This window comes from Alkalihalobacterium alkalinitrilicum (assembly GCF_002019605.1).
Taxonomy (GTDB): domain Bacteria; phylum Bacillota; class Bacilli; order Bacillales; family Bacillaceae_F; genus Alkalihalobacterium; species Alkalihalobacterium alkalinitrilicum.
On the sequence record NZ_KV917368.1, the window covers coordinates 2,656,528 to 2,771,870 of the forward strand.

The following is a 115,343-nucleotide window of genomic DNA, read 5'->3' on the forward strand; positions in this document are numbered from 1 at the left end:
CACCATCAACCACAAGAACATCGCCTGTTACGAAATTAGATGCATTTGATGCTAAAAAGACAGCAGCACCTTTCAAATCATAATCTGTGCCAAAACGATCTAATGGTGTACGTTCTTTTATCATTTTTCCACCTGTGTCCATAATTCCTTTAGACATTTTCGTTGGGAAGAACCCTGGAGCAATTGCATTAACATTGATGTTAAACTGGCCCCATTTAGCTGCTAAATCTTTTGTAAATGTGATAACAGCCCCTTTACTCGCATGGTAACCTACCGCATCCATAATAAGAGGGTCGACGCCACCTAGTCCTGCTACAGAAGCTATATTAATGATTTTCCCAGACTGTTGCTTAATCATCTCTCTTCCTACTGCTTGTGACATGAGGAATGTTCCAGTTACATTTACATCCATCACTTTTTTCCAAGCTTCAAGTGGCATATCCACAGCAGGTGCTCCCCAAGTTGCTCCACTATTATTGATTAAAATATCAATTTTTCCGAACTCCTCGAGTGTTCCATCAACAACGTCTTGTACATCTGTTGGGTTACTAACGTCACATTGAAATGCTAACGAACGAACTCCTTTTTCTTCTATCAAGCGTCTACTGACTTCTTCACACGATTCAAGTTTACGAGAACATACAACAACATTAGCCCCAGCTTCTGCTAATGCTTCCGCCATCTGCTCTCCTAATCCTCTACCACCACCAGTTACTATTGCTGTTTTTCCATTTAGTTTAAATAAATCTAGTACATGCATTGTTATCCCTCCACTTTTTTTGTAAGCCCTTACAATTTTTTTAGAAAGAGTTTGGTGTGTTCGTAATACAGATCTACTCTAGTCTCTTGTTAAGCTAGTGTTTGTCATCCTAATCTGTGTATTCTTCTCTTCCTTACTAACCGGTTAGTATGTTTTTGCAAAAAATATATTACTACCCGATAAGGCTTATTCATGTTTTATATTAGACTATGTTTTCAGAATATTCAAGGATTTTTTAATTAAACAATGAAGTTGTCATGCTTGTTTCCTCTTGTCCATATGATGTATAAGAGGTGATTTTATGACTCATAAAGAGTTATTTACATTATTTATTGTTTTTATCGCCTTATTTTTATTTGGCATGACCATTATGAGAGCAGGCCTTCATAATTTAGCGGGCGATCGATTTAAACATATATTAGAAAGGATGACAAACACACCTTGGAAAGGGCTGCTGTTAGGGGCTGGGATCACGGCAATTCTTCAAAGTAGTAGTGCGGTTATGATTATGACAGTTGGACTTGTTGCAGCAGGTATTCTTACATTTAAACAGTCGATAGGAATTATACTCGGGACAAATATCGGTACAACGATTACACTTGAAATTCTAGCTTTTGATCTTTCTAAATTTATTATGCCATTATTACTAATTGGTGTTTTCTTACTGTTTTTAAGAAGTCAAATTTCTTACTTTATAGGTTGCATCTCTTTTGGATTGGGTTGTATTTTTGTTGCGATGCACGGTTTAGAAGGGCTTGCATATCCAATATCTTCGCTACCTTTTGCTCACTCATTTTTTACTTGGACAAATAACAGTGAATTGTTTGGTATTGGCCTAGGAACCGTATTCTCAGCTATTATTCAATCTAGTACAGCAACTACAGCTATTGCGATGGGATTTATGAACGATGAAATCTTTGGTTTACCGTCTGGGATTGCGATTATGCTAGGAGCTAATATTGGTACGTGTTTTAGTGCTTTCTTAGCAAGTTTAGGCGCGAAGCAATCCGCTAGATTAGTTGCTTTTGCTCACATTTGGCTAAACTTATTAGGCGTTACTTTATTTTATCCTTTGATTGGATGGCTAAGTGAAATAGCTAGTTCTTTAACTCATTTACCAAGTTTGCAACTTGCTCATGCAAGTACTATTTTTAACATTATTTCGTCCCTCATACTGCTTCCATTTGTTCATTGGTATGCTAAATTCATTATTTTTGTTCACGGAAAAACGGGTAATTCTTAAGTAGGTTATGCACCTACTTTTGAATTACCCGCTTGCTTATTACGATTAATAATCTGATTGGGATTGCCCACCGTTCACGATGGCAATTCCTGCACTCGCTCCAATACGAGTAGCACCGACTTCAATCATTGCCAATGCGCCTTCTCGGTCTCTAACACCACCTGAAGCTTTAACACCGAGATTGGGCCCAACTGTCTTTCTCATCAGCTCAATATCATCAATGGTTGCTCCACCTGTAGAAAATCCAGTCGACGTTTTAACAAAATCTGCACCCGCTTGTACCGATAGCTTACAAGCCCGCACTTTTTCTTCATCAGTTAATAAACTCGTTTCAATGATAACCTTTGTTAACGCCTTTCCTTTCGCAGCTTCAACAACAGCCTTAATATCTGCTTCAACGAGCTGGTCATTGTTTACCTTTAATGCTCCAATGTTAATGACCATATCTACCTCTGTTGCGCCTTCTTCAATCGCTTTTATGGTTTCAAATGCTTTTACTTCAGAAGTGTTTGCTCCTAAAGGAAAGCCGATCACCGTACATACTTTTACTTCTGGTGTATCCTTTAATTGTTCATATGCTGTTTTTACCCAGGTTGGATTGACACAAACTGATGCAAACTTGTATTCTTTCGCCTCTGCACATAGTTGAACAATTTGGTCATTCGTTGCTTCTGCTTTAAGTAATGTATGGTCAATCATTTTAGCGATATTGTCACTCATATGTATTTCCTCACTCTCAAAAAAAGATGTACGTACCGTTTCATCCTAGCACAAGCTAATTCAATTGTGCAAGAATCGAATTAGGGTTATACCAATGATCAAATGCTAGCCTTTTCCTAAAATATAAATAAAAGAGACTTCCTCATAAAGTGTCAGTGCATCCCGTATTACAAGCTATAGTATACCGATCTGATCGTTACTATATTCACATTAGGTGCTTTGAACTTTTTATGAGTAGCCTCTTTAACGATTATCCATTGACGACAATTTGATGGTCGTTTTCTACAATGCGGACAAACTCCCCTTCATTGTATGGATAACCCGCTTTTGTAATTTTTACTTTTACAATTTCCCCAATCATACTTTCTGTTGCTGAGAATTTCACTTTTAGATAATTATCTGAATAACCGATATAGTGACCGTTCTCTTGTGCTTCCTTATCAATCTCTTCAGGAATGACTTCTAGCACTTCTCCTTCGAATTGGGATGCATATTCTTTCGCCAACTGATTAGAGAGCTCAATTAAGCGATGAACTCGTTCATTTTTCACTTCTTCATCAACTTGATCTTCCATTCGAGCAGCAGGTGTCCCTGTACGCTTTGAATAAGGGAAGACATGTAACTCAGAAAATTGATGTTTTGTGATAAAATCGTATGTTTCCTGAAACTCTTCTGCTGTTTCACCTGGAAAACCAACAATCACATCAGATGTAACAGCTAACCCTGGTAATACTTCTTTCAAACGATCTAAACGTTCTCCAAAAAACTCCATCGTATATTTACGTCGCATTCTCTTTAAAACACTATTAGAGCCCGATTGAAGCGGGATATGAAGGTGTCGAACCACTTTTGTGGAACGATTAATTACAGCAATGACTTCATCAGTGATTTGACTCGCTTCAATTGATGAAATCCGAATACGCTTCAATCCTTCTACCTTTTCGAGGTCCTCAAGTAAGCGTGCGAGGCTATAATTTTTTAAATCTTCACCATATCCACCCGTATGAATCCCAGTTAAAACAATTTCTTTGTATCCTGCGTTCACTAATTGTGTCGCTTGTTTAATGACTTCCTCTGGGTTACGGGAGCGCATTAATCCTCGCGCCCAAGGAATAATACAAAATGTACAGAAGTTATTACATCCTTCTTGAATTTTTAAAGATGCCCGAGTCCGATCTGTAAATGCAGGAACATCTAACTCTTCATACACTCTCGTTTTCATGATGTTACTTACACCATTAATTGGTTCACGTTCTTTTTTATACTGTTCAATGTACATCAGCATCTTCGTACGATCTTGTGTACCTACGACGATATCAACACCTGGTATCGCCATAATTTCTGCTGGAGATGTTTGAGCATAACAACCCGTTACACAAATGACGGCATCGGGATTTTTTCGAATCGCACGGCGGATGACTTGTCGGCTTTTTTTATCTCCAGTATTTGTCACTGTACATGTATTAATAACATAAACATCAGCTGTTTTTTCAAAGTCTACCTTATCATAGCCATCAGCTTTAAATAGTTGCCAGATCGCTTCCGTTTCATAATGGTTTACTTTACAACCTAATGTTTGAAATGCAACTGTAGGCATTCTTTTCACCTCTCTAACTCAAAATAATAAGATATAGCCGATAGAATGTACATAGGTGCAGTTTCCGCTCGTAATATTCTTGGACCAAGGCTACAAGGAATAAATCCTGCTCCTGTCAGTTTCTTCGCTTCTGCAGCTGAAAAGCCACCTTCAGGTCCAACTAGGAAAAGAAGAGAAACCCCGTTCTTCGCTTCTGCCAAAACATTGGCTAGCTTTTTATGTTGACCAGACTTACCTTCTTCTTCGTAGGCAAACAGCACATAATCAAATTCCTTTTTTCGAGCAATTAATTGATCTATGCTATGGAGACTATCAATCGATGGGATCCTGCTTCTATGAGACTGTTCAGCTGCTTCTTTGGCAATTTTACTTAGACGTTCGAGACGCTTATCTTCCTTTTTTCCATCCCATTTCACGATAGACCTGTCACCTTGAACAGGAATAAACTGAGCTGCACCGAGCTCAGTTCCTTTTTGTATAACATAATCAAGCTTATCTCCTTTTGGGAGAGCTTGAGCAATTGTAACAAAGACAGGGAGTTCACTATCACTCGGAAGATCTTCAACAATTAATGCGACAATTTGATCATCTTCAAAACGATCAATCTCACATAAACAAACGCGATCCGCATTATTACTGCAAATAATCTGATCGCCCTCAGTCATACGCATTACACGTGTTATATGTTTTACATCTTCACCGTGAATTAGAACCATATGATCATTCATTTGTTCTTTTGCAACAAAATATCTTTGCATAACGTTTCCACCTAATTAACACTTCTAGTATGTTTCCAAAAGTAAACTCTACTACAATAGTGTTTATTTTACACTCTTTTTGCTATAATAGCTACCCAATCTTCCATCTCTGTTATTTCCTCAATTTCAAATCCATGGGAAAGAAGTGCTTCTTTTACTTCTGATTTCTTTCGTTGAATAATACCAGAAGTAATAAACTTACCACCTGGTTTAAGTACCCTTGCCGCATCTTGAACAAAGCGAACGATAATTTCTGCTAAAATATTAGCAACAATTACGTTATATTCACCATCAATTCCTTCGATTAAGTTATTCCGACGAACCGACACAACATCATCTACATTATTGATTTGCGTATTCAATTTGGCACTCTCAACCGCTACTTCATCAAGGTCTAAGGCAATGACTTGACCTGCACCAAGCTTTGCGGCAGCGATACTTAATACTCCTGTCCCCGTTCCAACATCAATAACCATGTCACCCTTTTGAATCACTTTTTCTAGTGCTTGAACACAGAGTACGGTTGTTGGATGTGTCCCTGTTCCAAATGCCATTCCTGGGTCTAGTTCAATGACACATTCATCTTCACTTATAGGTTTATATTCTTCCCATGTAGGACTAATCGTAATCGTGTTAGAAATTTTCACTGGCTTATAATACTTCTTCCATGCTGTAGCCCAGTCCTCTTCCTTCACTTCATGTAACGCTACTTTGTTATATCCTAAATCGATGTCATATAAAAGTAATCCGTTAATCGCTTCTTTCACTTCTTCCACTGTTTCTGCTAGAAAACTATTGACTGGGAAATATGCTTTAACGATAACACCCTCTTCTGGATAATCATCAGGAGAGAGTTGGTAGATTTCACCAAGATGGACTCCCCAATCTTTAATTAAATCATGAGGATCTTCAATTACTACTCCACTAGCTCCAGCTTCATGCAGGATATTACTGACTGGTTCAACCGCTTCTTGTGTCGTATGAATACTAAACTCTGTCCATTTCAATACTACCAACTCCATCCAATATCTAATTAATCACCTTTAAACGCACGCTTTACTTTTGCAAAGAAGTTATCATGTTGCTCATCGACTTCAGTTCCACTTGATTTACCAAATTCACGTAACAAATCTTTTTGTTTATCCGATAAGTTCTTCGGTGTAATTACTTTCACTTTTACGTGTTGATCACCTTTACCACGACCGTGAATATTTGGAACACCTTTACCACGTAATCGGAAACTTGAACTTGTTTGCGTACCTGCAGGAATTTTCAGTTTGACTTTACCTTCTAATGTTGGGACTTCAATCTCATCTCCAAGGGCCGCTTGCACAAATGTGATTGGCATATCGCAGTAAATATCATCACCCGAACGATTAAAGAACTCGTGTGGCTTAACGTTAAACACAATATATAAATCCCCTGGAGGACCACCATTTACGCCAGCTTCACCTTGACCTGTATGACGAATTTGTTGACCATGATCAATACCTGCTGGAATGCGAACTTTCAACTTTTTACGCTTATTTACAGTTCCGTCTCCACCACAGGTTGAACATTTTTCTTTAATGAATTTTCCAGTACCGCTACAGTGGTTACAGACGCGACGGTTGACAATACGTCCAAATGGTGTGTTTTGTTCAACGTTTAGCTGACCATTACCTCCACAATGCGAACATGTTTCTGGTTTCGTTCCTGGCTTAGCCCCTGATCCTGTACATGTTGAACACGTTTCTTCACGCGGAATTTCAATTTCTGTTTCTTTTCCGAAAACGGCTTCTTTAAAATCAATCGTCATCGTATATTGAAGATCAGCACCTTGCCTTGGAGCGTTTGGATTTCTACGTCCACCACCACCTCCAAAAAACATATCGAAAATATCCCCAAAACCACCGCCAAAGTCACCTGCACCACCGCCACCAAAGCCTTGGTTCGGATCCGTATGCCCAAATTGATCGTAGTGAGCTCTTTTTTGTGAATCACTTAGCGTATCATAAGCAGACTTAACCTCTTTAAATTTTTCCTCTGCATCTGCGGCTTTATTGACGTCTGGATGATATTTACGCGCTAGTTTTCGGTAAGCTTTCTTTATTTCATCTTCTGAAGCGCTTTTACTTACACCAAGCACTTCATAAAAATCTCGCTTGCTCATCCTATCCACTCCCGATTTTTTTACATAACAGTAATCATACCATAATAGATGTCGTTCAAAAAGGCTGAGAAAAATACTAACGACAATATTTCTCTTGTACTTTTCGAGTTACTATCCCTTATTAGATGAAAAAGCCAAAGCCAAGAAAGCCTGACTTTGACTTTTTCAAAAAGAGATATCATTTTGTAGAACTGTTACTTTTTGTCGTTGTCGTTTACTTCTTCGTATTCTGCATCAAATACATTTTCACCCGCTTGTTGTTGACCTGCACCTTCGGTTCCAGCTTCGCCTTGAGCTTGCTGTGCTGCTTGAGCTGCTTGCTCATAAAGTTTCGTAGATAGCTGTTGAACGACTTCTTGAAGCTCGTCTTTCGCTGTACGGATCGCATCAAGATCTGTACCCTCTAATGCTGTTTTCACTTTATCTTTTGCTTCATTCGCTTTGTCAATCTCGGCTTGTTCGACTTTATCACCAAGATCTTTCAACGTTTTCTCTGTTGTAAATACTAAATGGTCTGCTTCATTGCGAAGTTCAGCTTCTTCACGACGCTTTTTATCTTCTTCAGCGTTCGCTTCTGCTTCTTTTACCATTTTTTCGATTTCGTCATCTGATAAACCTGATGATGACGTAATCGTAATCGATTGCTCTTTATTCGTTCCTAAATCTTTCGCTCTAACATTAACGATTCCGTTTGCATCGATATCAAATGATACTTCAATTTGTGGAACGCCACGTGGAGCTGGAGGGATATCCGTTAATTGGAAACGACCTAATGTTTTATTGTATGCAGCCATTTCACGCTCACCTTGAAGAACGTGGATATCAACTGCTGTTTGGTTATCTGCTGCTGTTGAGAATGTTTGAGACTTACTTGTTGGAATTGTAGTGTTACGATCAATTAATTTTGTAAATACGCCACCCATTGTTTCAATTCCTAGTGATAACGGTGTTACGTCTAGTAAAACAACATCTTTAACGTCCCCTGTTAACACACCAGCTTGAACCGCAGCACCAAGTGCTACAACCTCATCTGGATTTACTCCTTTATGCGGATCTTTCCCAGTTAGTTTTTTAATTGCGTCTTGAACCGCAGGGATACGAGTTGATCCACCAACTAGAACTACACGGTCGATTTCGCTAGCAGAAAGACCTGAATCTTGAAGTGCACGACGTGTTGGGCCTAATGTACGCTCAACTAAGTCAGCTGATAACTCTTCAAATTTAGCACGGCTTAAGCTTAACTCTAAGTGTTTTGGACCAGTTGCATCAGCCGTAATGAATGGTAGTGAAATTTGAGTTTGTGTTACACCAGAAAGATCTTTTTTCGCTTTCTCAGCAGCGTCTTTTAAACGTTGCATCGCCATTTTATCTTGAGAAAGATCAATACCGTTATCTTTTTTAAATTGTTCTACTAAATAGTCAATGATAACTTGGTCAAAGTCATCTCCACCAAGCTTGTTATCACCAGATGTCGCTTTAACTTCGAAGAAACCATCACCTAACTCAAGGATTGAAACGTCAAACGTTCCACCACCAAGGTCATATACAAGGATTGTTTGATCTTCTTCTTTTTCTAAACCGTATGCAAGTGCCGCTGCAGTTGGTTCATTGACAATACGTTCAACTTCTAAGCCAGCAATTTTACCAGCGTCTTTAGTAGCTTGACGTTGAGCGTCGTTGAAATAAGCCGGAACTGTAATAACCGCTTTTGTTACAGTCTCACCTAAATAGCTTTCAGCGTCTGATTTTAATTTTTGTAAAATGATAGCTGATAGTTCTTGAGGGCTAAATTGTTTGCCTTCGATTTCTTCTTTATGGTCTGTACCCATATGACGTTTGATTGAAATTACAGTATTTGGGTTTGTAATCGCTTGACGTTTTGCCACTTCCCCAACTAAACGCTCACCATCTTTAAACGCAACAACTGAAGGCGTCGTACGGTTTCCTTCTGCATTAGGAATGACAACCGCTTCTCCACCTTCCATAACTGCAACACATGAGTTTGTTGTACCTAAGTCTATCCCGATAACTTTGCTCATTTTGTAACTCCTCCATTTCAAATCAATTCAATTTTTTAATCTTATATGTAGTGGTTAACCATTGACTTTAACCATCGACGGTCTAATCACTCGATCTTTTAGCTTATACCCTTTTTGGAATTCTTCAATGACCGTATTTGGTTCGTGTTCATCCGAATCCACTTGCATTACCGCTTGGTGTAAATGCGGGTCAAATGTTTGTCCCACAGCTTCAATAACTTCGACACCTTCTTTTTGCATCGCATCTTGAAGTTGACGATGAACCATTTCCATTCCTTGTAGTAATGTCTTTGTTTCATCATTTGTTGGCTCAACCGCTAAAGCTCGCTCAAAATTATCTAATACTGATAATAATTCTTCGACTAGACTTTGTGCTCTATATTTAGCAGCCGCTTCTTTCTCTTCTTTCGTACGACGACGGAAGTTATCGAAGTCGGCATGAGTTCGTAACAAACGACTATTTAAATCTGATACTTGTTGTTCTAGTTCATTTATTTTTTGTTGTTCTTCCGAAAGTTCCTCTGTAACTTCCGTTTGTTCAACATCACTTTCAGGTTGTTCATTTACTTCATCGTTATTTTGATCCTCAACGATAGTTTCGGTTTGATTTTTTTCTTGTTCCAACCTGTTCACCTCCCATAATTTAAAAGTCATATAGTAGAATGACATGACTTTTAGCTGTGGGAAAAACACCCCCCACAACTAATTGTCAATATTACCATTCTTACCCTCTTTGATACAAGTGAGTTAATAATTTCGTTAAATCTTTTGAAATATAATCAACGAGCCCAATGACTCGACGATATTCCATCCTTGTAGGACCGAGAATCCCTACAGTTCCCACATGTTTTCCACCAATAGAGTAAGTGGCAGTAATAATACTACAATTTTCCAGAGCATCAATATTTGTTTCATGCCCAATTTTCACTTGAACCCCAGATGCTTCTGAACGAAAGATTTGCTGTACAAGTGTGTCTTCTTCTAATATGTTCAAAAGGTGTCTAACTTTTTCAACATCTCGAAATTCTGGTTGTGTTAATAAATTGGTTTTCCCACCATAAAAAACCTTATCATTTCGGTCTGGTTGCAATGTGGATTGAAACATTTTTAAAACTTCTGAGTAGTTATTGAGATGTTCTTTAAAAATGTTTGCTACTTCACTATTTAGTTTGTCCCGTAATTGATAGAGTGGTACTCCTTTTAGACGGTCATTTAAGATATTGACGACTTTCTCCATTTCTGAAGGGTCCATTCCTTCTGGAATAGTAATCGAAAAGTTCTCAACATGGCCTGTATCCGTCACGAGTATAAAAACAGCTTTCCGTTCTGAAAGTGGAATAATTTGTACATGCTTTAAACAAGCTTCAAACATTTCAGGACCTAGGACAATCGAAATATAGCTCGTAACTTGTGACAATATTTTCGCTGACTGTTGGATTACTTGCTCAGCTTCTTCTTTCTTACTTGAAAATAAGGTCTCCACCTTTTCAATTTCAGCACCTGTTAGTCGTTGAGGCATTAACAAGTGATCAACATAATAGCGATACCCCTTATGTGACGGTATTCGTCCAGCAGAACTATGTGGCTTTTCGATATAGCCTTGTTCCTCTAAATCAGCCATTTCGTTACGAATGGTCGCTGCACTATACTCAACGTCATTACGTTTTGAAATGCTGCGCGAACCAACAGGCTCTGCAGAACGAATATAATCATCAACGATAGCCTGCAAAATTAACAATTGTCGTTCTGTCAACATCCCAAATCACCTCTGTTAGCACTCTATTCGTTCGAGTGCTAAATCTAAAATAAAATTATCAAATAGGACTTTTTTTGTCAACTAATTAGTCACCAACGACTAAAAATTGTTCAAACACTTCATTTGCCAAAAAGACACCTTTTTTGGTTAACTTTATTCTGTCACGGTCAATCTCTAGTAACTGATTTTCCACTAACCGCTGAATTTGCTCACGATAAATTTCCATTACTTCAACCCCGAAGCGTTTTTTAAATTTTTGTTGAGACACGCCTTCGAGTTTCCGTAACCCCATAAACATTTCTTCCTCTCTCTTTTCATTTTCACTAAGAGAATGACTCTCTACCCTTGCTTGGTTGGTTGCATCGATCGATTGTATATATTTTTGAACAGGGCCAATATTGGCATATCGAACCCCTTCGATATATCCGTGGGCTCCCGCACCCACCCCAAAATATTCCTCATTATTCCAGTAAATGAGATTATGCTTACTTTCATAACCTCGTTTTGCAAAATTACTAATTTCATACTGGTGATAGCCATGCTGATTCATTTGATCGATGAGTAATTCATACATGATTGCTTCTTCATCTTCAGATGGAAGGGGCAACTTCCCTTTTCGAAGGAGGTTATAGAAAACCGTCTTTTCTTCAACTTTTAAAGAATAAGCGGAAAAATGTTCTATTTCTAAAGCGAACGCTTTTTGCAGTGTATCTTTATACGATGTCAACGATTGCGTTGGAAGGCCAAACATTAAGTCGACGGTCAAATTATTAAAACCTTTTTGTCTAGCAAGGTCGATTGTCTTATAAATATCTTCAGGTTGATGTGTTCGACCAATCTTTTCTAACAAGGATGGATCAAACGTCTGGAGGCCAATACTCAGCCGATTAACACCGTAATGATGGAGAACAGTCAGTTGTTCTTCTGTAAGACCTCCAGGATTAACTTCAACTGTCCATTCTTTTAATGAATCGGATAAAGAGAAGTGTTGGTGCAAACTAATTAACACCTTTTCTAACTGTTGAGGTGATAATGCAGTAGGTGTCCCTCCACCAATGTAAATCGTTTCAATCGGTTCTTTTAAAAACTGATTAGCCGCCTCCTTCATTTCACTATCGAGTGCGGATACATATTCATCCACAGGTTGTCCATGCAAAAACACTTTATTAAAGTCACAGTAATGACAAATGTGTTCACAAAAAGGAATATGAACGTAAATCGCCGTCGGCATTATGTACCTACTTTCTATCGAAAAAAATTTATTGTTTATAAGGCAGTTTATTAGCCAGTTTTGAATGATATTGTCCGCAATCCCTAGTTAATTGGCCAAGTTGTGAACTGACTAAATTTAGCTCTTGTTTCTCAAATTTGTAAAAAACCGCAGGGGATTTATGCCTGCGGTAATGTCTAGTCATTATAATTATACAAAAGATGAATTTCTATTTCGATGGATTTGAGTCATCCATTCGTAATACCGCCATAAATGCTTCTTGTGGCACTTCAACACTTCCAACGCTCTTCATCCGTTTTTTACCTTCTTTTTGCTTTTCAAGAAGTTTACGCTTACGAGAAATGTCCCCACCATAACATTTAGCTAATACGTTTTTACGCATCGCTTTAATTGTTGAACGAGCAATAATTTTTTGTCCTAAACTTGCTTGAACAGGAACCTCGAAATGTTGTCGAGGAATAAGTACCTTCAATTTTTCCACGATGATTTTTCCACGGTCATATGCCGAATCGCGGTGAACAATGATAGACAACGCATCTACTTTTTCCGCATTTAATAAAATATCCATTTTCACAAGTTTCGATTCTTTAAAACCAATTAACTCATAATCAAATGAAGCATATCCTTTTGTATTAGACTTTAACTGATCAAAGAAATCATAAACAATTTCTGATAACGGAATTTCATATACGATCGACACTCGATTTTCATCTAAATATTGCATATCAATAAATATTCCCCGCTTACCTTGACAAAGCTCCATAACAGCTCCAACATAATCGTTCGGAACCATTACTTTTGCTTTTACATACGGTTCTTCAATTCGCTCAATCTTTTGTGGATCTGGCATTTTCGATGGATTATCAATTTCTAATACTTCTCCATCCGTTTGGTAAACGTGATACACAACACTAGGTGCTGTCGTTATAAGGTCTATATTAAATTCTCTTTCAATACGCTCTTGAATGATTTCCATGTGTAGAAGCCCTAAGAAACCACAACGGAAACCAAAACCTAATGCTTGCGATGTTTCTGGTTCAAACTGCAGTGAAGCATCGTTTAGTTGAAGTCGCTCTAGCGCTTCACGTAAATCATTATAATCGGCCGTATCAATTGGATAAATACCACAGAAAACCATCGGATTCATTTTACGATAACCAGGAAGTGGAGCATCCGCTGGTGTTTCTGCTAATGTGATCGTATCACCGACTCGACAGTCACTTACATTTTTAACCGATGCTGTTAAGAAACCTACATCACCTACTGTCAGTTCATCCCGACGGGTCGGCTTTGGCGTATACACACCCACTTCATTAACTTCAAACTCTTTACCTGTTGCCATCATTTTAATTTTTTGCCCAGCTTTAACTGTTCCATCAATAATTCGAATATACGCAATTACCCCGCGGTACGAATCGTATAAGGAGTCAAAAATTAGCGCTTTTAATGGGGCCTCAGGGTCACCCGTTGGTGCAGGTACTTTCTCTACAACTTGTTCTAAAATTTCTTCAATACCGATACCATTTTTCGCAGATGCCAGAACTGCTTCCGATGCATCTAAACCAATGACATCTTCAACTTCTTTTTTCACCCGCTCAGGTTCAGCACTTGGTAGATCGATCTTATTAATTATAGGCAAGATTTCTAAATCATTGTCTAAAGCTAAATAAACGTTTGCAAGTGTTTGGGCTTCAATACCTTGAGCTGCATCGACAATAAGTAGAGCTCCTTCACAAGCCGCAAGACTTCGTGAAACTTCGTACGTAAAATCTACGTGTCCTGGTGTATCAATAAGATGGAAAATATATTCTTCTCCATCACTTGCTTTATAAGTAAGCTGTACGGCGTTTAATTTTATCGTAATACCACGTTCTCGTTCTAAGTCCATTGAATCGAGAATTTGTTCTTTCATTTCTCGTTGCGTCAACGCACTCGTTTTTTCTAGTATTCGGTCCGCTAACGTTGATTTTCCATGATCAATATGAGCAATGATCGAAAAGTTCCTGATTTTCGATCTACGCACTAAACGTTGTTCTTTATTCATAGTCATTATCACTCCTATATGCACTAAGTTTGATTATACCAATGTGTTGCCCTTCCTTCAATAACCGTAGTGAACTGAAGCAAAAAAAAACTAACGAACCTCTGACGTATTGACAGAAATTCGTTAGTGTAAACACTCGATTTACTTATTCAACCATCCATGAATTAGCCCTGTTATCGCTGAGACGGTATGAGAGACGATCATTTCTAAAATGTCTCCTATGCTTGAGCCAAGCTCCGAATAAAAGTTAAATGCCCCGACATCCGTTGCTCGTTGTTGTTTTTCTAGTAATTCTTTCGTTGTTACTTCTGGCTTGTCTTTCGCTTGTTCTTTATTAGTCAATTCGATCGGTAATTGTTCCACTGGTTCTGCTTCTACTTTTCCAGGTGAGGGGGAAGGAGTTACTTCTACTGTCGTCTCTACTACATCATTTTTTCCAAATAAGCTTAATGTTCCTTCATTTGCATGGTGGATTCCAAAAACAATTCCAAATAACAAAACCGTTAGTATGAAAAATGTCTTTAGCAGAAATTTCGTCATCCCTCTTCCTCCTCTTAATGAAAAATCATCCTGACTGCTTTAAAACTAATCTGATGAAACCTTTGCTTGTTCCCAGTAGAAATCGCTAAATACTTCTGCAAAAGCGTCAGCTGAACGGAAGGCTTCCTCTACAGAATTCTCGACTCCACCAAACTCAATTAAGATCGAGTTATTAGATAAGTCTTGATTGTAAACGCCATTTCTTCCGATCCCACCCATTTCAACAACCCCTCGACTTAAGCCAGGGTATTTTTGCTCTAATCGATGGTGTAAGTCTTTCGCTAACTTTAAATTATGATCTTTATTTCGATTATCTCTTCCGATAACAAAATAAATTCGAGCATAATGCTCACCATTAATTGTCACGGTCGTCTTATCCCTTAGCAAAGAGTCACGATGTAAATCAAAGAAGAATTCAAGCTGGTCGTTTTCTGCTATCGCTTCTTTTACAAATTCTCGCGAAGCGTCGTAGGATCTTGGATAACTCCAATCTCTTTGAGTTAAAATACTTTGAATATCTGTTTTATCAACATCTGTTCCAATACCATGATTTTGTAGAGATTGACCTAACCTTTCTCCTACAAGTGAGATATTAACTTCAGAATGCCAAGCTTCGTTAGGATTCGTAACACCTTTTAACTCTGGTAAGAATGATTCACGGGTGTGTGAATGAATAATGTGAACTACTTTTCGATCACCTGTCGTCATTTCAGGTTGCGATTGTTGATCAGTTGGCTTGTCCAAACCTTCAAATGCTGTTGTCGATGCTTCTCTTTCCGCCATCAACACTTCCATTGGGGGTGCCGATTCGATCGGCATATTCGTATAGTCAGACCCTTCCCCAGCTACGATGATATTAGCATCAAACAAGGCAAATCCAGGTAACTCTCGTCCTAATAAACTTCTGGGGTCATCTGGATTAATACTCGTTAACACTTCAAATGCGAGACTAGACAGATCTGGTGGCTCACTGTCTTCTGGTAAAGCTTGCTGAAAATATTTATTTTGCATTCCCATTAAATACACAAGGTTTTCCCCGTTCATTTGGGTTGTCCAATTATGAACCGTTGAAGAGGCCATGCCATAACCTGGATCAATCGACGTTAGCATCCCCGTGAAAATAAACACAGCCATAATTCCAACGATAATAAAAACGGCAACTTTTCTAAGACTTGTCCGATTTATTGAAATGGTTAAACCATGGAACTGTTTCTTTCTCATACTCCCACCCTTTCGATTGCTCTTAACACAACCTATGTATAAGCTCTCTTGAATAGAACCAAAAAAACGAGGTTGACTTCTTAAGTACCCGCAATCCTCACCTTTGTGCTGGACTGTGACACCTTTAAGTCATCCTCGTTATGTTTTTTGTTTTTTGATCTTGGTAGTAAGGCCTGTGTAAATATGATCGACCTAACATATTCCTATTCAATCGGGCTTATACGCTATAAATATTTGGTTTTCCGATTTGAATATATCTGACTACCTAATCCTTAATGCGTATACGATCCGACATTTTCTTGGTCAACTTCACCGTGAAGGGCTGCATTTAACCCCATTGCTAGTACATTGGCCATATCATCAATGAAAACATCAATCTCCTTAGGGGTAACCATTAAATTATGGCCTAAAGGAGCTAATACTTCACGGATCAATTGTCTTTTTTCTTCATCTTCTAAGTTTCCAATCATCCCTAATATCGTTTGTCGCTTCGACTCATCGGGTAAGTCTTCATCCGTTAATTGTCTTTGCTCACCAAACATCATCCCAGCTGGAGTAAGAGCTCGAGACGGCTTCCCCCCTTCTTTCATCTCTCTCCCAAAATGTTTTAATACAAAATCAATCGTATCACTTGTAATCGATACCGCATCGACGACCGTTGGAATCCCAACAGCAATAACAGGGATACCTAGCGTTTCTTTGCTTAGCTCTTTTCGTTTATTACCAACACCACTTCCAGGATGAATTCCTGTATCCGATACTTGGATTGTCGTATTTACTCTCTCAATCGAGCGAGAAGCTAACGCATCAATTGCTATGACAAAATCAGGTTTTGTTTTTTCAATGACCCCGTGAATAATGTCGCTCGTTTCTATTCCCGTGATTCCCATGACGCCAGGAGCAATCGCACTAACAGACCGAAATCCGTCATCCACTTGTTCAGGTGCTAACGCAAATAAATGTTTAGTGATGAGAAGGTTTTCGACGGCGATTGGTCCTAATGCATCAGGTGTTACATTCCAGTTCCCTAAACCTACAACAAGACAACTCGCCTCTTTCGTAATCCCAAGTTCGCTTAAAAATAAATTAAACTCACGTGCAAATACTGATTCGACCTTTTCTTGAAGAGCTGTATCTTTTTTTCGAATACCTTGCGTCTCAAATGTCAAATACCGACCAGCCTTTTTCCCTAACCGTTCAGCCCCTTGATCTGTTATTTCTACTCTCGTTATTTTTACACCGTCTTGTTCGCGCTCTTTTACAATTACACCTTCAATCGTTCTTCTTTCTTTAGCGGGTGCCTTTTTTTGTTCTTCTTCTTGAACAATTTCATGGGCCTCGACTGCCAAATCTGTACGGACATTGTATAAGCTTAAGTCTAAATCTTTTTCTGTCACAGAGAGGACCTCCTTTTTATACTTAATTAAAAAAGTCTAGGAATATAGCTGGTTCACCTCTTCAGTAAATTGCTCCTATATGCCTTGGAAATCCAGCCTAGGATAAGGAACTTAAAAAACATCAAGGCTCATCTACTTTAAGCCTGCAAGTGCTATCTACAACGTTGTGCCTATTCTCCTGGTTTTTTTGTCCTCCTTCTTGAACGTTATGCTAACCTTTTGAAAATAGGTTTCCCGCCAAGAAGCTTTTCATTCTTCTATTGCAATTATTCATGGTTTTTGATAGAATGCTGTTTGTTGTACTTATTCACTGTTGTGAAGGTTACTTCAGGGAGGTGAAAGGAATGCCTAACATTAAATCTGCGATTAAACGTGTAAAAACAAACGACAAGCGCCGTGTGCAAAACGCTTCTCAAAAGTCTGCTCTTCGTACAGCTATCAAGAACTTCGAAGCTAAAGTTGCAGCTAACGAAGCAGAAGCAGCGACAGAAGCGTTTGTTGCAGCTGCTAAAAAGCTTGACAAAGCAGCAAGCAAAGGCCTTATTCATAAAAATGCAGCATCTCGTCAAAAGTCTCGTTTACAAAAGCAATTAAACGAAGTATCTGCATAATCGAATGATTGGCTAAAAGATTTAAAAAAGTTAACTTTTTTAAGGTAAAAAACGGAGTAACTCTTTTGGAGTTTCTCCGTTTTTTATTTAGAGAGGAGTCGATTAATTGTTATTTTTATAAAATAAACAAATATCGACTCTGTTGTTCTTCTTTAACTCACAATGCATACCCCTTTTCCCTACTAACCATCTACAAGATCGTTATCGGTGGAACTCCATCAATAATAATTCAATCGCTAAATGTTTATCGACTTGGCCACTTTTGATGTGAAAATCTGTTTCTGCAAGCCTTTCTAATAAACGAAAGAGTGTCGCTTCTTGAAAAGCCTTCGCTTGCTGTCCAGCTAACTTGGCAACATACGGATGAATTTTAATTTGTCCTGCAATTTGCTGCTGTGAATATCCTCTTTTCATCAACTCTTTCACTTGATAAATAATCCGGACTTGGCGCGCTAATAAAGCAACAAGCTTGATCGGATCTTCTTTTTGTCTCATTAAATCAAAATATATTTCTAACGCTTTCTCGATCCGTTTATGAATGAGATGATCAATTAACATAAAAACGTCTTGTTCTACCGTTTTAGCTACAAGTTGATCAACAATTTCTTCATCGACCGTTCCGTGTTCCCCTACATATAACGAGAGCTTTTCGATCTCATTGACGAGCATTAATAAATTACCACCAAGTAGTTGAATAAGCTTTTCTTTACCGCCTTTTGTAAATTCGATCGAGTGACTATCAGCTTGTTCATTGAGCCATTCGTGTAGCATCTTCTCATCGAATTCTTTCGTATCTACAATTTCCGATTGTTTCCGCAACGACTTCACTAACTTTTTTCGTTCATCTAATTTATCAAACGGAGCAGTGAGAATAAAAACCGTTTCAATAACAGGATTTTGTACGTAAGCTTCGAACAATTTCAAGTTGTGCTCGATTTTGCTGTCGTCCTTTTGAGCAGTTAAAAAATAAGCATCCTTTGCGATAACTACACGCTTCGACCCTAAAAACGGAAGTGTATTTGCATCCTCTATCGCAACGTCAATCGGAGTTTCTTTTAATTCATAAGTGGATAAATTAAAATCGTATTCTTCTTCTGTTAGTGTTTGGGCAACAATGGATTGGATTAAGTCTTCTACTAGAAAACGCTCTTCGCCAATTAACAAATAAAGTGGGAAAATTTTATTTTTGCTAATATTTCGCTTTGTTTCTATGTATGACATTATTTAGTCCCTTCCTCATTGGTTGGATATTCCTAAAAGAGATTGGTAATATTATTATGGGTAATATGTAAAGTAATGTCTATACCTACAAGAAAGTTTACTCACATGAAAAAGAGGCTAACCCATTGTTGTTGTAGTTCCACAACTTATATCCAGATAATGAAACGGCTTGCGTCGCATTTCATATAAGTTAGAAACCACATTACATGAGTTAACCCCCATTTATGATAAACGCCATCAAAAGGACCCTAGGAAACCCTTCAAATGACGATAATCATGAACGACGACCTCTACACTAATTATGATATCCTATGCAAATGAAAAGTATAGGTGACAACTCTTTACAGCAGTGGAAGATAAAATTTTAAAATTTGACAATGAATAGACAATCACAGAAAGTACCTATGGATTGTATGGATTTTTTTCTTGTCTTCCCTTATACTAAAGATTGAAATAGGAGGGGTTACTAATGAGTGAGTTCGAAAAAAGAGTACAATGTAAACGCAACGATGCGATCGATTCAGGCGTTGGGTTTATCGTTTCTTTCGGCTTCTTTGCCACTTTATTTATTATCGCTTCACTAATTGACGTATTTGGCAACATGTAAGAAACCTATACTTAATTAGAAAAAGGGTTACCATTACGGTATCCCTTTTTCTTCTTTTCGTTGTAGTTTTGTTTCCAACTCCATTATAGTTTCTTCTGTAAATGTAATTCGAATAGCACCGTGTTCATCCGTACGAAAAATCTTTATGTTTCGCTCTTCTAAAGCCAAAATAACCTCATCATGCGGGTGTTTAAATCGATTGTTACGACCAGCTGAAATGAGCACTTTATTCGGTTGCATATGGTCAAGAAATCGAGGGGTAGACGAAGTACGACTACCATGATGGCCAGCCTTTAGAATATCAACGCTAAGATGCGGATATTGGCGGATCAACCGTTCCTCCCCATTTTCCTCTAAATCACCTGTAAACAGCCAAGAAACGCCGCCTAATATACTGTATAAGACGATAGAACGGTCATTTAAATCCTCTTCATCCCCTTGAGGTGACAAGATATAAAATTCACTTCCCCCTTTCCCCCAAGCCATTCCTTCTTTCACAAACGTGATTTTAGTTCCTTTCTTATGAAATTCGGTTAGTAATTCCCGCTCATATTCTCCATCAACTTGACCATAAGCATAAAGAACCTCTTTCACGTTCGTCTCACCAATGAGCGCACGAGCACCACCGATATGATCGTAATGTCCGTGGGTCAATATCAGCTTATCAATCGTCCGTACACCTTTCGCCTTCAAAAAAGGAAGCAAAATATCTTTGCCAACTTCAAATTCTTGAGACCGTTTCCTCCACTCTTCTTCTCCTCCAAAACTAACCCAACCACCAGTATCAATTAAGTAAACCGCGTCTCGCTTTGGAAGTTCGATGAAAATACTATCGCCTTGTCCGACATCTAACACTGTTACTTCTCCTTCGTTAAAAAAGTATGGTGTACCAAAATGAATGAGAAATAAGGTTGTAGAAGCAACAAAAAGTACTAGCCAGCGTAAGAGAGAAGCTTTTCTTTCATAATAATAAAGAACCAGCAACATTATCGTAATAAAAGCAAAAACAAGCCAAACGGAAAACTTTCCAACTAAAATAGAACTGAAAGATAAACCATTTAATTGGAGTAAAATATCGTGTGATAGGACGACAACTTTATCCAGAATCTTCAACGTGAAAGTACCAACAGCTGGTAAAGTGATAACGATGAAATACGTTATAAAGACGGTGGGTAAAACAACTAAGGAGATGAACGGAATGTAGATTAAATTTAGAGGAAGGCTAATCCAAGAAAATTCATAAAAGTGGAAAATAATAATTGGTAACGATACAAACTGGGAAATAACGGTAACAGCAAGTAGTTGTGTGAAATAATGATTTCGTTTTCTAATGATCTCTGAAGACATAATTAATGTAAAACTAATCAAAAAAGATAATTGAAAGCCTAATTGGTATAAAGAATAAGGCGATAGAAACAAATAGATAAGGCAAACAAAACTAATTCCGTCCACCGGGTGCAATCTTTTCTTCATGCGCAAGGAGACAAGCACAACTACCGTCATAAAAGCTGCTCGAATAACAGAAGGAGCTCCTCCTGCAATCACGACGTACATCGGTAGAAGCACTAAAAGAGCATCGATCGTTCGCTCTCGCGTCACACCAAAGCGAATTAAGATGAAGAAGAGTGCTGAGAAAATAAGTCCTACATGAAGTCCTGAAACCGCCAGAAGATGAATTACCCCTAACCGTTGATAGGCTTCTATCAGATTCTCATTCAAATACGCTCGGTCACCAAAAATTAACGCCGCAACAATTCCTTTTGACTCTTGTGGATAATGATGATTTATAAATTCAATTCCTTGTTGCCGAATTTTTTGCAGAACATATTGCTTCGGAATGCTCGATTCATTACATGTCCTTAAATCGATTGTCTCGATATTAAAATTCCAATGAATTCTTTGATAAAAAAGATACTGTTCATAGTTAAACGCATAAAAATTAGTCGGTGGGGACGGTTTACGAAGTGTACCTTCTAAAGTACATTGCATGCCTACAGACATGTTCTTAAGGCGGTGTTGTTCTTCTTCTGATTTTATAAAATAATTGACTTGTAACTTTTCATTGTTCGATGTTTTCAATTGAAAGCTAAGGCGGTCACCATTGATTTGAGGAATTGTATGTATCGTTCCATAAAGAGAGGTTTGTTGAGGGAAAAGCTTTGTTTTATTATTTTCGTGAATAAAGGTACTGCTTACATAAAATATCAGTAGGGAAAGGACAAGAAAAACACCATAAGTCCTTATCCTCTTCCTATTGATCAAAAGATAGTAAATTAAATACGCAATTAGAAAAAGGAGCCATCCTTGAAATCCATTTGTAGCTAAAACAATACTAATGATTGCGGCCAACACAATAAGATGCCAACGTCCTACCAAGACCCTAACTCCTTTTCATTATAATGGAGTATATAGTTTATTTGCTTCATCACGAAGCTTTTTTAGTTCTTCTTCTGAGAGTCCACTTGCCGCTAATTTATCTAATAACGAAGCCGTAAATTGAAGTTTTTCATTTGAGTTTTTATCTAAAATTAATTCTTCAAGTTCGACTTGCTTGACCTGTATCCCTGCTTGTTCAAATAATTCTAAAGCATGCGGATGATTTTTATAGTCGTTAGAATAATACACAGCTGTTATTCCACTTTGAATAATTGCTTTCGTACAGTTTAAACAAGGAAAATGCGTCACATAAATTTCAGCTCCTTGCGTAGGAACCCCAAATTTTGCACATTGTAAAAGAGCATTCACCTCGGCGTGTATCGTTCGAATACAGTGATTCTCTACGACATAACAACCTTTGTCTATACAATGATCTCCTCCTGAGATTGAACCATTATACCCACCTGCGATAATCCGTTTATCTCTAACGATTGTTGCTCCAACCATTAATCTCGTACACGTACTTCGCATGGCAAGTAGATGACTTTGTGCTATAAAGTATTGGTCCCATGAAATTCGATTCAACTTTTTCAACTCCTAGTAGGTCACATTCTATTTTATAGTTTATCTAACGATGGAAAGTGACGTCAATCCTTTATCGCAAAAAAGAAAAAAGACGACTCCAAGATAGCGAATGTTGCTTTTATCTAAACAATAAAACATGGCTTCACAGTCCAGTAAATTATTGTAAAAGCATCACTACTAAAGAAGAATCGCCTTCGGTTTACTTATTATCCTTGGCTTTTAACAAGTGCTTGTTCTAGATCACTAATAATATCATTTACGTTTTCAATTCCGACAGAAAGTCGAATAAGCTCTGGTGATACACCTGCAGCACGTTGATCTGCTTCTGATAATTGTTGATGAGTTGTACTCGCTGGATGAATGACTAATGATTTCGCATCACCAACATTAGCAACGTGCGAGAATAATTCAAGTGCATTGATAAAGCTCTTGCCTTCTTCTATACCGCCTTTAATACCAAACGTAAGAATAGCCCCTTTACCATTTGGCAAATACTTATTCGCTAAATCGTATGAACGATGTGAAGGTAATCCTGCAAAACTTACCCATTCAACAAGTTCATGATTTTCTAAATATTGAGCCACTTTCATCGCATTCTCACAATGACGTTCCATACGTAAGTGTAGTGTTTCTAACCCTTGCAACAATAAAAACGAATTTAGAGGAGCAATTGCAGGACCTAAATCACGTAATAATTGGACACGAGCCTTAATAATATAAGCTAAGTTTCCTAAAGCTTCCGTATAGACGAGTCCGTGATAACTTGGGTCTGGCTCAGTTAATCCAGGGAATTTCCCATTATTCCAGTCAAAATTCCCACCATCAACGATGACTCCCCCAATGGACGTACCATGTCCACCCATGAATTTAGTCGCAGAATGAACGACAATGTCAGCCCCGTGCTCAATTGGACGACATAATGCTGGCGTTACTAATGTAGCGTCAACCATTAATGGAACTCCATTTCTATGAGCAACAGCTGCTACCGCTTCCACATCGAGAATATCTCCTTGTGGATTACCAATCATTTCACCAAACAATAATTTCGTTTTTGGTGTTATCGCTTGTTCAAATGCTTGTGGATCTGTTCCATCTACTAAGTGAACCGTAATTCCCATTTTCTTTAACGTATGTACAAAAAGATTGTATGTACCACCGTATAAAGCACTTGAAGCAACAATTTCGTCGCCGTTTTCACAAATATTTAAAATGGCTAAATGAATTGCAGAACTTCCACTAGCTGTTGCTAGGGCCGCTACACCACCTTCTAACTCAGCCACTCGCTTTTCAAACACATCTTGTGTCGGGTTCATAATACGAGTATAAATATTACCTGACTCTGCTAACGAAAAAAGGTTCGCTGCATGTTCTGTGTTTTTAAAACCATATGAAGTCGTTTGATAAATCGGCACCGCTCTTGATTGTGTTGCAGGATCTACTTCTTGTCCACCATGAACAGCAACTGTTTCTAATGACCATTTGTTTTCACTCATAATTTGCTCCTCCTACTCCCACCAAAAAAACAGATAGGAAATATATGAATTTTGAGCTGATTTTATCCTTTATTGTAACAGTTGTCAATGTATTGGAAGAATTCTGTCACCTTATTTCTATATATTCTTGTAACTTTTCAACTGATTTTGGGCCAATACCCGACACTTTTTGGACATCTTCTATCGTTTGAAACGGGCCGTTTTCCTCACGGTAAGTAATAATCGCATCCGCTTTGGCAGGTCCAATCCCTGGAAGTTGCTGCAACTCTTCAACCGTGGCTTGATTAATTCTTATTTTACCGTTATTACTAGTTGTAGAATTCGCACTTATTGCCGACTCGACCATTGGAATGTCTTCTTCTCCCACTTTAGGAATATAAATAACCATCGCATCGTCGAGTACGGAAGCTAAATTAATTTTTTGTTCATCAGCCTCTTCTGTTAGTCCTCCAGCTAACTCAATTAAATCAATTAAACGCTGTCCCTCTATTAGTTCATATACTCCTGGAGAAGCTACCTCGCCCTTCAAATCAACCAGAATTTTCTGTTCCTGAACTTCAGTCACTTGCTCCACTTCCTCATTTTCAAAAGACCAGTTTAATTCTTCCACCTCCTCGTTATTGTCAAAGTGTAAAATAAAGCTTACACTAACTACTAGAAGTAAAACTCCAATCGTACTGATGAGATAGAATTCACGTTTGGAGATTTTCATACTTACACCTCGCTTTAGAAAGGATGTTATCAATGAGTGTACATTTAGCCATATCAAAACAGGTTGAAAACCATATAAATGGACAAACCCAATTTAAAAAACTAGAAGCTTTACGGGAAGCTACGATTGAAAAAGTGTTAGCGGACGCAAGAAATGGAGTTGATTTTTCGGTTGGGGAAATCAATGACATTACGAATGAAATGAACGGAATAGCATATAAGTTTGGTTTTCCTACACGCAAAACCGTTACAAAAGAAATGATAAAGGAATATGCGGAAAAATCTCTAAAAACGAACTAATAATATACGTGTTATTTCTTCAAAAATTTCGTTTTTGCACCTTTCTTTGGACTCGTAGCCAATATACTCCCTGGCTACGAGTCCAAAATCTTGAACACCCCCTTTTAGAAAAGAGCCTTTAAAAACAAACATATTACGATAGCCTCCCTCATATATTTACGTTAAAGACTGTCTAAAGCACATTCTATTGCCCCTATTGAGCACAGCGTGAGGAAAAGGAGGGATGCAACATGAATATTGGGATAATTGGTACAGGAAGCATGGGAACCATCTTAATTGATTCCTTAATTGAAGCAAAAGCTGTCACTCCATCCCAGCTGTTCATTCATAATCGTACACTAGAAAAAGCTAAAGCCCTTGAACAAAAATACAACTCACTTCACATCTGTGAATCCCCAAATGAAGTTGTAAGGCAGTCAGACCTTATATTCATTTGTGTAAAACCACTACAATTTCATGCTCTATTAGAAACCATTCAACAAGAATGTTACAGAAACCAACTTCTTGTTTCCATTACAAGCCCACTTTCTGTAGAACAGCTAGAGAAAATGGTCAATTGCAAAGTAGCAAGAGCCATTCCGAGTATTCTAAACCGAGCCCATTCGGGTCCATCATTACTTAGCTTCGGGAGCCGGTGTACTACTAAAGATAAAGAAGTATTGACCTCCCTGTTAAAAAACATATCTACACCGCTTGTCATTGAAGAAAATATTACGAGAGTCGCATCGGATATTGTGAGCTGCGGGCCAGCGTTTTTTAGTTACATTTTACAACGTTTTGTCGATGCAGCCGTTAGACAGACGGACATCACAGAAGAAGATGCAACGACATTGGCAACGAATATGATTATTGGAATGGGAAAACTGTTAGAAAAGGAAGTTTTTACTTTACCGACTTTACAACAAAGAGTCTGTGTGCCTGGGGGCATAACTGGTGAAGGAATAAAAGTGTTAGAAGAAGAAATTGGCCAAATGTTTGATCACCTTTTTCAACAAACACACGCCAAATACAAGGAAGATAAAGAAATCATTCAACAACAATTTACATCAAAAACATATAAAGAATAAGACAAGAGACGACGCCTTCTCTTGTCTTATTCTTTCTTTTTACTTAAAATCCTGCTACTTTTTTCTCGCGACAAAAAATATTCTCTCACTTGTTTCCGTTACTTTATTTCCAAAGTCCGCACTAATTTCTTCAACTGAGAAGCCCGCATCCTCTAGACACTGTTTATACTCGTCAATTGAGTATGTCCGCTGTTGATGAAACTCCTCATAACGTGTATATGTCTCATCTTCATTGCGAACAAAAAAAGTTAAGTCATGTTCTATACTATGGGGAAACTCTCCTTCAAACGCCTTCCAAATGTAGGAAACCTCTTCTTCATCATCAGCGAATAATTGACCTGCGAAAATTTGATCCATCTTGTAACAGGAATGCACATCTAAAATCAGTAATCCTTTATCCTTTAAAGACTTGTGAAAAGATGAGAATGCCACCTGAACATCTTCTATACTCGTTAAGTAATTTAAGCTATCACAATATGTGAGAATGGCATCGAATTGGCCAAGTCCGTCTAAACTTCTCATATCTTGTTCAAAAAGAGGCACCTGTAGATTGTTAGCTTCAAGCTTATCTCTTGCAACGACGAGCATCTCGCTTGATAAGTCTACCCCTGTCGTTTGATAACCTTTTTTTGTTAATCGAATGAGCAGTTCACCTGTTCCACAACCAACATCTAGAAGCTCGTTTCCTTCTGGCAAATACGTTTGCAGCTTTGTTTCCGTAAAAGTTAACCAGTCATCATAAGGTGCATCTTTCATCAAGTGATCATACAAGTATGCAAACTGCTCGTAATTCATCATTATCCCTTTCCATACCAGTTATAATAATTCCCCTTCGAGCTCCATAACTGGTGCGTCTCCCCATAGCTTTTCTAAATTATAATACGATCGTTCATCACTGTGGAATATATGGACAACGATATCACTTAAATCTACAAGTACCCAACGGGCTTGATCAAATCCTTCTAATCGTTTTAAATCAATTCCATTTTCTTGGGCAACTTTTTTTAACTCATGAGCAATTGCTTGTACCTGCTTTTCTGAATTCCCGTGACAAATAATAAAATAATCGGCGATTAAAGAAACACCTTTCATATTAAGTACAACAATATCCTCTGCTCGTTTATCATCAATAGCTGTAACAGCTAGTTTTAAAACTTGATTTACATCCATTAAGACGATTACCTCCCTTTTCCTTTTACATTCATAATAAGTTGATTATAAGCTGCAAGTGTATCTGGATAAACCAATTGCTGTTTTTTCATTAAAAAGATCATCGTATTCCGCAAAGACAGAATACAAGCGTGATCAAGATTTTCAGTTACGGCTAGTCTCACTTCTTCTACACCTGGAAAATGTCTTCCAGGTTCAATATAATCAGCTAAAAAAATCACTTTCTCTAACAACGTCATTTTCGGTTTCCCTGTTGTATGGTAACGAATCGCTGATAAGATTTCTTGATCCTTTATTCCAACCTCATGTTCTACCCAATAGGCACCACAAGGAGCATGCAAGAGCTCATCTCCATAAATGAGGAATTCTTCTCCAAGTCGCTTTTCTAGTATCAGTTGGCGCATTTCTTCTTTCGGCCTAAATTTTGCATAATCATGAAAAATACTAGCGATTTCAGCTTGTTTTTCGTTGACTCCCACCTGTTTTGCAAGCTGAATGGCAGTGTCCATGACTCCAATCGTATGCGAATATCGATGCTCTGTTAAATGAGGTTTAACGATTTCTAACGCTTGCATTCGTTCCATATAACTCTCTCTCCTCAATAAAATGACGGACCGATTCAGGGACGAAATAACGGATGCTCCGCCCTTCTTTTATTCTATCTCTAATACTTGAAGATGAAATATCCACTTGAGGGATTGTTAATAATACCATTTTTTCTTCATACGTTGATGTTTCGGAATAACCTGGTCGCCCAAGCCCCACAAATGTAACATATTCAAATAACTCATCGATGCGTTCCCACGTATGAAGTTGTTCAATCATATCTCCGCCGATAATGAAATAAAAGTCTACATCTGGTAATTTCATTTTAAGTTCTTTCAACGTATCAACAGTATAGGAAGGACCCGTTCTTTCTAGCTCTATCGTTGAAACAACGAACTGATCTGCGCCATCAATGGCTTTTGTCACCATCTCAATCCGGTCATCTACAGATGAAACATCGTTCGTTTTCTTATGGGGGGGAATATTTGCTGGCATAAACCAGATTTCATCTAACTTACATTGCTCTAATACTTCTTGAGCGATAAGTAAGTGCCCGATATGAGGAGGATCAAATGTACCTCCCAGAATTCCGATTTTTCGCACAATCATTACTCCCCTTTACCAATTATTGTGGAAGCTCAAGCTGTTTGTTTTCTTTAGATTCTTTATACAAGACAATTGTATTCCCAATCACTTGTACTAGTTCAGCTCTTGTTCCTTTACTTAACGTGCTAGCCACTTCGTCTTTATCTTCATCACAATTTTGAAGAACACTTATTTTTAGTAATTCTCTAGCTTCTAACGCATCCTCAATTTGTTTGATCATATTATCATTTACTCCACCTTTACCAACTTGAAAAATAGGGGTAAGGTGATGAGCTTTCGATCGTAAGAAACGCTTTTGTTTTCCTGTTAACATGAATTTGATACTCCTCCTAATTGTTGTAGTACTATTTTTTCCATTTCGTTGCGGTCTGGTTTAGTTCCCGTCCACTTTTCAAAAGCTAAAGCCCCTTGTTCAACAAACATTCCGACTCCATTTAAAACGGTTGCACCTTTGGCTTCTGCTTCTTGCAATAATTTGGTCTTTAACGGATTATAGATTAAATCACTCACCACGGCATCTTGTTTTATGTTGTTTAAGGCAATTGGCAGTTGATCGACATTGGGACTCATACCAACTGAAGTTGTATTAATGATTAAGTCAAATTGATGTAGTTTTTGCTCAGCTTCTTCAATGGACCAAACAAAAGCATCCTTCGAACTTTGGTTACATTCACTTGCTAAGCTTGCCGCCTTCTCTTTCGTGCGGTTAGCGATATGTAGTTCCTCCACCCCATAACGTGAAAGAACCGTTAACACCGCTCGAGCTGCACCTCCAGCACCAATTAAGAGGACTCTCATTTGTTTTAGCTGATCCCCTGTTACTTTTAATAACGATTGCAAATAGCCTTCTCCATCCGTATTATAGCCGAATAATCTCCCATTATCGTTCACAACAGTATTAACAGCACCAATTAACTTTGCTTCTTCGTCAACCTCGTCTAAATACTTCATAACCTCAACTTTATGAGGTATGGTAATGTTAAATCCACTTATCCCTATAGCTCGGAACCCTGCAATCGCTGCTTGTAAATCAGCTTCACTTACATCAAAAGCATGATAATGATGATTTTGGTGTAATAAGTGAAAAGCGTTATTGTGCATACTAGGTGACATTGAATGACCGACTGGATGACCAATCAATCCAAATAATTTCCCCATTGTTTTCTCCCCTTTTTAAATAAGTGAAGGTCGAACTGTAACCCCTACACCTTTAGGAGCATATGCTTGAACGTGAACATTCTCTTGATGTACAGCAACCCAACCTAAACCTGAATACACGATATCGCTTTTCTCTTTAATATAAAATTCATGCTTGACTAGTTCAGGCAATATTTGTTTGGTTTCTGGCCCTGGTGGTGATAACAATTCACCTAAATGGTTTTTGTAGAGTTCATCCGCCTTATCAAGTTTTGTCCTATGAATAGGAATGTCGTTTGAGAAATAACAAACAAATGAACCGCGATCCCCTTCAACAAAATCAAATCGGGCTAACCCACCAAAGTATAACGTTTGTTCAGGATTTAACTGAAATACCATCGATTTGATTTCTTTTTTCGGCGTAATCGTTTTTAATTCTTGCTTGTCAATGTAATGCGCAATTTGATGATGATTAATAATTCCTGGTGTATCGTAAAGTGCAGATCCATCATCTAACGGAATGTCGATCATATCTAACGTCGTTCCAGGAAAATGAGATGTTGTAATTAACTGCTCCTCATCTCCACCAAACTCTTTAATCAATTGATTAATAAAAGTGGATTTTCCCACATTAGTACATCCTACAACATATACATCCTTTCCTTTTCGTAGCTCATCAATTCGATGGGCAACATCTATAACACCGCTTCCCTTTTCCGCACTAATCAACATTACATCGATTGGCTTTAAGCCCAATTCTTTCGATGATCGTTTTATCCAATTGATCAACTTGTTGTGATTGAGTGACTTCGGTAGTAAATCGACTTTATTTCCTACTAATAAAACATCATTTCTCCCAACAAAACGATGTAAACCAGGTAACCAACTTCCATTAAAGTCAAAAATATCAACGATTTTCACAATGAGAGAATCGGTTTTGCCTAGCGTATTTAAGATCTTTAAGAAATCATCATCTGTCAAGGCAACATCTTGTACTTCATTATAATGTTTCAAACGGAAACAGCGCTGGCAAATGACCACATCACGTTCTAAAGCTGATGGTGGTGCGTAGCCCAGTTCACTTTTAACAGCGGATTGGACTTTTACACCACAACCAGCACAAATAATATCTCTTTCTTCCACTATTCATCCTCCAATGTAACGTGCTTATAAGTGATTTCTTTCTTTACACTTTTCTATTCCTATTATTTGAAACGACTAAGTTGTTATCCTCTTCTGTTTAATGATTTTATGGAAAAAGTGTAAGATTTTTTCTTTTTGGGTATACAACGTTGTAAATTAACCTTGTCTTAAAGGATAAATGTACCAAACCTTTAGTCAAACGGTAAGTATACAATTTTTTTCTGTTAATTTCAATTATTTTGCGTAAAGGAGTGTCACTTTTCTATATGTTCATCTTTTGATATAGTACAAGTTAAATTCATTTTTTCTTAAAAATATAAGACATTTCGAAAAAATTCTATTTTTTTCAAAAAATATATAAAAAGTTTTCGACAAAAGTTGGTGGTTATCAACACTGTGGATAACTTTATTCACGTATCAACATGTTGTAAATTATGGAATTTTTATATTTATGAACAAGTCATCAACAAGTTATCCACTATTAACTGTGGATAAAACGAACGGTTGTTCTATTTTTTGGGACATGGTAGGATTAGGATACAACAAATTGGAAATCCTATTATTATATGAATTCACTACAAAAACATGCATGAAATACACATAAGTTTTGTTAACTGTTACTCTTGACTATTTTAATAAATTTCCTTTCGAAGGAGGTTAATAAATAATGAAAAAACTTTCGGATGAATTACTAATTGAGACGTACTTTAAAGCAATGGAACTCAAACTTAGTGAGGATTTCATTAACCTCATTAAACACGAGATTGATCGTCGATCATTAACAGACAAAATTAAGCTTTCTTCCTAACAATAGATATTACGACAGACCAATTCAATGGATAGCAATGAGTTGGTCTTTTTTTGTCTGAAAAATAGAGTCACTATAGGACTTAAGCGCTATTCCAATATTTTTATTTGTTTTAGAAAGTAATAAAAAAGGACACCCAAATATTAAATTTGGATCTCCTCCTTATTACCGAATTTTAATATACTCTCTTGGCCTAAATGGTTCCATTGGCTCGACTTGTTGTGGCGCTTCTAAAATCCCCATATGCTCATGCTCTTCATCAAGATTATACATTTGAATATAACGATTATTTAGGTTGTCCGCTTGCCAAGCTCCAATAAACATAATGGTAAAGATGATTAGTGCCACTAATCCTTTCCGAGTTCTCATAATTTTCACTCCAGTAGGTCTACGAAAAATAGATAATACTTATAGAATGAAAAAGAATGCAGAAAATTATACATACAATTTAGAAAAAAATTACATAAATTTATCTATTTTGTGAACAATATCAATGATTTTCCTAATAAAAAAAATATTTTTTGATCAATTTATCGAATTTCTACATATTTAAAAAGAACCACAAAATCATGACCGTATTACTAACGTGTCGAAGGTGCAAGCGTTACTAATTTATTATATAATTTGACTTAGCCTTGTCCTGCCCAAGTATCTTTATAGATTAATGCACCTTTAAAACTGAATTAGTCATCGTTTGTTCATTCGGATTTTAAACAAACTATCTCGGTAATCTCTAAAGAGGCTGAATCAAATAGCAAAGTGTCAGCTCCTTAAACGATACATATAGTTCCTTAAATGGAATACGTATATATATCGTTTCAAGTGTTGAGCATGGACACTTATGAGTCAGCCTCTTTATATGTGATATGTCACGTAAAATAAATTTAAGGAGGTAATAAACATTGACTGCTCTACACTGGGCTACAATTGCACCATTTTTACTAGCCATTCTTGTTCCATTTCTTTATAAGTATATTCGAAGCATACATACAGGCTGGTTTGTACTTGCATTACCTGTTTTTCTCTTTATTTATTTCATTCAGTTTCTCCCGGTGACATCGAATGGGAACGTAGTAACGCATACAGTTCCTTGGGTACCTTCTTTAGGCATTAATTTTACCGTCTATGTTGATGGACTCAGCTTGCTATTCTTACTCTTAATTACAGGAATAGGGGCTCTCGTCGTTCTCTACTCCATCTATTATTTGTCCAAGAAAACTGAATCGCTTAACAATTTTTATGTTTATTTATTAATGTTTATGGGTGCGATGCTTGGGGTTGTTATTTCGGACAATTTAATCGTATTGTATGTATTTTGGGAACTTACAAGTTTAGCATCATCTCTATTAATTAGTTATTGGTTCCATCGTGAAAAGTCAATCTACGGTGCCCAAAAATCGATGCTTATTACCGTATTTGGTGGATTTGCAATGCTAGGTGGATTCTCACTTCTTTACGTGATGACAAACACGTTTAGTATCCGAGAAATCATCGACCAAGCAGCAGTCATTGCAAATGATCCACTAATCATTCCAGCAATGCTTCTCGTTCTTTTAGGAGCTTTCACCAAATCAGCACAGTTTCCATTTCACATTTGGTTACCAGATGCGATGGAAGCACCAACACCTGTAAGTGCATACCTACACTCAGCAACGATGGTTAAAGCAGGAATTTATCTTGTAGCACGTTTAACACCTGTTTTCGGTGGACTTGCCGAATGGTTTTGGATTATTTCAGCGTTCGGGATATTCACCTTATTGTGGGGATCCGTCTCTGCTGTTCGTCAAAAGGACTTAAAGTCAATACTAGCCTATTCAACGATCAGCCAACTCGGATTAATTATGTCATTACTTGGGTTAGGTTCCGCTTCTTTATATTATGGAGTTGGTTCAGAAGAAGGACTATACTACTCCGCAGCGGTGTTAGCAGCCGTATTTCATCTCATTAATCATGCCACCTTTAAAGGTGGGCTATTCATGGCCGTTGGAATCATCGACCATGAAACTGGGACTCGAGATATAAGAAAACTCGGGGGATTAATGGCGATTATGCCAATTACTTTTACAATCTCTTTAATTGGTCTCGCTGCGATGGCAGGACTTCCGCCTTTAAACGGCTTCTTAAGTAAAGAGATGTTCTTTACAGGACTTCTTAGAGCTTCTGAATTAGATATCTTCAATATGCAAACATGGGGATTACTCTTCCCAGTTTTCGGTTGGATAGCAAGTGTGTTTACGTTTGTTTATTGTACGATCATGTTATTTAGAACCTTTACAGGGAAATTCAAACCTGAAAATTTCGACGTCAAACATGTGCATGAAGCACCAATTGGTATGTTAATTAGTCCAATTATCTTAGTTTCATTAGTCATTATCTTTGGTTTCTTCCCGAACTTACTGGCTTACACCCTAATTGAACCTGCAATGGCAGCGATTCTTCCAGGGTTATTAGAAGAAGGACAACGTTTTTATGTCAATATCTATCATTGGCACGGCTTTAATACCGAATTATGGATGACAATTGGAGTCATTGCGATTGGGGTCCTCATCTTTTTAACTGCAAGAAAATGGATGCAATTAAATATCTATTTACGGGAGCGCGATCCTCTTAACTATTTCTACGATCAAGGGTTAGTAGGCTTAATCAAAGGTTCAACGAAAGTAACTAAAATTCAAATGACGGGTTTATTACGTGATTATTTTGCGTATATGATTACATTTATGATCCTTGTACTTGGTTACACATCAATAAGATATGATGTATTTACAATTGATACAACGAATGTGGCTGTCATATCGCCGTATATGTGGGTGATAACGATTGTATTTATTGCAGCAACGTTATCCGTTCCATTTATTAATCACCGTATTACATCCATTATTATCGTAGGGATTATAGGCTATTTACTTGCATTATTCTTTGCCGTATTTAGAGCTCCAGATTTAGTCTTAACTCAGCTACTCGTCGAAACGGTAATGGTCGTTTTACTATTACTTTCGTTTTACCATTTACCAGAGCTTCGAAAAGAAAAGTTCACCCCTCGTTTCAATGGAGTGAATTTAATGATCTCAATAGGAGTTGGTGTACTCGTTACAGCAATTGCTTTCAGTGCATTTGCATTAAGCAATACTAACGGTCTAACGCCAATCTCTGAATACTTTATTGAAAATTCCTACACTCTAGCAGCAGGTAAAAACATGGTTAACGTCATCTTAGTTGACTTCCGTGGTCTTGATACATTGCTAGAAGTACTCGTACTTGGAATTGCGGCTCTTGGTGTTGTTACATTAATTAAATTACGTATGACGGGGAGGGAAGATGTATGAGGACCAACAATGTAATGCTTCACACGATTACACGAATTGTAACCTTCATTATTCTTGTCTTCTCGGTCTACTTGTTCTTTGCTGGGCATAACAATCCTGGCGGTGGATTTATCGGTGGACTAATGACTGCAAGTGCTTTGTTACTAATGTATCTTGGATTTGATATGAAGACTGTCAAAAAGGCTATCCCGTTTAATTTTACGCATATGATTGCGTTTGGATTGTTAATCTCGATCATAACAGGATTTGGCAGCATGCTTTTTGGCTTTCCATTTTTAACTCAGTTTGATCAATATGTGACGATCCCGCTTCTAGGTGAGTTTCACTTAACAACTGCACTCCCGTTTGATTTAGGAATTTACCTAGTCGTAGTTGGGATTGCACTCTTAATTATTTTAACAATTGCGGAGGATGATGCTTAATGGAAATTTTAATGTCCATCACAGTTGGTGTCCTCTTTATGGTCGGAACGTATTTAATCCTGACGAAAAGTTTACTACGAGTTATCTTAGGTTTGATGCTCCTTTCGCACGGTGCACATTTATTACTACTCACTATGGCAGGATTAAAAAGAGGAGCTCCTCCTTTACTAGGACAAGAAGCTCCCTTTTATGCCGACCCGCTTCCACAAGCGCTAATATTAACAGCCATTGTAATTAGTTTCGGTGTAACGGCATTTTTACTCGTATTAGCTTATCGAACATATAAAGAGCACAAAACTGATGATTTAGATAAATTAAGGGGAACTGGCGATGAATAATTTAGTAATATTACCAATATTAATACCATTTATCATCGGAACTGTACTCATTTTATTTGCGAAATACCACACGCTTCAACGCGTCATTAGTGGGATAACCGTTTTTGCTCTTCTTGGTATATCGATTTATTTAGCCATCTTTGTTTATCAAGAAGGAATATTAACGTTAGAACTAGGTGATTGGCCAGCACCATTTGGTATCATACTAGTTGCGGATATGTTTGCAACGATGATGGTCATTCTTTCAAGTATTGTAGGGCTTGTATGTTTATTTTTTGCCTTTCAAACAATTTCAAGTGAACGTGAAAAGTTCTTCTTTTACCCTTTCTACTTCTTCCTTTTAACAGGGGTAAATGGTGCCTTTTTAACAGGTGACTTGTTTAACTTGTTCGTATTCTTCGAAGTTATGTTAATCGCTTCGTATATTCTAATTGTTATTGGTGGTACGAAATATCAACTACGTGAATCTTTAAAATATGTAGCTATTAATATATTCGCCTCCATTTTGTTCATTGTCGGTGTCGCTTATATATATGCGGCAACAGGAACATTAAATATGGCAGATTTAGCGGTAAAGGTTGCACTCTTAGAGCAACAAGGTGTATTGAACGTCATTGCAATTCTCTTTTTAATTGTATTTGCAATGAAAGGAGCACTATTCCCGCTCTATTTCTGGCTACCACGTTCCTACTACGGTCCACCTGCAGCAATTGCTGCCTTATTCGGTGGCTTATTAACAAAAGTAGGAATGTATGCGATCATTCGCATGTTTACATTAATTTTCAATCATGATCCTGGCTTTACACATACGGTCATTTTAATCCTAGCAGGATTAACAATGTTCTTTGGTGTATTAGGAGCTGTATCGCAATTCGATTTCAAACGAATTCTCTCTTATCACATCATTAGTCAGGTTGGTTACATGGTAATGGGTCTCGGTATCTTTACTCCACTTGCAATTGCAGGTGCGATCTATTATATCGCTCATCATATTATCGTAAAAGCTGCACTATTCCTCTTTGCAGGGGCTACGCAAAAGCTAACAGGAACGACGAACTTAAAAGAGATGGGTGGAATATTAAAAACACATCCATTACTTTCGTGGCTGTTTTTCATTTCAGCTATATCACTAGCTGGAATTCCACCACTGAGTGGGTTCTTTAGTAAATTTGCACTCATCTTAGCAGGCTTCCAAGAAGAACGGTATATCATTGTAACCGTTGCGTTAATTGTTGGTCTATTAACTCTCTTCTCGATGTTGAAAATCTTTATCTATGCTTTCTGGGGAGAGCAAAAGATGACTGAAAAGCAAGCAAAACAGAAAGTTGGAAAATTACTTCTCCCTATCGTACCATTAGTCATTTTAACCGTAGTGTTGGGCTTTTTCGCAGAACCGATCTTCTCGTATTCATTAGAAGTCGCAGAAGAGCTTTTAGACCCATCGATTTATATTAATTCTGTACTTAAGGAGTAGTTGCTATGGCTTTTCAAATCTTATTAAATGTCGTGCTTGCTTTTATATGGGCTTTCTTACAAAATAGCTATACTTTTGTCGACTTCTTCATAGGGTATCTCGTGGGTTTATTGATATTATTTGTTTTAAGGCGATTTCTTAAGTTTGATTTTTACTTCAGACGTGTCGTCGCGGTCATCAAACTCATCTTACTCTTTAGTAAAGAGTTGATATTAGCCAACTGGGATGTTATTAAAATTGTGTTGAGTCCAAAAATGGACATTCAGCCTGGAATTATAGCAGTTCCCACTAAGCTCAAAACAGAATGGGAGCTAACGTTACTCGCTTCTTTGATCTCATTAACACCAGGAACGTTATCAATGGATTTTTCAGATGACAATAAAATTCTTTATATTCATTCAATCCACGTTCCTGATAAAGACGAGATGATTAAACAAATACACAATACGTTTGAAAAAGCCATCATGGAGGTGACTCATTGATGCTACAAACTGTATTACAGATTGTTCTCATCATCATGTCCATTTCACTTTTCGTTTGCTTTATTCGTGCGATTATTGGACCTACGATGTCAGACCGTATAGTTGCTTTAGATACGTTCGGAATTAATTTAATTGGCTTTGTTGGAATTTTAATGATTATTCAAGAAACAACCGCCTATGCAGAAATTGTTCTAGTCCTCGGTATTCTTGCTTTTGTCGGTTCCATTGCACTAGCCAAGTTCTTAGAAAGGGGTGTTGTTTTTGATCGAGATAATAATTAGTGTCTTCGCCTTAATAGGAGGCCTTCTCAGCCTATTAGGAGCCATCGGTATGATCCGATTTCCCGATGTATACGGACGATTACACGCAGCCACTAAGAGTGCAACATTAGGCGTTATTTTAATCATGACAGCAACCTTCTTATTCTTTCTGCTTTATGAGCAACTGTTTGTTGCAAAAGTCTTATTAACGATCCTTTTCGTATTCTTAACCGCACCTCTTGCTGGGCAGATGATGTCAAGATCCGCCTATCGCACTGGTGTCCCACTATGGGAAAAAAGCATTCAAGACGATTTAAAAGCAAAAATGGACAAAGACAAGAAAAAAGTGAAAGCAAAAAGCTAAAGGGGATCACTCCTTTAGCTTTTTTTGTTGCACTTATTAATAGGATGTAGTAGTAGTAGTGGAGAAAGATTCGATAATTGGTTGGGTCGTAGGTTGCTATTAGGTTATTTCCGTTTTAGTGACCGTTTCGTATTTGTTTTAGATTTACGGGCTTTATTTCAACTCCTTGCGTTCCCGTTTCTCATAGTTTTATGATTTACGGGATCTATTCAACTCCTTTGATTTACCTTTATAACTTCATGTCAATCTATTTCTCCTTAATGTCACTTTAGCGGGCTTCCATACACACTGCATGTTTTAGAAAAGTTATAGTGTATAACGCACCGCTTTTATTATTTTGATCTCCTTTTCTACACAAAACAAAAAACTGATCGCTATCGTGAGTGATCATTTCTTCGTTCATAAAATTATTTTAATTTTGTTCAGCAAACTTCACCGCTTCGGCTAATAAATCGACGATATGAACGGCACGGACTTCTTTCGTTAACTTTTCACGTTCTACGCCCGCTTTCATTTGTAGTAAACAGCCTGGGTTGGCGGTTACGATCGTTTGTGCTTTTGTATATTTCGCTTGTTCCATTTTATAATCTAAAATATCATTTGCCATGTCGGGTTGCACAATATTATAAATCCCCGCAGATCCACAGCAATGATCCGCATCTTTCATTTCTTTGAACGCGACACCATCAATCGATTGCAACAGTATACGTGGAGCTGAAGCTGTTTTCATGACGTTTCGTAGATGGCATGAGTCTTGATACGTCACCACTTGTTCAGGGAGCTTCATCGCAGGCATTCCAACTTCCACTAAGATTTCAGAAATATCTTTCACACTTCTCGCAAAAGCTCTCGCTCGGTCAACCCACTCGGGTTCATCTTTTAAAAGATGATCGTATTCAACGAGGAGCGCCCCACATCCACCTGCATTGGAAATAATATAATCGATTTGTTCATTTTCAAAAGCAATAATATTTTTCTTTGCCATCGCTTTTGCTTGATCTTTTTCACCACTATGGGCATGAAGGGCACCACAACAACCTTGGTTTTGCGGGATTACCACTTCACAGCCCGCTTTCTTCAACAAAAATAACGTCGAGTCATTGGTCTCCATGAACATCGTGTCCATTAAGCAGCCTGAGAAAAAGGCGACACGTTTTTTCTTAATACCTTCCGCTTCAACATGCATTGGACGGTTTTTCATTGCTTTAGGTGACGGGATTCGCGGTAGAACTTTCTCCATCGTTGCCATACTACCTGGCATTAACTTAAGAATGTTTGTTGTTTGAACCACTTTTTGGACACCTGAATTTTGATAAAACCAAATTAGATTATTTAACGAACGCATTCGGTTTTGGTACGGAAACAATTGTTCAAACACTGTTTTTCTAATCACACGAACAGGGAAGCTATGTTTTTTCGTTGCATTTAAAATGTCACGCGCCTCTTCTAGTAAGTGCCCATATTTAACTCCAGAAGGACAAGCCGTTTCACAAGCACGACATCCTAAACATAAATTTAATTGCTTTTCAAAATCTTCGTCTGGTTCCATTTTCCCGTCAACGACAGCTTTCATTAACGCAATCCGACCGCGCGGGGAAGCTGCTTCATTTTGATCATCGCTGTAGGTCGGGCAAGTGGGTAAACAAAAACCACAGCGCATACAGTTTAACAGTTCATCATAATCCATTCGCTTTTGAAATTCGACGACGGTTTGTTGTTTTTGTTGCTCGGTTAATTTACTCATCTCTGCACAACCACCCGCTTCTTCGTTTCTTTTGCAAACACTTTTCCTGGATTCATAATGTTGTTTGGATCAAAGGCTAATTTCAATGTTTTCATCGCATTAACGCCTTCTTCACCGAGCTTCCACGCCAAGTATGGCGCTTTCATGACACCGACACCATGTTCACCTGTAATCGTGCCGCCTAACTCAATCGCTTTTGCAAAAATATCGGCAAATGCTTCTTCTACACGTTCTATTTCTTCTTTGTTTCTCGCATCGGTCATACATGTCGGGTGCAAGTTTCCGTCGCCAGCATGGCCAAATGTACAAATTTCCACTCCATGTTTGGCGGCAATTTCATCAATCGCTTTCACCATTTCCGCGATTTTCGAACGAGGAACGGTCGCATCTTCTAAGATCGTCGTCGGCTTTTTACGCGCCAAAGCCGAAAGTGCCGCACGTCTTGCGGTCGCAAGTGCTAACCCTTCTTCTGCCGTCTGAGCGATTTGCACCGATTTGGCTTGATTTTCCCGACAAATGTCTGCGATCTTATCAATATCACGCTCTACGACTTCACGAGGGCCATCTTGTTCAATTAAAAGAACAGCACCTACATCAGTTGGTAAGCCAATTTTTGCAAAATCTTCAACCACTTCTAACGTACTTTGGTCCATAAATTCGAGCGTTGCTGGAATAATTCGATTGGCAATAATCGACGAAACAGCCGCTCCTGCCTCTTCTAAGCTGTCAAATAGCGCTAACATCGTCTTTTTGGCTTCGGGGATAGGAATGAGCTTTAACGTCGCTTCTGTAATGATCCCAAGCGTTCCTTCTGCCCCAACCATCAATCTTGTAAAGTCATAGCCAGCCACGTCTTTGGCGAGCTTTCCTCCAGTTCGAATAACATCTCCATTTGGTAAGACGACTTCTAACGCAATCACATAATCACGAGTTACTCCATATTTTAGGCCACGAAGCCCACCTGAATTTTCATTAATGTTTCCGCCGATCGTCGAAATTTTCATCGAGCTTGGGTCTGGTGGATAAAATAATCCTTTTTCCTCAACCGCGTTAATCATATCTAATGTAATCACACCAGGCTGTACCGTAACCGTTAAATTTTCTTCATCAATTTCCAGTATGTCTTTCATATACGTAAACAGCATCACGATACCACCTTCTAGTGGACATGTTCCTGCACAAAGATTCGTACCTGAGCCACGGGGAACGATTGGTACTTTGTATTCGTTACATACCTTTACAATGGCTTGAACTTCTTGCGTATTTCTCGGCTTAATAACCGCATCTGGCATGGCTTGATAATTCGGTGTCGCATCATATGAATACACAAGTAAGCTTTCCTGCGAGTCTAATAGATTTTTAGTGCCTACAATTTGGACTAGCTTTTCTTTTACCTCAGCGCTTAACATCAAATTCCTCCTACAAAAATATAGAATGAGAGCACAACGAGAAAATTCATATACCTTCCATATGTACTCATTTTATCATGTCAACAGTTCATTCTTTAGTTATTCTAAGTATAAAAAAATAATCCTCATTGGACTATGTGTAAAGATACAAAGTTAAATGAGGATTATTACTTGTTTTTTGTAGGATTATCTAATTTCTTTCCAAATTCTATACGCAATATATGTTGTTGCTAAACACTTCGGATCTTTTAAATGACAACCAATTTTTTCATGAATTCGCTTTAATCGGTAATGAAGTGTATTAATATGAATATGAAGATGTTCTGCCGTCTCTTTTAATGACATATGATATTGAAAATATACTTCTAATGTTTCCATTAATTCTGGGTCTTCGGTCATATTTCCTAAAACTTTTTCAGCAACCTGTTGTTTCATCTCTAGGCTGATTTCCGCAAGAAAGCCCTCTAATAATGTCAAATCATCATAAAAAACGACTGGCGCAGTGCTAGAAGCGATTTGCAGCGCTCTTTTCGCTTCACTATATGATTGGGATACTAAGTGTGCAGGTTGTCTCGTTCCAACGCCGAACAAAACAGGGACAGGTGAACGTTTGGATAGACGAGTGCGTAATGATTGAACTTGAGGTAAAAAGGCCGCTTCTTCTTTTTGATTTTTTAACCCTTTCAGGAGAAGTACACGCCCTTGCCCTACACGGACCATTGTATCAGTAGCTCCATCAGGAAATTTTAACCGTAACCATTCATAAATGTCTTTTTCAATGAGATGCAAATCAGTTTCATTATCTGCTTTAAGCTCGATCATTACACACATTCTTGAAAGGTCCATCGTAAGACCTAAAAGCTCACCTCGTTCGTGAAAATCAATCGTGTATTCACGTAAATGCAACCATTCATAGACGAACGTTTCGACACCACGAATTTCAGAGTTTAATTTCTCAGCGGAATGGGCTTCTTGAATAATCAGTTCTGTCATCCGCCGAATCAGCTCACCAAATGGGGACACCGACTGAGGATCACCTGTAATCCCAATCACACCGATGACGTCATGTTGAAAAAAGATCGGCAAATTTAAGCCAACCTTTACACCTTGAAGAGTATCCACATCTGCTTCTGTAATTTTCATTTTTTGCTTTGAGCGAAACACCCGTAGTGCACCTTCATGAAACGTACCAATACGATTTTGATCACTACCAGCAATAATAATTCCATCGTCATTGACTACAATCACTTCTTCATCGGTGACTTTGGTAACTTCATTAACGATCCGTTGCGACATAAGGGAAAGAAGCTTCACTACGCCTCATCCTTTTTAGAAAAAATCGTCCCAATTCGCATCCCAACTTTCACTTCAGTTGGGCACTGTAACTGAGGATCAAGCTCAACTAAGCCGTGTTCAAATAAAAGAATGACGGTAGAGCCAAAGGAAAAGTAACCGATTTCCTTTCCTTTTTCAACGTTTTTTCCATCGTGGGTCAAATGAATGCTGTTCACATTTAAAGCACCCACTTTAACGATGGCGGCTCGCTTATGGTGAACCTCCACTTCGGTAATAAGGCGATAATTTTTCGATAATGGTCGTTTACCATATTGTAATCCTTGGCGGTTGACAGGATACGATTTATTTCCGAGTTGCCAACGTTCGAGGACACGTCCAGAAATTGGACTATGAATACGGTGATAATGACTCGGACTTAAATAAAGAATAACAAAAGTACCTCCACAGTACACTTGGCTCTTTTCCGTACTGCCGAGCATTTCTTGCAGTGTATAATCTTGACCTTTCACACGAAAAGCCGATTGTTCGTTCAATGATCCAACATGAGCGAGCACACCGTCAACAGGACTCACGAGAGCGTGTTGATTAAGATCAATCGGGCGAGTTCCTTCTTTTAAGCGCCTCGTAAATAATTCATGTAAACTTTTATATTCATGTAATGGCTTTTCCATTTCTTCAGTTTTTAAATTATACACTTTTGTAAAGGATCGATTAACGCCTTTACTTAAGCGAGAAGTCGTAAACGTACGTAGTAAATGAGAATTAAAGCGGTTTCCTGTTAATTCAACAAATGCTCGATATAATTGCTTTTTCACAAAATACCTCCGAATAGACATTACTTTTTTCTCTAGTAGGTAATAGCCCTTTATGATATCATATAGTTTTAAGATGTTTCAATATCTGCTCCATTTTTACACAATCTTAAGGAGTGAAGTTATGTTTTTATTACACCATTTAGATCAAACGATCAAAAAAATAAAAAGCCAAGCGGCGAACTTAATTACGTTAGTCAATCTAGGCTTAGGTGCAATGGCTATTTTATTAGTACTTCAAGGTGAGTTACGAACGAGTTTATTACTCATTACAATAGCCGCTGTATTTGATCGTCTCGACGGGATGGTTGCCAGAAAAATGAATATTACCTCTGAACTTGGCAAGCAATTGGATTCGCTAAGTGACATTATCTCATTTGGTGTTGCTCCTGCACTTTTATTATACCAAGGAATTTTATTTACATTTGGAATGCCTGGTGCATTTTTCGCCATTATTTTTATTGCTTGCGGTGCCATTCGACTCGCTCGATTTAACGTAACGGAATCAAACAACTTCTTTGTCGGATTACCGATTACCGCAGCAGGATGCTTATTAACTTTAAGCTTTTTGCTGATTGAATGGGTCCCTTCTTATCATTTTATGTTCCTAACACTTATACTAGCATTTCTCATGATTAGTCCGTTTAAAGTGAAAAAAGTTTAGAAATTTATCAAAAAAACGAGAAAAATATGGTATTTTTTCATGAAATTCTCTCTTAAGTCTTGACACTACAAGGGTTTCACGATTAAATTTGAGTAGCAGGCAATTATTTATAGTAATGAAAGGGAGTTTTTCCATGAACAAGACAGATTTAATTAATTCAGTTTCTGAACAAGCAGACATATCAAAAAAAGACGCAGCGAAAGCAGTTGACGCTGTATTCGAAAGCATCACAGACGCTCTTAAAGAAGGCGGAAAAGTTCAATTAGTTGGATTTGGAAGCTTTGAAGTACGTGAACGTTCTGCACGTAAAGGACGCAACCCACAAACTGGTGAAGAAATCGAAATTCCAGCAACTAAAAACCCTGCATTCAAACCAGGCAAGCAATTAAAGGATGCTGTGAACTAATTTATATTTTATGTAAGAGGAAAAAGCAACTGGACGAGTAGTCCGTTGCTTTTTTTGATCCTCTTAGTATTTTTTTATTAACGTCTTCATTTGATCCCATGCCACTAAAATCATAACCGTAATGCATGTCTCGTTGTGGCAGGATTTGATTAGGAGAGATACAATATATTTATATTTACTACTCTTTCGTAGAAGGAAGATGAATGGATGAAAGTAATATCTTACTTATTTATAATTGGTGGCCTTACCTTACTCATTTACGGTGGATTCCAATATTGGCAGACGCAAACCGCACAAAAGGAAAGTTTGGCATCTGCTTATGAACTGTTAGAGAAAGAGAAAACGGATGAAGAGATCCAACCAACGATTGAGGATTTTAATCCACAAATGGGAGAAACTATTGGTATTCTGTCTATTCCAGCTATTGATGCTCAGCTGCCAATTATTGAAGGAACCGATGAGGACGAGTTAGAGAAGGGTGTAGGGCATTACAAGGGAACCGCTTACCCTACACAAAATGACCAAATTGTTTTATCTGGTCATCGGGATACAGTGTTTCGCCGAATGGGTGAACTTGAAATCGGCGATTATTTCATTATTAAACTGCCTTATGGTGAGTTTACATATGAAATCGAAAGTACAAAGATCGTAGATGCTGATGACCGTACGATTATTGGCTCTACCGCTCCTGATGAAGTGTTAGTCGTTACGACGTGTTATCCGTTTTCTTTTGTCGGAAGTGCTCCTGATCGTTATATTATTTATGCAAAGCCGATTTATTAATTGAAAAAGGCAGCGTGAGAACTACTTCTCACGCTTAATTTTCGATATTTATATAGCACAACCTTCATATTCTCCTTGGTTCTCCACCTCATGGTCACCATGATCGCATAATAGTTCCCATGCCCATCTCTGTTTTTCTTCTCCTCACGAGCAATATAAACCTTTTAAGTTCCCATTCTCTACTCCGTTCCTCCTCCCACGGGCATTATAAACGCTCCATAGTTACCGATCTCTTCTCAGATACTCATCCCACAGGCATCATGAACAGCAAGGAATTACTTATCAAAAAAAAAAAAAACAAGAGAGTATGAGAACCGACCTTCTTACACTACCTTTCATTATTCTTTCTACAAACCATTATTCCGTTTATAAAACTCATGGAATAGCTTCATCAATGCTCGCTTTTCGATGCGGGAAACATAGCTTCTAGAAATATTTAGCTCCTTAGCAATTTCCCGCTGCGTTCTTTCTTTCATTAAATCTAGACCAAAACGTCCGACAATGACTTCTTTTTCGCGCTCATCTAATACATGGATGTAATCATAAATTTGCTTTTTTTCCATTTTCAGTTGGATCGTATCGACGATATCGTCCGTTTCTTCTTGAAGGACATCAATTAAAGTAATTTCATTTCCTTCCTTATCCGTTCCAATTGGATCGTGAAGCGATACGTCTTTCTTTACTTTCTTTAATGCGCGAAGATGCATGAGGATTTCATTTTCAATACACCTGGCTGCATAGGTCGCTAGTTTCGTTCCTTTTCCTTGTGAGTAGCTCTCAATCGCTTTTATTAACCCGATTGTGCCAATCGAAATTAGATCTTCTGTATCTTCACGAGTATTTTCGAATTTTTTTACGATATGTGCGACTAAGCGTAAATTATGTTCTATAAGGCGATTACGGGCTTCTTCGTCTCCTTGCTCCATGAGCTGTAAGTATCTCTGCTCCTCTGCTTTCGAAAGCGGTTGAGGGAAGGCATTGTTTTTTACGTACCCTACAAAAACAATGACTTCTTTAATAAAATAGGTGATGGCTGCAAATAATGACACTTCCTCACCCCCATAAGGTTTGTTATCTTATGTCTATGTGTGTATGGGCTCGGTTGTGTCTGTACAAATAAAATTAAATTGAAACTAGTTCTTTCATATCCCCACTTTTTTGAAAGTCATTTAGTGCTCATCCTTAAAATACATAACCTTCTGTAAGTTTATTATTGGGTATTTTCTGAAAAAGTTCTCGACATATTAGTATTCAATATAACAATTAATTCCAAATAATCCATCCGTTTGAAATAACGATGATAGAACTATATACCTACTATTTTTTGTTTATCAACATATCAACAGTGTAAACATAGGTAAAAAAAACTAAGCAGGGGTCATTTTTTCTGTATCTTTGACACGATTTGTATATTCTATCATCGACAAACTTCAACACTATGATATGGTTTCTTCCTTTATACTATGAATTAATTAATACATAAGTCGCGGAAAATCTCAAAAACTTTGAAAAATCATGAGGAATACTTTAATATTTTTCAGAAAACGGCAAACCTATTGAAAAGTAGGGACGCAAAGTCACAGGTCTTAGGTTGGGGATTTGGATTTCAATGATGATGGCTGGACTGCCTGAAATGCTCATAGTATTTTAGGAGGGAAATACGATGAAAAATGAATGTAACAAAGAGTTGGATCAAGAGTGGGTACAATTAATGAAACAGGCAATGGAAATGGGTTTAACCAAACAAGAAATCAAACGGTTTTTATTAAAAAAGAAAACAAACTGGGCAAGTCCTCCAAGAAACTTTATCCTTAGAAAAGACTATCCATTTTTTTTACTTCTTGATAAGTATTACGCAAAAGTTTATTAATTCTATGTAAATTACAAAGTTAGGACGGGCCGAAAGTGATCAATGATGGCGAATATCATTCATCACTTTTTTTCGTTTAACCTAAGCCTAGCTACAAATTAACCTTGGTTGAACTCTTTTGAAACATACAGACTATTTTTCTTAAAAAGGAACCAAAGGTAGCATTCCTCCTATTATAGCTTCTTCTAACAATTACCCATAAAAGCATTTTTGAAATATCATCAAAACCAAACGAGCGAAACGGTACGTAATATTGATGCACTTCATCAATGACACCATACGAAACCGCAACCAAGAATGCAAACTGTTCTTTTTTTCGTTGAAGTTCTCCAAATGTCAAAAAGGCAAGAATAATAAACAAATATAACAGCCCAATTGAGCAAGTTCGAGAATAACTCCAATCGCTACGAACACACTCGGATGCATATTACTAAAAATGACTTCCAATCGACTTGGATTAAAATTACTGGATTGCCACCAAATCAACATCACATAGAGAATAGAATACTAATAAAAACTCTACGCATGTTAAATACATGTATATAACAACGATCAACAAGTACCCATAAGACGTTACCTGAATATTGAATACTTCTCTGGAACAAGTAATACGATATACAGAGGAGGTCTTAGTGATGCTTCTACTAGGTAAACAGATAATGAGTAAAGGTAAAGCTTTTTATCATCGTTTAATGTATGCCTACAATATTGTGTTGTATAAAGATTGTCTTGATAAAGAGATGAAATTAAAACTCTTAAAAAGAGTAATTCATCATGAAAAAGAATTAAATGTTTAGAGAAAATAAGTGAAAGAAGATTGATTAGGAATTTATTAAGTAAGTTCTTATGTTTTTATTTAATCGTTAGACTTTTGTTTAATAAAAATAGAATGATGTGGTGTTGCATTTTTTATAATGTTACTATTTTTATCAAATACTGGTGACATATATTCGCTTTGATTATAATTACCTAAAGGCTTATACTTTGAAGCTACTTTGGCATTCAAATACCTTATTCCCTATAACCTATTAGACTTTTTTACAAAACTTGTAAGCTTATAAATTATATTGTGAATGAGGTACCTCATTCAGCGTTTAACCCTTTTATGATTGCATAACTTCCATTTGCTTTCTGAGCAATTGACTAAACATACTCCGTTTTTCTTTTGCCAGCTGATTAAAGCCACCTTGCTGGATGATTTGACCTTGATCGAGAACAATAACTTGATCAGCGTGACGAATCGTTGATAAGCGATGGGCAATAACGATAATTGTCATTCTGCCTTTCAGTCGTTCGATAGCCTCTTGTATCTTCGACTCATTTTCTGTATCTAACGCACTCGTAGCTTCATCTAATACGAGGATCGATGGTTTCCGTAAAATCGCCCGGGCTAAGACAAGTCGTTGCCGTTCTCCTCCTGAAAGTCGGATGCCACGATCTCCAATTAAAGTATCCAACCCTTGAGGAAGCTTACTAACAAAATCAGCAGAAGCAAATTCGAGTGCTTCCCACATTTCCGCTTCGCTGGCATCTGAAGCAACAAGTTGTAAATTTTCTCGAATACTTTCATTAAATAAAAATGGATCTTGAGGAACATAACTAATCGCTTGTCGCAAAGAACGTACATTACCGCTTGATAGTGGAACACCGTCTAATAATATTTCTCCTTCTTCTGATTGATTAAGTCCCATCAACAAATCAATTAACGTACTTTTACCAGCACCCGATGGGCCAACTACAGCAGTCATTTGGTTGGCAGGGATATACAAATTAATATCCTTTAAGGCATACTTTGAATCATTCGGGTTATAACGAAATGTAACATTACGACACTCTATCCCATTATGAATGTTTAAAGGTTGGATGCTCTGTTGATTAACAGCTGTAAACTCTTTTGCGCTTTTACATTCTTCTTGCATGGCAATAACCGCTTTTAACGCGGGAATCGTTGTTGCAATCTGTTCTAAAGAACCTTGAATTCCAGCCACTCTTGGCCAAAGCCTAGAAAAAATAATAATAATTAACATCAATTGAGCAGCTTGTGCATTGAACAAGTTAACAGCAAAGAAGATAAAGGTTGCGATTAAGACAGCTGATGCTATTTTATAATAAAGTTGGGAAGTGGTTTTTAATTTTGTATACTCGATTTGTTCATTCTCCATACTTTTAGTTACCATTTTATACCAATTCATTCGTGACTCTTCTAAAGTATTACTCTTTATATCTTTAATTCCATTAATTTGATCAGTAATTCCACCTAAATATGCCTTACCTAACGTATAATTACGACTACCGAGTTCCATCGATCGTTTAAGAAATTTACGATTGAAAAAGATGAGTATTAACCCACACGCTAAAACAAACGATGTAATCGTAGGTGAAAGCCAAAAGGCAATTCCAATTTGAATACAAGTAAAGATTAGTGAAGATAAAAATTGTAAGAAAGAATGTGTTCCCGCACTTGCACGAGCAATCTCTGCCGTTAATAAATTAATCAAATCCGACTTTCGATTTTTAATAAAAAAGTTCCATTTCGCATGAAGAATAGAGTCATAGGTTTTCACCCTAAGATGTCTAAAGAACCCGTGCTGAATTATCGTACTCTTAATCGTAATTTGCCGTTGTAATAAATTCTGTCCAACAACGATTAAGACAAATATCGCTAAAATAACAGGCAAACCGATCGAACTCGGAATATTTCCCAGGAATTCAAAGGCCCCTAATAAAGGAATTCCAGTAGCGTCAATATTTACAATTCCGCTCATACTAATTAAAGGAATTAATAGTAAAATACCAATACCGTCCAGTAAACTAATAAATAGCATCGCTAGGAGGTTAATATAAAGAATTTTTCCAGCATAAGCATGAATTTGTTTTAGAAAATAGAAAATATGTTTCATTTAAAATAGCCTCCTAAGATATTGCCTGTTTCTTCGTTTTTCTCCAAACCCATAAGAACGGACGTAATGGAAAATATAATAAATGGAGCCCCTTTGGTAAAGGTAATGTTTCAGCATCTTCAGGATATGGATACAGAAAGCTTAAAATAAATAAAACTTTTTGCTGGCTCGACATTAAGGAAAACAAATGACGTTTATGATACTGTGATACATCTTCTGGAACGGGATCTGTATGTAGATTAACCATTCTTTTTAAATAAAAGATCGCTTCTTGCGCAAGGTTATTCGCGCGGCTCCCCTCTAGTAAAAACTGCACTTCTTTTGGAACCTGCGTACCAAATAGCTGCGTTGATAAAATAGTAGCTTGCCCAGCCACATGTGTCATATCATACTTTTTCAACAACTTTCGAAGTTGCCGCCAATCTACACTTTGTTGCAATAGTTGGTGGATATCCATCAACCAGCGCAAGCGAGACCAACCATGGCGAGCACCATGAGCCGCAAGAAATAAAAACAAATCTTCATTCCCAAGAAAATAAACGGAAGAACTAGTTAATGTGCTCGTGTCCTTTCGTTCCCACAATTCATTAAACCTTGGCTCTTTTCCAGGCCCAGGATGCATCCGCCAATGAATTTCCATTTTAATTCCTTTATGAGGGTGGAAATAAGTGACATGATGGTGTCTCCATCTCCAATCATTTAACACCGTCTCAATATAATCATCCTTTTCATAGCCCAGTTCAACTAATAATTGTTCGGCTTCAGCTAATTTTTCAATAGGAATAAGGAAATCTAAGTCACTTGACGTACGCAGAGACACCTCTCCATAAAGAGATTGGGCTATTACAGGACCTTTCAAAAAGAGGAGCCGGATGCCTTGTTGCGCTAAATGCTGATTGACTTGCTCCATCTCGGCACTTAAATGCAGCATTTGAAACGTGTTTCGCTTATACTGAAAAGTTAATGACTGAAGAACATTGGCTGGTATAGTTGAGTCATTTATTTTCTTTAATTTCGAATGCAACAACGGGTAAACACGGTGATGCATCGCTAACTCCAAAAACAAGTCCCAGTTGACCTCTAGTAATAGATCCTTTTTGTCCGTGAAACGTGCCAGATCATCCTGTTCTTTAATTAACTCTAGAATGAGCATTAATTCTTTTGGTAAATCACTTAAGTTAAGAGCATAATGATTATCCATAGTTTTCCCCTTTAATCTCTTGGTTCCCTACTTTTTTAGCAAACTTACTCACAACGGTAAACTTCTCCATGCCTTCTGCACCAGAAATAAAGTATGGGCCACTACGTAACCAGGCATGCGCAATTAATTTTCCATTTTCATCTTTGGCCGTTCCTAGATACAATGTGCTTTCAATGCCCCGCTTCTCAAGCATCTTCATCCCAGCAATTGCTTTAACAAGACATTGACTTTCCCAAAAAGTATAGCGGCTCATCATATGAATTGCTTGGGAAACATTTCGTAATGTTTTCTTATCTTCAACAATCGGGGTTATCGTTGTTTCTTCCATTTTTTGTCCTAATGAAGGTGCCACTTTTGAAAATGGGAGAAGCTTTAGAAACCGAGCCCAACCTAAATAAAAATAAGCCTCTATACACATTAATTTCATTTTAAAATCTAATAATAAAAATGCTTTAACTCTTTGCAACATAGATTTAAACCCCTTTATAAAACAACCCCTTTATTATGCTTCTTTTACTTCAATCAACCCTTCTTCAGCTAATAGCCCTAAAAAAGATAAAACCTCTTGTTCGCATTCAGATGGGTCTACATCATATTGCGCAGTTAGTGTTGAGACTAATTGCTTAACTGAAACAGGATCTTTTATCAGCTCCCAAATGTCACCACCGACGTCTCCAAGATTGTAGTACTTCCCATTTGAAATACTTAACATGACTTTTTCCCCATCCATATCACTAACGATATTTCTAGACCCTTGAAAAATAATATTAGTTTTTGAAATATTTTGATTTTTAATCATACAACTTTGGCCTCCTTATGAATCGTTGCTAAAATAAGCTCTGTTAAATCGTTCGCAGTAAAGCGTGACATTGGTCTTTGGATTTGGTAAAGCTCGATATGGCTTAACATCTTCGCAGATTGATGAAAATGCCACTCCATTAATCCCGATCGTTCAATAAAAAAATTACGGTAAGTGTGATAAAACAAAGTATGGAATCGTTGTAGCTTTTGAATCGGTTCAATTTGAATTTCGCCATTCTCAGTTTTTACGAGTTCGAAAATTCCAGCCAAAGGCATCATTTCATTGGCAAACTGGTCTTTTACAGGAATAGCAAACTTCGTTTCGCGATCAACAATGGGGCGATACTGCTTCTTTTCCATCCCAAATTCGTTTAGACTTTCTTGCCACAGCTTTTGCTGTGGGTACGCAGGTGTTACGATCGGAACGTTTTCTTCATTAAGAGAAACGGGTATGACATCATCACTAAGCAAACGATAGCCTTTCTTCAAAAAAGCCGAAGCAAGCGTTGATTTACCAGCCCCTGAATCTCCAACGATGGCATACGCCTTTCCATTAATAGCTAACGCACTTCCATGTAAAGGAAGAATTTTCCTCTGCATTAAGATGGCCCCCATGCAAGTGCCTAAAAGATATAAACGAATATGGTCATCATGAGCGTTATCAACTGGAGAAAATAAAATTCGTTTACCGTCTTCGACTAGAAAGATTGCCACATCAGGCATGTTAAACATGATTAGGTTTTCTTGTATAACGAAATATGGGTCATCCTCAGATAATTCCGACCACAAATCTCTCAACTCAGCAACTTCCACTATAATGTCTATTAAGCTGTTTTCCTTATTTACTAGTGGCAATTCTGGTAGAGAAATAGGACTTTGAATTTTAAGACAGAATGCCTCATAAATTAATGCACTTCCTTTATCAATGACCATTGGTGATCCCTCACTTTACGTTCTTTACTAGATTAACTACTTCTTTACATAGAACAACATTACTCACTTGAGAAATTTCCCTTATACTTACTTAAGATATAAGGGAAATTAAAAATCAAGTTAGTAAATTAGCTACCGCACCCACCACTTGACCACTTTACATTTCCCCTACCATCATGAGTATTGGGGTTTTTACCTGGTTGATCTGATGTATCATAGCTATCACAAGTTGCATTACCTGATCCACCCATAGTACTACTTACATCAAGGACTTCAAAACTTGGCTTTTTCCATAACTTTTTCATATTTTCACCCCCTTTCGGATACATTGTTTAATAAAGAAATAAACAATCAAGCTTCTTGTAAGGACTTTAAATTCATTACTATAAACATCCTCTGGCCTTGGAAAATTTCCAATAGAGGATAATGCCCGCTTAACTTCTTGTATATTAAGGATTTCAGTGATAACAGGATCCTTACAGAGCTGATGTAACGCCTCAATGAACGTCCCCCATTGAGGAACCATTCGATGGATCACATCAGCTCCTTGGATACCACGGCTCTTTTGATTAAGTCTTACTTTATCTGGAAGAGCATTTTGGGTCGCTCTACGAAGAAACGACCGTTCCATGCCTTCTTTCACATACTGTTCCTCAGGAAGTGCTAAACAAAATTGAATTACTCTTAAATCATTCGTCGGATCACGATCCCATACACCATAACGTAAAGATAAATTTGTATTGGCAACTCCACTTTTATTCCAAGGAAAAAGTTGTTTATAATAACTTTTTCGAAATTCATTTAAATTTCTTATTTCAGCCCCACCTAATAAATCAAGTCCATATTGCTGAAGCTTATCAAAAACTTTAGTTTTCCTTGCCAGATTTGAGCTTATTATTTGTGGAAATTGATAAACTCGCTGTGCCTCTTTATTTTGAAATCGGTCTATTATAGGAAAAGCTTTCTTTGCTATAATTGGAAGTATGTTGGATTTACCAGTTTGATAATGTTTTGTGTAGTCGGTCAGATCTTTGTTTAATTGAATCCATTTTAATTTTTTCAATAATTCTGCATAATAATCTGTTGTTAACCTCCAAGATCCCCATGAAATAGAATGATTTCCTCTTGCTCCATTTAAAAGAATTTTAATTCCTTGTTTTTGTGCTATTTCAGTAATCCCCTTTAACCAAAAGGAATTCTCAAAAAATTTATAGGGCATTTCCATTAAATTCAAAAAGTCATCGACCTCTGAAAGTGGATTCCTCCCAGCAAAGTCTAAGTATTGATCCGAAATATTGCCAACATAATTAACCGTTTCTTTAATAAACGGTCTCTCATCAGGAATGTAATAATTAGATGTCCAATCAACAAAGTCGTCTTCTGGGATGTAACTATAAGTATGTAACATTTTATTTTCCTTCTTTAATGCTTTAGCGGCAAAACTCACCACCGTCCCAGAATCTAATCCACCACTTAATTGAGCACCTATTTCACCATGAGTTCTAAGTCTAGCGGTTATAGCTTTATTAAATACTTCATGAAAAGCCTCCTTGTATTCTTCAGAAGACTTTAGTTTTAATTTATCTTTTATATCGATCGTACAATATCTTGTAAGCTTAACTCTTTCTTCAACAACAGTGATACTATGTGATGGTGGGATTTGATGAATGGATTGATAGATTGTCGATACCATATCAACAGCTTCGACCATATTCGGTATGGGGATAGCCAAAAATTCAGCTAACCACTCTTCATTTAATGTCTTTTCTACATAAGGAAAAGTAAATAACGGATTGATTGTCGTTGAAAATGCAAACCGAGTTTCATTCTGGTAAAAATAAAGTGTACGAGCTCCCGAAAAATCTCTTGCTCCAAAAAGCTTACGCCTTTTCTCATCCCAAATCATAAATGCAAAGTCTCCAATTAAATGCTTTGGAACGTCTTCTCCCCACTTTTCATAGGCGAGTAGAATTAATTGACTATCAGGCAGTGTCTTTCTTTCCTGAAGTTCAATATGTAATTTATTAAATAATTCATCTCGATTGTCGATAATCGCATCAGAAGTAATGACTAATTGTCTTTCATAATCATAATAAGGTTGTTGTTCTCCAACTGATTCAGGTGTAATCCATTGAGCATAACAACCGAAGAAAACATGATCTTTCTTCCAAGTTTGAACATCATCGGCAGGAAATTGCTGATAACTATTCATAAGATCCTTTGCTTGTTCTATTTTGATCGGTTCCTTATTTAAATGAACAATACCAGCAATTGCACTCATCTTATTCCTCCTGTAATCTTCAAACACCAAACACAATCAATTAGTTCTCAATAAAGAACATGGTGATACAAAAAATACTCCTTAATAAAGAAGTACTAATATAATAAACATAAAGACTTTTCAACAAGTATTAAATTCTTTATAAAGAACGATTATATAACTAATTTACCACCTCGTCTTTTTGGTGTCAATACATCTAAATAGTATTTTGTAGAGGGGATAGAAAATTATTCTATTTTCCTCCCCTTTAACTTTGTCGATGGCTTCTTAATATTAATACGTTAACTTCGGGCGTATTAAAAAAACGAAAGTTTAAGAAAGCGATTGCACCGCTGCTTCCTAAACCTGCACTTACATATTGTTGAACCCCTTTATATTCCCATAAGCCTTTTACTCGATCTCTTGGTGGAAAAAGCCCATTTCGATCATACCAAGGTTCTGGTACAAATAGAGCTCCTATAAATGGAATACGAATTTGCCCTCCATGGTAATGACCGGCAATCACTAAATCATACTGTTTTATATTTTGATGCGGATCTGAAGCGATTGTATCCCACTTTTTATCTACTACTGGGTAATGAGTTAAAGCGATGACAACTTCTGTTTCATCAAACTGCTTGAACCTAGAAATCTCTGTTAGTAGCTGCTTTTCGTGTTTTAATGATTCTGTGTAGGGGTCTTCATTGTCTTTCAGTCTCTCATTAATTATTTCAATTAATTGAGCAGCGTTTTTCAGCGCTAATTCAAAGTTCACAAAGTGGATTTGGGCCTTATTTACTTCTAATGTATGTAATGTATCTAGTAATTTTACTTTTCGTTTCTCCATACCCTTTAAAAATTCTGTCTTTACCAAAGGCTCATTAGGCTTTATCACATAATTGGGTGGATCTGAATTCCCAGGAACAAATAATGCTGTTTCTTTATTATGTATACCATCAAGTAAAGTATAGAAAGGTTGATAATTTTCGCTTTCAGTACTATCTAACATATCTCCAGTGAATACGATCGCATCGTAATCAATCGAATTAATGACCTCAATCAAATCTTTTTGGTTCTTCCCAAACTCTTTTTCGTGTAAATCACTTATTTGTAGGATCGTAAACCCATCTAATTCTTCAGGTAACTTATCAATCATTATTTCTTGTTCCACTACTTTAATTCGGTTATTGTCCCAAATCGTATAACCAACTAGAACAACAAATAATATTAATAGAACGATCACCAGTTTACCTCCTAGTTTTTTCATAAAAACCTCTCCATCAAAAACTCATTAGTAGTTTTTAATTTGTAATTCAAACCACTTTCAATTCTTCTAAAAGTCAAAAATGAAATAAGCCCTTACACTCACCAATTCGTATAAGGGCATAAAGTAAGGCATAAGTATAAGCTTATTCATTTTTCTTTTTAACTAGTAAAACGATGAATATCAGGTCTTTGGTCTTCAACAGGTACTCCAGGCACATAGGCTTCGTCTGTATAAGGTCCATTAACTGTTGAAGCCATTGTATCAGTTACTTCAAGCACTTCCAACTCAGGCTTTTTCCACTCTCTTTTCATCTCGTCACCCCCTTTCAAGTAAACTTTTTCAAGAATTTGTGTACAATTAAACTTCGCATAAGAACTTTACTATCAGGGTCTAATATATAATCAGGTCCAACCCCATTTTGAATTTTTTGTAAAGCATTTCGAATGACTTCCCCGTTTATATAACCCATAGTAGTATCATCATTCAACATCTGTTTAATTTCAGCTACAAAGTTTTTCCAAACCGGTATCATTCGGTGAACCCAGTCAGCTCCTTGGACGCCACGAATTTGTTGATTTAAACGAACTTTATCCGGTAAAATATTTACCGTTGCTCTTCGAATTAATGCACGATCTAAACCATTTTGAACATATTGTTCCTCGGGTAAGGATAAACAAAACTGAACAACACGCATATCATTGGTTGGATCACGTTTCCATACTGAATATCGTAAAGATAGTTTAGTAGCAAGCGTATTACTAGCATTCCAATGAAAATCATCTTCAAAATGCCGCTTTCTTTGTTCATAAATATTAGTTGTCGAAAACCAACCCGATTCATCCATACCATTTTGTTTAAGCTTATTGAAAACACCGATTTCATCTGCAAATCCTGGATTTATGAGCATTGGATTAGTATAAGCTGTCCTTGAAGAAGATATTTGCTGAATGAATGGAAAAGCTACTTTAGATATAGTAGGTAATCTCCTAAATCTGGCTCCTCCCGCTTTTTGACTATATTGATTTAACTCTTGGAAAAGCCGCAACCATTTTAATTTCTTTAATAGAGCAGCATAATAATCGATGGCAGACCCCCAGGAGATCGTTAAATTTCCTCTCCCTCCATTTAAAAGGAGACCAACATCCTCTTCTTGTGCTTTTTCAAACATTCCCTTTAACCAAAAAGAATTTTCAAAAAACTTATAAGGCATCTCCATGATGTCCAAAAAATCATTCATCTCTGTGTAAGGATCTCTTCCATCAAAGTTTAAATACTGATCTTTAATACCACCTACATGTTGAACAGTTGCTTTTATAAAAGGCCTCTCATCTGGCATTAGATGTTTTGGAGTAAAATCATTAAAATCACTTGGTGGGATATAACTAAATGTATGTAATAATTTATTTTCCTTTTTTAGAAGTGGAGCAGCAAAACCTACAATTGACCCAGAATCCAGCCCTCCACTTAGTTGTGCCCCAACTTGTCGATGGGTTCGTAACCTCGAATGGACAGCTTGTTGAAAGATTTCTTGAAATGCTTCTATATATTCTTCATTTCTTTTTAATTTTAACTGGGGCATTACTTGCAAAGTACAATACCTTTTAAGTGTCACCTTTTGTCCAACAATAGAAATACTGTGTGAGGGTGGTAGTTGTTCTACAGTTTGATAGGGGGTAATCGAAGCATCTACGGTATCGATCATCCCAGCAATTCCCAAAAACTCAGCTAACCATTGTTCATTCAACTTTTTTTCAACGAATGGTAAGGAAAATAATGGTTCAATCGTAGTACAAAATGCGAAATGGTGGTAATTTTGAAAGTAATATAATGTCCTACTCCCAGAAAAGTCTCTCGCTCCAAAAAGCTTTTGTTTTTTCTCATCCCATAACATAAAAGCGAAATCACCTACTAAATACTTTGGTGAGTCCTCCCCCCATTTATCATAAGCTAGTAATATCAGCTGACTATCAGGGATTATTTTCCGCTGGTAATGACCAATATTTAATCTCTCAAACAATTCATTACGATTATCAATAATAGCATCAGCTGTTATTACTAGTTGCCGCTCACGATCATAATAGGGTAACTGTTCACCTACTGACTCAGGAGTAATCCATTGAGCATGGCAGCCTAGAGCAACATGTTCATTGTGGAATATTTGCGTATCATTAGCAGGATAAACTTTTAGTTTATACATTAGGTTATCTATATGCTCCATTAATACAGGTTGATGGCTTAAGTTATAAACTCCAGCGATAGCACTCATGTTTACCCCCAAGTTTTAAGTAATATCCACTTCCGTTCTCTTTAAAGAACATAAAGACAAAAAAATAATCAGTTTTAAATATAACTAAAAATAAAATAGTATGTAATAATCAGTTCTTAATAAAGAACACTTTAAAGATACCACCTCCTACAACTAAAGTCAACCAATTGGCAGAATCTTTTATAAATATTTTGTTGTTCAGAAAATGATTTTTTAACTCTAAGGTAAAAAAACAAAAAAAGCTTGCCAACTATTCATGAATAATGATTTGTTGACAAGCAGTTATATGAAGTTGCATATACTTAATATCTAATTAATTTGAAGGAATAGCTTCAATGGCTAAAGCTAACTACCAATTAAACCAAACGGAGCAAATAATGCTCTTTGGCCTAAATACTCCCAAGTGGTTGTACCATCATTCGCACTTCCACTTGTATGTGACGGTGCAACCGTTCCTGTTGTACCTGCTGTCGTACATTGATACACATTACCATTTGCAGTAATTTGTGTGCCTACAGTGTAACTTGTATTTTCCTGCCAAGTGTTTTGATTGGCGATCCCATCCTGTGTACAAACCCAACCAATATAACTCCCCTCTTCTGGTTTTGCATTTTTGACAATTTGGCTTACCATATAAAAACCTGAACTAGGCTCATTCATGCTATGAGTTTCAGGATCGTAACCGACAAAAATATCGGGATCTTCAGCGGGGAGAATAATATTTTCAAAACGATTATTAGCTGATACAAATTTTCTCATGCTCGTAAGTCTACTATAATATATTAGGTTTAAAGTCCCTTCTCCTGTGTACATTAAATGACAATTGTTCATATGAAACTCGAATGTTCTCCTCGTAAATGCGTTTGAAATTAACGGATTAAAATTATCATTTGTAATTTCGATATCACAATTACTTATCTTAATAATTCCATAGCCATCTTCGTTATTTATGTCGTTATTGATAAGGGTAGTGATAGAATTTATTAAAAACCTACTATTATCTACAGTCAATAATGGATTTTCATTAGGTGTGTTGATATTACCAACATATAGTCTTGAATTTTGGAAAACACTATCAGTCACATTAACCTCTCTTTTCTTTGTTCCAAAAATATGATTATCTATTCTACTATTATAAAAAGTACAGTCATGTAAAGAAATTTTCCCCTCAACTGTATTACTAGTTCTTGTATCTAAATATAAGCGAATATTACTAAACACTGATCTAGAAATACTATTAGTAATTAAACGAACACTTCGAAGAGAGGGGGTATTGGACTCATAAATACAATTCTCTATTTTGTCAATACGCATGGTTGGTTCACTACCTGAATAATGTCCCGTATACTTTAGAATGTTATCTTTAAAAACATCCGTTACCCTGTTTGCAGGCATATTAATCATTTCTACGTCTACAAACGTATTTCCCCGAACGTATACTGTATACCCACTACCTGATATATTGACACGACTATTATGCACACTATTATCGGTGATATGAACATGTGCCCCTGGTAAATTAGCTGTCATTAAACCAAAAGCACTCGTACCACATTGGTACAAATAATTTCCTTTAACTGTTGCAAATGATAAAGAGTATAGGTTTATTCCAATCCCTGTTACATTATATATATGATTGTTTTCAATGTGAACGGAGTAACACCCTGCTAAGATCCCATGATTCGTGTTATAGATAAGATTATGTCTAATTACACAATTATCACCATAGGAATCCTCCTGGTTTATTCCGTACCTTGTCGGGTCATTAAATAAAGGCTTATCATCTAATTGATGGAAGCCATTGTCTCTAATGACGTTATGCTGAACAATGTTATAACTGCCTCCTAGTGTAATTCCACCCCTGTGATTTGCTAATACTTCATTGTGTTCAATTACATTATGATGAGGAATATTCCCAAACTTTATCGTAATATTCATATTCTTCAAAGGATTTGTTTCTTGTCTAAAAACAAGCCTAATTTTCCTCGCCCCTACAGGAACGGTGATTGGAGTATATATTTTTTTATTCATTTGCCTTTTTTGTAAGTAGCTATTATCTTCTCTATAGAAGAAAACATCTACTTCTTTTGTATTGATGCTCGTCGTTCGATTAAATCCAAAGCCAGCGATTTGAAATTGAGGGTAATCTCGTAACGTGATAAAACCTGAGGTTAACGAATTATTTGAACTGGTTATTTCTCCTGTAGAATTGTCAATGCTATTTAATGATAGATTTAAATTAAATTCAGCTAATTCTGATGGAGACCTACTATCCATAGAAATCCCATCACCCATATAATCTCTAACAACACAGTGTTTCACCGAACTATGATTGGTTCCACGAGATAGTAAGACACCATAAGTGTGTTCCTGTCTTCGCTCATTTGAATTCGCGAAGCTACGATCAGCTCTACAACCGATAATTGTTCCACCCATTAAATGTGCATTTGTCACATTACTAAAAGTTATACTTATTCCACTAAAATTGTAATAATCCGTTCCAGTCCTAGTATCAAATGGGGATCTATTGTCTGAGTCATAAATTACCTTCAATACTGATTGATTAAGGTGAAAGGTTAAATGGCTTTTCATTTGGATCGTACGAGGATAACAGATAGCATATTGACCTCTTGGGAGAATAACTTGGGTAAACCCATTATCATAAGCATACTCTAAAGCATTATTTATCCCCTGGATATTTGCATCTGCCATATAATAATCATCGTTCGTATATGGTTGGGTTGGTACCCCTTCGGTAATCCCCCAACGACCTAAATCAATTACATAAACTGCACTAGAGCTCTCCACAGGAACTTGTGCATTCATTAGCGACGGTTTCCATATTCCATTTTGAAATGATAATACATCTCCATTATTCGGCTCACTTGTTGTTAAATCAACATCTAAAATATCCCCTAAAGCATGTCGATGATCAGCGTCTGCTTTATTTTCTAATTGCTCATCTACAAATTGAGCATCAACTTTATTTCCAAGCTCGTTCGTTATTGCCTCTAACTGACTCAAAAACTCTTCATGGTCTACTTTTGAGCCTAATAACTCGTGTATTTCTGAATGGTCAGCTAATTGACGGTTCCCCTCACTCGTACCGATAAACAATTCACCAGTATCTGTACAAAGCCCTAACTCACCTTCATCTAATGATGGTAAATCAGCTTTTAAACCTCGTCTTATTTGAATTTTATAAGACATTTATTTCCCCCCATAATTATTTTTAATTCCCACACTCTCGTTTTAAGTCGACTCGTTAAAATTCCCTCCGCTTATTGTCAATGTTGGGTCACTTAAAAAGTCCCCACCATCTATCAAAATCGTTATGAAAGTGCCTCCATCAATTTTTGTAGTATCGGATGGAATAGAGGTTCTAATTTCATTTCCAAACTTCATTTTTTGCACCTCCAATGTACCTCTTAATTTATCTATATTAAATAAAAACTCAATTTCTTGTGCTCCTTACTACTTGAACTGAATTTATGTCAGAAAGTTTATTACTAAGGAGACCTACCTATACTGAAAATGTCAACTTTATTAAATTGACGATAAATATTGGTAAATCAAAATCAAATGCCCTTTAATACTAATTAGGAGAGATGTAATCTAAATGAAAAAAATCATTCTATTTGTATTCACATGTTTTTTGTTCTTCTTTTTATCTGTACAAAATAAAGACGGTCAACTAGCACTTCTATCAGTTTTAGGAAAACAAGAAACAACCTATGAATTAGACTTAAAAGAGTGGAACATATACAACGATGGTTCTCACCCTATCGAAACCACTAATGGGATCAATGACGCACTTCAATGGGCAAGTGAAAACGATTATACGGTGTTCAAAGTCCCTGAAGGACATTATCTAATAGACAAAGATAGTCATATTGAAATGGTTTCAAACATCACATTCTGGTTAGATGACAACGCTATACTGCAAAAAGAAACAAATGACTATTCTTCTTATAAGTTGCTTCACATTGGACCTGGTGTTGAAAATGTAACTTTAAAAGGGGGGACATATAAAGGAGATAAAGATACGCATGACTATTCAAACGGTGGAACTCATGAGCATGGCTATGGAATTATTATAAGTGGGGCATCTGAAATTACGTTGGAAAACGTGAAAGCAATCAACTTCACAGGGGATGGCATGTCCATCGGTAAAATGGGGACTTTAATTCAAGATGTTTATGCACCCCATTTTGAATCAGGTGGTGTCGATGCAGAAGGTCATTTGATCAATGACCCAACAAAATCGAGACTAACAAATCTTCCAATCGAACATCCTTACTTCGATATTCAAAGAACGTTCCAATTTATCCATCAACAAAATATGCCTGAGGGTAGCTCTGGATATATTGCTTACTTTTATAAAGAAGATGGCACATTTTTATCTAAACAAGACAGCAGAGAATCAAATACACCAGTAGGATGGGGATTAACCTCAATACCTGAGGAAGCAGCTTACTTTCATGCGGTATTTCCAATGCCAGAGGTTCCAGACGATATTTATTTAGAATATTGGATGCAAGGTGTGTCTAAACAAATAACCGTCAAAAATTCTGAATTTGCCCATAACCGTAGGCAAGGCATTACGGTTGGCGGAGCTCAAGATGTCCTGATTACAAATAGTCAGTTTCACAATATGGGTGGTGCTGCACCTGAGTCGGGAATTGATTTAGAAGCTGGGTACAACTTAAATGATAATATCCATATTAAAGAGAACCAGTTTTATAATAACGCCAAATACGATCTGATTCTATATGATGGTCGAAATGCTATAGTAGAGAATAATCATTTTGCCTCTAAAGGGGCGATCGGTTTAGCCATCTCAGAGCCGTTTAAATATGCAAAGATAAACAATAATCATTTCGATGGAACAAAAATCTATGCATACAATCATGCTACCTTTCGTGATAACAAAATGAATGATGGATTAGCAGCTTTTTTAGGATATGACCTAGTAATTGACGGTATGACCTTTACAGACACACTTGTGAATTTAGCAAGCGCAAAACCATTTGGCATAGAAGCTTCGAACATATCGGTCAATAATACAAAAAAAATGCACACCCCATTTGGGATAAACAAAAATCCAATCCACCTTAAAAATATTACAATTACTGGGGAAGCTGCATTAGATAGTTTGTCTGGTAATGCAAGTGATGGAAGTGTTTTTGAAAATATAAAAGTCGTTGGCTATAATCGGACTCAACTTCCAAGAGGCACTTACAAAAATTGCAAGTTTTCTGCTACTGAAAATGACACGATCTATGGATCAGTTGCGGTTAACAACTCTGGAGAGTATATCTTTGATAACTGTGTTTTTGAATCTAGACATGGTGGGTTTAGTATCAATAGTGTTCATGGCATTCCTGATCATGTGGCTATTACAAACTCTGAATTTAATGCATTAGGTGATACGCATGCAATCACGATAACATCTGCTAAAAAAGTTGAATTGGAAAACAATAACATTAATGCACACCATATGGAACGTTTGGATTTAGAAATACTTAGAGTAGGGTCCTATTGGACAAAAGATGAACCCTATGAAGTAAAAGATCTAACAATAAGAAAAAATACCATTAGATCAAATCTTGAAAACAAAGGGATCTCTACGATTTATTCTGGTGAAAATGCTCCACCATATATCATAGAAGGAAATGTACTTTATAATGCAACACTTGATTTAAAGGAAAATGATTTAGCTATCAATATAGATACTCAAAAGTAATTAGCAAAAAAGGTTGCTGATTAAATATGTCAGCAGCTTTTTTTGTAAAATACACTTAGACGATTACACGTTTATTTGGCGACTATTTTTTCGCGTCTCATGTATCTAAGCTTGCGAAGAAATTTATATACACTCGCTGGTAGTAAACCTACTATAAGTGGTCGTAAAGCATATACATAAGAGGACTTTGGTAAACTTAACATCCTATAACCTGTGAAACGAACATAAGCTTCTTTGACTCTCAATGAATATTTCCTTCTATGAATGGCATGACGGTCATCCCGTACTTCATATAAAGGCTCGATTATATTACATCCTCTAGAACCGTTTGCATACATCCAAAACCAGAGGTTATAATCTTCTACTCGTAAGGTCTTTTTAGAAACATCATAGCCATTTACAGCTAATAGAGCTTTACGACGGACCATTGATGGAGCATGACAAAAAGGAGATTGAATAATGAAGTCGGCTGCCACTGGCTCTTCAATAAGGCGGATCTCACCCCATGTACCTTTTTCATCAAAAAATCTCATCCCAGTACTGACAATATCATATTGAGGATACTGATATAATATCTCTACCTCTTTTTCAATACGAGTAGGAAGGGAACGATCATCTGCATCCTGCCTTGCAATATAGTCGCCAGTACAATATTTTAGACAACGGTTAAGACTCGTAGCTAACCCAAGATTTTGTTCATTTTTTACTAACTTAATATACAAATATCTCTTTTCGTATTGCTTTGCGATTTCGTAGCTTTCATCCGATGAACCATCATCGCACATAATTAATTCCCAATTCGTGTATGTTTGGTTTAATAATGAATCTAAGCTTTCACTCAATGTCTGCTCTGCATTGTATACGCCCATAATAATGGATACTTTCGGCTGTATGGTCATAGGGAAACCTCCCTTTTTCCGTTCTCCAACTCAGCTACAAGTTGTTTTCGATCATTGAGAATTTGGTGCCATAGTGTCTTTTGTTCAAAATTTTCACGTACAAACATGATTGCTCTATTTCCCATCTCACTTCGAAGTGAAGAATTTAACATTTTACTCATAGCCTCTATTAATGGTTCTACTTCACCTTTTGGTACGACCAATCCCGTTTGTCCTTTTACCATCGCATCAGTCGGTCCAGGAATATCAGATACTATCACAGGCACCCCCATAGCTTCCGCTTCAATAACAACGGTGCCAAAACCTTCACGGTAGCTTGGTAAAACAAACACATCCATAGCCGCGTAATACTTCTCCACTTGATCTGTATACCCACAATAAATGACGGAATGACTTTGCTTGGACCAATCATATAAACCCGAATCTATACCATAATTCTCACTCGGGCCAACGATTAATAGTTTAACATGGTTGAACTCTTTGGAAAGAACCTGAAATGCCTCTATAAGTTCATTAATTCCTTTATCTTTCGTTACTCTTCCTGTAAAACCAAATATAATATCACTTTGTAGTAGATAATATTTTTGACGAATTTCTCGACCCCAACGTTTCTTATAACCACTATCAAACTTTGTGAGATTGACTCCATTTGCACTACCGTTACCGATTACTTTACTTTTCATTGATGTATAAAGCTTTTCCTTTTGACTAAATTGAAGATTTCCATAACTATCGGGTTGAATTATAGTAGAAAAAGAGCAAATTACCTTTTCAATCATCTTAAACAACTTTCTACGCCAACCTTTAAAACCGACACGACATATCGTATTCCCCACTGGCAGTATAAGCGTACTGGTATTCTCGTTATCCATGATGTAAACGATGCATAGAATGCCGCATTTGGTGTTGAATATTGGACAATATCAAACTTCTCTTTTTTAAAAAGCTGATAAAGTAGATACATACTTTTTAATGCACCTAAGCCATCAACTCCCCTTCTTATCCTTATCGGTTTATAATGAATATAATGAGGCAGTTCTCTTTTCAACTTTTTATCATAATCACAAACCACCGTAATATCATAACCATTCTGATATAAAAATTGGAGTTGTTCGATTAGGAAAGGTTTTATTGTGATCGATGTTGTAGTAACAACACAGATTTTTTTCTTTTGCATTACTAACACCAACCATTAGCTTATAATTTAAATGATATATTAAGCTATTTATTTTTATGAGCCTTAATATGAAGTTAAAACTTAACTAAGATGTGTCCATTGAACTTTACTAGCACCACTATTATCCACACCAATCTGTATTTTTTTATACCATTGGCAAAATGTAATCATAATAGTTACTTTATAATAATGCTTAAAGTGAAAAAAATTGGAAAATAATTCAAACTATGATTTTACTATTATCTTTCCATTGTATAAGTTTTCTTTTATTTCATTTGCTAATTTTATTGCTTGTTGCATATCTTCATGTTGACTTGACCAGTGCCAGGTACCATATCTTCCAATACTATATATTCCAAATGATTTTAAATATTCTCTAATTTTTTCACTTGCCCTACTATTAGGAAGGCAATAATTATGCTCTAAATAAATGGGACGACTAGTTACTATATCTTCTTTTCCCCCTAAAAACCCAATTTCTATTAATTCTTCAATGACCCTAGGTACTAAATTTAATGCCTCTTCCTTATTTGTAAAAAATAATGGTGAACATTCTACATACATAGAAACATAACCTTCTGGAGCTAGTAATGGCTGAATATTACTATAAAATCCAATACGATAAAAACTATAATCTAGACTTGGTATGTACACCCAACTCTTATTAGAATGGAATGGCAAACGTTTTACTCCTAAATTTATTATAAAACCCCTACTAGACTTTAATTTGTTTGATAATTGCACAATTTCTGGATCTACATCCGATAGTATTTCTATTAAAGAAGGTAATGGCATTGTTGAAATTATTTTGTTCCAAGGAATTTCTTTATCATTAATTTCCATAACCTTTTTAAAAGGGTTAATTTGGTTTACTTTATTATTATAAGTAACACTTAAGCCTTTAGATAAAATTAAAGGGATACCTTTAGCACCAATATCTCCCTTAGGGTATAGGAAATCACTGTTATAATCTTTTTCACCGTCTTTTACCCTGAAGTTTCTTACCTTTTCTAACCTTCCAACGTCAATTAATGACAAATCTCGAACTCCGAGCATCTTTATATTATAATCTCTAAAAAACCAATGATATAACGTTTCACCGTAAGATTTTACTAACATTTCGTTATAATTGTTAAAGGACTGATTATCATTTTCTTCAATAAATTTAAAATCTTTTTCAATACGTTTGACTTGTTCTAAATTGGAATGGTTTTTATAGCTTTGTTGGATTGGAAAATCTAGAAATTGATTTTCCAAATATACATATGCTAAGCGTTTATGTCTTTCAAGTGGTAAGCCCTTTAACAACTTCACTGTATCAGGTGCATTCTTATGATGAAACCAGTGTCCACCTAGATCAAACCCAAATCTCCCCACATTAGTTTCAACTTTGTATGAAAGTGCTTTTCCACCTAATTTATCATGTGCTTCTAAAATATTAACCTCATTACCAAAAACCTTTCCAAAAGTTAAGCCCGTTACACCTGCTCCGATTACATATGTCTTTTTATTCATACACACCTCCACCCACCTTAGCTTGCAGGATGAATTTACCTTAATCCCATATTCTTTTTAATAACAGCATTAACTTTTCGAACATCATATTTTTCAACTGCTAGTTCTCTACTCTTAATACCCATTTCTCTAACCAAATTAGGGTATAATATAAACTTTTCCATTGCGTTTCCAAGTGCTTCAGCGTCTTTTATTGGTACTATAAAGCCATTTTCTTTATGTTTAACAGTTTCTTTGCAACCAGGTGCGTTCGTTGTTATTATAGGTAAACCCATTGCCATCGCTTCAAGGGTTGCTTTTGAAGTGCCTTCGCGGTAGGAAGGAAGAACAAATACACTAGATACTAAAAGGTAGGGGCGTACATCATTTGTTTCTCCTAGGTATTCTATAATTCCATCCTTAATCCATAAACTTATCTTTTCTATACTTATTGCAGTTGGATTTTCATCAAAAGGACCGAGAATTTTACAAATTACCGAAGGATATTTCCTTTTTAATTTTCTTGTTGCCTCAACAAACTCTTCTATTCCTTTATCTTTTAATAATCTAGCAACTAATAAAAAAACAAGTTTACCTTCATAATTTGTTTTATGGTAAAATTTATCTACATTTACACCTGACCCATTAATAACTATAGATTTACTGCTATTACCCACTAATTTTAATTGTTTAAAGACCGATAAATCATCATTGTTTTCAAAAAAGATAACTTTACTTCTGCTTAAAGCTAACTTATACAAAACCCTTATAAGAGGGAACAATACTTTTCTTTTAAAGTTAGTACCAGTAAAAGCATAGCCCAGCCCTGTAATCGTTAGATTCACATTTGTTATTCTAAGAATACGAGCTACAATTGAGCCATACAATACTGGCTTAATGGCAAGACAAGTTAACACATCAGGCTTAATATCTTTTAGTGTCCTTATCATTTGAATTATAGTGAAAATATCAATTACTGGATTTATTCCTGTGTTCCTTAAAGGGATTTCTTTATAGTAAACACCAATAGAATTTAATTCAGTATAACAACCCTCCTTAGGCCCAATTGCAATTACCTCATGTCCTTCTTGAACTAATGTCTCCAATAATTCCCAACGAAAATTAATATAAAATTTCGCATACGGAGCAATGAATACAATTTTAGCCATTGTTATATCTTCCTTTCAAATATCCATATCAACTTTAGCCAAGTACTTACCTATGAGTATAAACCCTAATAAAATTATCCCTATAAAATAAAAGGCTAGTTCATTAAAGTAAAAAACAAATATGGAAATTATCCCTAATAATACGGTGAATAGATACGTAATTATTACCGTTCTCTTTACGCTTAATCCTGATCTCACCATTCGTAAAGCAAAATGATCCTTACTCCCCTTGAATGGTGATTGGCCATTTTGAATACGTAATATAGATACAAAGATTGTTTCAAAAATCGGTATTCCAAAAATAATAAAAATAATTAAGTGGAACTGTGGATCAGTATTTCCCTTGAACAATAGAATACTGATAGATGCTAATAAAAATCCTAAGAATAGACTTCCGGTATCACCCATAAAGATTTTTGCTGGATTAAAGTTAAACTTTAAAAATCCTAGACACGAACCCGTCAAAGCTAAAAGTAGGATACTAGGAACTATTGCATTTATTTGTAAAAACATTATAGATAAAACTAGTGATAAAATTACTATAATACCAGCTGCTAATCCATCCATAATATCAATTAAATTAAACGTATTAGTTATAAAGACAATCCATACAATTGTTATTAGAACATCAAGAATTTCAAAATTAGTAAAGCTAATTTTTATATCTGCTGAAATAACGACCAGCGCAGCTAAACTTTGAACACAGATTTTCCTAAAAGGTCCAATATTCATAATATCATCTATAAATCCTAAAATAATTATGATTATACAACCCATTAGAATAGTATATATTTCTTTTTCTATAACAAGTTGGTGAATATGGGTAATTAAGAACAATGTAAATATGATTGAAAAGGCAATTGCCCCACCACCCAAATATGGTGTAACCTTTTTATGAGTCTTTAAAACGTTGTCAGGTTTATCCACTATATTAAATATAAAAGCCACCCTTCTTGCAATTGGAGTAAATATTAACACTAAAATAAAACTTATAATAAGTGCTAGTGCATACATGAACATATTAGTCTCCATATTTTCCTATGTAAAAAACTAGTGATATCTATTATATTGTCTTTCCTCCTCAGCGCTTCTTTAATATACGCTTTTTATTTAAGTGCTTTATGTTTAACTTTTGTATCGAAACCATTTGGATTATATGATTGCCAACGCCATGCGTCTTTACACATTTCTTCTATTCCTTTATGTGCAACCCATTTTAACTCTTTATTGGCTTTGGTAGGATTCGCATAGCTAGTTCCGATATCTCCAGGTCGCCTATCGACAATTTGATAAGGAATAGCTATTCCTGTCACCTTTTCAAATGCATTGATCATATCTAATACGCTATACCCTGTTCCAGTCCCTAAGTTATATGCTTTTACACCAGCAGTATTCAATACATTTTCAAGGGCTCTTATATGACCAATAGCTAGGTCAACCACATGAATATAATCCCTCACTCCTGTCCCATCATGAGTATCATAGTCATTTCCAAACACTTTTAGTTCAGATAACTTTCCTACGGCTACTTGAGTAATAAAAGGCAAAAGATTATTTGGAATCCCACTCGGATCTTCCCCAATATAACCACTTGGATGAGCACCTACTGGATTAAAATAGCGTAACAATGCAATACTCCAATTCTGATTAGAGACATACAAATCACGCAAAATCTCCTCAACCATTAATTTCGTTCTTCCATATGGATTTGTCGTCTGTAAAGGGATCTCTTCTGAAAACGGAACATCTTCTTGTAAACCATAAACCGTTGCCGATGAACTAAAAACCATACGATTGACGCCAAACGCTTGCATTACTTCACATAAGTTAAGTGTCCCTGTAATATTGTTATGATAGTATTTTAGAGGAATAGAAACTGACTCTCCAACTGCCTTCAAACCCGCAAAATGAATAACAGCGTCAATTCGATGATTAGAGAATACTTGATATAATGCCACCTTATCTAGTAGATCTACATTGTAAAATTCTAACTCCTTTCCAGTAATCTCTTTAACTCGTTCTAATGCAACTAGCTTACTATTGGATAAATTATCAACAACAATAATCTTATATCCAGCGTTAAGTAGCTCTACGCATGTATGGGACCCAATATATCCTGCTCCACCTGTTACTAAAACCTTCATAAATGTTACCCCTTTTCTATTTTTTATTTTTTGTGAACAAAATAAAAACACCTCAAAAATTGATAAGATGTTTCTAGATTAGTTAAGTGATTATTAACCAACATTCCGTTGATTTTGATTTTGTCTTAGTGGTACTTTACTTTCAAAAAGTTTTATTAGTGGTCTATACATTGCGTTAATAATATAGGATGAAATAATGCATAATATCAATAACCATACAAAGATTAAGATTGGATATCTAGGAGCAAAAGTTAAACTTGTGAAAATGGTTTCATAAAAGAACATATGGGTTAACCAGATATTTGTTGAATGATTGGCAAAATAAACCAGAACCTTCTCAACCCAAATACTTTTATTCATAATTACAAACATAAATATGAGTGAAACGCCAGTAATAGGAGCGATAATTGCAGATTCATAAAAACTGTGTAAAATAACTAAAGATATAATCCCCCCGTAACATAACGTATTTTTAAAGGATACATTATTTAACCTATGAACAGTCTTAGAAAAAACTTTCTCTTTTGCAAATATAGTTCCTACTATAAATGAAAATTGTGAGGTACCAAATAACACTATGGTTTTTACTATCGTTAAAACAACAAAGTTATCACCAAAATCAATAACATATTTCCAACGTTGGATCTAACTAAATAAATAGCTCCTGAAAATAATAGTAAAATAGTCCAGCTATATTTATTGACAACTTTAATTAAAAGTGGGGATAGTAACACTATGATTATATATATTTGTAAAAACCACCATGCACCATTATAAGAGTTTGTAATCACAAAAAAGTCAAGTGAAAATTTACTTAAACTTCCTGGAAAACTATCACCTTTTCCTACTATAAAACCAATTGAAACAAAAAGAAAAAGTACAATCCAATAATTAATTAATAGTTTAAATATACGACTTACATTTTTATTAAGTACTGACCCTTTATTTTTATTAATAAAAATAAAGAAAGCATAACCAGTTAAGAATAAATAGATCGGCCTACAAGCATCTCCAAATAAACCAATATAATAAACCAATGGAACTTCATTAATCATTGGATAAGTTTCATATAGTCCATTAACATCTTTCCTTGTAAAAAGATGGAGCAATACCATTAATAATATAGCAACTCCTTTGAGCATTTTTGAATCACTTCTTGAAAGTTCCATAGTAAATCCTCACGCTTCCTTATTTTTACTTAATACCAGAGTTTTTTTTAGATATAATTAGGATTCAAAAGATACAACCACTCCAATGTCTCTTTTTTAAGCATCAAAGCATCAAAAAAGCCTCTATAAAAAGAGGCTTTATACTTTTAACATAATTACAATATTGCTTTTTCTGAATTATTTTCTATTGAAACAAGTCTTCCTTTACTCATTTTAAAGACAGTATTACAATTTTCGATCGTACTTAATCGATGTGCGATAATAATTAATGTTTTCTCTCCTTTTAATCCATCTATTGCCTTCATGATTTCCTTTTCTGTTTCATTATCTAGTGCAGAAGTAGCTTCATCCATAAATAAGATTTCTGGATTGTGGTACAATGCTCTAGCAATTCCGATTCGTTGGCGTTGTCCTCCCGAAAGTCTTACTCCTCTTTCACCGACATGGGTATCTAATTGGTCTGGTAAGGACAATACAAACTCTTTTAAATGTGCTTGTTCCAATGCATCCCAAACCTGCTCATCGTCGATACTCTCCATGTTAATTCCAAATGCAACATTACCACGGATAGTATCATCTGTTAAAAAAATATTTTGTGGGATATAGCCTATTTTTCGCTTCCATAGTTCACCATAACTATTTAATGGTTTATTATCAACAAATACCTTTCCTTTTTCTGGTTCATACAACCCTAGAATTATATCGACAATAGTTGTCTTTCCAGCACCTGACTCACCGATAAAAGCTACTGAATGTCCAATTGGAACACTTAATGAGACGTCATTTACTGAATATTCATTTTGATTCGGATAGCGAAATGAAACATTAACTAATTGAATAGATTTATTAAAATATCTATTTCCATTCTTATTATTAACAATTTCATTACTAGATATTTCTGACTCTTCTTCATGTTCTATGCCAGTATTTATTATTAAATCATTATAAACAACCTTCAAGGCTGGTTGGTTATATTTAATAGTAGTAATCATTGTGATAATACGGTTAATAGAAGGCATTAATCGAAATGCAGCCATTGCAAATAGTGCCATAGTTGAAACTATTTGGGCTGTAGTCGTTCCCTGAAATATTATTACAATCATCGTAATAAATATTATTGATACAAGTATAGTTTCAATAAATAATCTAGGTATCTGTTCTAGCATTTTCATATAAGAGTTATTTTTAGCTTGTATTTTACTTTTGTTTGTATAGGAATTAATAAAATAATTTTCTCTGCCAGAAACTTTTACTTCTTTACTTGCTCCTAATCCTTGATTAACCCATTTAATCATAGCTCCGCCAACTTTTTGTTGCTCAATTCCCAAACTATTTATTTTATTCCGAAATACTTTAAAAAATAATACAACACTTAATATCAGTAAAAAAGAAGCTGTTAGAGTAGCTATAGGTGCAGCTATTAATAATAGAGTTAATATACAAATTACCACAAGGATTTCTGTAAGAAGGTGAAAACTAGATAAGATTATACCTTGAAAAATTTTTGGAACTTCTCCATTAACATTCCTTAGTAGATCCGCTGAATTTCTTTCTAAATGAAAAGTATAGGGTTTAGTTAAATAAGCTGCAAATAATTTTTTAGACAGCTTAACCTGTTGCTTAAATATAATTCTAAATTGGATATAATAAAATAATAATAAATATAGATTTTTTATGACAAAAATAGATAACAACACTATAACAGAAAATATTATAAAAGAAGCTGGGGACTGAAAATTAAGAGTTTCGTATAAATATAAGAGAATAGTTTGTTCATAGATAATTTCGGGATTAGTAATAATCCCAACAAACGGAACAATCATTCCTATACCTAGAGTTTCAAATATAGCTGCTATTATCATTAATGCAAATAACATTATAAATTGTTTTTTTTCTTTTTTATTAAATAATACTATTAATTTTTTTATTGTCTCCCTCACTTTAGCCACACCTTTATAATCTAAAATTATTATAACAAACCCAACTTCTTAGCTTTACGTGTTCCATTATCTTTAAAATAGCTTAAGAAAATCTGTTCAGCCAATTGCTCACTGAATACCCTATTTCTAACTTGCGGAAAGTTCTTTAAGTCATTAAAATCTAGCACTCTTGGAAAATTTGGTTCGAACACAACAGGTATCTTAGTTTTATTCATCGCACACAAAACCGCTGTTCTATGGATTCCATTGGTTATTAAAAAGCGATAATCATCATTATATTTAATAAAGTGTCCTTTAATGTGACCATTGTAATCATTAGGATTATATCCATTCTTGTCTATGGATAAAAAGACTTTCTTCAACCTTTGTAACTCTAATTCACCCTTTATTTTGGACACCGGTCCATAATGTTGTATACCATGTTTTCTAGCTAATCCATGTTCATGAGCTTGTTCTAACTTAACTATTTTTCTAGTATCACTCCAAGGACTGTTATTATTATATTGATTAATATTCTGTTTCAATAGGATCTTATCTTGATAGCTAATATTTCTAGGACGGTTTACTACAAAATAAAAATCATAAAATGTATTTGGCTGATAGTTTTCATAGTAATGTTCCAAAATACTTCCGTTATAAACTACCTCTGGATTTCTAATGATTTCCTCTACCATCTTTGTATGATAATGCCAATTGTTTTTACTAAAGAAAAACTGGTTTGCTGTAAAAGTTATATTAGCATCTACTTCAAAATAAACATCACTTCTTGTATAAATAGCTTCACTATAATCTACTAACTTTAAGTGTTTTTTTTGTTATTAGCCCTGATTGAGTAGATATTATATCCCAAATAGTTTAATCCTTTTTGTATTGCATCCCTAATAATATTCAATTTCTTTCTCCTCCATTTTTTCATAAAAAAAGATGGAAGGCTTGAAATGACTATATTATTTATTTTTGTAGCAACTTATTACTCTAATACAAAACCCTTGTGTAAAAGGCAGTATATTAAATAATGAAGAATATACTCCAATATCTTTGGTATCTCCTTGTGAAAAATCAATTGATCCATCTCTCCTAGTTACATTCATCAAGTATTCAATAGATTTTTCAATACTTCCTAAGCATTCTTTTGAAACACTTTCTATTCTTGCTGCCCTTAATAAAAACCAAGTTAAAGTTGCTGTTGTTGATGAATCGGCTCTACTCTCATCCCTTGTTACAGTCCAATTCCAATTTCCATCCCTTTGTTGAAAACTAATTATTGCTTTCGTAAAACTTAATACTTTCTCTTCTAGAACATGCTTATAATAATGCCTATGAGGTAACTCTTCCCATGCATCGATTAATCCAATTGCATACCAGCCAAGACCTCTTCCCCAACCATATAAACCAAGAGGAGCTTTATTGTTAACTTTATAGGCATGACAGGGAATAAAGTGTTCTTTTAACATACCCCATTGTTCATATTCTTTAATTTGCTTCACAGCCAAATCAATGCATTCTTCTTTTTGATATTTCAAACCATAAGCCACTAAAAAAGGACATATGAAACCTACCGTATCTACATATCTGTAGTCCATCATAGATTTCCTATATCCTACTGTTCCATCTTCACCTATATGTTCTTTAATCATTTCCCATGTGTAATCTAAGGCTTTTTTATATTTATCAGAATCTATAAATTCTAATTTCATTATGGCATAGGCAAGTATAGCTCCATCGACATGGACTGGTTTATCGATCCATTGGCCAGTGTCATCAAATTTTCTCTCCAGATACTTTAATATTTCTTTTTTTATTTTACTTTCATCTTCATATTTTAGCTTTTCTGAAAGGCCTAATAACAAAGATGCTTCTTGCCAATGTTGTATAGCACTTTTTGTATAGTTTCCTTGTAACATATCAATTACTACTAATCGAGTGTTATCTGTTACCTTAATTTTTGGAGTTTTGTTTAACCAATTAACACCTACATCAGTAATTGACTGCCCCCATTTATCTTTGTCTTCGTATCTTCCTATATGGATTCTACTTAACCAATCTTTTAAAATAGGTATTACATCGATTAATATAAGTACTATAATAATACTAAGTAATATAACCATTATTACTTGTTGAATCATTTTAATATCCCTTTCTAACCTGCATTAATAAAATCATATAATTTTTCAATCTCTTCTTCGGTTCCTAGCTTTTCCTTCGATAAATTTGCAATTAGTTTATTTCTTAAACCTTGATCTTTAATCAACTTTTGGATACCTTCTGCGATAGAACTTCCATTCATTTCAACAATTAATCCATTTTCTCCATGGTTAATTTGATCTTTTGCTGTACTAAAGTTCGTTACCAGTATAGGCTTCTGTAATATTTTAGCTTCATCTATAGCAATAGATTTCCCTTCAAATCTAGAAGTCTGAACGTAAATGTCAGCTTCTTTTATATAAGGATACGGGTTTTCTTTTAAACCTAACAAAATAAAACTCTCATCTAGGTTGTTTGCTCTAATCAAACTTTCAAGATTAGTTCTTTCCTCGCCCTCCCCAATTACAAACCACTTAAACTGAAACCCATTTTTCACCAGATAATTACAAGCTTCTATCGCTAACTCATAGCCTTTTTGATAATTTAACCTACCAACAGAAACAATTTTAAGTATCTTATCTTTAAGATATACTTTTTCTTTTGACATTTTATGAATAACATTAGGTGAGATAATATTAAACATTACATCAATTTTACCTTGATACATAGGAAACTCTTGCTTTAAAACATCAGCACATTCATTGGAGACAGTCACAATTTTATCTAATTTGTTAAAGTAATGGAGGTCTATACTGGGGTCCATGCCTAACTTAATATAATCATTATGAATAAAACCGATCTTCTTCTTTGCTTGAACTTTGTCTACGCAAAAGTAGATTGGGTTTTTCTCTAGGTACCCAATGGCTACATCGTATTCTTTATTCACTGGGCTTAAAGAATTCGAAAGGTGTTTCCATACTCTCTGTTCACATTGTGCTCGATTATTTTCTGTATTAAAAATATACCCTGCACGAACTCTTGATACTGCAGAGTTTATTTTTCCTTGTTTAATTAAATTTATTAATGCCGTCTTTATCGGCATATCAAAGAATTTATATTCAGTAGGTTCTTTTAAAAGTTTTACTTTATTGGGAATTTTATTAAAAAATATACCTTCATGCTTGAATAAATATAAATCCACATTATATAAAGAATAATCAATTGTCTCTAATAAAGAAATAAGTGCTTTTTCCGCTCCACCACAATTTAAATTGTTCATTACAAACAAAATATTCTTTTTCACTTTTATCACCTCCTAGAAAATTTGGTACAACTTCTCTATCTCCTCTTCAGTCCCTAATTTTTCACAAGATAAATTAGTGGCTAATATATTTCTTTGTGCCTTATCTTTTATTAATATTTCGACTCCATCTGCAATAGATTCATCATCTTGATTAACAATTATTCCATTGTTTCCATCTGTAATTTGATCCTTAGCTGTTTTAAAGTTTGTAACAACTATTGGCTTGTTAAGGATCTTTGCTTCATCTATTGCTATTGACTTCCCCTCATAACGTGACGGTTGAACATAAATATCTGCATTTTTTATGTAAGGATAAGGGTTTTCTTTAGTTCCTAAAAGTATAAAGACATCTGTTAAGTCGAGATCTTTAATCATTGTTTCCAGCTTTACTCGTTCCTTCCCCTCACCTATAACAAACCATCTTACTGGATATCCTTTTTCTATCAAGATTTTACAGGATTGTATTGCTATATCAATGCCTTTTTCATGACTCAACCTTGCAACAGTTACAATATCTGTAACTCCATTCGAATATCCTACGTCTTCTACATTATCTATAGACAATTTATTGATAACTTTTGGAGAAACAATATTATAAATGACTTTTACTTTTTTACTTAACTCCACAAAATTTTCTTTTAAGGCTGTCGCACATTCTTCGGAAACGGTTATAATGTGATCTAACCTATTAAAGTAATATTGGTCAAAATCTCGATCCATACCAGAATTTGTATAATTTGTATGAATCCACCCGATTTTCTTTTTAGCCTTTACCTTATCTACTACAAAATAGATTGAAGTCTTTTCTAAATACCCAATCGCTGCATCATATTCTTTTTCTAACTGATCGAAAGAACTCCTTAAAAACTTCCAAGTATACTGTTCTGATCGATCGCTATTTTTAGAGTATCTGTTTTTTAAAGTGAACATCACCCTGTTATAAGCTAAATTTATTTGACTATTTTTTATAAAATGCTCAATAGAATGCTTGAAACTTTTTGTGAAATAAATATATCTTAATGGTAAATCTAATATAGCAACCTCTTTTGGGATAGTGTTAAAGAACAGTCCAGTTTGACTAAATAAAAACAAATCAACATTATAGTTGTTATAATCAATCTGCTGTAACAAATTGACTAGACTCTTCTCCCCACCCCCCGCAGATAAGCTAGGCATCACAAATAGTAAGTTTTTCTTCATAAAAAATACCTCATGTATTTGCCAATTCTTCTAAATATTCGACTGCTTTGTATGACATCTTTTGGATGTTTGGAATTGATTGTTTTAGATTTTCAATGATTTCTTTCTCCTCTTTAACCATTACATCGAAGTTAGCAATTAGTTTCTTACTGTCTGAAATTTCTCCAATATTTAAAACTAACTTTTCTTCTTCACCAAATAGATCCTTAGCAATTCCTTTCGATTTTACACTGTAGCCTAAGACCATTGTTGGAACACAGTTTGAGTAAGCTGCAATCGTTGCATGCGTTCTTGCTCCGATAAAAAACCTCATTCTAGAAATGTATCCCTTATATTGAGGTGCGGTTAAGTTTTCTGGTAAAATGATTACTCGTTCCGTATTCTTAAATTCTTTGTAGTACCTATAAAGAACCTCATAATCATTATTTTGCTCTTGAATAACATGTGGTGTAAGAGCAACTGTATAGTTTGTAGTGTCTAAGATATGTTGAATGAGCTCTTTAACTGCAGTATCGGATTTCTTGTTTTTATTTAAAACTAATGGGCTAAAGTTTAGACCTACTGTATTTCCCTCTTTCCACCCTTTAGGCAATTCCAACTCTTCCTTTTCCATTGTAAAAGCGGGATCGGCACACAATTTTACGTTTGTTAGACCTTTATTAAGTAACATGTGGTAGGTAAGTGTTTCACGAGCTAAAATCAAATCGAACGACCTTAAATCTTCTAATTTCTGCTCCGATATATCTTCTTCACCAATCGAACAACCCCACAGGACTAACTTCTTGCCTTTTGCTTTTACTCTTCGATCAATTTCATACCATCCAGGTTGTTCACCATAACAATAATTGTCTCCGCCAATTGAGAGATAAACATCCATAGTATCTATATGTTTGATAATATTTTGGTGAACTTTCCCCAGAGCATATGATTCGTTTTTTAAGAGTTTTACATTAATTGAAGAAATCCACCAATCATATGAAAATTTTTTTATAATTCGGTTTGAACCATCATAAATCCCATCTAATTTTGTAATGATTTTATCAGTCTCAGGTTTACCTGAAGCTAAATAAACCTTCGCTCCACTAATTTTATTTTTTATTAAATTAGTAGAAGAACGAACGATAGCCTCACATCCTCTATTTAAGCTACCATCATGAGCAAACATCATGATTTTCATATAACCCCACCTCCAAATCAATCCTATCTATTTCTTAATCGACTATAAGCCGTCACACAGTACAATCCCATTGTTGACTTCTTTTTTACCATGTTAAGTAAAAATTTTTCATACTTTCCTAAAGTATTTTGGTGTAATTCGCAGTATGTAGGTAATGCTTCTCTTACAATTTGATTACTAATCATGTTTTTTATATATTCGTACCTTGTTTTAAAACTAACTTCATTTGAAGGTGAAAAATATACATGTATGTAGGACAGAACACTTTTGATTAACCTAACCGCCTTAAATTGATGTATTTTTTCTTTGTCTAGATGACCGACTATTTGTTCAGGTAATTCAAATTGATATACTTCTAATGCTCTCTCAAAATAATCTTTCTTTGAAATATTTCTAGTTGCGCTTCCCTCTACTTCTCTATAGTGGTACCCCGTATAATCTATATATTTTGTGGTTGTAGCTTGACTAAAAAAGATCATATTAAACATACCATCTTCTCCTAGCGAAAGCTTTTCTGGAAACTTAATACTGTTTTCTATTATGATTTTATTTTTGTATAACTTATTGCAAGCCGTATTTAAATTATCTGATTTTATAAAATAAGGTAATATTTCTTGATTGATATAGTCGTTATTCAAATTGATATTTAAGGGAAAGGGGTATTTTGTCATTACTTTATGTCCGTCTATTTCGTTTTCAAAATTACTGATTACAACATCACAATCACTTAATTTGGCCGAATGATATAAAGTTGCATACATATCCATTTCAATGTAATCATCAGCATCAACAAAACCTATATATTCTCCTGAAGCTATTTGTAAACCATTGTTCCTAGCTATACTGACTCCACGATTTTCTTGGTTTATTAAAATAATTCGAGGATCTTTTTCTTTATAATCTTCGATTATTTTGCAACTATCATCTTTTGATCCGTCATTAATAAAAATAAATTCACAGTCTTGAAGTGCTTGCGATAGGAGTGATTCAATACATTGAGCAAGATATTTTTCAGCATTATAGACGGGGATAATAACACTTACTTTTATACTCATGTTTAAATCACTCCTTGAAAACTACGATTATTATTTTTTATATTCTTCTTGGTTTCCTGAACTTGCATATGTTCATATAACTTCTCAAGTTCAACCTTATTTCTATAGTCTTTTTGCTTATTTCGAATAATTAACTTATTCCTAAGATCTTGATTAATATATAAACTTTCAATACCATCAACTATTCCTTCAATACTTAATTCACAAATAATTCCATCAAACCCATCTTCTACTTGACTACTAGCCGTAGAATAATTTGTAATTAAAATAGGCTTCCCTAATATCATTGCCTCAGTTACGGTAACAGCCTTCCCTTCATACCTCGAAGGTTGAACATACAAATCAGCTTGTTTTATATATGGATATGGATTAATTTGCTTACCTAAAAGGATAAAACTATTTTCAAGCCCATTCTCAGTAATTAATTGTTTTATCATCTCTTCATCTCCACCATAACCAACTACGTACCACGCAATATCACTATATCCTTTATCCTTCAAAACTTTTAGTGCCTTAACCGCGTTATCAATTCCTTTTGCATGAGATAGCCTTGCTACTGTTGCAAGCTTAAATCTTTTATCTTTCACCATCGGATTTTCCACATCTACATCTGCCATCGTTCTAATAAATTCTGGTGATGTAATATTCTCAACAACCAATGTCTTATTAATTAAGGAATCATATTTTTTTAGAAATGATTGCTTACAAGCTTCAGATACTGCAACAATATGATCAAAATTATCCCAAAGCTTTAAGTCCATTTTTCTATCAGTTTCTACAGTTGAATAATCCGTATGAATCCAAGCTATTTTTCTCTTTGCTTTAACTTTTTCCGCAACAAAATCATGGGGCCAAAGATAACTAATTGCGACATCGTACGCTACATCTAATTGTGGAAGAAAAGGCAACGCATATTTCCACATTAATTGCATTTGAAAATAACCTGGTTCTGACATCCTTTTTAACTTCCCTAATACATCAGCATTAATCTTAGCTAAAATTCTTGTAGCTCCAATCGTAACCCGCTTTTCCTTAATTATTTCACTAATTGACTGTCTAAAGGTTGCGTACTGAGGAACCTCTGGTAATAAGTTCACTTGCTTAGGAATTAAACTCATAAATTCACCGTGATGGCGGTATAGCATTAAATCAACTTTATAATTTTCATAATCAAAGTTTTCGAGCATGCTGATTAAACTTCTTTCGACACCGCCTACTTCCATGTCAAAGGAGGCAATCAAAACCTTTTTCATAAGAACCTCCTACGTTTTTGATAATAATTTTCTTAGTCTTGCTATATTATTACCACCAATCAGTTTAGCTGCTGTTACTTTTAAGTTCCCTTTCACTCTAGCTGTAAATGGCAGCCAACTCTTATAAAAGTGATGCATGGCATAGGTGTCCTCCGTTATAAATTTGCGACAATTAATATAATCATATGGAGAAAAGTAGGTTTGCGGGTAAAAGGCGCCCAACTCACCAATTTCTTGATATTCTCCATTTGGATTTAAACCTTTTCTTTTTAATAGATCCGTAATGATCGCAACATTTGTCAGTTGATCAAAGCTACCATCGTCTTGAATGAACTTCCTCTGTTCATAGGAATCCAGGAAAATCTTTATTAGTTTATTCCCTCTCGCAGCCCCTATTGTACTCGTAGCGATGAAGTTTTCTTGCTCAAACCCCCAAAAGGACTCACGATAAAGTAGGTCATCGAAAGGTTTAAATACTTCAACATCGGTATCTAAATAAATGCCACCAGAGTGATATAAAGCATAAACTCTGACATAATCACTGACAAAGGCATATTTCTTGGCTTCATATGCCTCCCGTGCATAAGTGTTGGAATGAAAATCAAAATTTTGTTCATTCCATTCTTTAATTTCATAGTCAGGTAGATGTGTTTTCCACGATTGAATACATTTTTTTACGATATCTGGTTTCTCTTTTCCACCAAACCAGCAGTAGTGTATTATCTTTGGAATTTGGGTTACTCCGGTCATATTTTTCACCTTTTTAATAGTGTATTTATTTTTAGTTCAGTATTGATTGCTTCTATTATTCTTTGTTGATCAGCATTAGACATACTCGAACCAGATGGTAAGCAAATCCCACTTCTAAACAACCCTTTTGCAATATCCTGCTCCTTACTATGAGCATAAAACAAACTGCCTTTGAATAAAGGCTGCATATGCAATGGCTTCCAAACAGGTCGTGCTTCAATATTTTCTTCTGCTAATCGGTCTAACATTGACTGAATTGTAAAACCTGCTTCTTTTTCGTCAATGGTTAAGGCTGTTAACCAACGATTAGAGCGAGTTCCTTCTAATTCAGGCATAAAAATAAGCCCCGGTATAGAGCCTAGTTCTGAAACATAGTTTTCAAAAATTGTTCTTCTTGCCGCTACTCTTTCTTCTAATACTTCTAACTGAGCTCTCCCAATTCCAGCTAGGATGTTACTCAAGCGATAATTGTATCCTTTTTTACTATGCTGATAATGTTGAGCTAAATCTCTTGCTTGCGTAGCCAGAAAGCGAGCTTTTTGTGCCATATCATGATCATTTGTTACCAGCATCCCACCACCTGATGTGGTTATAATTTTGTTACCGTTAAATGAGAAGGTGCCAAATTCGCCAAAAGTTCCACTTGGCTTTCCTTTATACGTTGAACCTAACGACTCAGCTGCATCCTCAATCATCGGAACGCTAAACTCATTACATAAGGCCACAATCTCATTCATTTTTGCACTTTGACCATATAAGTTGACAACGATGATCGCTTTCGGAAGCTTTCCTTCGATTGCTGCATCTTGTAAGGCTCTTTTTAACGCATCAGGCGACATATTCCAAGTATCTGGCTCTGAGTCAATAAATACAGGTTCTGCTCCTTGATAAAGAATAGGGTTCGCACTTGCAACAAAAGTTAAGCTAGAACAGAATACTCGATCTCCTTTTTCTACCCCTAATAAAATAAGAGCCAAATGAATAGCTGCTGTCCCCGAACTCAAGGCAACGGCTTCATTGACTCCAACATAGTTTGCTAGTTCTTTTTCAAAGGCATCGACATTTGGCCCGAGTGGGGCAATCCAATTCGTTTCAAATGCTTCCCTTATATACTTTGCCTCATTCCCACTCATGTGTGGTGGCGATAAAAAAATTCTTTTTTTACTCATGTCACACCCTCTTTCTTACTTATTATTTCTCCTACATGTAACTTTAATTTATTTAAGTAGTTTTCTGGGCACTTACTTTCCATATCAGAAAACCATCTTGCTTTAATGATATTTTTTTCAAGGTAAGGTCCTTCCTTAATCTCCAACCCTACTGTATCTTTCTCTAGACAAATATACGAGTGCCATCTACTAGGGTTAAATTTAATAATTTTATTTAAGTCATTAGAATTTAATTCTATTACATCCTCTATATCCCCATTATCATAGTAAAAGATAACAGCCATTCTGCCTTTTAAACAACAAATTGTTTCCGTATCGTTGTAGTGTTTGTGGGCGGCGATATATGTATCTGGCTGTATACAAAATAATATAGATTGGATCTTATCCTCATGAGTATGGTGCAGTAAAAAATGGCTACGCTTACTCTTTGAATTTAATGAATCATCAATTAACTTTTTAATATGATTATTATTTATTATAACCATTGAGGTCATCTCCTTAATTATGCATAAGGTGACTAATACTTTTTAGAATTTCATTGTTAACTACTGTATATCCTTCGCCTTTAATTACTGTTTTTACTCCTTCATAGGGAGGGTACCAAAACGCTCTTATTTTTCGATCAATTATTTCAGGTGTATCATCATCTTTTATATATTTCATCGCTTCAAACGCCTCTCTATTAATATAAAGCCCTTCATTTTCTTTTTGTTTAATTCTTGTAATAGGTGTATTAGTTTCTATTAAGTTCATAGCCCTTTTAAAAAGAGAGAACATATGAATTTGACTCTTTTTCTCAAGACTTAAAGCAGTTTCTTTATCTCTATCAATAGGAAAATTTTCAATTTCGATTATTTCACCATCATCGATATTTTCATTCATAAAATGTGCGGTTACCCCATAATTACATCTACCTTCTAATATAGCTTTATTATATCCACCTAGTCCTTTTAAATCTGGTAATGGAGCAGGATGGAAATTAATCGCTCCTATTTTGGGAACTTCTAACAAAGACTTTTTAATCTTAGCCCAATATAAATATGAAATTACTAAATCAATTTCATTCAAATCAATTAAACTTTTTTCCGGAAACTCTATCCACTCATACAACTCCGTAATTGATAGTGTCGGTATATTGTTCTCTTGAGCAACTTCAAACAATGATTTATTATTTTTACAGTCTAATTCTTCTGAAGGATTTCTTGCGACAACAGCCACTATTTCATGTCCGCTTGAAATAAGGTAATTGAGTGCTTTAGCAGCCCATATTTTCTTACCCATTAATATTATTCTTAGTTTCTTATCGTTCATTACATCCAACCCTTCCTAATTGTTGCCTCTAAAATTTTCAGTTGTCTGATGACCTATTTGATTGATGCCCTCTGACTTAAATACTTTAATAATTGTGAGTATAATTATCTTAATATCTAATAAAAAACTTTGATTTTCTACATACCAAACATCATATTTAAACTTTTCTTCCCAAGAAATTGCATTTCTTCCATTAACTTGAGCCCATCCAGTTATACCTGGTTTGATTGACTGACGCTTTAACTGTTCCTCTGAATATAATGGAACATACTGCATTAACAATGGTCTTGGTCCTATTAAACTTATATCACCTTTCAGTACATTTATTAACTGTGGTAATTCATCTAAGCTACTTTTACGAAGAAGCTTACCAAAAGAAGTAAGTCTCTGATGGTCTGGAAGAAGTTTACCTTCATCGTCTTTCTCATTTGTCATCGTCCGAAATTTATACAAGTAAAATGGCTTACTATATAATCCTGGACGTTGTTGTTTAAAAAGTAACGGTGTTCCTAACTTTTTCTTAACGAGTACAGCTACAACCAAAATAACAGGAAATAAAATGAGTAAAAGGAACGATGAAACTACTACATCAAAGGCTCGTTTCATAAGTCACCTCCATTTCCAGGCTCTATTTTTTGCTTCAAGTTTTATTCTGTTGCATTGACTACTGTCATAATATGCTCTTTAATCTCTTCAATTAACTCTGTAACATTTATATTCTTTTCTGACTGTCCCTTTTCATAAATTGTTAGTAAAATATTTTGAAGTTGTTGTTCTGATAATTTTTCTGATATGTTCATTTCTTTCAACCCGACCTTTTAATAATTTTAGAGATTAATGTAATCACTTCTGTAGTACATATTTAAGGAAATAACATGTTCAAAGAAAAAGTAAATAAAATAACAGACTAAAATTCCATAATAAACAAGCTTTTGATCTTTTTTAGAGAATAGCTTTATGATCCAAGAAATTAAAATTAATTGATATAATCCAAAATAAATTGAAAACCGAGCGAAAATCCAGTTTTGTGTAGATATGACGAGAAATACTAAACTCAAAATTGACATATTAACTATGACATCACTGTTTGGAAAAATTCTTTTTAGTTTATCCCTTCCTAAAAATGCGATAAGAACAGGTACTGCTCCCACAGATACTCTAAGTACACTAGCACCACCTTCTTGGAAGTTTTTATATCCTCCATATTGGGTATCTTCGATGGCACTAAATAGTATATTCATAAACTCATTAAATCCAATAACAATGAAAATTGAACAGCCTAATAAAATATATGTCGTTCGTGACCAAGCTGGGCTTCTGACAATAAAATAAATTGGGATTAGTATAAGTGCTGTTTGATGAATCGTTGAAGCGAATAAGACCACTAGCAAATACTTTTTAAAGCTACCCTCGATAATATATTTTGTCGCAGCAAATACGATCGCTGCTGCTAAATACTGCCTAATACCATTCATCGAAACTAAGAAATAGCCGATTGTTATATATACGTATAAACTGATTTCAAATAATCGTGAATAATGGTATAAAGTCATTACTATCAGTGCGTTTGTTAATAGAGCAGTTACAAAAATCATGATTTGCGGGTCACTGGAGATTTGCTGTAATAGCATTTGAAGAATGTTAAAACCAAAATCCCCTTCAAACTCAATCGTTTCCCAACTAAAGTTAGCGATACTATATGAGTGCATATAATAATAAGTATCGCCGACATTATTACGAAGACCCGATACAAGCACTAAAGTTGATAAAGCCAAAAAAGCCAATAATTTATTTGGCTTTACCTCAGTAGGTCCTATTTCCGTTGGTTTTGCAAAGTACCTAGATAAAAACGAAAAGAAGTAGACTATAGAAAGATTTAGGTAAAATACGGTCATTTAATAAAACCCTTTCCATAGTTCAAGCGTGCTTAATTTGCTCAACTATTTTTTAATACTGTCGCCTTACCTGTATTTTGAATATACAAGTAAAGTAAAATTCCTAGTGGTGTTGCAAGAAATGTCGTCATTTTACAAGGTGACTCTAATAGAAATTTGTAGTTTTTAACCATGAGATTACTTGAAACATAGTGTATGGATTCTCTGACTCTATCCTTAAAAGTTGGTGCATATTTCATTGCAACCTTTCTAAAAAAAGAAAAACCGCGGGGGTTTTTCTTATATTGCTTAATTATATTCATACTAGAACCATCATTTAGGTATTCCACGTGACATAATACTTCATTCATTATAAGTAACGGGAATTCTTGATCAATTAAAATATACTTATAACTTAATGGACAGTATTTTTCACCTGGGAATAACGGATACGGTGGTGTTTTTCTTGTAAGTTCCGTGCGATAAACGAGCTTTTTATCACCTTTCACTTTGTGCTTTCCGTATAAGTCAGAAAGTGGTGCACTCTTCAAGCGCTCTGGTAGTTTTGTTCCTATGATTTCACCATCTTGAGTAGCATCGAGTCCTACAATGCCCGCATAATCCTTACTGCCATATTGCCTCCAAAACGTTAAAATCTTTTCAACTGCATCATCCGCCATATAATCGTCTGAATCAATGCACACATTAAGTTCCGTTTCAATTAATTCATACGCTGTATTATGAGCACCATGCATTCCTTGGTTTTCTTGATAGTGATAATGAATGGGAATAGCTCCTTCTAACATCCAACTTTCGACGAGTTCCCTTGTATTATCAGTTGACCCATCATCGATTATTAACCATACGAAATCTTTACAAGTTTGTCTCTTCAAACTCTCATAACACAAGTGAAGACAATAGGCTCGATTAAATGAAGGTGTAAACACCGTTAATGTTGCATTCATTACTAAAAACCTCCATATTTATGCTTGCTTCTTTTCAATGACACGACCTGTATAGTAACCTGTAAGCCAATCAGCCATTGTTCCAGTATCATAACCACATTTTCGTAATAACTCGGATGTATCTTTATGCTCATAAGTTAATGATAAGATTTTGTTTGCCCATTGTTGTGGAGGTTCCTCTAATGGTAGAAATTCAACTCTGCCAGTAAGATCTGCTTCATTTGTAATCGTATTAGAGACAACACAATTTAACCCAGCTGCCTGCGCTTCAACGAGGACTACTGGTAAACCTTCAAAAAGAGACGGAAATAAAAATAGATCAAATCCTTGCATTAAATTTGCAATATCTTCTCTAACACCTAAAAAGTGAACATGGGAATACAGCTTTAAATCATTGACTTTCTTTTCAATTTGCTGTCGTAAATGTCCATCTCCAACTAAAACGAGTACTGAGTCGGGCTGTTTATCTTGGACAGCTTTAAAAATATCAATTAAATATTCATGATTTTTTTGTTTATTAAATCTACCAATATGACCGATAACGAGTTTATTTTCTGCGTTTAGCTCTTCTCTCACTTTTTTACGTATGTTCTCGTTAAACTGAAACTCTTCAACATTCACCGCATTGTTTAACACTTTAACTTGCTGAGATTTTGTAATCTTTTTACCAAACAACCACTCACCTGCTTGTTTTGAGCAAGCAAAATAGTGATTAGCATTATCTTTCATTGCTAATCTTGCATAAACTCTAAACGGAAGTTTTAAGTCAAGTCCTAGGTCACTTAAGTGACTATGTGCAATTCGACATGGAACACCTGCTTTTTTGGCAGCGCGAAGGACAAAACTACTATTCTCGTTAATATGAGAATGAACGACTTGATATTCAGGATGGGCTCCAAAAAATTGATCAAGTTGTTTGAAGTACAAGTTATAATTCCCAGGTCGAATCTTCGGCATTCTGAAAACTTTACCACCAAGTGCCACTATTTCATCATCATAATGCCCTTTTTCCGTTCGATGGACTATAAAATCAAACTGTATTTTAGAGCGGTCGATCTTTCGGTAATAGTTCATTAACATCGTTTCAAGTCCGCCACGATTCATGATCGTTACGACTTGGAGGATACGTATCGGTTTCAGCGTAAACACTCCTATCTGATAATCTTTCGAAGTACTTCAATGCTTGATAACATTAAGTAAAAACCTAGAGCAAACCTTTGCTTTGCACAAAAATAAAACGCCCTCCACACTATGGGGAATTGCCCCAACTCAAACTCTTTAAAGGAACGTTTAATTCGGTGATCATGTAGTATTTGGTTAAGTCTGTTGATTTTTGTAACAGGTGATCTTTTATTAGCTTTACTTACCTCGTTTAAGCCAAGGCCTAACGTATTCATACTTATCCGATTATTTAGTGCTTGATAGAAGTCGTCACCCAAATCTTTTTCTTTTATCAATTTTTCTATTATTTGATATAAATTTGACCAGTTGTCGATCAGCTTTGGTTTATACCCAGTTGTCACAGATGTTGAATTGACACGCCAATAATGATAAAAAGGTTTATTGATAAAAGAAAATGTTTTCGTATAATAAAAAGCTTCGATATTAAATAATGAATCTTCGTTTGTCCCAATCACGCTTAAATCCGTAAACGTGATGCCGTTATCTTTAATGATGTCGGCTCTATATAACTTAGACCAAACAGTTCCCCAAGCATCTAATAATTCTGGATTAGCTACTTCTTCTTTTAATGGACCAACTAACCTTCTCATCACCTTTTCTTGAACATCATTTGCTTTATAAGTAATCTTTTCAGGCAAATTAAATTGTTTTTCCTTGGAGTGGCTGCCAAACTCCCGCATATACGAACACATGACGATGTCGGCTCCATCTACTATTGCGGTTTCGTACATTTCTTCATACATTTCTTGATCCACCCAATCATCTGGATCAACGAAACCAATGAACTCGCCAGTTGCATTTGCTAGTCCTGCATTACGGGCTGACGAAACGCCACCATTTTCTTTGTCTATCACTTTAATCCGCTGATCCTTCGCAGCATACTCATGAAGAATGTCTAAGCTATTATCAGTAGACCCATCATTAACAGCAATAACCTCAATATCTAATAGCGTTTGGGATATTAAACTATCAATAGATCTACTTAAATAATCTTCTACATTATATATGGGCATGATGATACTGACTTTTGGTTTCATTTTCTTCCTCCAGCATATAGCGTGTGTAGATGGTGCTTAGTTCTTGACTGATTTGTGAGAGGGAATAGGTGTTCATTAGGTTTATACTCGCTGCTCCCATTTGGCTTCGTAAGTCGGTATTTTGATAAATTCTTAGCAAGCCTCTCGCAAACTGCCCGTAGTCATGAGGAGATACGAGATAACCGTTCACTTGATCCTGAACGAGCTCGACATGGCCACGATTTTTACTTGCGACAATCGGTAGTCCGCAGGCCATCGCTTCCATAATGTTGACGGGAAGCCCTTCTCTAAAGCTTGATCCGACAGCAATGTCACACATGGGAAGGATTTGGTCGATATCTTTTCGAAAGCCGAGAAAAACGACCATATGTTCAATTCCTAGTTGTTTGACGAGCTGCTTACAGCTTTCTTGAAGAGCGCCTTCGCCAGCGAGTAACAGCTTCGCGTTTGGCATATAGTCTTGAACTAAAGCAAGTGAGCGGATTAGCAATTGTTGGTTTTTATTTTTGTTAAATTCAGCTGCATAAAAGATGAAAAAGTCATCTGGATGATAGCCAAATGACTTTTTGCGTTCGCTTTTTTCAGTTTCAGTGATTGGTTTAAAGCGCTCTGTATCAACCCCCACTCCGTGAACATGGTCGACTTCAATTGCTTTAAACTTGTGATGATTGGCTAATTGATAATCTTCTGCGTTGATCGTGATCAGACAATCGGTATACTTTGCCAACTGCTTTTCAATCGGATAATAGATGAGCCAATTTAAAGTGGGCGCTCCTTTACAAAAGTGAAAGCCATGTGCTGTATAAAGGACTTTTGTTCCAGATTTTCTAGCTTTTCGTGCGGCTAGCCTAGCAAGAACGCCTCCTAGCGGTGTATGACAATGGATGATGTCATAATCGTTTTCTTTAATAATTGCTTTTATTTGTTGATACGCCTTCACATTTTTCAACTTAAAAGGAGAGCGTTGAATTGGGATCCTAAACTTTTGATCCGTATACGGTAAATCAATTTCACCTTTAGCTGCGATGTGCACTTCCCAGCCTTGCTCCTTAAACCATTTCATAAACGGTAAGTGAAAAGCCTTGAAATGATAGTCAACGGTTGCACAAAACAAAATTTTTTTAGGCATTTATACCACCCATTCAAATCATTAAGTTATTTAATGAGTTCTTTTTCCATGACTTTTGATAAATATTCGAGTAAGTCATGCTTTAAATCTTCACGTTGAAGGGCAAACTCGATCGTTGTTTGAATAAAGCCCATTTTTTCACCAACATCATAACGGGTTCCTTCAAAATCATATGCGTAAACCGCTTCATATTCATTTAAGCCACTAATGGCATCCGTTAACTGAATTTCTCCACCAGCTCCCGGCTTTTGTTTACTTAAGATGTCAAAGATTTTTGGACTTAAAATATACCGGCCTAAGATGGCTAGGTTTGACGGTGCTTCTTCCTGCTTTGGCTTTTCAACAAGATTGCTTACATTATAAAAACGTTCCCCGATGGACGTCGCATCAACAATCCCGTATCTTGAAACATCTTCATCTGCGACATGTTGAACACCGATAATCGAAGCATTATAACGCTCATATTGTTCCATCATTTGTTGCAAGCATGGCTTTTCGGCTTGAACGATATCATCACCTAGTAAGACAGCAAATGGCTCATTACCAATAAATTTGCGAGCGCACCAGATTGCATGGCCTAACCCTTTTGGTTCCTTTTGCCTGATATAATGGATGTCTACGAGTTTTGAAGATTTTTGAACTTCATTTAATAGTTCAAACTTGCCTTTTTCTAATAGATTTTGTTCTAATTCAAAAGAGTGGTCAAAATGATCTTCAATCGCTCGTTTACCCTTACCTGTAACGATAATAATATCTTCAATGCCAGATTCGATCGCTTCTTCAATAATATATTGGATCGTTGGTTTATCAACGATTGGTAACATCTCTTTTGGCATCGCTTTTGTCGCTGGGAGAAATCTTGTTCCTAACCCTGCAGCTGGAATAATCGCTTTTCTTACTTTCATTTACATGCACTCCTTTTAACTTGGGATTGTCAATAGTGGTTTAACGGAAACTTTGTTATTTGCTAAATTCAATAAAGCTTCCCTCAGTGTGTCTTTATCTAACTTTGAATAATTTTTAATAATCTCTTCAATTTCGGTCATGTAAAGTACTGATGTTTTTCCGATATAAATCATTGGATATACTTGCTCTTCTTGAACTTCTTCTTCTTTTAAAAGTTCTTCAAATAACTTCTCGCCTGGACGCATGCCACTAAATTCAATTTCGATTTCCTCTAGTGAGTTGCCCGATAATTTGATCAAGTTTTTCGCCAAGTCTACAATTTTGACAGGTTCGCCCATATCTAACACGAAAATTTCTCCGCCTTTCGCTAATGCTCCAGCTTGGATGACTAGGCGAGAAGCTTCTGGGATCGTCATAAAATAACGAACCATATCAGGGTGTGTTACCGTGACAGGTCCGCCTTTTTCAATCTGCTTTTTAAATAATGGGATGACGCTTCCTCGACTTCCTAATACGTTACCGAAACGGACAGCAACGAACTTCGTTTGGCTTTGATTATTCATATCTTGAATAATCATTTCTGCTAATCGTTTCGTAGCACCCATAACACTCGTTGGATTGACAGCTTTATCGGTTGAGATCATCACAAAGGTATCGACATGGTGTAAACTAGCTGCCATTGCTACATTCCTCGTACCGATTAAATTATTTTTGACAGCTTCTTCAGGGTTTCTTTCCATTAACGGAACATGTTTATGAGCAGCTGCATGATACACGACATCTGGATGATATGTATTCATCACGGTTAGCATTTTATTGGCATCTTGTAAGTCGGCAATCTCAGTAATAAAATCAATATTCGTATGGACAAACGTCTCCTTTAATTCCATCTCAATCGAGTAAATGCTATTTTCGCCATGACCTAATAACACTAACTGCTTAGGATTAAAGTTTGAGATTTGCCGACACACTTCAGAACCAATTGAGCCTCCCGCACCTGTTACTAGAACGACCCTGTCAGTGATATATCCAGAAATTTTATCAATGTCGAGTTGGACAGGCTCACGGCCGAGTAAGTCCTCAACTTGGACATCGCGGAATTGATTAACTGAAACCTTTCCGGTGACAAGATCCTCTAACATCGGCATGATTTGCGCCTTTGCCTTTGTTTTCACACAAGCTTGAAAAATATCATTTAACTCTTTTTTACTTAATGAAGGGATGGCGATGATAATATTTTCAATGTTTAACTTATTTACTGTTTCCTCGATTCCACTCGAACCACCAACGACAGGTATTCCTAAAATATCTAATTGTTGTTTTTTCATATCATCATCAATAAAAGCAATAGGTAGTAACTCCCCGTCATTACTTTTTAAAAGTTGTCTCGCAACCATCGTTCCCGCAGAACCAGCACCGATGATGAGCGTTCTTTTTTTATTGTCTTCTTTATTCATATACGTATCACGATACATTCGCCAAACAAAGCGAGAACTTCCAATGAGTAAGATATGAAGCATCCACGTGATCGCTAACACGCGCAAGAATGTTTCTTGCAGGAAAAATTGCTGAACTAAAAATGCAGTAAGAATTGAAAAGGTAACGACTTTAAAAATGATTAATAGTTCCCCAATGCTCGCATACTCCCAGGCTTTTTTATACAGCTTTAGTACAATCGCAAAGAAATGATGACTCACTAATATAACGATTAGACTAGTAATGATCGGTAGTGTAAAAAAATTCAAGTCTGCTTTAACGAGAAAATGGCTGACAAAGATCGCCGTTAAAACAATACATGAATCAATGAGTATAAATAAGGAAAGCCTTTGCCGATACGTCATCTTGCCCCTCCTTTCTAATCGATTTAATCTAGGGATAACGTCCTTCTTTCAATTGCATATTCGACTAGTTTTTTGATCTCATCAAGTTCCTCTTGCGATGCATCTTGCTTTATATAACGAATTGCCTTCTTTATCGACTTAGGCAATCGATCAAAGTCTTTGGTCATATCAACACTCCTCACTTTAGTTGGGAATTAAAAGTACTTAAGTTTACGGTCTTTCATAAAACCACATACTTAAGTACTTTTATTTAATAAAAAATAGGGCATCTAACCCCTCCTCACACCATACTATCGACGACTTGCGTCTAAGGTTTGTCAACCCACAGCATGACCGAGTACCTCCGTTGATAATGGTAAGGAGGTATCACCAAATTTGATTTTTATAACGCACATTATAATTCTCAATAAAGAACGTTAAGGTAAAAAAATATAGTTATGATTTTTCGTTTATAATCGCTCCGATCAGCTCGGCTTTGGCAAATTTTAAAACTTTCTTGGCCTCAACCGCTTTTTCGATCTTACTTTTACCATGTCTTAAAACTAGAACGACCGTCTTACATTGATTGGCTAAAAGCTTTGTATCTGATACTTCTAATAAAGGTGGTGAATCTATTAATATAACATCGTAGGATTGGGAAGCCGTTTCTAGTAAGCGAGAAAATGCGTTCGACCCTAATAACTCTGCTGGATTATCGGGGAGCGGTCCACTCGTTAACACCTCTAATTTCCCTATATTCGTTTCTTTCACCGCTTCTTCAAACCAGTTTTGATTCGTTAATACCGATGATAAACCTAGTGAATTATCGAGTTTAAAAATCGAATGAATTCTTGGGCTTCTTAAATCAGCATCAATGATGAGAACTTTTTCTTTTTGTTGTGCGATGGAAACCGCTAGATTGGCAACTGTTGTTGATTTTCCCTCTTGTAAAGATGGAGACGTCATCAAGATAGTCTTACTCGGCTTTTCATTTGCTGAAAATTGGATATTGGTTCGAATCGTTCGAAATTCTTCTGTAATAATCGACTCTGGGTTGGAAAATGTGATTAAATTTCGTTTTTGATTTTTATTAGTTATAACACTTTTAAGTCTTTTTAAGATCAACAATCTCACCTCGGTATTCTGTTTCACGATGCTTCTTCTTTTTCTTATTAATATTCTTTTTATTCATTTTTGAAACAGAGCCTAATATGGGAAGTCCTATTAATTCTTCTACGTCTCGATCCGAGCTAACTGTATCATCCAGAGAATTTAGTAAAAATACAAAGCCTGTTCCAATGACAAGTCCCATAATAAACGCAATATATATTGTTCTATTACTTTTACTATTGATTGGATATGGATTTACTTTCGCTTCAGACAAATAACTGACATCGTTAAAATCAACAATTTCTCCAATCTCATTTTTAAAAACCGTTGCAGTAGTATTGGCAATCTCTGCTGCTAAATTCGGATCTGTATCTATGACTGAAATTCTGACGACTTGTGAATTATCGATACTTTCAACCGTAATTTGCCCTGCTAATGCTTCTGGTGATCTCGTTAAGTTCAGTTCCATGACGACCTTTTCCATGATAATCGAATCTCTCATAATAACTCTAAGTGTGTTCATATAATCTGAACTTGCACCTACGATTATGCGACTAGATGATTGGTAGAGAGATGTGATACTTGAAGAATTTTGAAAGTAGCCAGCAATTGTAGCAATCATCGTAATGACAACAATTATCCAAAAACGCTTTTTTATAATGAGAAATATTTCTCTTAAATTAATTTCTTTTGCCATATCGTTCTCCACCAACTTATTATTTGATTACTTTAGTGTAGTTCTCTTTAAAGAACAGTAAGACCAAAAAAATTTGAAATAAATCTTATTTCCTACGAATTAAGTTTAATGTCTTAGTCATATAGAACTAATTGTTCAATTTGGAAAAATATTTCTAATGTCATTTTAGTTCTTTATAAAGAACATGTCAATAGAAAAGTTTCTTTATTCGCAAAATTCATTATGGCTTACTTTCTTACTTTGATTTTTCATATGATCCAACTTTTGAATCATATCTCTTAGTTCTTCTAAACTAATATTTTTTCGTTTCATTTCTTCGGTTAGGTGGATGAGTTGGATATCTACTACGTTTTCTTTAGTACTTGTCTTACTTTGTCCATTAAAAAAATAAGCGATATCAATTTTAAAGTAGTTTGATAGACTTTCTAAAACTTCAATAGCAGGCTTCCGATTTCCGCGTTCAATTTTTGATAAATTACTATAATTAAATTCAATTGCATCCCCTAATTCTTTTAATGTCATCCCATGGCTTAGTCGCAAATCTTTAATTCTCTCTCCAATATGCTTCAATACTGTCTCACTCCATTACTTCTTAAATAATCCGCTTTCGTTCGTTACAAAGAACACAGTTTCGCTGTTACTATACCATGGATTGTCAAATTGAACAATATATAACTTTAGATTTTGTTCTTTTTATAGAGCTTTTTTTGTGAAAATCACATATTTCTATATATTAATTTACATTAATTGAACAAAAATACCACTAAAACGAATGCTTTGAAAAAAATGTTAAATTATATAATTTTTTTACAACTAACTATTGTAATTACTTATCTGTTCTATATAATGAACATATAGATGTTATTTCATATCGATGGGGGACGATATATATGAAGTATATTCAACCAATAAATCAAGTTAGAACACTCGATGAGGAATGGATCCAACTTATAAAATGTGCAAAAGACATCGGCCTCAAACCTGATGATGTAAAAAAATTTCTAGGTCAATTCGAAAAGGACAAAAAAATAGCACAAAACAAAAACTAGACTTAATTCGTAATATACATTATGAATTAAGTCTAGTTTCAAAAGACCTTTACTCTTCTAATTTTTATTTTACTATATTTACACTATTACTAATTTAGTAATACATATAGGTATTTATAACTATAAAATAATTCTCTTGATCTAGGAAAACCTTGTAGAATTTTTGCTTTTTTTCGTATATTTACACCTAAACTAATACGAAATGACAATTTCTTAACTACTAAAAACCAACAGCAAGACCTGTACCATGCGTCTTTAATCTTCCCATAAGTAAATGTCGAATGGATAGCATGACTATATTTATGACTTCAGTAACTAATATCTTTTCCAAATTTTATATATAATTAATTTAACCTTAATATTGGACGTTTTAATTTATGTAACATGGCACTCTTAAAAATCTGAATATTCTCAATAATTAAGTGAATACCTACACCATTGTTAAAGGATAATAGGCCTGTTTTAAGATTAGGGAGGTAATATCATGAATACTAAGACCCATGAGGTTTTAGACAATGAATGGACAGCTCTTATGAGGGAAGCAAAAGATCTAGGAATAACGATTGAGGAAGTAAAGGAATATCTTAAAAACAGTAGAAAGACATGACCTCTCAGTTCTATTTACAGAACTAGCTTAAAACTGTTATAATTCCTATAAGTACACAGGTTAAGAGAGGAATCGATACAGATGATCGGTGAAAAAGTCAAGAAATTACGCTTAGAAAAGGGCTTATCTTTATCTGAACTAGCAGAATCTGCTGGAGTTGCAAAGTCTTACTTAAGTTCAATTGAAAGAAACATCCAATCGAATCCTTCGATACAATTCCTTGAAAAGATCTCAAAAGTTTTAGGTGTAAGCGTCGAGACCGTATTAAACGAAAATAATGAAAAACAATCGGTAACCGAATACGACCTAGACTCTGCTTGGATCGAGTTAGTCAAAGAAGCTATGGAGTCAGGTGTGAGTAAAGAGCAATTCCGTGAATACTTGGAATTTAATAAATGGCGTAAACACAATAGTTAAACTCCATTATCTCCCCTTTAGCAACCAAAGAAAACAATATTTAACAAGTCCGTTTTCAATAAAAAAATACCCCGCCTCATTACATCGAGGTGGGTTATTTTTCTTCTGGGGTATTCAAAACCTTAATTAAATAAACAAGTTCAACACCAAGGGACTGTGCCAATTTTTCTAACACAGAAATGCTTGGATTAGTTTGTAGTCCACGTTCAATGTAACTGAGATATGACTTTGAAATACCTGACAGCTCTGAGAGTCGATCTAAAGACATTCCTTTCTTTTTTCGTAACTCTCTAATATTCCCCCCATTCATTTGTATCTCTCCTTTTTATTATGATCATCGCCCTCAAAAAAAAAAAAACTCTAGTATACTTCAAATCTCATTTCGTAGTAATAATCATCCGTTTGATTTTTTTTTATTGAAGTAAGGATCATACCGTATATTTCAATTCCGTCTAACAATTTTAATGACACTTTATAAATTACATCCTCTGAAACTGGAAACTTTAAAGAACTTATAAATATTAGTGATGTTGTTGTAAATTCAACTATTTCTACTTTTGTACATTTAGAGTCGACAACCTTTCCTTTCACGACATGAATGATGAGCTCTGCTTGAATGGGGTTGTCAATTGTAAATTCCGTCGTCAATTACCTGTCCTCCTTAAAAGTTTTTTACACCACTGTTCTTTATAGAGAATATTATAGTTTATTTGTTCTTTATAGTAAACGATATAATAGTAACTAGTTCATTAAAATGAAATCAGGTCTTTTATACTAAGTGATTACACTTTTGTTTTTACTAACTTATTTATATAAGGCTCGTTTTAAGCACAAAAAAATGATAGAACAAAGTAAAAATGTTCTATCATTCTTCCTGCCTTTATTTTTTCATTTCATTTGGTTCTGTTTATAAAATGTGTGACAACATAATCATGGATCAAAGATTAAAACAAACAACTTTCGGTTCGGTCATTTCTTGAATCGAATGTCTGACACCTTCTCGGCCTAATCCAGATCCTTTGACTCCGCCGAATGGCATGCTGTCAATACGGAAGTCGCTGCTGTCGTTTACCATTACCCCGCCAACATTGAGCTGTTGGATGGCTTCAAATGCGGATTGTAAATGGTTCGTGAAAATTCCTGCTTGTAAGCCATAATTGACGTCGTTAGATCGTTCGATGGCATCTTGTAAACTCTTTACTTCAAAAAGTAGTACGACAGGTCCGAAGATTTCTTCTTTTGCAATGGTTGCATCAGCAGGTACATTTGTTAATACCGTCGGTTCATAATAAGCTCCTTCACGTTGACCACCACATTCTAGTATAGCGCCTTGTTTTATCGCTTCATTGACGAGGTTTTCCACGCGGATTGCTTCTCTTTCATTAATCAATGGACCCATATCTGTACTTTCCATTAACTTGCCACCTGTTTGATACAAAGTCGTCCGTTTAATAAATTGAATTTTAAATTCCTTAAATATATCTCGTTCTATATAAATTCGTTGTACACCTAAACAGTTTTGACCAGCGGCCCAAAATGCACCTGATACGGTAGACTCAACGGCTTGATTTAAGTCAGCATCGTTGAGAACGATCACGGGCGAGTTCGAACCGAGTTCCATGCTTAATTTTTTTAGCCCTGCCTTTTTGGCAATTTCTGTTCCCGTTTCTAATCCACCAGTAAACGAAATCATTCTCACGTCAGGATGAGTAACGAGTGTATCACCCACTTCTCCTCCTCTCCCTGTAATGACCGAGAGAATGCCATTGGGAAGACCCGCTTTTGAAAACACGTTTGCTAGCTTTAATGCACTTAATGGGGTGACAGTTGCAGGTTTTACAATAATGGCATTGCCCGATGCAATGGCAGGGCCAATTTTATGAGCGACTAAGTTAAGCGGGTCGTTAAATGGGGTAATGGCTCCGATGATCCCAATCGGAAAGAGAGAATAGTAGCCTAACCGATTTTCATTTCCACTACTTTGATCAAAGGGAATCGTCTTCCCTTCTAATCGCCGGGCTTCTTCGGCACTTATTCGCAAAGTTTGAATGCAACGTTCGACTTCTTTTCGTGCTTCACGTATCGTTTTACTTCCTTCTAAAGCGATCGTTACTGCAAATTCTTCACGTTCTTCTTCTATAAAAGTCGCTGCACGTTGAATAATCTCGATTCGTTTATAAACAGGGAGTTTGGCCGAAATGAGAGCACCTCTTTTGGCTGATTTAATTGCATCTAGCATATCGTCTTGCGTCGCAGCTGGAACTGTCGCAATAGCTTCATTATTTTCTGGGTTCGTTACTGTGATCGTCTGGTCTCGGTCCACCCACTTTCCGGCGAGAAACATTTTTCGTTGTGCCACTCGAACTTTCATTGGGCTTTCCCACCTTTCATGTTATTAAAGTTATCGTTTTTCGGTTTGTCCTTATCGTTAGGATGCGAGGAGATGGAGAACGACAACTCCATCTCTGCACCACCTTTTCTATAAGTGATTTCTGTAAATATTCAACAAATCAATTAATAACGAGTAGCCTGTTTCTGTCCGCCCAGCTCCAGGACCAGAAAGCGTAATCGTTCCTGCGAGATCACACTCAAAGGATACGGCATTGATAACACCTTGAACTTGAGCTAACGGATGTGTTTCATCCATCATTTCAGGTTGAACCGATGCCTTGACGACACCATGTTCCTTTCGTACGCGAGCAATGAGCTTCCACCGCTTTCCTTGTGCTTTCGCTTTTTTAATATCATAGGGAGTGAGTTGCGTAATTCCATCACAAGCAACATCATCCACTTTTAAAGTCGTATTCATGACCGTATTGGCGAGAATAACAATTTTATATCGAGCGTCATAGCCCTCCACATCACTCGTTGGATCAGCTTCGGCAAACCCTTTGTTTTGAGCTTCCGTTAACGCTTCTTCATAGGAAAGACCTTCCTCCATTCTGAGTAACATATAGTTGGTCGTTCCGTTTAAAATGCCTGAAATTTCATTTATGTCATTACCAGCTAGTGCAGTCAGTGGCATTCTCAGCGCAGGGGTTCCACTCATTACTGTCCCTTCAAATCCCCACCGAACTCCGTGTTGGTTCGCTAATTGTGAGAGTTCCTTATAGGCGAGTGCAACTGGTCCTTTATTACTCATCACAACATGCTTTCCAGCCGCAAAAGCCGTTTTGCAATGATCGATGGCAGGCTGACCTGTTTTTACATCTGTAAATGTCACTTCAACAATCGTATCTGCATTCGTCTGTTCAATCGTTTCAAAGCTATCTAGGTCACGAATGAGCCCCTCACTTTCAGGATAATCGTCTAACGTTCCTGTTTTTTTCACAATCGCTAAGGCTTTTTCGATATCAATTCCTTCTGGATCATAAATCGAACCTTTTATCATATCGGAAATCGCAACGACTTTGCCTTCCCAACCTGTTTCCGCTTTTAAGGCATCTTTTTTTTGGAGCAAGATTTCAGCCAGCCCTTGGCCGACGGTGCCAAATCCTAATAAAGCTAGTTTTTGCAAAAATTTCGCCTCCTCCTGAAGTGGCTATCGAACTGCCTCTTTCGCGTACGTAAAGGCTTCTTTAAAATCGTTGATGATATCTTCCGCATTTTCAATTCCGCAGGAAACCCGAATTAATCCTTCTGGAATGCCCATCGCTTTTCGTTCTTCTGGCGTACATTCCACATGACTTGTCGTTCTTGCAGGACCGACCGTTGTTTCTACTGCGCCTAAGTTGGCTGCACGATTCGCGAATGTGAGGTTTGGTAAAAGTTTTTTCACAGTATCTATGCCACCTTTTACAGCAAAGCTCAACATCCCGCCAAAACCAACCATTTGTTGTTTTGCAATGTCATGATTCGGATGTTCTTCAAGCCCTGGATAGAAAACGGACTCTACTATTTCTTCTGATTTTAAATAGTTTGCTAGTTTTAATGCGTTTTCTTCTTGACGGCGAACGCGAAGTTCGAGCGTCTTCATTCCACGTAGGATGAGATATGCGGCCCACGGGTCCATCGTTGCTCCATTGATTTCACGATAATGATAAATTTTTTCGATATATTCTTCATTGTTACTGCAAGCCACTCCCCCTAATGCATCCGCATGCCCACCAAGAAATTTAGTCGCGCTATGAAGGACAATATCGGCACCGAGTTCTAACGGCTGTTGGTTTAAAGGTGTCGCAAACGTATTATCGACAATGACAATTGCTCCCGCTTCGTGTCCTGCTTTTGCCATTCGTTTGATGTCGGTAATTTTTACGGTTGGGTTAGTGGGTGTTTCTAAATATAAAATTTTGCATCCTTTAGCAACTTCTGTTTCTATTTGCTCGTGATTGCCTGTTTCACAAAACGAAATGCTTATATCCATTTGCGGTAAAAATTCCGTAAAGATTTTGTTCGTTCCCCCGTACGTGTCTTTTATCGTAACGACTCGATCGCCAGGTCTTAAAAAAGTATAGAGCGTATTACTAATCGCCGCCATTCCAGTAGAAAAACTAGTCGCTGCCGCTGCATTTTCTAGAAGTTTTAATTTATCTTCAAAAGCTTGCACCGTTGGGTTTGTATTTCTACCGTAAATATGTCCTTTTTTACGTCCAACGGCCACTTCATACCATTCATCCATATCATCATAGTTGTAAGCGACACTCGGTATCACAGGTACTTGTGTTGCCCCGTGAACGAGATAGTCTTTCTCACCAGCCCAAACTGCTTTTGTCCCCATTTGTGCTTTCCTCATTTTGTTCTCCATTCGATCTCCTCCCTTAATGTAATTACGCTCCCATACCTCCTGGCCATTGTTTCTTTTCTGCATCTTTCACAAACAACTTTCTAGGGAAGCTCGCCAATAATTCATAGCCCTTATCCGTCACACGAAACGATTCGCTTAACTCTACTCCGTAATCGTCCATCCAAATGCCTAGAATCATATGAAATGTCATATTCGGCTTTAAAATTGTTTGATCTCCTGGACGTAAGCTTGCTGTATGCTCTCCCCAGTCTGGAGGATAGTTTAGACCGACAGAATAACCGATCCTTGATTCTTTTTGATAGCCTCTTTTGTGAATTGATTTTCTCCAAGCGCGTTCAACTTCTTCACAGGTAATGCCTGGTTTAACCACATTCAGTGCTGCTTCCATGCCTTCAATGACGACTTCCGATAAGTCTTTTACTTTTTCATCAGGTTCGCCAATCGTTACCGTTCGTGCCAATGGTGCGTGGTACCTTTGATAACATCCTGCTAACTCAATGAGTACGGTCGTATTTGGTTTGTACGTTTCATCACTCCACGTAATATGCGGGGTCGACGTTCGTTCCCCTGCCGGCATCAGTGGAACAATCGCTGGATAGTCGCCTCCAAACTCAGGTGTTCCTTTAATTTGCGCTTCAAATATTTTCGCCGCAACATCACATTCACGAATTCCTACGTCAATGGCATCAATACCAACTTCCATGGCGCGGATAGCAATTTGACCTGCTCGTTTCATATAGTTAATTTCCGTATCCGACTTAATAATGCGTACCCAATTGACTAAATTCGTACTATCTTTAAATACCGCGTGAGGCAAAGCTTTGTGTAATCTTTCGAAACATTTGGCTGAAAAATAATAATTATCCATCTCAAGACCGATAACTCGCCTACTTTGACCAATTTGGTTTAAAATGTTCCCGATAAAATCATATGGATGAATCGTATCCGAATTCACGTAAAAATCTGGATATGGAATAATATGCTCATGAAAAAGCCAACTCGTTACTTTCGCCGCGTTCGCATCCATTTCTCTTCCTATCCAAAGTGGCTGCGGCTCATCAATGATGACGACAAGTGCTTGGTGAACATAAAATGACCAGCCATTATAGCCCGATAAATAATTCATATTGGCTGGGTCCGTCACTACTAGCACTTCAACCCCTTCATCGATCATCTTCTCTTTTGTACGCCGCAAGCGTTCATGATATTCCCCATGTGTAAAATGGAGCATTTTCCTCCACTCCTTTCGCCCCTTTCTGCATTTTCCCTTACATTTTGTTATTTGTTATTATCATAAGCTTTCGAGAGCGGACACGATATTGTAAAAAGTGTAAGAAGATTCTGTGAACGCATATTACATTTTGACACTGTTAGCCCTATTACTAAATGGGGTAACTAGATAGCTTTTTACTGTTACGACTATGTAGTAACGTAAACATATTCCGAGTAACTTCTAATAAATCTGGGACGGGAATACTTCACTATGAATTATTTTTACCAATTTCCTCATAATAGAAAGAAAAGACTTGGAGGGGGAAATGATTTGGAAACTGAAGTGTATGATTTAGTAGGAGTGGGAATTGGACCTTTCAATTTAAGCCTTGCCGCTTTACTCGATGACATTCCGGAAGTGACATCCGTTTTTTTCGATAAAAAACCCGAATTTGATTGGCATCCAGGCATGTTAATCGTAGGGACGAGGCTTCAAGTTCCGTTTATGGCAGACTTAGTAACATTAGCTGATCCAACTAGTCAATACAGCTTTTTAAACTATTTATCCGAAAAGAATCGCTTGTACCCTTTTTACTTTTTAGAGCGATTAGATATCCCAAGAAGAGAATATAATGATTATTGTCAATGGGCAGCAAGTAAATTAGAGAACTGCCGTTTTGGAAATAGAGTCGTTGCGTTAGATTACATACAAAATGAAGAAAACTTTGTAGTAACGATTGAACAAATTCAAACGAAAGAAACAACGACGTATCGATGCAAAAACCTTGTATTAGGGACTGGTAGTATTCCTGTAATGCCAAAGTCTTTTCAAGGTCTCTCCACCGAACATGTTTTCCACACTGCAGAGTTTTTAAATCGTCAAGACCGGTGTAGAAAAGCGAAATCCATTACTGTGATTGGTTCAGGCCAAAGTGCAGCAGAGGTGTTTCGTGAGTTGTTAAAAGAACAGATGGAACATCATTATCAATTGAATTGGATCACTCGATCGCGAAGTTTTTTGTCGATGGAAGAATCGAAATTAAGTGTTGAACAATTCTCCCCAGATTATGTGAATTATTTTTATCAATTCTCTCAAGAAGAAAAAGATAAAATCTTTGCATCTCAAGATTTACTTTATAAAGGAATTAGCTCACATACCATTACAGATATTTATAATTTACTTTATGAACATTCCGTCTCAGGTGAAAAAATGAATGTTGGTTTACAAGTACTAACTGAAGTTAAAAGTATCCAGGAAAAAGGAAATAAATATGAAATTCTATGTCACCAATGGCAACAAAAGAAAGATTTTACCCATGAAAGTGAAATCGTTATTGTAGGGACTGGCTACCGTCCCAATGTCCCTGACTTTATTCAAAATCTTGCATCGTATATTCAATGGGATGATAAAGGGAGGTATGAGGTGGAGGCAGATTATCGTTTGCGTCTCGATATTCCTAATCAAATATATGTCCATAGCGGAATATCACATTCTCACGGAGTTGGATCTACAAATTTAGGGCTTGCTGTTCACAGAAATAAAATTATTATAAATAACTTATTGGGGCAGGAAGTATTTCCAATCTATGATAAAAATGTTTTTCAAAATTTTGATGCAGAAACGTTTTAAGTGTTTGAGCACGAAGATTTACTCTGGTTAAACCAAAGAAGAGGCTGTCTCAACGGGTTATCATGAGTGACCAGTATGTGTCAGCCTCGTAAAGCTGTTTCAATCGTACAGTCCATTTGTACTCCGAGTTGAATTGGACGATTAAGGTTTGGTACATGAAATCAAAATGTCCTGAGCTTATATTTCTAATCTGTTTGTTAAATTGGCGGGGATTGTGAGTAAATGTAATACCTAGCATCTTCAGGTGCGGATGTCGCTAACCATATTCGAATGCTTAAATTTAATAAAAATAAATCATCGGGATTGACGAGTGATAAGCTTGTAAGTTTTTCAATTTTACGAAGGCGATAAAGTAATGATTGACGGTGAAGGGATAATGTCCGGGCGGTTTTACTTACATTATAATGATGCTGCGTAAACACGATAAAGGTACGAACGAGCTCCATTTGCCTCACACGATCGTAATTAACTAAAGGAGTTATAACCGTTTCTGATAAATGTTGAACTTCTTCATTTTCACTTAATGACAACAGAACGCGCTCTACTTTCGAGTCGTCATAATACAAACGCTGACCAGGACCTTTTTGCCGTCTACCAATTTCTAAAGATTGCTGCGCATCACGATAGCTTTTCGAAAATTTTAATTCTTCATCATAGACTCTGCCAATTCCCCATGACATCACGACACCAGGTAATAAATTCCCTAACCTTCTTTCCAAAAGATCCAGAAAATAATGAACATTGTCTTTTCGTGTCACGATTGACGCTTCTAAAAAAATAATTAACTCGTCTAGCTGATAGGTCATAAGTAACTGCTTTTCTAAAGACTGACTAGCAAAAATCACTTCTTCTTCGATATAGTGAACCATAATATGCAACCATTTTTCGTAAGTCGTATGTTTGATTTGGTCACTATTTTCATACATTGCTCGAAGATTTTCTGGGTATCCAACAATACACACATACGGTACACTGACGTTATAATCAAGTAACCTTGCTCTCTCACTTATCCTCTCCCATGACGTAAGATCTCCTTTCGCGATACTTCTTACAAAATCATCACGCAACTTGAACTCCGTTTCAAGAATAGCATTTTCACGTAAAAACCATAAAGCACAGACCGTTGAAGCGTGCTCTAGTAAATTAATAGAAAAACCATTTAATTCGTTCTTTAAAGAATGAGTCGAATGTAATAAAACAAATAAATAACCTAGAACGCGATGAACATCTTGAATGATCGGGAATTGGATAACGGTCCAAGGAAAATAGTCCGTTTTATGAACTTTTTGATGAAGTGGATGATGGGTCGAATCTTCTTGTATTACTTCTTGACTAGGTACTTTGCTATCTGATTTTAATTTATTCCATAGTTTTCGAGTTTCTTGATTTTGTCTTGCACTTCCTTTGATAAGACCTTCTTTATCTGTAATTAATACAGGTGCGTGAATATGCTTTCCAACATATTGCGCGACTTTCTCAAGATTGCCACCATTTAATAATATATTGAGAAGTTGTTGTTGAACTTTTTCTGATTCTTTCAAATCGTGTTGCTGTCTTCTTGTGAGCTCTTTCATTACTTCGTGTGTAATGTCAGCAAATCGAATTTCCCATGGTATTTCAATAATGGGAAACTGTTCTTGTTCCGCAAAATGTATAACCTCAATTGGAATATCATAAATAAATCGGCCCGTGGCAACAGCTAATGCACTTGCTTCGGAATTAACCACATCTTTAACGTATTGTTCAAATGCTTCAATGCTCTGTTCACAGCCCATCCCCGTCGTCAACACGAGTTCATTTTTCCTTACAAAGTTTTCAACAGGACTTTCCGTTATCGATACCCATTCTACGAAGCGTTCTTCTAAATACTTTTCTCCAGATAGGACACGAGCTGAATCCAACAAGTCAAAATTCATAATATCTTTCATTGTGAGTTGCATATGCCGTGGCCTCCTCTTCGAAAAAGTCTCCTACTACCACATTATTACACTGTGCATCTATTTATTAGCATTAAACAGGTTTTTTCCTATTGATACCTTTCCACCTTTCAATAAACATTCCTTTAAAAAACTCGTAAATGGCAAAAAAAAGCTATCCAATTCTTATTGGATAGCAACTAAGGGGGAGTTGGAGAGAGAACAGTTAGAAGCCAGCTCTTGTTAAGGAGCACCTTGTAATCTTAGTATAGGGAATTAAAATAACTCTAACAGTATTTTTGTTAGATTTGCTTACGGGAAAAATCCATCTTTTTCTTCAATGTTAAAAAAGTATCTCATTTGTTGAATGACTTCTTGTAATTGTTGGTTTTCATTTTGTTGACGAGATAACCGTTCCATCTCTCCATACATGGATTGTAGCATTGCTTGTGGGTTCTTTTGATGATCATGTTCATTCGCAGTAGTAGAAAAAACGTGATCACTCATCATATGAACTTCATCTGTAGACATCGATTGAAGTTGTTCTTGTACTCCATTAAGTTTTGATGTTAATTCGGCAGGAATTGAATTTGCCTGCTCTAAAAATTGGTTAACAATTTGCTCCATTTGTTGCTTTTTGTCCATAATTTATTCAATCCTTTCTATCTACCCTAATCATAGGATTTACAAGAACATGAAAAATATGTCACATTCTTTTTTGGGAAATAAAAAGAAGTTGTCCATTTTAGATTAACCTTGTTCCATTTGTAATTTTTTTAAGTAAACGATCGCTTTGGCCCGGTCTTTCACACCTAATTTACTATAAATTTCACTAATGTAATTTTTCACTGTACCCTCACTAATATAAAGTTCTTCTGCAATTTTGCGGTTGCTAGTACCTTGCATAATAAGTGATGCGATTTCTCTTTCTCGGTCCGATAAGTGAATACCTTGCTTTTTTAATTTAACAACGTTCATTTCATTTTCCATTATCGAATTATATTTAGATAGATGTTTCGCCAATTTTGTGGCAATGACGGTCGGAAGCATTAACTGCCCATTTGCTGCTTCACGAATTGAATGAATGAGTTGATCGTAGTTCATATCCTTTAAAAGAAAACCATCTGCTCCACTCGCTAAGCCTTCTATAATATATTCATCTTCCGCAAACGTTGTTAAAATAATAATTCTAACATTTGGATGTGTTTCTTTAATCCTTTTCAAACTTTCGATCCCATTCATATTCGGCATTTGAATATCCATTAAGATCAAATTCGGGTTCGCTTCATTTGTTTTTTCAATCGCATCTTGTCCATCTTCGGCAGTAGCAACAACTTTCATGTCCTCTTCTAGATCAATGATCGTCTTAAGCCCTTCCCTCATTAACGTTTGGTCATCAGCAATTAAAATGTTTATAGCCGTCACCTTTTTCACCTCAAATACAGATACATCTTACTCTATTATACGACGAAACTCCTAAAAAATAGCAAACATTTGAGTTTTATGAATATTTTTTATATACTTTATTTATTCCTATTTTAAGTCATCATTCAGTATATTCATACTTTTTTTAGGAATTTTTCTTTGTAGTGATTACTAAATTAGACTTATTATTTCATACTTCTACCTAAAGGAGGGAAATGCTAGTTTGAAAGAAATTGACCACCTAGATAAAAGCATCCTTCGACTTCTATCTAAAGACGGAAGAATGTCTTTCACTGAAATTGCCAGCCAATTAGAGGTAACCGAAAAAACGGTTAGGACTCGTTATAGAGCCCTCGTCGATCAAGGAATATTAGAAGTAGTAGGTGTTGTCAATCCCATATCTCTTGGGCTTAAAGTTTCAGCTATTATTCAACTTGGGATTGAACCTCAACAACTGAATGACGTAACGAACAAAGTGATGAGCTTTAAAGAAGTTCGGCACGTTTCTTTAATAACGGGTGAATATCAACTCCTCATTCAAGTAAATGTTAAAACATATGATGATTTAACAACTTTTCTTAAAAAATTGAATGACACACCAGGTATTAGAAAACCTAATGTGATGGTACAACTTGAAGTTAACAAAAATACGTTTGAAATTTATTAAGGGGGATACATATGCCAAATAAACGACCAATTACTAGTGAGGATTTATTTAAAATTGCGAATGTCAGTGATCCACAAATTGCTCCATGTAGCAACAAATTCGTATTTGTGAAAACGACCATTGATGAAGACCAAGAGTATCGCTCACACCTTTACTTTCAACGTTTCGACGAGCCTACTAGTATTCAATGGACATTCGGTAAAGTAAGAGATCATTCACCACGGCTTTCTCCAGATGGTAAGCAACTTGCCTTTGTTTCTAACCGTTCAGGAAAATCACAAATTTGGGTGATGTCGACCGAAGGCGGTGAACCACAACAGCTCACTTCAAATAAAAACGGTGCATCTGACCCTATATGGTCCCCATGTGGCAGTCAATTACTATATAAGACGTCATTAAATTTAGATGAAAATGAAACAGTTCTTGATCAAGTAGAAAAGAAAGAAGACAAGAAAAAATCTCAACCACTTGTCATTAACCGATTAAAATATAAATCGGATGCGACAGGCTTTTCTAACGAATCGTATCAACAACTTGCCCTAATTCATGTTGAGACGAAAGAAGTAACAGAACTAACATCAGGAAAATATAATTATGAACCTAGCTCTTGGTCACCATGCGGTAAATTTATAGCGCTTTCAACAAACCGAGCAGAAGATGCAGATTATCAAATCATCTCAGATGTGTATTTATTAAATGCTGAAACAAAAGAATTAACATTATTAACAGACCAAAATGGTGTATACACCAACCCCACTTGGTCACCTGACGGAAAAAATATCGCATGTTTCGGAAACGAACGTGAATTTTTAGGAGCTACCATTAATCAGATTTATATTATTGATGTAAATTCGAAGGAAAAACGCTGCATTACCGAAACGTGGGATGTTCACATTACCGATGCAGCGATTTCCGACATGCGTTCAGGTCATCCTAATCAAGGTCCTGTTTGGGCAAAAGACGGAAATACCATTTATTTCTCAGCAAGTGAAAATGGGAATACGAGCCTTTACTCAATAGGTAAGGATCTTGAAATTACCCCAATATTTGCAGAAGAAGGACATGTTTTTGGATACACGTTTGATGAGGATAGACAGTTTGCCATCATCGGCCTAAGTGATGCATCGAATCCTGGTGATCTATACAAAATCGTTATTGGCGAGAAAAAGAAAACGCGTCTAACACATGTAAATGAAAAATTCCTATCCACTGTTCATTTATCCATCCCTGAAGCAATTACAGCAAAAGCTAGTGATGGTTGGGAAGTCCATGGTTGGGTAATGAAGCCACATAACTTTGAAGAAGGTAAACAATACCCGATGATTTTAGAAATCCATGGCGGTCCGCATGCGATGTATGCCAACTCATTCTTCCATGAACTTCAACTTTTAGCCGCTCAAGGGTATGTTGTTCTTTATACGAATCCACGTGGAAGTCACGGTTATGGCCAAAAGTTTGTTAATGCTTGCCGTGGTGATTATGGTGGTAAAGATTATGAGGATTTAATGACAGCTGTCGATTATGTTTTAGAACACTTTGATTATATTGATGAAAATCGCCTTGGTGTAACTGGAGGAAGCTACGGCGGGTTCATGACGAACTGGATTGTCGGTCATACAAATCGTTTTAAAGCTGCAGCCACTTTACGTTCAATTTCCAATTGGACGAGTTTTTATGGAGTCAGTGACATCGGATACTTCTTTACGAAATGGGAAATTGGTACTTGCTTCCAAGAGGATCCAGAAAAGCTTTGGTATCACTCGCCACTTCGTTATGTGAACAACATCGAAACGCCGTTATTAATTTTACACGGTGAAAATGATTACCGTTGTCCAATAGAACAAGCCGAACAGCTTTACATTGCTTTAAAACATCAGAAAAAAGACACGATGTTTGTTCGTTTCCCTGAATCAAACCACGAACTTTCACGTAGTGGTCCTCCACACCTGCGTATCGAACGTTTAAATCATCTTGTGAACTGGTTTAACGAAAAACTTTAAATACAACCGCAGCTGACTCATAAGTAGAGTAATACGCCCTCCCTACGAGAAAAATTATCGTATGTGAGGAGCTAAACACTTATGAGTTAGCTTCTTTTTTGATATGATAAGTATAAAACTTTAAGGAGATGGGGGAAATGTCTGTTACCATAGATCAAATTAAACAAAAGTTAGCTCAACGAGAAGCTGGTGTATTAGATGCTCGCTCGTCTAAATCCGCCGTCTTTGTCCCATTCATTGAAAAAGACAAAGAACTGCATATACTCTTTCAAGTCCGTTCTAAACAATTAACCCACCAGCCAGGTGAAGTTTGTTTTCCAGGGGGAAGGGTCGATCTAACGGACACATCCGAAGAAGCAACCGCCAAAAGAGAGTTATGCGAAGAGTTAGGATTATCCGAAGCTGATATTACGTCTATTGCTCCTTTAGATGTACTCGTTACACCGTTTCGAGGGACCATCTTTCCATATGTTGGCCAAATTCTATCACCAAATAATATTTCACCTAGTGAACACGAGGTTGAAGAAATTTTTACGGTACCGTTATCTTTTTTACTTCAAACAGAGCCAGAACTGTACAAGATGAATATTCACTTTGAACCTGATGAAAATTTTCCATTTGATCTAATTCCCAACCGAGAGGCTTATACAACTAAAAGAACCCAGACCATTCCTGAGCTCTTCTATTTTTATGATCAATATGTCATTTGGGGATTAACCGCTCGTATACTTCATCATTTAATTGAACTCATTAAATCGGAACATTAAGTCTCTTAGGCTCGTTCATCTCTTGGCAATAAGAGAATTAAAATAAGACTAATGAGCGCCAATAGAAAGATTCCACCATACACATAAGCCAAAGCATGGGAAAGTGCATCTTGTATAAATTGAATTTCATACTCCGTGAGTAATTGCCTTTGTTCTGGATTTAAAATCACATTAACAATGTCCATATTTAACTCAACATTTACGGAATCGATTTCACCTTCTAAACTTGACTTCAGACGACTGTTCAGTATACCACCGAGTAAGGCCACACCTACTGCTCCTCCTAATGTACGCATAAACATATTTGAAGCTGTGGCCACCCCTCTCTTTTTCCAGTCGACATGACTTTGGATCGATACGATGAAAGTCGTAGTTGAAAAGCCCATACCTACCCCTATAAAAAACGAACCTAACCCTGCCCAAATAGGGTGATGAATAAATGGTAACGTTAAATAAAACAACGACCCGACCACTAACGAAACCCCTCCGATGATAGCAGCCTTTCGATAGCCGATTTTAAGTAAAAGTTTCCCAGCAATTGTTGAAGAAATGGGCCAACCGATGGAAATCATTGTTAAGGTAAAACCTGCGATCATTGCAGGTTGGTTCATGACGCCCTGTACATAGGTTGGGAGAAAAGACGAAACAGCAAGTAACAAGGCTCCTGACGTAAACGATGCGATATTAGCAACAACAATTAACGGAATTCCCCATATTTCCATTGACATGATTGGCTCTTGTGCTCGTTTTTCTTGATAGATGAAACCTATAAAACTTACAACAAACAAACTGATACAGATTAATATAGGAAGAGATACCCAATCCCATTCTACTCCACCTTGAATTAAGACCATCATTAACGAACCAACGCTAATTAAAATTAATATCGAGCCAAAATAGTCAATCGCTGGTTTTGTCTTTTCAACTTTTTCTTTTAAGAAAATTCCTACTAAGACGATTGCCAATAAACCAAATGGAATGTTCATCCAAAAGATCCATGACCAATGGAAGTACTGTATAAATACTCCACCTAAGACAGGACCTAGGATAGAGGATATTCCCCAAATACTCGCTAAGTACCCTTGAATGCTTGCGCGTTCTTCCTTCGTGTACATATCACCAACAATAGTTGTGGCAATGGGCTGAACAGCGCCTGCTCCAAGCCCCTGGATAAACCTAGCAATAATTAACGATTCCATCGAGTTTGCAAAACCACACCAGATTGAACCGAACAAAAAAATGAATATTCCAATTGAAAAAATAATTTTTCGGCCAAACAAATCTGCTAGTTTCCCATAAATAGGAATTGAAACAACTTGCATTAACAAGTAGCCACCAAATACCCAAGTAAACAAACTAAAGCCACCTAGCTCAGCAACAATTCCAGGCATAGCTGTTGCAACGATCGTTGCCTCCACAGCAGCCATAAACATCGCCATAATAATCGCAAATAGTACGATTGGTCTGTTGGTTTCCCGTTTTTTTAATAATTTTTCCATTTTCTAACCCTATTCTTCCCTGATCTGTAATTTAAATCCAATTTTAACGCAAAATATTATAAAAATGAAAATTTAATGAACTTTTCCAACGATTTTATCTTGAAAATTTCAGAAACTTCGTGTAAATTCAAATTAAGTTTACTAATTTTACTTTACTATGGAAAGTGAGGGGGATTTCTCATCTCTACGCAGTCTTCGCTATTCGGGGTTTACTATATAAAAAAACCGAGTGGTTGTTCAGCTTTTTATCTTTTACATGAAGGCAGATTGAGTGTTTGTTCAGTTTATCTTTAGTTAGTAACCTTCCGTAAAAATGAAAGCACTTACAAAATAAAGGGGGAGAATTATAATGAGTGCATATAAAAAAGAAGTTTGGTTTACGATTATTATGTCTGCAATCTTTCTATTAGCTGGACATGTCGGCTTTATCTTTTCTATCTTTCCTGTAGAAGGTAACTTGTTCGGGTTTCCAATTATGTATATCGTACCCATTCTTATTGGGTGGTTTGGTATTTTCATTCTAACTCTTATCGCAGGTAAAATTGGAAATCACATCGATGATGCAATTGACGCAGAAAACGAACAATTG

General features: G+C 36.0%; 115 protein-coding genes and 1 riboswitch (2 of these 116 only partly in view). Of the genes, 27 read left to right on the forward strand and 88 right to left on the reverse strand.

Features of this window, described 5'->3' with window-relative positions; translation table 11 throughout:
* On the reverse strand, window positions 1–760 hold the 5' portion of the coding sequence (locus tag BK574_RS12760; protein WP_075386850.1) for an SDR family oxidoreductase. It extends 17 nt beyond the left edge of the window; the window shows 760 of its 777 coding nt (coding positions 1–760); the start codon lies at window positions 758–760; its stop codon lies beyond the left edge, outside the window.
* A 301-nt stretch (window positions 761–1,061) separates the two neighbouring features.
* On the opposite strand from BK574_RS12760, the gene BK574_RS12765 reads away from it, so the two are divergent.
* On the forward strand, window positions 1,062–2,003 hold the full coding sequence (locus tag BK574_RS12765) for a Na/Pi symporter (protein WP_078428855.1): 942 nt from the start codon (window positions 1,062–1,064) through the stop codon (window positions 2,001–2,003).
* A gap of 45 nt (window positions 2,004–2,048) precedes the next feature.
* Here BK574_RS12765 and deoC read toward each other — a convergent pair whose 3' ends face one another.
* The 13 genes from deoC to gpr all read right to left on the reverse strand — a co-directional run bounded on the left by deoC (window position 2,049) and on the right by gpr (window position 17,458).
* Complete coding sequence (gene deoC / locus BK574_RS12770) at window positions 2,049–2,723, reverse strand: deoxyribose-phosphate aldolase (RefSeq protein ID WP_078428856.1); 675 nt, start codon at window positions 2,721–2,723, stop codon at window positions 2,049–2,051.
* A gap of 250 nt (window positions 2,724–2,973) precedes the next feature.
* Window positions 2,974–4,320 carry a tRNA (N(6)-L-threonylcarbamoyladenosine(37)-C(2))-methylthiotransferase MtaB gene (mtaB, locus tag BK574_RS12775; RefSeq protein ID WP_078428857.1) on the reverse strand — a complete coding sequence of 449 codons (1,347 nt, stop codon included), beginning with the start codon at window positions 4,318–4,320 and terminating at the stop codon, window positions 2,974–2,976.
* 5 nt (window positions 4,321–4,325) lie between these two features.
* A complete protein-coding gene (locus BK574_RS12780) occupies window positions 4,326–5,078 on the reverse strand; it encodes a 16S rRNA (uracil(1498)-N(3))-methyltransferase (protein WP_078428858.1) in 753 nt (250 codons plus the stop codon).
* 68 nt (window positions 5,079–5,146) lie between these two features.
* On the reverse strand, window positions 5,147–6,085 hold the full coding sequence (gene prmA, locus BK574_RS12785; RefSeq protein WP_078428859.1) for a 50S ribosomal protein L11 methyltransferase: 939 nt from the start codon (window positions 6,083–6,085) through the stop codon (window positions 5,147–5,149).
* A gap of 26 nt (window positions 6,086–6,111) precedes the next feature.
* The gene (gene dnaJ, locus BK574_RS12790) at window positions 6,112–7,230 is read right to left on the reverse strand and encodes a molecular chaperone DnaJ (protein WP_075386844.1); all 1,119 of its coding nucleotides are present in this window, start codon (window positions 7,228–7,230) and stop codon (window positions 6,112–6,114) included.
* Window positions 7,231–7,424: 194 nt separating this feature from the next.
* A complete protein-coding gene (dnaK, locus tag BK574_RS12795) occupies window positions 7,425–9,269 on the reverse strand; it encodes a molecular chaperone DnaK (RefSeq protein ID WP_078428860.1) in 1,845 nt (614 codons plus the stop codon).
* 54 nt (window positions 9,270–9,323) lie between these two features.
* Entirely contained in the window at window positions 9,324–9,893 is a 570-nt protein-coding gene (grpE, locus tag BK574_RS12800) for a nucleotide exchange factor GrpE (RefSeq protein ID WP_238458015.1), read from the reverse strand.
* Between the two features lie 100 nt (window positions 9,894–9,993).
* The gene (hrcA, locus tag BK574_RS12805) at window positions 9,994–11,025 is read right to left on the reverse strand and encodes a heat-inducible transcriptional repressor HrcA (protein WP_078428861.1); all 1,032 of its coding nucleotides are present in this window, start codon (window positions 11,023–11,025) and stop codon (window positions 9,994–9,996) included.
* An 85-nt stretch (window positions 11,026–11,110) separates the two neighbouring features.
* A complete protein-coding gene (gene hemW, locus BK574_RS12810) occupies window positions 11,111–12,256 on the reverse strand; it encodes a radical SAM family heme chaperone HemW (RefSeq protein ID WP_078428862.1) in 1,146 nt (381 codons plus the stop codon).
* A gap of 208 nt (window positions 12,257–12,464) precedes the next feature.
* Window positions 12,465–14,300 carry a translation elongation factor 4 gene (lepA, locus tag BK574_RS12815; RefSeq protein ID WP_420796939.1) on the reverse strand — a complete coding sequence of 612 codons (1,836 nt, stop codon included), beginning with the start codon at window positions 14,298–14,300 and terminating at the stop codon, window positions 12,465–12,467.
* 141 nt (window positions 14,301–14,441) lie between these two features.
* A complete protein-coding gene (locus BK574_RS12820; RefSeq protein WP_078428863.1) occupies window positions 14,442–14,840 on the reverse strand; it encodes a DUF3679 domain-containing protein in 399 nt (132 codons plus the stop codon).
* Between the two features lie 45 nt (window positions 14,841–14,885).
* Window positions 14,886–16,061 (reverse strand): stage II sporulation protein P, encoded by a 1,176-nt coding sequence (locus tag BK574_RS12825; RefSeq protein WP_078428864.1) that lies wholly within the window; start codon window positions 16,059–16,061, stop codon window positions 14,886–14,888.
* A gap of 272 nt (window positions 16,062–16,333) precedes the next feature.
* The gene (gene gpr / locus BK574_RS12830; RefSeq protein WP_075386837.1) at window positions 16,334–17,458 is read right to left on the reverse strand and encodes a GPR endopeptidase; all 1,125 of its coding nucleotides are present in this window, start codon (window positions 17,456–17,458) and stop codon (window positions 16,334–16,336) included.
* A 344-nt stretch (window positions 17,459–17,802) separates the two neighbouring features.
* Between gpr and rpsT the strand changes: the two genes are divergently transcribed.
* Complete coding sequence (gene rpsT, locus BK574_RS12835; RefSeq protein ID WP_075386836.1) at window positions 17,803–18,069, forward strand: 30S ribosomal protein S20; 267 nt, start codon at window positions 17,803–17,805, stop codon at window positions 18,067–18,069.
* Window positions 18,070–18,270: 201 nt separating this feature from the next.
* Here rpsT and holA read toward each other — a convergent pair whose 3' ends face one another.
* Complete coding sequence (gene holA / locus BK574_RS12840) at window positions 18,271–19,290, reverse strand: DNA polymerase III subunit delta (protein WP_078428865.1); 1,020 nt, start codon at window positions 19,288–19,290, stop codon at window positions 18,271–18,273.
* Between the two features lie 469 nt (window positions 19,291–19,759).
* Here holA and BK574_RS12845 point away from each other — a divergent pair, with 469 nt between their 5' ends.
* The gene (locus tag BK574_RS12845) at window positions 19,760–19,897 is read left to right on the forward strand and encodes a YqzM family protein (protein ID WP_075386834.1); all 138 of its coding nucleotides are present in this window, start codon (window positions 19,760–19,762) and stop codon (window positions 19,895–19,897) included.
* 33 nt (window positions 19,898–19,930) lie between these two features.
* Here the strand turns inward: BK574_RS12845 and BK574_RS12850 are convergent, their stop codons facing one another.
* The 4 genes from BK574_RS12850 to BK574_RS12865 all read right to left on the reverse strand — a co-directional run bounded on the left by BK574_RS12850 (window position 19,931) and on the right by BK574_RS12865 (window position 25,063).
* Window positions 19,931–22,273 (reverse strand): DNA internalization-related competence protein ComEC/Rec2, encoded by a 2,343-nt coding sequence (locus tag BK574_RS12850; RefSeq protein WP_078428866.1) that lies wholly within the window; start codon window positions 22,271–22,273, stop codon window positions 19,931–19,933.
* Between the two features lie 18 nt (window positions 22,274–22,291).
* Complete coding sequence (locus BK574_RS12855; protein WP_075386832.1) at window positions 22,292–22,858, reverse strand: ComE operon protein 2; 567 nt, start codon at window positions 22,856–22,858, stop codon at window positions 22,292–22,294.
* A 206-nt stretch (window positions 22,859–23,064) separates the two neighbouring features.
* Window positions 23,065–24,351: a homocysteine synthase gene (locus tag BK574_RS12860; RefSeq protein WP_075386831.1), complete on the reverse strand. Its 1,287-nt coding sequence runs from the start codon at window positions 24,349–24,351 to the stop codon at window positions 23,065–23,067.
* A gap of 106 nt (window positions 24,352–24,457) precedes the next feature.
* A complete protein-coding gene (locus BK574_RS12865) occupies window positions 24,458–25,063 on the reverse strand; it encodes a helix-hairpin-helix domain-containing protein (RefSeq protein WP_078428867.1) in 606 nt (201 codons plus the stop codon).
* A gap of 32 nt (window positions 25,064–25,095) precedes the next feature.
* Here BK574_RS12865 and BK574_RS12870 point away from each other — a divergent pair, with 32 nt between their 5' ends.
* Together BK574_RS12870 and comER are read left to right on the forward strand one after the other, a co-directional pair.
* Window positions 25,096–25,362 (forward strand): DUF2533 family protein, encoded by a 267-nt coding sequence (locus BK574_RS12870; RefSeq protein ID WP_075386829.1) that lies wholly within the window; start codon window positions 25,096–25,098, stop codon window positions 25,360–25,362.
* A 230-nt stretch (window positions 25,363–25,592) separates the two neighbouring features.
* Entirely contained in the window at window positions 25,593–26,429 is an 837-nt protein-coding gene (comER, locus tag BK574_RS12875) for a late competence protein ComER (protein ID WP_075386828.1), read from the forward strand.
* 54 nt (window positions 26,430–26,483) lie between these two features.
* On the opposite strand, the gene BK574_RS12880 is transcribed toward comER, so the two are convergent.
* The 7 genes from BK574_RS12880 to yqeH are packed head-to-tail and all read right to left on the reverse strand — an operon-like array spanning window position 26,484 to window position 31,031.
* Window positions 26,484–27,224: a class I SAM-dependent DNA methyltransferase gene (locus BK574_RS12880; RefSeq protein WP_075386884.1), complete on the reverse strand. Its 741-nt coding sequence runs from the start codon at window positions 27,222–27,224 to the stop codon at window positions 26,484–26,486.
* A 21-nt stretch (window positions 27,225–27,245) separates the two neighbouring features.
* Window positions 27,246–27,599 (reverse strand): ribosome silencing factor, encoded by a 354-nt coding sequence (gene rsfS / locus BK574_RS12885; RefSeq protein ID WP_075386827.1) that lies wholly within the window; start codon window positions 27,597–27,599, stop codon window positions 27,246–27,248.
* 8 nt (window positions 27,600–27,607) lie between these two features.
* The gene (gene yqeK, locus BK574_RS12890) at window positions 27,608–28,183 is read right to left on the reverse strand and encodes a bis(5'-nucleosyl)-tetraphosphatase (symmetrical) YqeK (protein WP_078428868.1); all 576 of its coding nucleotides are present in this window, start codon (window positions 28,181–28,183) and stop codon (window positions 27,608–27,610) included.
* Window positions 28,152–28,754 carry a nicotinate-nucleotide adenylyltransferase gene (locus BK574_RS12895; protein ID WP_420796940.1) on the reverse strand — a complete coding sequence of 201 codons (603 nt, stop codon included), beginning with the start codon at window positions 28,752–28,754 and terminating at the stop codon, window positions 28,152–28,154. The genes yqeK and BK574_RS12895 overlap by 32 nt, the downstream gene beginning before the upstream one ends.
* A gap of 16 nt (window positions 28,755–28,770) precedes the next feature.
* Window positions 28,771–29,064, reverse strand: coding sequence for a ribosome assembly RNA-binding protein YhbY (gene yhbY, locus BK574_RS12900; protein ID WP_078428870.1), 294 nt, complete (start codon window positions 29,062–29,064; stop codon window positions 28,771–28,773).
* Window positions 29,058–29,909, reverse strand: coding sequence for a shikimate dehydrogenase (aroE, locus tag BK574_RS12905; protein WP_075386823.1), 852 nt, complete (start codon window positions 29,907–29,909; stop codon window positions 29,058–29,060). The genes yhbY and aroE overlap by 7 nt, the downstream gene beginning before the upstream one ends.
* A 15-nt stretch (window positions 29,910–29,924) precedes the next feature.
* On the reverse strand, window positions 29,925–31,031 hold the full coding sequence (gene yqeH, locus BK574_RS12910) for a ribosome biogenesis GTPase YqeH (RefSeq protein ID WP_078428871.1): 1,107 nt from the start codon (window positions 31,029–31,031) through the stop codon (window positions 29,925–29,927).
* Window positions 31,032–31,698: 667 nt separating this feature from the next.
* On the opposite strand from yqeH, the gene sda reads away from it, so the two are divergent.
* Window positions 31,699–31,839, forward strand: a complete 141-nt coding sequence (sda, locus tag BK574_RS12915) for a sporulation histidine kinase inhibitor Sda (protein WP_075386821.1) — start codon at window positions 31,699–31,701, stop codon at window positions 31,837–31,839.
* Between the two features lie 165 nt (window positions 31,840–32,004).
* On the opposite strand, the gene BK574_RS12920 is transcribed toward sda, so the two are convergent.
* On the reverse strand, window positions 32,005–32,208 hold the full coding sequence (locus BK574_RS12920; RefSeq protein WP_078428872.1) for a hypothetical protein: 204 nt from the start codon (window positions 32,206–32,208) through the stop codon (window positions 32,005–32,007).
* A 533-nt stretch (window positions 32,209–32,741) separates the two neighbouring features.
* Between BK574_RS12920 and BK574_RS12925 the strand changes: the two genes are divergently transcribed.
* The 7 genes from BK574_RS12925 to mnhG are packed head-to-tail and all read left to right on the forward strand — an operon-like array spanning window position 32,742 to window position 38,505.
* Window positions 32,742–35,165: a Na+/H+ antiporter subunit A gene (locus BK574_RS12925; RefSeq protein ID WP_078428873.1), complete on the forward strand. Its 2,424-nt coding sequence runs from the start codon at window positions 32,742–32,744 to the stop codon at window positions 35,163–35,165.
* On the forward strand, window positions 35,162–35,587 hold the full coding sequence (locus BK574_RS12930; protein WP_075386818.1) for a Na(+)/H(+) antiporter subunit B: 426 nt from the start codon (window positions 35,162–35,164) through the stop codon (window positions 35,585–35,587). Before BK574_RS12925 ends, BK574_RS12930 begins: the two co-directional genes overlap by 4 nt.
* Window positions 35,587–35,925: a Na(+)/H(+) antiporter subunit C gene (locus BK574_RS12935; RefSeq protein WP_075386817.1), complete on the forward strand. Its 339-nt coding sequence runs from the start codon at window positions 35,587–35,589 to the stop codon at window positions 35,923–35,925. The genes BK574_RS12930 and BK574_RS12935 overlap by 1 nt, the downstream gene beginning before the upstream one ends.
* Window positions 35,918–37,399: a Na+/H+ antiporter subunit D gene (locus BK574_RS12940; RefSeq protein ID WP_078428874.1), complete on the forward strand. Its 1,482-nt coding sequence runs from the start codon at window positions 35,918–35,920 to the stop codon at window positions 37,397–37,399. Before BK574_RS12935 ends, BK574_RS12940 begins: the two co-directional genes overlap by 8 nt.
* A gap of 5 nt (window positions 37,400–37,404) precedes the next feature.
* Complete coding sequence (locus BK574_RS12945; RefSeq protein ID WP_078428875.1) at window positions 37,405–37,881, forward strand: Na+/H+ antiporter subunit E; 477 nt, start codon at window positions 37,405–37,407, stop codon at window positions 37,879–37,881.
* Window positions 37,881–38,162 carry a Na(+)/H(+) antiporter subunit F1 gene (locus BK574_RS12950; RefSeq protein ID WP_075386814.1) on the forward strand — a complete coding sequence of 94 codons (282 nt, stop codon included), beginning with the start codon at window positions 37,881–37,883 and terminating at the stop codon, window positions 38,160–38,162. The genes BK574_RS12945 and BK574_RS12950 overlap by 1 nt, the downstream gene beginning before the upstream one ends.
* Window positions 38,143–38,505 (forward strand): monovalent cation/H(+) antiporter subunit G, encoded by a 363-nt coding sequence (gene mnhG / locus BK574_RS12955; protein WP_075386813.1) that lies wholly within the window; start codon window positions 38,143–38,145, stop codon window positions 38,503–38,505. The genes BK574_RS12950 and mnhG overlap by 20 nt, the downstream gene beginning before the upstream one ends.
* Before the next feature lie 412 nt (window positions 38,506–38,917).
* Here mnhG and BK574_RS12960 read toward each other — a convergent pair whose 3' ends face one another.
* From BK574_RS12960 to BK574_RS12975, 4 genes are all read right to left on the reverse strand, one after another.
* Window positions 38,918–40,249 carry a (Fe-S)-binding protein gene (locus BK574_RS12960; RefSeq protein ID WP_078428876.1) on the reverse strand — a complete coding sequence of 444 codons (1,332 nt, stop codon included), beginning with the start codon at window positions 40,247–40,249 and terminating at the stop codon, window positions 38,918–38,920.
* Window positions 40,246–41,658, reverse strand: coding sequence for a glycolate oxidase subunit GlcD (gene glcD / locus BK574_RS12965; protein WP_078428877.1), 1,413 nt, complete (start codon window positions 41,656–41,658; stop codon window positions 40,246–40,248). Before glcD ends, BK574_RS12960 begins: the two co-directional genes overlap by 4 nt.
* Window positions 41,659–41,844: 186 nt before the next feature.
* Window positions 41,845–42,954: a CdaR family transcriptional regulator gene (locus tag BK574_RS12970; protein ID WP_218970576.1), complete on the reverse strand. Its 1,110-nt coding sequence runs from the start codon at window positions 42,952–42,954 to the stop codon at window positions 41,845–41,847.
* Between the two features lie 17 nt (window positions 42,955–42,971).
* Entirely contained in the window at window positions 42,972–43,769 is a 798-nt protein-coding gene (locus tag BK574_RS12975) for a phosphatidylserine decarboxylase (protein ID WP_078428879.1), read from the reverse strand.
* A gap of 121 nt (window positions 43,770–43,890) precedes the next feature.
* Between BK574_RS12975 and pssA the strand changes: the two genes are divergently transcribed.
* The 3 genes from pssA (at window position 43,891) to BK574_RS12990 (ending at window position 45,619) form a co-directional block, all read left to right on the forward strand.
* Complete coding sequence (gene pssA, locus BK574_RS12980; RefSeq protein ID WP_078428880.1) at window positions 43,891–44,430, forward strand: CDP-diacylglycerol--serine O-phosphatidyltransferase; 540 nt, start codon at window positions 43,891–43,893, stop codon at window positions 44,428–44,430.
* A 115-nt stretch (window positions 44,431–44,545) separates the two neighbouring features.
* Window positions 44,546–44,836 carry an HU family DNA-binding protein gene (locus BK574_RS12985; protein WP_476559214.1) on the forward strand — a complete coding sequence of 97 codons (291 nt, stop codon included), beginning with the start codon at window positions 44,546–44,548 and terminating at the stop codon, window positions 44,834–44,836.
* 207 nt (window positions 44,837–45,043) lie between these two features.
* The gene (locus tag BK574_RS12990) at window positions 45,044–45,619 is read left to right on the forward strand and encodes a class D sortase (RefSeq protein ID WP_078428882.1); all 576 of its coding nucleotides are present in this window, start codon (window positions 45,044–45,046) and stop codon (window positions 45,617–45,619) included.
* A 347-nt stretch (window positions 45,620–45,966) separates the two neighbouring features.
* Here BK574_RS12990 and sigK read toward each other — a convergent pair whose 3' ends face one another.
* On the reverse strand, window positions 45,967–46,668 hold the full coding sequence (sigK, locus tag BK574_RS12995) for an RNA polymerase sporulation sigma factor SigK (protein WP_078428883.1): 702 nt from the start codon (window positions 46,666–46,668) through the stop codon (window positions 45,967–45,969).
* Window positions 46,669–47,155: 487 nt separating this feature from the next.
* Window positions 47,156–47,251, forward strand: a riboswitch (cyclic di-GMP riboswitch).
* A 31-nt stretch (window positions 47,252–47,282) separates the two neighbouring features.
* Here sigK and BK574_RS13000 point away from each other — a divergent pair.
* Window positions 47,283–47,489 carry an anti-repressor SinI family protein gene (locus tag BK574_RS13000; RefSeq protein ID WP_078428884.1) on the forward strand — a complete coding sequence of 69 codons (207 nt, stop codon included), beginning with the start codon at window positions 47,283–47,285 and terminating at the stop codon, window positions 47,487–47,489.
* Window positions 47,490–47,580: 91 nt separating this feature from the next.
* Here the strand turns inward: BK574_RS13000 and BK574_RS13005 are convergent, their stop codons facing one another.
* Window positions 47,581–47,850, reverse strand: a complete 270-nt coding sequence (locus BK574_RS13005; RefSeq protein ID WP_078428885.1) for a VanZ family protein — start codon at window positions 47,848–47,850, stop codon at window positions 47,581–47,583.
* Between the two features lie 274 nt (window positions 47,851–48,124).
* Here BK574_RS13005 and BK574_RS27535 point away from each other — a divergent pair, with 274 nt between their 5' ends.
* Window positions 48,125–48,286: a hypothetical protein gene (locus tag BK574_RS27535; RefSeq protein ID WP_158211644.1), complete on the forward strand. Its 162-nt coding sequence runs from the start codon at window positions 48,125–48,127 to the stop codon at window positions 48,284–48,286.
* A 306-nt stretch (window positions 48,287–48,592) separates the two neighbouring features.
* On the opposite strand, the gene BK574_RS13010 is transcribed toward BK574_RS27535, so the two are convergent.
* The 12 genes from BK574_RS13010 to BK574_RS27540 all read right to left on the reverse strand — a co-directional run bounded on the left by BK574_RS13010 (window position 48,593) and on the right by BK574_RS27540 (window position 62,522).
* A complete protein-coding gene (locus tag BK574_RS13010; RefSeq protein ID WP_078428886.1) occupies window positions 48,593–50,389 on the reverse strand; it encodes an ABC transporter ATP-binding protein in 1,797 nt (598 codons plus the stop codon).
* Window positions 50,390–50,402: 13 nt separating this feature from the next.
* Window positions 50,403–51,590 (reverse strand): nucleotidyltransferase domain-containing protein, encoded by a 1,188-nt coding sequence (locus BK574_RS13015; protein WP_078428887.1) that lies wholly within the window; start codon window positions 51,588–51,590, stop codon window positions 50,403–50,405.
* Window positions 51,583–52,059 (reverse strand): lasso peptide biosynthesis B2 protein, encoded by a 477-nt coding sequence (locus BK574_RS13020; RefSeq protein ID WP_078428888.1) that lies wholly within the window; start codon window positions 52,057–52,059, stop codon window positions 51,583–51,585. The genes BK574_RS13015 and BK574_RS13020 overlap by 8 nt, the downstream gene beginning before the upstream one ends.
* Before the next feature lie 33 nt (window positions 52,060–52,092).
* The gene (locus BK574_RS13025) at window positions 52,093–52,389 is read right to left on the reverse strand and encodes a lasso peptide biosynthesis PqqD family chaperone (protein ID WP_078428889.1); all 297 of its coding nucleotides are present in this window, start codon (window positions 52,387–52,389) and stop codon (window positions 52,093–52,095) included.
* A complete protein-coding gene (locus tag BK574_RS13030; protein WP_078428890.1) occupies window positions 52,386–53,324 on the reverse strand; it encodes an aldolase in 939 nt (312 codons plus the stop codon). The genes BK574_RS13025 and BK574_RS13030 overlap by 4 nt, the downstream gene beginning before the upstream one ends.
* A 128-nt stretch (window positions 53,325–53,452) precedes the next feature.
* Window positions 53,453–53,629: a paeninodin family lasso peptide gene (locus BK574_RS27035; protein ID WP_142247963.1), complete on the reverse strand. Its 177-nt coding sequence runs from the start codon at window positions 53,627–53,629 to the stop codon at window positions 53,453–53,455.
* Window positions 53,626–55,605 (reverse strand): asparagine synthase-related protein, encoded by a 1,980-nt coding sequence (locus BK574_RS13035; RefSeq protein WP_078428891.1) that lies wholly within the window; start codon window positions 55,603–55,605, stop codon window positions 53,626–53,628. Before BK574_RS13035 ends, BK574_RS27035 begins: the two co-directional genes overlap by 4 nt.
* A gap of 247 nt (window positions 55,606–55,852) precedes the next feature.
* The gene (locus BK574_RS13040; RefSeq protein WP_078428892.1) at window positions 55,853–56,851 is read right to left on the reverse strand and encodes a metallophosphoesterase; all 999 of its coding nucleotides are present in this window, start codon (window positions 56,849–56,851) and stop codon (window positions 55,853–55,855) included.
* A gap of 158 nt (window positions 56,852–57,009) precedes the next feature.
* Complete coding sequence (locus BK574_RS27040; RefSeq protein WP_142247964.1) at window positions 57,010–57,162, reverse strand: paeninodin family lasso peptide; 153 nt, start codon at window positions 57,160–57,162, stop codon at window positions 57,010–57,012.
* A gap of 14 nt (window positions 57,163–57,176) precedes the next feature.
* Window positions 57,177–59,117, reverse strand: a complete 1,941-nt coding sequence (locus BK574_RS13045) for a lasso peptide isopeptide bond-forming cyclase (RefSeq protein WP_078428893.1) — start codon at window positions 59,115–59,117, stop codon at window positions 57,177–57,179.
* A 345-nt stretch (window positions 59,118–59,462) separates the two neighbouring features.
* The gene (locus BK574_RS28425) at window positions 59,463–62,327 is read right to left on the reverse strand and encodes a right-handed parallel beta-helix repeat-containing protein (RefSeq protein ID WP_078428894.1); all 2,865 of its coding nucleotides are present in this window, start codon (window positions 62,325–62,327) and stop codon (window positions 59,463–59,465) included.
* A 42-nt stretch (window positions 62,328–62,369) separates the two neighbouring features.
* Window positions 62,370–62,522, reverse strand: a complete 153-nt coding sequence (locus BK574_RS27540; RefSeq protein ID WP_158211645.1) for a hypothetical protein — start codon at window positions 62,520–62,522, stop codon at window positions 62,370–62,372.
* 214 nt (window positions 62,523–62,736) lie between these two features.
* Between BK574_RS27540 and BK574_RS13055 the strand changes: the two genes are divergently transcribed.
* Window positions 62,737–64,863, forward strand: coding sequence for a right-handed parallel beta-helix repeat-containing protein (locus BK574_RS13055; protein ID WP_078428895.1), 2,127 nt, complete (start codon window positions 62,737–62,739; stop codon window positions 64,861–64,863).
* Between the two features lie 71 nt (window positions 64,864–64,934).
* Here BK574_RS13055 and BK574_RS13060 read toward each other — a convergent pair whose 3' ends face one another.
* From BK574_RS13060 to BK574_RS13210, 33 genes are all read right to left on the reverse strand, one after another.
* Complete coding sequence (locus BK574_RS13060; RefSeq protein ID WP_078428896.1) at window positions 64,935–65,762, reverse strand: glycosyltransferase; 828 nt, start codon at window positions 65,760–65,762, stop codon at window positions 64,935–64,937.
* Window positions 65,759–66,541, reverse strand: a complete 783-nt coding sequence (locus BK574_RS13065; protein WP_218970577.1) for a glycosyltransferase — start codon at window positions 66,539–66,541, stop codon at window positions 65,759–65,761. Before BK574_RS13065 ends, BK574_RS13060 begins: the two co-directional genes overlap by 4 nt.
* The gene (locus tag BK574_RS13070; protein WP_078428898.1) at window positions 66,538–66,939 is read right to left on the reverse strand and encodes a glycosyltransferase; all 402 of its coding nucleotides are present in this window, start codon (window positions 66,937–66,939) and stop codon (window positions 66,538–66,540) included. The genes BK574_RS13065 and BK574_RS13070 overlap by 4 nt, the downstream gene beginning before the upstream one ends.
* Before the next feature lie 225 nt (window positions 66,940–67,164).
* Window positions 67,165–68,454: a protoporphyrinogen/coproporphyrinogen oxidase gene (locus BK574_RS13075; RefSeq protein ID WP_078428899.1), complete on the reverse strand. Its 1,290-nt coding sequence runs from the start codon at window positions 68,452–68,454 to the stop codon at window positions 67,165–67,167.
* Window positions 68,455–68,489: 35 nt separating this feature from the next.
* A complete protein-coding gene (locus tag BK574_RS13080) occupies window positions 68,490–69,602 on the reverse strand; it encodes a glycosyltransferase family 4 protein (protein WP_078428900.1) in 1,113 nt (370 codons plus the stop codon).
* 15 nt (window positions 69,603–69,617) lie between these two features.
* Window positions 69,618–70,616 (reverse strand): glycosyltransferase family 4 protein, encoded by a 999-nt coding sequence (locus BK574_RS13085; protein WP_158211647.1) that lies wholly within the window; start codon window positions 70,614–70,616, stop codon window positions 69,618–69,620.
* 92 nt (window positions 70,617–70,708) lie between these two features.
* Window positions 70,709–71,746, reverse strand: coding sequence for a UDP-glucose 4-epimerase GalE (gene galE / locus BK574_RS13090; protein WP_078428902.1), 1,038 nt, complete (start codon window positions 71,744–71,746; stop codon window positions 70,709–70,711).
* 593 nt (window positions 71,747–72,339) lie between these two features.
* Window positions 72,340–72,915, reverse strand: coding sequence for an acyltransferase family protein (locus BK574_RS28430; RefSeq protein ID WP_238458016.1), 576 nt, complete (start codon window positions 72,913–72,915; stop codon window positions 72,340–72,342).
* Window positions 72,916–73,070: 155 nt separating this feature from the next.
* Window positions 73,071–74,855, reverse strand: a complete 1,785-nt coding sequence (locus BK574_RS13100) for an ABC transporter ATP-binding protein (protein ID WP_078428903.1) — start codon at window positions 74,853–74,855, stop codon at window positions 73,071–73,073.
* A 29-nt stretch (window positions 74,856–74,884) separates the two neighbouring features.
* Window positions 74,885–75,529 (reverse strand): hypothetical protein, encoded by a 645-nt coding sequence (locus BK574_RS13105; RefSeq protein ID WP_158211648.1) that lies wholly within the window; start codon window positions 75,527–75,529, stop codon window positions 74,885–74,887.
* Window positions 75,530–75,802: 273 nt separating this feature from the next.
* Window positions 75,803–76,981, reverse strand: coding sequence for a glycoside hydrolase family 88 protein (locus BK574_RS13110; protein WP_078428905.1), 1,179 nt, complete (start codon window positions 76,979–76,981; stop codon window positions 75,803–75,805).
* A gap of 14 nt (window positions 76,982–76,995) precedes the next feature.
* Window positions 76,996–78,183: a glycosyltransferase gene (locus tag BK574_RS13115; RefSeq protein WP_078428906.1), complete on the reverse strand. Its 1,188-nt coding sequence runs from the start codon at window positions 78,181–78,183 to the stop codon at window positions 76,996–76,998.
* A gap of 12 nt (window positions 78,184–78,195) precedes the next feature.
* Entirely contained in the window at window positions 78,196–79,383 is a 1,188-nt protein-coding gene (locus BK574_RS13120) for a glycosyltransferase (RefSeq protein WP_078428907.1), read from the reverse strand.
* 10 nt (window positions 79,384–79,393) lie between these two features.
* On the reverse strand, window positions 79,394–80,560 hold the full coding sequence (locus tag BK574_RS13125) for a polysaccharide pyruvyl transferase family protein (RefSeq protein WP_078428908.1): 1,167 nt from the start codon (window positions 80,558–80,560) through the stop codon (window positions 79,394–79,396).
* A gap of 23 nt (window positions 80,561–80,583) precedes the next feature.
* Window positions 80,584–81,615 (reverse strand): glycosyltransferase family 2 protein, encoded by a 1,032-nt coding sequence (locus tag BK574_RS13130; RefSeq protein WP_078428909.1) that lies wholly within the window; start codon window positions 81,613–81,615, stop codon window positions 80,584–80,586.
* A gap of 2 nt (window positions 81,616–81,617) precedes the next feature.
* Entirely contained in the window at window positions 81,618–82,868 is a 1,251-nt protein-coding gene (locus BK574_RS13135) for a glycosyltransferase (RefSeq protein WP_078428910.1), read from the reverse strand.
* A 9-nt stretch (window positions 82,869–82,877) separates the two neighbouring features.
* Window positions 82,878–83,618, reverse strand: a complete 741-nt coding sequence (locus BK574_RS13140; protein WP_078428911.1) for a glycosyltransferase family 32 protein — start codon at window positions 83,616–83,618, stop codon at window positions 82,878–82,880.
* Window positions 83,619–83,623: 5 nt separating this feature from the next.
* Entirely contained in the window at window positions 83,624–84,787 is a 1,164-nt protein-coding gene (locus tag BK574_RS13145) for an aminotransferase class I/II-fold pyridoxal phosphate-dependent enzyme (protein WP_078428912.1), read from the reverse strand.
* Complete coding sequence (locus BK574_RS13150) at window positions 84,784–85,272, reverse strand: WbuC family cupin fold metalloprotein (RefSeq protein WP_158211649.1); 489 nt, start codon at window positions 85,270–85,272, stop codon at window positions 84,784–84,786. Before BK574_RS13150 ends, BK574_RS13145 begins: the two co-directional genes overlap by 4 nt.
* Window positions 85,273–85,285: 13 nt before the next feature.
* Window positions 85,286–86,098 (reverse strand): formyltransferase family protein, encoded by an 813-nt coding sequence (locus BK574_RS13155; RefSeq protein ID WP_078428914.1) that lies wholly within the window; start codon window positions 86,096–86,098, stop codon window positions 85,286–85,288.
* Window positions 86,099–86,113: 15 nt separating this feature from the next.
* The gene (locus tag BK574_RS13160; protein ID WP_078428915.1) at window positions 86,114–86,704 is read right to left on the reverse strand and encodes a sugar transferase; all 591 of its coding nucleotides are present in this window, start codon (window positions 86,702–86,704) and stop codon (window positions 86,114–86,116) included.
* Window positions 86,705–86,745: 41 nt separating this feature from the next.
* Window positions 86,746–86,898, reverse strand: coding sequence for a YwzD family small protein (locus BK574_RS27545; RefSeq protein WP_158211650.1), 153 nt, complete (start codon window positions 86,896–86,898; stop codon window positions 86,746–86,748).
* Window positions 86,899–86,925: 27 nt separating this feature from the next.
* Window positions 86,926–87,993: an EpsG family protein gene (locus BK574_RS13165; protein ID WP_078428916.1), complete on the reverse strand. Its 1,068-nt coding sequence runs from the start codon at window positions 87,991–87,993 to the stop codon at window positions 86,926–86,928.
* Between the two features lie 41 nt (window positions 87,994–88,034).
* Window positions 88,035–88,937, reverse strand: coding sequence for a glycosyltransferase family 2 protein (locus tag BK574_RS13170; RefSeq protein ID WP_078428917.1), 903 nt, complete (start codon window positions 88,935–88,937; stop codon window positions 88,035–88,037).
* Window positions 88,938–88,955: 18 nt separating this feature from the next.
* Window positions 88,956–90,077 (reverse strand): glycosyltransferase family 1 protein, encoded by a 1,122-nt coding sequence (locus tag BK574_RS13175; RefSeq protein WP_078430860.1) that lies wholly within the window; start codon window positions 90,075–90,077, stop codon window positions 88,956–88,958.
* Window positions 90,078–90,088: 11 nt separating this feature from the next.
* A complete protein-coding gene (locus BK574_RS13180) occupies window positions 90,089–91,156 on the reverse strand; it encodes a glycosyltransferase (RefSeq protein WP_078428918.1) in 1,068 nt (355 codons plus the stop codon).
* On the reverse strand, window positions 91,119–92,285 hold the full coding sequence (locus BK574_RS13185; RefSeq protein WP_078428919.1) for a glycosyltransferase family 4 protein: 1,167 nt from the start codon (window positions 92,283–92,285) through the stop codon (window positions 91,119–91,121). Before BK574_RS13185 ends, BK574_RS13180 begins: the two co-directional genes overlap by 38 nt.
* A gap of 26 nt (window positions 92,286–92,311) precedes the next feature.
* A complete protein-coding gene (galU, locus tag BK574_RS13190) occupies window positions 92,312–93,190 on the reverse strand; it encodes a UTP--glucose-1-phosphate uridylyltransferase GalU (RefSeq protein ID WP_078428920.1) in 879 nt (292 codons plus the stop codon).
* Window positions 93,191–93,205: 15 nt separating this feature from the next.
* Window positions 93,206–95,032, reverse strand: a complete 1,827-nt coding sequence (locus BK574_RS13195; RefSeq protein WP_078428921.1) for a polysaccharide biosynthesis protein — start codon at window positions 95,030–95,032, stop codon at window positions 93,206–93,208.
* Window positions 95,033–95,055: 23 nt separating this feature from the next.
* A complete protein-coding gene (locus BK574_RS27885; RefSeq protein ID WP_169917349.1) occupies window positions 95,056–95,199 on the reverse strand; it encodes a hypothetical protein in 144 nt (47 codons plus the stop codon).
* 268 nt (window positions 95,200–95,467) lie between these two features.
* Entirely contained in the window at window positions 95,468–96,139 is a 672-nt protein-coding gene (locus BK574_RS13200) for a polysaccharide biosynthesis tyrosine autokinase (protein ID WP_078428922.1), read from the reverse strand.
* Window positions 96,117–96,818, reverse strand: coding sequence for a YveK family protein (locus BK574_RS13205; RefSeq protein ID WP_078428923.1), 702 nt, complete (start codon window positions 96,816–96,818; stop codon window positions 96,117–96,119). Before BK574_RS13205 ends, BK574_RS13200 begins: the two co-directional genes overlap by 23 nt.
* A 204-nt stretch (window positions 96,819–97,022) precedes the next feature.
* On the reverse strand, window positions 97,023–97,388 hold the full coding sequence (locus BK574_RS13210) for a helix-turn-helix domain-containing protein (RefSeq protein WP_078428924.1): 366 nt from the start codon (window positions 97,386–97,388) through the stop codon (window positions 97,023–97,025).
* Window positions 97,389–97,708: 320 nt separating this feature from the next.
* Here BK574_RS13210 and BK574_RS13215 point away from each other — a divergent pair, with 320 nt between their 5' ends.
* From BK574_RS13215 to BK574_RS13225, 3 genes are all read left to right on the forward strand, one after another.
* A complete protein-coding gene (locus tag BK574_RS13215) occupies window positions 97,709–97,867 on the forward strand; it encodes an anti-repressor SinI family protein (protein ID WP_078428925.1) in 159 nt (52 codons plus the stop codon).
* Window positions 97,868–98,351: 484 nt separating this feature from the next.
* Entirely contained in the window at window positions 98,352–98,474 is a 123-nt protein-coding gene (locus BK574_RS13220; protein ID WP_078428926.1) for an anti-repressor SinI family protein, read from the forward strand.
* An 81-nt stretch (window positions 98,475–98,555) separates the two neighbouring features.
* A complete protein-coding gene (locus BK574_RS13225) occupies window positions 98,556–98,891 on the forward strand; it encodes a helix-turn-helix domain-containing protein (RefSeq protein WP_078428927.1) in 336 nt (111 codons plus the stop codon).
* Between the two features lie 94 nt (window positions 98,892–98,985).
* Here BK574_RS13225 and BK574_RS13230 read toward each other — a convergent pair whose 3' ends face one another.
* The 6 genes from BK574_RS13230 to BK574_RS13255 form a co-directional block, all read right to left on the reverse strand.
* Window positions 98,986–99,201: a helix-turn-helix domain-containing protein gene (locus tag BK574_RS13230; protein ID WP_078428928.1), complete on the reverse strand. Its 216-nt coding sequence runs from the start codon at window positions 99,199–99,201 to the stop codon at window positions 98,986–98,988.
* 50 nt (window positions 99,202–99,251) lie between these two features.
* A complete protein-coding gene (locus tag BK574_RS13235) occupies window positions 99,252–99,539 on the reverse strand; it encodes a hypothetical protein (protein ID WP_078428929.1) in 288 nt (95 codons plus the stop codon).
* 289 nt (window positions 99,540–99,828) lie between these two features.
* On the reverse strand, window positions 99,829–101,262 hold the full coding sequence (locus tag BK574_RS13240; RefSeq protein WP_078428930.1) for an aldehyde dehydrogenase family protein: 1,434 nt from the start codon (window positions 101,260–101,262) through the stop codon (window positions 99,829–99,831).
* A gap of 108 nt (window positions 101,263–101,370) precedes the next feature.
* Window positions 101,371–102,408, reverse strand: coding sequence for a homoserine dehydrogenase (locus BK574_RS13245; RefSeq protein ID WP_078428931.1), 1,038 nt, complete (start codon window positions 102,406–102,408; stop codon window positions 101,371–101,373).
* A 24-nt stretch (window positions 102,409–102,432) separates the two neighbouring features.
* On the reverse strand, window positions 102,433–103,638 hold the full coding sequence (locus BK574_RS13250; RefSeq protein WP_078428932.1) for a cystathionine gamma-synthase family protein: 1,206 nt from the start codon (window positions 103,636–103,638) through the stop codon (window positions 102,433–102,435).
* A 22-nt stretch (window positions 103,639–103,660) separates the two neighbouring features.
* Window positions 103,661–104,869, reverse strand: a complete 1,209-nt coding sequence (locus tag BK574_RS13255; RefSeq protein WP_078428933.1) for a M24 family metallopeptidase — start codon at window positions 104,867–104,869, stop codon at window positions 103,661–103,663.
* A 312-nt stretch (window positions 104,870–105,181) separates the two neighbouring features.
* Here BK574_RS13255 and BK574_RS13260 point away from each other — a divergent pair, with 312 nt between their 5' ends.
* A complete protein-coding gene (locus BK574_RS13260; protein WP_238458018.1) occupies window positions 105,182–106,480 on the forward strand; it encodes a lysine N(6)-hydroxylase/L-ornithine N(5)-oxygenase family protein in 1,299 nt (432 codons plus the stop codon).
* 197 nt (window positions 106,481–106,677) lie between these two features.
* Here the strand turns inward: BK574_RS13260 and BK574_RS13265 are convergent, their stop codons facing one another.
* From BK574_RS13265 to BK574_RS13275, 3 genes are all read right to left on the reverse strand, one after another.
* The gene (locus tag BK574_RS13265) at window positions 106,678–108,420 is read right to left on the reverse strand and encodes a PucR family transcriptional regulator (protein WP_078428935.1); all 1,743 of its coding nucleotides are present in this window, start codon (window positions 108,418–108,420) and stop codon (window positions 106,678–106,680) included.
* Between the two features lie 288 nt (window positions 108,421–108,708).
* Complete coding sequence (locus BK574_RS13270; protein WP_078428936.1) at window positions 108,709–109,041, reverse strand: hypothetical protein; 333 nt, start codon at window positions 109,039–109,041, stop codon at window positions 108,709–108,711.
* Between the two features lie 105 nt (window positions 109,042–109,146).
* Complete coding sequence (locus BK574_RS13275) at window positions 109,147–109,821, reverse strand: response regulator (RefSeq protein ID WP_078428937.1); 675 nt, start codon at window positions 109,819–109,821, stop codon at window positions 109,147–109,149.
* Window positions 109,822–110,044: 223 nt separating this feature from the next.
* Between BK574_RS13275 and BK574_RS13280 the strand changes: the two genes are divergently transcribed.
* From BK574_RS13280 to BK574_RS13290, 3 genes are all read left to right on the forward strand, one after another.
* On the forward strand, window positions 110,045–110,488 hold the full coding sequence (locus tag BK574_RS13280) for an Lrp/AsnC family transcriptional regulator (protein WP_078428938.1): 444 nt from the start codon (window positions 110,045–110,047) through the stop codon (window positions 110,486–110,488).
* A gap of 11 nt (window positions 110,489–110,499) precedes the next feature.
* Entirely contained in the window at window positions 110,500–112,488 is a 1,989-nt protein-coding gene (locus tag BK574_RS13285; protein ID WP_078428939.1) for a S9 family peptidase, read from the forward strand.
* Between the two features lie 137 nt (window positions 112,489–112,625).
* Window positions 112,626–113,255, forward strand: coding sequence for an NUDIX hydrolase (locus BK574_RS13290; RefSeq protein ID WP_238458019.1), 630 nt, complete (start codon window positions 112,626–112,628; stop codon window positions 113,253–113,255).
* 5 nt (window positions 113,256–113,260) lie between these two features.
* Here BK574_RS13290 and BK574_RS13295 read toward each other — a convergent pair whose 3' ends face one another.
* On the reverse strand, window positions 113,261–114,754 hold the full coding sequence (locus BK574_RS13295) for an MDR family MFS transporter (protein WP_078428941.1): 1,494 nt from the start codon (window positions 114,752–114,754) through the stop codon (window positions 113,261–113,263).
* Between the two features lie 349 nt (window positions 114,755–115,103).
* Here BK574_RS13295 and BK574_RS13300 point away from each other — a divergent pair, with 349 nt between their 5' ends.
* On the forward strand, window positions 115,104–115,343 hold the 5' portion of the coding sequence (locus BK574_RS13300) for a hypothetical protein (protein ID WP_075386783.1). It continues 39 nt past the right edge of the window; the window shows 240 of its 279 coding nt (coding positions 1–240); its start codon is at window positions 115,104–115,106; the stop codon falls past the right edge of the window.

What these genes read in the sequence shown, in the direction of transcription:
- BK574_RS12765 (WP_078428855.1), top strand. Translation starts at nt 1,062, where the DNA reads ATGACTCATAAAGAGTTATTTACATTATTTATTGTTTTTATCGCCTTA.
- deoC (WP_078428856.1), bottom strand. Translation starts at nt 2,723, where the DNA reads ATGAGTGACAATATCGCTAAAATGATTGACCATACATTACTTAAAGCA.
- mtaB (WP_078428857.1), bottom strand. Translation starts at nt 4,320, where the DNA reads ATGCCTACAGTTGCATTTCAAACATTAGGTTGTAAAGTAAACCATTAT.
- BK574_RS12780 (WP_078428858.1), bottom strand. Translation starts at nt 5,078, where the DNA reads ATGCAAAGATATTTTGTTGCAAAAGAACAAATGAATGATCATATGGTT.
- dnaJ (WP_075386844.1), bottom strand. Translation starts at nt 7,230, where the DNA reads ATGAGCAAGCGAGATTTTTATGAAGTGCTTGGTGTAAGTAAAAGCGCT.
- dnaK (WP_078428860.1), bottom strand. Translation starts at nt 9,269, where the DNA reads ATGAGCAAAGTTATCGGGATAGACTTAGGTACAACAAACTCATGTGTT.
- hrcA (WP_078428861.1), bottom strand. Translation starts at nt 11,025, where the DNA reads ATGTTGACAGAACGACAATTGTTAATTTTGCAGGCTATCGTTGATGAT.
- hemW (WP_078428862.1), bottom strand. Translation starts at nt 12,256, where the DNA reads ATGCCGACGGCGATTTACGTTCATATTCCTTTTTGTGAACACATTTGT.
- lepA (WP_420796939.1), bottom strand. Translation starts at nt 14,300, where the DNA reads ATGAATAAAGAACAACGTTTAGTGCGTAGATCGAAAATCAGGAACTTT.
- BK574_RS12820 (WP_078428863.1), bottom strand. Translation starts at nt 14,840, where the DNA reads ATGACGAAATTTCTGCTAAAGACATTTTTCATACTAACGGTTTTGTTA.
- BK574_RS12825 (WP_078428864.1), bottom strand. Translation starts at nt 16,061, where the DNA reads ATGAGAAAGAAACAGTTCCATGGTTTAACCATTTCAATAAATCGGACA.
- rpsT (WP_075386836.1), top strand. Translation starts at nt 17,803, where the DNA reads ATGCCTAACATTAAATCTGCGATTAAACGTGTAAAAACAAACGACAAG.
- holA (WP_078428865.1), bottom strand. Translation starts at nt 19,290, where the DNA reads ATGTCATACATAGAAACAAAGCGAAATATTAGCAAAAATAAAATTTTC.
- BK574_RS12845 (WP_075386834.1), top strand. Translation starts at nt 19,760, where the DNA reads ATGAGTGAGTTCGAAAAAAGAGTACAATGTAAACGCAACGATGCGATC.
- BK574_RS12860 (WP_075386831.1), bottom strand. Translation starts at nt 24,351, where the DNA reads ATGAGTGAAAACAAATGGTCATTAGAAACAGTTGCTGTTCATGGTGGA.
- BK574_RS12865 (WP_078428867.1), bottom strand. Translation starts at nt 25,063, where the DNA reads ATGAAAATCTCCAAACGTGAATTCTATCTCATCAGTACGATTGGAGTT.
- BK574_RS12870 (WP_075386829.1), top strand. Translation starts at nt 25,096, where the DNA reads ATGAGTGTACATTTAGCCATATCAAAACAGGTTGAAAACCATATAAAT.
- comER (WP_075386828.1), top strand. Translation starts at nt 25,593, where the DNA reads ATGAATATTGGGATAATTGGTACAGGAAGCATGGGAACCATCTTAATT.
- BK574_RS12880 (WP_075386884.1), bottom strand. Translation starts at nt 27,224, where the DNA reads ATGAATTACGAGCAGTTTGCATACTTGTATGATCACTTGATGAAAGAT.
- rsfS (WP_075386827.1), bottom strand. Translation starts at nt 27,599, where the DNA reads ATGGATGTAAATCAAGTTTTAAAACTAGCTGTTACAGCTATTGATGAT.
- yqeK (WP_078428868.1), bottom strand. Translation starts at nt 28,183, where the DNA reads ATGGAACGAATGCAAGCGTTAGAAATCGTTAAACCTCATTTAACAGAG.
- BK574_RS12895 (WP_420796940.1), bottom strand. Translation starts at nt 28,754, where the DNA reads ATGATTGTGCGAAAAATCGGAATTCTGGGAGGTACATTTGATCCTCCT.
- yhbY (WP_078428870.1), bottom strand. Translation starts at nt 29,064, where the DNA reads ATGTTAACAGGAAAACAAAAGCGTTTCTTACGATCGAAAGCTCATCAC.
- aroE (WP_075386823.1), bottom strand. Translation starts at nt 29,909, where the DNA reads ATGGGGAAATTATTTGGATTGATTGGTCATCCAGTCGGTCATTCAATG.
- sda (WP_075386821.1), top strand. Translation starts at nt 31,699, where the DNA reads ATGAAAAAACTTTCGGATGAATTACTAATTGAGACGTACTTTAAAGCA.
- BK574_RS12920 (WP_078428872.1), bottom strand. Translation starts at nt 32,208, where the DNA reads ATGAGAACTCGGAAAGGATTAGTGGCACTAATCATCTTTACCATTATG.
- BK574_RS12930 (WP_075386818.1), top strand. Translation starts at nt 35,162, where the DNA reads ATGAGGACCAACAATGTAATGCTTCACACGATTACACGAATTGTAACC.
- BK574_RS12935 (WP_075386817.1), top strand. Translation starts at nt 35,587, where the DNA reads ATGGAAATTTTAATGTCCATCACAGTTGGTGTCCTCTTTATGGTCGGA.
- BK574_RS12940 (WP_078428874.1), top strand. Translation starts at nt 35,918, where the DNA reads ATGAATAATTTAGTAATATTACCAATATTAATACCATTTATCATCGGA.
- BK574_RS12945 (WP_078428875.1), top strand. Translation starts at nt 37,405, where the DNA reads ATGGCTTTTCAAATCTTATTAAATGTCGTGCTTGCTTTTATATGGGCT.
- BK574_RS12950 (WP_075386814.1), top strand. Translation starts at nt 37,881, where the DNA reads ATGCTACAAACTGTATTACAGATTGTTCTCATCATCATGTCCATTTCA.
- BK574_RS12960 (WP_078428876.1), bottom strand. Translation starts at nt 40,249, where the DNA reads ATGAGTAAATTAACCGAGCAACAAAAACAACAAACCGTCGTCGAATTT.
- glcD (WP_078428877.1), bottom strand. Translation starts at nt 41,658, where the DNA reads ATGTTAAGCGCTGAGGTAAAAGAAAAGCTAGTCCAAATTGTAGGCACT.
- BK574_RS12970 (WP_218970576.1), bottom strand. Translation starts at nt 42,954, where the DNA reads ATGTCGCAACGGATCGTTAATGAAGTTACCAAAGTCACCGATGAAGAA.
- pssA (WP_078428880.1), top strand. Translation starts at nt 43,891, where the DNA reads ATGTTTTTATTACACCATTTAGATCAAACGATCAAAAAAATAAAAAGC.
- BK574_RS12985 (WP_476559214.1), top strand. Translation starts at nt 44,546, where the DNA reads ATGAAAGGGAGTTTTTCCATGAACAAGACAGATTTAATTAATTCAGTT.
- BK574_RS12990 (WP_078428882.1), top strand. Translation starts at nt 45,044, where the DNA reads ATGAAAGTAATATCTTACTTATTTATAATTGGTGGCCTTACCTTACTC.
- BK574_RS13000 (WP_078428884.1), top strand. Translation starts at nt 47,283, where the DNA reads ATGAAAAATGAATGTAACAAAGAGTTGGATCAAGAGTGGGTACAATTA.
- BK574_RS27535 (WP_158211644.1), top strand. Translation starts at nt 48,125, where the DNA reads ATGCTTCTACTAGGTAAACAGATAATGAGTAAAGGTAAAGCTTTTTAT.
- BK574_RS13010 (WP_078428886.1), bottom strand. Translation starts at nt 50,389, where the DNA reads ATGAAACATATTTTCTATTTTCTAAAACAAATTCATGCTTATGCTGGA.
- BK574_RS13015 (WP_078428887.1), bottom strand. Translation starts at nt 51,590, where the DNA reads ATGGATAATCATTATGCTCTTAACTTAAGTGATTTACCAAAAGAATTA.
- BK574_RS13020 (WP_078428888.1), bottom strand. Translation starts at nt 52,059, where the DNA reads ATGTTGCAAAGAGTTAAAGCATTTTTATTATTAGATTTTAAAATGAAA.
- BK574_RS13025 (WP_078428889.1), bottom strand. Translation starts at nt 52,389, where the DNA reads ATGATTAAAAATCAAAATATTTCAAAAACTAATATTATTTTTCAAGGG.
- BK574_RS13030 (WP_078428890.1), bottom strand. Translation starts at nt 53,324, where the DNA reads ATGGTCATTGATAAAGGAAGTGCATTAATTTATGAGGCATTCTGTCTT.
- BK574_RS27035 (WP_142247963.1), bottom strand. Translation starts at nt 53,629, where the DNA reads ATGAAAAAGTTATGGAAAAAGCCAAGTTTTGAAGTCCTTGATGTAAGT.
- BK574_RS13035 (WP_078428891.1), bottom strand. Translation starts at nt 55,605, where the DNA reads ATGAGTGCAATTGCTGGTATTGTTCATTTAAATAAGGAACCGATCAAA.
- BK574_RS13040 (WP_078428892.1), bottom strand. Translation starts at nt 56,851, where the DNA reads ATGAAAAAACTAGGAGGTAAACTGGTGATCGTTCTATTAATATTATTT.
- BK574_RS27040 (WP_142247964.1), bottom strand. Translation starts at nt 57,162, where the DNA reads ATGAAAAGAGAGTGGAAAAAGCCTGAGTTGGAAGTGCTTGAAGTAACT.
- BK574_RS13045 (WP_078428893.1), bottom strand. Translation starts at nt 59,117, where the DNA reads ATGAGTGCTATCGCTGGAGTTTATAACTTAAGCCATCAACCTGTATTA.
- BK574_RS28425 (WP_078428894.1), bottom strand. Translation starts at nt 62,327, where the DNA reads ATGTCTTATAAAATTCAAATAAGACGAGGTTTAAAAGCTGATTTACCA.
- BK574_RS27540 (WP_158211645.1), bottom strand. Translation starts at nt 62,522, where the DNA reads ATGAAGTTTGGAAATGAAATTAGAACCTCTATTCCATCCGATACTACA.
- BK574_RS13055 (WP_078428895.1), top strand. Translation starts at nt 62,737, where the DNA reads ATGAAAAAAATCATTCTATTTGTATTCACATGTTTTTTGTTCTTCTTT.
- BK574_RS13060 (WP_078428896.1), bottom strand. Translation starts at nt 65,762, where the DNA reads ATGACCATACAGCCGAAAGTATCCATTATTATGGGCGTATACAATGCA.
- BK574_RS13065 (WP_218970577.1), bottom strand. Translation starts at nt 66,541, where the DNA reads ATGATTGAAAAGGTAATTTGCTCTTTTTCTACTATAATTCAACCCGAT.
- BK574_RS13070 (WP_078428898.1), bottom strand. Translation starts at nt 66,939, where the DNA reads ATGCAAAAGAAAAAAATCTGTGTTGTTACTACAACATCGATCACAATA.
- BK574_RS13075 (WP_078428899.1), bottom strand. Translation starts at nt 68,454, where the DNA reads ATGAATAAAAAGACATATGTAATCGGAGCAGGTGTAACGGGCTTAACT.
- BK574_RS13080 (WP_078428900.1), bottom strand. Translation starts at nt 69,602, where the DNA reads ATGGCTAAAATTGTATTCATTGCTCCGTATGCGAAATTTTATATTAAT.
- BK574_RS13085 (WP_158211647.1), bottom strand. Translation starts at nt 70,616, where the DNA reads ATGTATGCACTAGCACTTATTATAAGTTTTATTTTAGTGTTAATATTT.
- galE (WP_078428902.1), bottom strand. Translation starts at nt 71,746, where the DNA reads ATGAAGGTTTTAGTAACAGGTGGAGCAGGATATATTGGGTCCCATACA.
- BK574_RS28430 (WP_238458016.1), bottom strand. Translation starts at nt 72,915, where the DNA reads ATGGAACTTTCAAGAAGTGATTCAAAAATGCTCAAAGGAGTTGCTATA.
- BK574_RS13105 (WP_158211648.1), bottom strand. Translation starts at nt 75,529, where the DNA reads ATGGTAGAGGAAATCATTAGAAATCCAGAGGTAGTTTATAACGGAAGT.
- BK574_RS13110 (WP_078428905.1), bottom strand. Translation starts at nt 76,981, where the DNA reads ATGATTCAACAAGTAATAATGGTTATATTACTTAGTATTATTATAGTA.
- BK574_RS13120 (WP_078428907.1), bottom strand. Translation starts at nt 79,383, where the DNA reads ATGAAGAAAAACTTACTATTTGTGATGCCTAGCTTATCTGCGGGGGGT.
- BK574_RS13125 (WP_078428908.1), bottom strand. Translation starts at nt 80,560, where the DNA reads ATGAAAATCATGATGTTTGCTCATGATGGTAGCTTAAATAGAGGATGT.
- BK574_RS13130 (WP_078428909.1), bottom strand. Translation starts at nt 81,615, where the DNA reads ATGAGTATAAAAGTAAGTGTTATTATCCCCGTCTATAATGCTGAAAAA.
- BK574_RS13135 (WP_078428910.1), bottom strand. Translation starts at nt 82,868, where the DNA reads ATGAAAAAGGTTTTGATTGCCTCCTTTGACATGGAAGTAGGCGGTGTC.
- BK574_RS13140 (WP_078428911.1), bottom strand. Translation starts at nt 83,618, where the DNA reads ATGACCGGAGTAACCCAAATTCCAAAGATAATACACTACTGCTGGTTT.
- BK574_RS13145 (WP_078428912.1), bottom strand. Translation starts at nt 84,787, where the DNA reads ATGAGTAAAAAAAGAATTTTTTTATCGCCACCACACATGAGTGGGAAT.
- BK574_RS13150 (WP_158211649.1), bottom strand. Translation starts at nt 85,272, where the DNA reads ATGGTTATAATAAATAATAATCATATTAAAAAGTTAATTGATGATTCA.
- BK574_RS13155 (WP_078428914.1), bottom strand. Translation starts at nt 86,098, where the DNA reads ATGAACGATAAGAAACTAAGAATAATATTAATGGGTAAGAAAATATGG.
- BK574_RS13160 (WP_078428915.1), bottom strand. Translation starts at nt 86,704, where the DNA reads ATGAAACGAGCCTTTGATGTAGTAGTTTCATCGTTCCTTTTACTCATT.
- BK574_RS27545 (WP_158211650.1), bottom strand. Translation starts at nt 86,898, where the DNA reads ATGAACATATCAGAAAAATTATCAGAACAACAACTTCAAAATATTTTA.
- BK574_RS13165 (WP_078428916.1), bottom strand. Translation starts at nt 87,993, where the DNA reads ATGACCGTATTTTACCTAAATCTTTCTATAGTCTACTTCTTTTCGTTT.
- BK574_RS13170 (WP_078428917.1), bottom strand. Translation starts at nt 88,937, where the DNA reads ATGAATGCAACATTAACGGTGTTTACACCTTCATTTAATCGAGCCTAT.
- BK574_RS13180 (WP_078428918.1), bottom strand. Translation starts at nt 91,156, where the DNA reads ATGAAACCAAAAGTCAGTATCATCATGCCCATATATAATGTAGAAGAT.
- BK574_RS13185 (WP_078428919.1), bottom strand. Translation starts at nt 92,285, where the DNA reads ATGCCTAAAAAAATTTTGTTTTGTGCAACCGTTGACTATCATTTCAAG.
- galU (WP_078428920.1), bottom strand. Translation starts at nt 93,190, where the DNA reads ATGAAAGTAAGAAAAGCGATTATTCCAGCTGCAGGGTTAGGAACAAGA.
- BK574_RS13195 (WP_078428921.1), bottom strand. Translation starts at nt 95,032, where the DNA reads ATGACGTATCGGCAAAGGCTTTCCTTATTTATACTCATTGATTCATGT.
- BK574_RS27885 (WP_169917349.1), bottom strand. Translation starts at nt 95,199, where the DNA reads ATGACCAAAGACTTTGATCGATTGCCTAAGTCGATAAAGAAGGCAATT.
- BK574_RS13205 (WP_078428923.1), bottom strand. Translation starts at nt 96,818, where the DNA reads ATGGCAAAAGAAATTAATTTAAGAGAAATATTTCTCATTATAAAAAAG.
- BK574_RS13215 (WP_078428925.1), top strand. Translation starts at nt 97,709, where the DNA reads ATGAAGTATATTCAACCAATAAATCAAGTTAGAACACTCGATGAGGAA.
- BK574_RS13220 (WP_078428926.1), top strand. Translation starts at nt 98,352, where the DNA reads ATGAATACTAAGACCCATGAGGTTTTAGACAATGAATGGACAGCTCTT.
- BK574_RS13225 (WP_078428927.1), top strand. Translation starts at nt 98,556, where the DNA reads ATGATCGGTGAAAAAGTCAAGAAATTACGCTTAGAAAAGGGCTTATCT.
- BK574_RS13230 (WP_078428928.1), bottom strand. Translation starts at nt 99,201, where the DNA reads ATGAATGGGGGGAATATTAGAGAGTTACGAAAAAAGAAAGGAATGTCT.
- BK574_RS13240 (WP_078428930.1), bottom strand. Translation starts at nt 101,262, where the DNA reads ATGAAAGTTCGAGTGGCACAACGAAAAATGTTTCTCGCCGGAAAGTGG.
- BK574_RS13250 (WP_078428932.1), bottom strand. Translation starts at nt 103,638, where the DNA reads ATGGAGAACAAAATGAGGAAAGCACAAATGGGGACAAAAGCAGTTTGG.
- BK574_RS13255 (WP_078428933.1), bottom strand. Translation starts at nt 104,869, where the DNA reads ATGCTCCATTTTACACATGGGGAATATCATGAACGCTTGCGGCGTACA.
- BK574_RS13265 (WP_078428935.1), bottom strand. Translation starts at nt 108,420, where the DNA reads ATGCAACTCACAATGAAAGATATTATGAATTTTGACTTGTTGGATTCA.
- BK574_RS13270 (WP_078428936.1), bottom strand. Translation starts at nt 109,041, where the DNA reads ATGGACAAAAAGCAACAAATGGAGCAAATTGTTAACCAATTTTTAGAG.
- BK574_RS13285 (WP_078428939.1), top strand. Translation starts at nt 110,500, where the DNA reads ATGCCAAATAAACGACCAATTACTAGTGAGGATTTATTTAAAATTGCG.
- BK574_RS13290 (WP_238458019.1), top strand. Translation starts at nt 112,626, where the DNA reads ATGTCTGTTACCATAGATCAAATTAAACAAAAGTTAGCTCAACGAGAA.
- BK574_RS13295 (WP_078428941.1), bottom strand. Translation starts at nt 114,754, where the DNA reads ATGGAAAAATTATTAAAAAAACGGGAAACCAACAGACCAATCGTACTA.